This is a genomic window from Streptomyces sp. BoleA5 (assembly GCF_000373665.1).
Lineage (GTDB): Bacteria > Actinomycetota > Actinomycetes > Streptomycetales > Streptomycetaceae > Actinacidiphila.
The window spans coordinates 57,070-159,131 of sequence record NZ_KB892104.1; the positions used below are offsets into that span (position 1 = coordinate 57,070).

81 protein-coding genes and 7 pseudogenes (1 of these 88 running past the window's edge) are annotated in these 102,062 nt (G+C 68.8%); 34 read left to right on the plus strand and 54 right to left on the minus strand.

Annotated elements, in window-relative coordinates; translation table 11 throughout:
• From B085_RS0119380 to B085_RS0119400, 5 genes are all read right to left on the minus strand, one after another.
• A protein-coding gene (locus tag B085_RS0119380) for a DNA repair ATPase (protein ID WP_018560236.1) crosses the window boundary here: on the minus strand, positions 1-1,857 show its 5' end (the start). Its footprint begins 2,886 nt before the window's first position; 1,857 of the gene's 4,743 nt are visible here — the first part of the coding sequence; it begins with the start codon at positions 1,855-1,857; the stop codon falls past the left edge of the window.
• Between the two features lie 34 nt (positions 1,858-1,891).
• Positions 1,892-3,904 (minus strand): hypothetical protein, encoded by a 2,013-nt coding sequence (locus B085_RS0119385; RefSeq protein ID WP_018560237.1) that lies wholly within the window; start codon positions 3,902-3,904, stop codon positions 1,892-1,894.
• Positions 3,905-3,961: 57 nt separating this feature from the next.
• The gene (locus B085_RS0119390; protein ID WP_018560238.1) at positions 3,962-4,630 is read right to left on the minus strand and encodes a DUF1449 family protein; all 669 of its coding nucleotides are present in this window, start codon (positions 4,628-4,630) and stop codon (positions 3,962-3,964) included.
• Positions 4,631-4,815: 185 nt separating this feature from the next.
• Positions 4,816-6,189, minus strand: a complete 1,374-nt coding sequence (locus tag B085_RS42995; protein WP_078619978.1) for a cation:proton antiporter — start codon at positions 6,187-6,189, stop codon at positions 4,816-4,818.
• Positions 6,190-6,637: 448 nt separating this feature from the next.
• Positions 6,638-7,723: a helix-turn-helix domain-containing protein gene (locus tag B085_RS0119400; RefSeq protein WP_018560240.1), complete on the minus strand. Its 1,086-nt coding sequence runs from the start codon at positions 7,721-7,723 to the stop codon at positions 6,638-6,640.
• 124 nt (positions 7,724-7,847) lie between these two features.
• Here B085_RS0119400 and B085_RS0119405 point away from each other — a divergent pair, with 124 nt between their 5' ends.
• Positions 7,848-8,210: a hypothetical protein gene (locus B085_RS0119405; RefSeq protein ID WP_158689769.1), complete on the plus strand. Its 363-nt coding sequence runs from the start codon at positions 7,848-7,850 to the stop codon at positions 8,208-8,210.
• A gap of 246 nt (positions 8,211-8,456) precedes the next feature.
• Here the strand turns inward: B085_RS0119405 and B085_RS0119410 are convergent, their stop codons facing one another.
• Both B085_RS0119410 and B085_RS0119415 read right to left on the minus strand, forming a co-directional pair.
• Positions 8,457-10,298, minus strand: a complete 1,842-nt coding sequence (locus B085_RS0119410; protein ID WP_018560242.1) for an NAD-binding protein — start codon at positions 10,296-10,298, stop codon at positions 8,457-8,459.
• Positions 10,299-10,424: 126 nt separating this feature from the next.
• On the minus strand, positions 10,425-11,747 hold the full coding sequence (locus B085_RS0119415) for an amino acid permease (protein WP_018560243.1): 1,323 nt from the start codon (positions 11,745-11,747) through the stop codon (positions 10,425-10,427).
• 576 nt (positions 11,748-12,323) lie between these two features.
• Here B085_RS0119415 and B085_RS0119420 point away from each other — a divergent pair.
• Positions 12,324-12,911: a hypothetical protein gene (locus tag B085_RS0119420; protein WP_158689770.1), complete on the plus strand. Its 588-nt coding sequence runs from the start codon at positions 12,324-12,326 to the stop codon at positions 12,909-12,911.
• A gap of 225 nt (positions 12,912-13,136) precedes the next feature.
• A complete protein-coding gene (locus B085_RS43000; RefSeq protein WP_018560245.1) occupies positions 13,137-13,727 on the plus strand; it encodes an ATP-binding cassette domain-containing protein in 591 nt (196 codons plus the stop codon).
• A 545-nt stretch (positions 13,728-14,272) separates the two neighbouring features.
• On the opposite strand, the gene B085_RS0119430 is transcribed toward B085_RS43000, so the two are convergent.
• Complete coding sequence (locus B085_RS0119430) at positions 14,273-14,854, minus strand: DM13 domain-containing protein (protein ID WP_026251217.1); 582 nt, start codon at positions 14,852-14,854, stop codon at positions 14,273-14,275.
• 293 nt (positions 14,855-15,147) lie between these two features.
• Between B085_RS0119430 and B085_RS0119435 the strand changes: the two are divergent.
• The 4 genes and pseudogenes from B085_RS0119435 to B085_RS0119450 form a co-directional block, all read left to right on the plus strand.
• Positions 15,148-15,338, plus strand: a pseudogene (locus tag B085_RS0119435) (transposase); the annotation flags it as partial.
• Positions 15,339-15,418: 80 nt separating this feature from the next.
• Complete coding sequence (locus tag B085_RS0119440) at positions 15,419-15,586, plus strand: hypothetical protein (RefSeq protein WP_026251219.1); 168 nt, start codon at positions 15,419-15,421, stop codon at positions 15,584-15,586.
• Between the two features lie 740 nt (positions 15,587-16,326).
• Positions 16,327-16,896 carry a GNAT family N-acetyltransferase gene (locus B085_RS0119445; RefSeq protein WP_018560248.1) on the plus strand — a complete coding sequence of 190 codons (570 nt, stop codon included), beginning with the start codon at positions 16,327-16,329 and terminating at the stop codon, positions 16,894-16,896.
• A gap of 297 nt (positions 16,897-17,193) precedes the next feature.
• On the plus strand, positions 17,194-17,976 hold the full coding sequence (locus B085_RS0119450; protein WP_018560249.1) for a transposase family protein: 783 nt from the start codon (positions 17,194-17,196) through the stop codon (positions 17,974-17,976).
• A gap of 202 nt (positions 17,977-18,178) precedes the next feature.
• Here the strand turns inward: B085_RS0119450 and B085_RS43005 are convergent, their stop codons facing one another.
• Together B085_RS43005 and B085_RS0119460 are read right to left on the minus strand one after the other, a co-directional pair.
• Positions 18,179-18,580 (minus strand): SsgA family sporulation/cell division regulator, encoded by a 402-nt coding sequence (locus B085_RS43005; protein ID WP_158689771.1) that lies wholly within the window; start codon positions 18,578-18,580, stop codon positions 18,179-18,181.
• Positions 18,581-19,204: 624 nt separating this feature from the next.
• Positions 19,205-19,636, minus strand: coding sequence for a response regulator (locus B085_RS0119460; RefSeq protein ID WP_018560251.1), 432 nt, complete (start codon positions 19,634-19,636; stop codon positions 19,205-19,207).
• Positions 19,637-20,101: 465 nt separating this feature from the next.
• On the opposite strand from B085_RS0119460, the gene B085_RS0119475 reads away from it, so the two are divergent.
• Both B085_RS0119475 and B085_RS47130 read left to right on the plus strand, forming a co-directional pair.
• Positions 20,102-21,679 (plus strand): sensor histidine kinase, encoded by a 1,578-nt coding sequence (locus tag B085_RS0119475; RefSeq protein ID WP_234018607.1) that lies wholly within the window; start codon positions 20,102-20,104, stop codon positions 21,677-21,679.
• A pseudogene (locus tag B085_RS47130) lies at positions 21,673-22,696 on the plus strand (PP2C family protein-serine/threonine phosphatase). Before B085_RS0119475 ends, B085_RS47130 begins: the two are co-directional and overlap by 7 nt.
• A 2-nt stretch (positions 22,697-22,698) precedes the next feature.
• On the opposite strand, the gene B085_RS0119500 reads toward B085_RS47130, so the two are convergent.
• The 5 genes from B085_RS0119500 to B085_RS0119520 form a co-directional block, all read right to left on the minus strand.
• On the minus strand, positions 22,699-23,550 hold the full coding sequence (locus tag B085_RS0119500) for an NmrA/HSCARG family protein (RefSeq protein WP_018560259.1): 852 nt from the start codon (positions 23,548-23,550) through the stop codon (positions 22,699-22,701).
• Between the two features lie 128 nt (positions 23,551-23,678).
• A complete protein-coding gene (locus tag B085_RS0119505; RefSeq protein WP_018560260.1) occupies positions 23,679-24,032 on the minus strand; it encodes a carboxymuconolactone decarboxylase family protein in 354 nt (117 codons plus the stop codon).
• Between the two features lie 42 nt (positions 24,033-24,074).
• A complete protein-coding gene (locus B085_RS0119510) occupies positions 24,075-24,773 on the minus strand; it encodes an RraA family protein (protein ID WP_018560261.1) in 699 nt (232 codons plus the stop codon).
• Positions 24,774-25,357: 584 nt separating this feature from the next.
• On the minus strand, positions 25,358-25,858 hold the full coding sequence (locus tag B085_RS0119515; RefSeq protein ID WP_324603873.1) for a RidA family protein: 501 nt from the start codon (positions 25,856-25,858) through the stop codon (positions 25,358-25,360).
• A gap of 21 nt (positions 25,859-25,879) precedes the next feature.
• The gene (locus B085_RS0119520) at positions 25,880-26,830 is read right to left on the minus strand and encodes an NADP-dependent oxidoreductase (protein ID WP_051102111.1); all 951 of its coding nucleotides are present in this window, start codon (positions 26,828-26,830) and stop codon (positions 25,880-25,882) included.
• A gap of 269 nt (positions 26,831-27,099) precedes the next feature.
• Between B085_RS0119520 and B085_RS49375 the strand changes: the two genes are divergently transcribed.
• A complete protein-coding gene (locus B085_RS49375) occupies positions 27,100-27,285 on the plus strand; it encodes a hypothetical protein (RefSeq protein WP_158689772.1) in 186 nt (61 codons plus the stop codon).
• A gap of 124 nt (positions 27,286-27,409) precedes the next feature.
• Here B085_RS49375 and B085_RS45715 read toward each other — a convergent pair whose 3' ends face one another.
• The 4 genes from B085_RS45715 to B085_RS0119540 all read right to left on the minus strand — a co-directional run bounded on the left by B085_RS45715 (position 27,410) and on the right by B085_RS0119540 (position 35,458).
• A complete protein-coding gene (locus tag B085_RS45715) occupies positions 27,410-28,075 on the minus strand; it encodes a sigma factor-like helix-turn-helix DNA-binding protein (protein ID WP_018560264.1) in 666 nt (221 codons plus the stop codon).
• Positions 28,076-28,166: 91 nt separating this feature from the next.
• The gene (locus B085_RS0119530) at positions 28,167-31,007 is read right to left on the minus strand and encodes a helix-turn-helix transcriptional regulator (protein ID WP_018560265.1); all 2,841 of its coding nucleotides are present in this window, start codon (positions 31,005-31,007) and stop codon (positions 28,167-28,169) included.
• A gap of 208 nt (positions 31,008-31,215) precedes the next feature.
• On the minus strand, positions 31,216-32,196 hold the full coding sequence (locus B085_RS0119535; protein WP_018560266.1) for an RNA polymerase sigma factor: 981 nt from the start codon (positions 32,194-32,196) through the stop codon (positions 31,216-31,218).
• 790 nt (positions 32,197-32,986) lie between these two features.
• Positions 32,987-35,458, minus strand: coding sequence for a SpoIIE family protein phosphatase (locus tag B085_RS0119540; RefSeq protein WP_018560267.1), 2,472 nt, complete (start codon positions 35,456-35,458; stop codon positions 32,987-32,989).
• 408 nt (positions 35,459-35,866) lie between these two features.
• On the opposite strand from B085_RS0119540, the gene B085_RS0119545 reads away from it, so the two are divergent.
• Complete coding sequence (locus tag B085_RS0119545) at positions 35,867-36,763, plus strand: RNA polymerase sigma-70 factor (RefSeq protein ID WP_018560268.1); 897 nt, start codon at positions 35,867-35,869, stop codon at positions 36,761-36,763.
• 369 nt (positions 36,764-37,132) lie between these two features.
• Here the strand turns inward: B085_RS0119545 and B085_RS49380 are convergent, their stop codons facing one another.
• On the minus strand, positions 37,133-37,270 hold the full coding sequence (locus B085_RS49380) for a hypothetical protein (RefSeq protein WP_018560269.1): 138 nt from the start codon (positions 37,268-37,270) through the stop codon (positions 37,133-37,135).
• 197 nt (positions 37,271-37,467) lie between these two features.
• Here B085_RS49380 and B085_RS0119555 point away from each other — a divergent pair, with 197 nt between their 5' ends.
• The 6 genes from B085_RS0119555 to B085_RS0119580 all read left to right on the plus strand — a co-directional run bounded on the left by B085_RS0119555 (position 37,468) and on the right by B085_RS0119580 (position 45,947).
• Positions 37,468-38,400, plus strand: coding sequence for a hypothetical protein (locus tag B085_RS0119555; RefSeq protein WP_234018608.1), 933 nt, complete (start codon positions 37,468-37,470; stop codon positions 38,398-38,400).
• 115 nt (positions 38,401-38,515) lie between these two features.
• Positions 38,516-38,962, plus strand: a complete 447-nt coding sequence (locus B085_RS0119560) for a hypothetical protein (RefSeq protein ID WP_018560271.1) — start codon at positions 38,516-38,518, stop codon at positions 38,960-38,962.
• 213 nt (positions 38,963-39,175) lie between these two features.
• Entirely contained in the window at positions 39,176-43,072 is a 3,897-nt protein-coding gene (locus B085_RS0119565; protein WP_051102114.1) for a WD40 repeat domain-containing protein, read from the plus strand.
• A 150-nt stretch (positions 43,073-43,222) separates the two neighbouring features.
• Entirely contained in the window at positions 43,223-44,107 is an 885-nt protein-coding gene (locus tag B085_RS0119570; RefSeq protein WP_018560273.1) for a C40 family peptidase, read from the plus strand.
• 836 nt (positions 44,108-44,943) lie between these two features.
• Positions 44,944-45,285: a DUF6233 domain-containing protein gene (locus tag B085_RS0119575; protein WP_158689773.1), complete on the plus strand. Its 342-nt coding sequence runs from the start codon at positions 44,944-44,946 to the stop codon at positions 45,283-45,285.
• Between the two features lie 215 nt (positions 45,286-45,500).
• The gene (locus tag B085_RS0119580) at positions 45,501-45,947 is read left to right on the plus strand and encodes a hypothetical protein (RefSeq protein ID WP_026251223.1); all 447 of its coding nucleotides are present in this window, start codon (positions 45,501-45,503) and stop codon (positions 45,945-45,947) included.
• A 281-nt stretch (positions 45,948-46,228) separates the two neighbouring features.
• Here B085_RS0119580 and B085_RS47135 read toward each other — a convergent pair whose 3' ends face one another.
• Both B085_RS47135 and B085_RS0119590 read right to left on the minus strand, forming a co-directional pair.
• Positions 46,229-48,238: a SpoIIE family protein phosphatase gene (locus tag B085_RS47135; RefSeq protein ID WP_078619973.1), complete on the minus strand. Its 2,010-nt coding sequence runs from the start codon at positions 48,236-48,238 to the stop codon at positions 46,229-46,231.
• 198 nt (positions 48,239-48,436) lie between these two features.
• The gene (locus B085_RS0119590) at positions 48,437-49,906 is read right to left on the minus strand and encodes a dihydrolipoyl dehydrogenase family protein (RefSeq protein WP_018560277.1); all 1,470 of its coding nucleotides are present in this window, start codon (positions 49,904-49,906) and stop codon (positions 48,437-48,439) included.
• 412 nt (positions 49,907-50,318) lie between these two features.
• On the opposite strand from B085_RS0119590, the gene B085_RS49385 reads away from it, so the two are divergent.
• From B085_RS49385 to B085_RS0119615, 5 genes are all read left to right on the plus strand, one after another.
• Positions 50,319-50,486 carry a hypothetical protein gene (locus tag B085_RS49385; protein WP_158689775.1) on the plus strand — a complete coding sequence of 56 codons (168 nt, stop codon included), beginning with the start codon at positions 50,319-50,321 and terminating at the stop codon, positions 50,484-50,486.
• A gap of 173 nt (positions 50,487-50,659) precedes the next feature.
• The gene (gene msrB / locus B085_RS0119595) at positions 50,660-51,121 is read left to right on the plus strand and encodes a peptide-methionine (R)-S-oxide reductase MsrB (RefSeq protein WP_018560278.1); all 462 of its coding nucleotides are present in this window, start codon (positions 50,660-50,662) and stop codon (positions 51,119-51,121) included.
• Between the two features lie 280 nt (positions 51,122-51,401).
• Positions 51,402-51,731: a hypothetical protein gene (locus B085_RS0119605; RefSeq protein ID WP_018560280.1), complete on the plus strand. Its 330-nt coding sequence runs from the start codon at positions 51,402-51,404 to the stop codon at positions 51,729-51,731.
• A gap of 385 nt (positions 51,732-52,116) precedes the next feature.
• Positions 52,117-52,605: a carboxymuconolactone decarboxylase family protein gene (locus B085_RS0119610; RefSeq protein WP_018560281.1), complete on the plus strand. Its 489-nt coding sequence runs from the start codon at positions 52,117-52,119 to the stop codon at positions 52,603-52,605.
• Positions 52,606-52,869: 264 nt separating this feature from the next.
• On the plus strand, positions 52,870-53,175 hold the full coding sequence (locus B085_RS0119615) for a DUF427 domain-containing protein (protein ID WP_026251226.1): 306 nt from the start codon (positions 52,870-52,872) through the stop codon (positions 53,173-53,175).
• Between the two features lie 698 nt (positions 53,176-53,873).
• On the opposite strand, the gene B085_RS0119620 is transcribed toward B085_RS0119615, so the two are convergent.
• The 11 genes and pseudogenes from B085_RS0119620 to B085_RS0119665 form a co-directional block, all read right to left on the minus strand.
• Entirely contained in the window at positions 53,874-54,458 is a 585-nt protein-coding gene (locus tag B085_RS0119620) for an RNA polymerase sigma factor (protein WP_018560283.1), read from the minus strand.
• A gap of 712 nt (positions 54,459-55,170) precedes the next feature.
• On the minus strand, positions 55,171-55,557 hold the full coding sequence (locus B085_RS51950; protein WP_018560284.1) for an IS5/IS1182 family transposase: 387 nt from the start codon (positions 55,555-55,557) through the stop codon (positions 55,171-55,173).
• A gap of 35 nt (positions 55,558-55,592) precedes the next feature.
• On the minus strand, positions 55,593-56,057 hold the full coding sequence (locus tag B085_RS0119630; protein ID WP_018560285.1) for a DUF5709 domain-containing protein: 465 nt from the start codon (positions 56,055-56,057) through the stop codon (positions 55,593-55,595).
• A 104-nt stretch (positions 56,058-56,161) separates the two neighbouring features.
• Positions 56,162-56,497 carry a GntR family transcriptional regulator gene (locus B085_RS0119635; protein ID WP_018560286.1) on the minus strand — a complete coding sequence of 112 codons (336 nt, stop codon included), beginning with the start codon at positions 56,495-56,497 and terminating at the stop codon, positions 56,162-56,164.
• Positions 56,498-56,562: 65 nt separating this feature from the next.
• Positions 56,563-56,622 (minus strand): annotated as a pseudogene (locus B085_RS51955) (BBE domain-containing protein); the annotation flags it as partial.
• A gap of 6 nt (positions 56,623-56,628) precedes the next feature.
• On the minus strand, positions 56,629-57,378 hold the full coding sequence (locus B085_RS0119640) for a ferredoxin reductase (RefSeq protein WP_026251227.1): 750 nt from the start codon (positions 57,376-57,378) through the stop codon (positions 56,629-56,631).
• Positions 57,348-57,947: a molybdopterin-dependent oxidoreductase gene (locus B085_RS0119645; RefSeq protein WP_026251228.1), complete on the minus strand. Its 600-nt coding sequence runs from the start codon at positions 57,945-57,947 to the stop codon at positions 57,348-57,350. Before B085_RS0119645 ends, B085_RS0119640 begins: the two co-directional genes overlap by 31 nt.
• A 168-nt stretch (positions 57,948-58,115) precedes the next feature.
• Positions 58,116-58,889 (minus strand): SDR family NAD(P)-dependent oxidoreductase, encoded by a 774-nt coding sequence (locus tag B085_RS0119650; RefSeq protein WP_018560289.1) that lies wholly within the window; start codon positions 58,887-58,889, stop codon positions 58,116-58,118.
• Between the two features lie 359 nt (positions 58,890-59,248).
• The gene (locus tag B085_RS0119655; RefSeq protein WP_018560290.1) at positions 59,249-61,168 is read right to left on the minus strand and encodes an AfsR/SARP family transcriptional regulator; all 1,920 of its coding nucleotides are present in this window, start codon (positions 61,166-61,168) and stop codon (positions 59,249-59,251) included.
• Between the two features lie 783 nt (positions 61,169-61,951).
• Positions 61,952-63,214, minus strand: a complete 1,263-nt coding sequence (locus B085_RS0119660) for a hypothetical protein (RefSeq protein WP_018560291.1) — start codon at positions 63,212-63,214, stop codon at positions 61,952-61,954.
• Positions 63,207-64,748 (minus strand): alkaline phosphatase D family protein, encoded by a 1,542-nt coding sequence (locus tag B085_RS0119665; RefSeq protein ID WP_026251229.1) that lies wholly within the window; start codon positions 64,746-64,748, stop codon positions 63,207-63,209. Before B085_RS0119665 ends, B085_RS0119660 begins: the two co-directional genes overlap by 8 nt.
• A gap of 577 nt (positions 64,749-65,325) precedes the next feature.
• Here B085_RS0119665 and B085_RS0119670 point away from each other — a divergent pair.
• From B085_RS0119670 to B085_RS0119680, 3 genes are all read left to right on the plus strand, one after another.
• Positions 65,326-66,351: a polyprenyl synthetase family protein gene (locus B085_RS0119670; RefSeq protein WP_018560293.1), complete on the plus strand. Its 1,026-nt coding sequence runs from the start codon at positions 65,326-65,328 to the stop codon at positions 66,349-66,351.
• A gap of 65 nt (positions 66,352-66,416) precedes the next feature.
• On the plus strand, positions 66,417-67,592 hold the full coding sequence (locus B085_RS43015) for a terpene synthase family protein (RefSeq protein ID WP_158689776.1): 1,176 nt from the start codon (positions 66,417-66,419) through the stop codon (positions 67,590-67,592).
• 29 nt (positions 67,593-67,621) lie between these two features.
• Complete coding sequence (locus B085_RS0119680; RefSeq protein WP_018560295.1) at positions 67,622-68,989, plus strand: cytochrome P450; 1,368 nt, start codon at positions 67,622-67,624, stop codon at positions 68,987-68,989.
• Positions 68,990-69,098: 109 nt separating this feature from the next.
• On the opposite strand, the gene B085_RS0119685 is transcribed toward B085_RS0119680, so the two are convergent.
• The 4 genes and pseudogenes from B085_RS0119685 to B085_RS0119695 form a co-directional block, all read right to left on the minus strand.
• Complete coding sequence (locus B085_RS0119685) at positions 69,099-70,202, minus strand: Gfo/Idh/MocA family protein (protein ID WP_018560296.1); 1,104 nt, start codon at positions 70,200-70,202, stop codon at positions 69,099-69,101.
• 220 nt (positions 70,203-70,422) lie between these two features.
• A pseudogene (locus B085_RS51960) lies at positions 70,423-70,560 on the minus strand (cyanate hydratase); the annotation flags it as partial.
• Between the two features lie 145 nt (positions 70,561-70,705).
• On the minus strand, positions 70,706-71,905 hold the full coding sequence (locus B085_RS0119690; RefSeq protein WP_018560297.1) for a cysteine desulfurase-like protein: 1,200 nt from the start codon (positions 71,903-71,905) through the stop codon (positions 70,706-70,708).
• 264 nt (positions 71,906-72,169) lie between these two features.
• Positions 72,170-72,481, minus strand: coding sequence for an antibiotic biosynthesis monooxygenase family protein (locus tag B085_RS0119695; RefSeq protein ID WP_234018611.1), 312 nt, complete (start codon positions 72,479-72,481; stop codon positions 72,170-72,172).
• 1,318 nt (positions 72,482-73,799) lie between these two features.
• Here B085_RS0119695 and B085_RS0119705 point away from each other — a divergent pair.
• The 4 genes from B085_RS0119705 (at position 73,800) to B085_RS0119725 (ending at position 82,867) form a co-directional block, all read left to right on the plus strand.
• Complete coding sequence (locus B085_RS0119705; protein ID WP_234018612.1) at positions 73,800-77,483, plus strand: S8 family peptidase; 3,684 nt, start codon at positions 73,800-73,802, stop codon at positions 77,481-77,483.
• Between the two features lie 750 nt (positions 77,484-78,233).
• Positions 78,234-79,667: an aldehyde dehydrogenase family protein gene (locus B085_RS0119715; protein ID WP_018560302.1), complete on the plus strand. Its 1,434-nt coding sequence runs from the start codon at positions 78,234-78,236 to the stop codon at positions 79,665-79,667.
• A gap of 168 nt (positions 79,668-79,835) precedes the next feature.
• Positions 79,836-80,657: a helix-turn-helix transcriptional regulator gene (locus tag B085_RS0119720; protein ID WP_018560303.1), complete on the plus strand. Its 822-nt coding sequence runs from the start codon at positions 79,836-79,838 to the stop codon at positions 80,655-80,657.
• Positions 80,658-81,232: 575 nt separating this feature from the next.
• Positions 81,233-82,867, plus strand: coding sequence for an ABC-F family ATP-binding cassette domain-containing protein (locus tag B085_RS0119725; protein ID WP_018560304.1), 1,635 nt, complete (start codon positions 81,233-81,235; stop codon positions 82,865-82,867).
• A 498-nt stretch (positions 82,868-83,365) separates the two neighbouring features.
• On the opposite strand, the gene B085_RS0119735 is transcribed toward B085_RS0119725, so the two are convergent.
• From B085_RS0119735 to B085_RS45720, 11 genes are all read right to left on the minus strand, one after another.
• The gene (locus tag B085_RS0119735; RefSeq protein WP_018560305.1) at positions 83,366-84,253 is read right to left on the minus strand and encodes an SDR family oxidoreductase; all 888 of its coding nucleotides are present in this window, start codon (positions 84,251-84,253) and stop codon (positions 83,366-83,368) included.
• A 54-nt stretch (positions 84,254-84,307) separates the two neighbouring features.
• Positions 84,308-84,691 carry an MmcQ/YjbR family DNA-binding protein gene (locus tag B085_RS0119740; protein ID WP_018560306.1) on the minus strand — a complete coding sequence of 128 codons (384 nt, stop codon included), beginning with the start codon at positions 84,689-84,691 and terminating at the stop codon, positions 84,308-84,310.
• Positions 84,692-84,822: 131 nt separating this feature from the next.
• Complete coding sequence (locus B085_RS0119745; RefSeq protein WP_026251233.1) at positions 84,823-85,740, minus strand: NADP-dependent oxidoreductase; 918 nt, start codon at positions 85,738-85,740, stop codon at positions 84,823-84,825.
• Positions 85,741-85,794: 54 nt separating this feature from the next.
• Positions 85,795-86,424: a nitroreductase family protein gene (locus B085_RS0119750; protein WP_018560308.1), complete on the minus strand. Its 630-nt coding sequence runs from the start codon at positions 86,422-86,424 to the stop codon at positions 85,795-85,797.
• 4 nt (positions 86,425-86,428) lie between these two features.
• The gene (locus tag B085_RS0119755) at positions 86,429-87,295 is read right to left on the minus strand and encodes an isocitrate lyase/PEP mutase family protein (protein WP_234018613.1); all 867 of its coding nucleotides are present in this window, start codon (positions 87,293-87,295) and stop codon (positions 86,429-86,431) included.
• Positions 87,296-87,709: 414 nt separating this feature from the next.
• The gene (locus tag B085_RS0119760; RefSeq protein ID WP_018560310.1) at positions 87,710-88,165 is read right to left on the minus strand and encodes a GNAT family N-acetyltransferase; all 456 of its coding nucleotides are present in this window, start codon (positions 88,163-88,165) and stop codon (positions 87,710-87,712) included.
• 160 nt (positions 88,166-88,325) lie between these two features.
• A complete protein-coding gene (locus B085_RS0119765) occupies positions 88,326-89,546 on the minus strand; it encodes an MFS transporter (protein WP_234018614.1) in 1,221 nt (406 codons plus the stop codon).
• A 323-nt stretch (positions 89,547-89,869) separates the two neighbouring features.
• Positions 89,870-90,256, minus strand: a complete 387-nt coding sequence (locus B085_RS0119770) for a nuclear transport factor 2 family protein (RefSeq protein WP_018560312.1) — start codon at positions 90,254-90,256, stop codon at positions 89,870-89,872.
• 514 nt (positions 90,257-90,770) lie between these two features.
• Entirely contained in the window at positions 90,771-92,156 is a 1,386-nt protein-coding gene (gene lpdA, locus B085_RS0119775) for a dihydrolipoyl dehydrogenase (protein WP_018560313.1), read from the minus strand.
• A gap of 279 nt (positions 92,157-92,435) precedes the next feature.
• Positions 92,436-93,032: a TetR/AcrR family transcriptional regulator gene (locus tag B085_RS0119780; RefSeq protein ID WP_018560314.1), complete on the minus strand. Its 597-nt coding sequence runs from the start codon at positions 93,030-93,032 to the stop codon at positions 92,436-92,438.
• A gap of 275 nt (positions 93,033-93,307) precedes the next feature.
• A complete protein-coding gene (locus B085_RS45720; RefSeq protein ID WP_018560315.1) occupies positions 93,308-93,652 on the minus strand; it encodes a GNAT family N-acetyltransferase in 345 nt (114 codons plus the stop codon).
• Between the two features lie 810 nt (positions 93,653-94,462).
• On the opposite strand from B085_RS45720, the gene B085_RS0119800 reads away from it, so the two are divergent.
• Positions 94,463-95,092, plus strand: a complete 630-nt coding sequence (locus B085_RS0119800) for a TetR/AcrR family transcriptional regulator (RefSeq protein WP_018560317.1) — start codon at positions 94,463-94,465, stop codon at positions 95,090-95,092.
• A 56-nt stretch (positions 95,093-95,148) separates the two neighbouring features.
• Here the strand turns inward: B085_RS0119800 and B085_RS0119805 are convergent, their stop codons facing one another.
• Complete coding sequence (locus B085_RS0119805; protein WP_026251236.1) at positions 95,149-95,484, minus strand: GNAT family N-acetyltransferase; 336 nt, start codon at positions 95,482-95,484, stop codon at positions 95,149-95,151.
• 183 nt (positions 95,485-95,667) lie between these two features.
• Here B085_RS0119805 and B085_RS0119810 point away from each other — a divergent pair, with 183 nt between their 5' ends.
• Entirely contained in the window at positions 95,668-95,907 is a 240-nt protein-coding gene (locus B085_RS0119810) for a SpoIIE family protein phosphatase (protein ID WP_018560319.1), read from the plus strand.
• Between the two features lie 397 nt (positions 95,908-96,304).
• Here B085_RS0119810 and B085_RS0119815 read toward each other — a convergent pair whose 3' ends face one another.
• From B085_RS0119815 to B085_RS0119825, 3 genes and pseudogenes are all read right to left on the minus strand, one after another.
• A complete protein-coding gene (locus B085_RS0119815) occupies positions 96,305-97,327 on the minus strand; it encodes an LLM class flavin-dependent oxidoreductase (RefSeq protein ID WP_018560320.1) in 1,023 nt (340 codons plus the stop codon).
• A gap of 96 nt (positions 97,328-97,423) precedes the next feature.
• Positions 97,424-97,651: pseudogene (locus B085_RS50080) on the minus strand (NUDIX hydrolase); the annotation flags it as partial.
• A gap of 527 nt (positions 97,652-98,178) precedes the next feature.
• Complete coding sequence (locus B085_RS0119825; RefSeq protein WP_018560322.1) at positions 98,179-98,442, minus strand: hypothetical protein; 264 nt, start codon at positions 98,440-98,442, stop codon at positions 98,179-98,181.
• A 290-nt stretch (positions 98,443-98,732) separates the two neighbouring features.
• Between B085_RS0119825 and B085_RS0119830 the strand changes: the two genes are divergently transcribed.
• The 3 genes and pseudogenes from B085_RS0119830 to B085_RS50865 all read left to right on the plus strand — a co-directional run.
• Positions 98,733-99,269, plus strand: coding sequence for a hypothetical protein (locus tag B085_RS0119830; protein ID WP_018560323.1), 537 nt, complete (start codon positions 98,733-98,735; stop codon positions 99,267-99,269).
• Between the two features lie 246 nt (positions 99,270-99,515).
• A pseudogene (locus B085_RS50860) lies at positions 99,516-100,011 on the plus strand (IS701 family transposase); the annotation flags it as partial.
• Between the two features lie 5 nt (positions 100,012-100,016).
• Positions 100,017-100,288 (plus strand): annotated as a pseudogene (locus B085_RS50865) (helix-turn-helix domain-containing protein); the annotation flags it as partial.
• Positions 100,289-100,675: 387 nt separating this feature from the next.
• Here B085_RS50865 and B085_RS0119840 read toward each other — a convergent pair.
• Both B085_RS0119840 and ilvC read right to left on the minus strand, forming a co-directional pair.
• Positions 100,676-101,164 (minus strand): MEKHLA domain-containing protein, encoded by a 489-nt coding sequence (locus tag B085_RS0119840; protein WP_018560325.1) that lies wholly within the window; start codon positions 101,162-101,164, stop codon positions 100,676-100,678.
• Positions 101,157-102,062: ketol-acid reductoisomerase (ilvC, locus tag B085_RS0119845; protein WP_018560326.1), on the minus strand; the 906-nt coding region annotated here is incomplete at its 5' end. The genes B085_RS0119840 and ilvC, both read right to left, overlap by 8 nt.

Here is a 102,062-nt window from a genome sequence, read left to right on the forward strand (position 1 = left end):
TTCGGCCAGTGGCTCTGCCTCAGCAGTGGTGGCGATGACCGCGGCCTCGGCCGCGAGTGCCGCGACGTCCTCGTGGTGCTCGGCGAAGGCTCCTTCCCGGCCCAGGAAAGCGACCGCCCGGTGGGCCGCCGTTGCCAGGTCGTCGCTGAGGCCCCCGGAGACCTCGTCGACACGGTCGTGGTCGATGTACCGGAGCTCACGCAAGGACGTCAGGTGGCCTTGCGCGCGTCGGAGTTCGGTGAGGTGTCGCACCCAGGCGTCGGCGCTGTCCAGGGTCTCGCCACGCCCGCGGCGCACGAGCGCGGTGATGCGGGTGACCGCCTGGTCCAGGGTCTCGGTGGCCTGAGCGGTCAGGGACGTGATCGCCGCGAACTCTTCCAGCACCTGTTCGGCAGTGCCCCGGACCTCGGCCAGGGGCTCGTGCAGGGCTCCGAGTCCGTGCTCGGTGAGCCAGTGGTGGCGATCGGCCGTCCGCACGCACGCCGCGGCGATGGCCTCGTACACGGCGGCGTTCGGGGTCATCTCCTCCACCATGCGGGCGACCGAGAGGCAGTCGGCGATGCCGCGCACCAGGTCGGCGTTGCCGACGCGGTCCAGCGGTCCGGCACCGCTCGGCTGGGCGACGGCGTACGTGTCCGTGGTGTAGGGGGTGTCCCATACCTGCACCGGGTGGACGCGGGCCGGTTCGGTGGAGTCCGCGCGCAGCAGCACCAAGGTGCCGTCGTCCAGGAGCGCGTACCCGTGACAGGACAGCGGGCTGGCGACTTCTTTGCGGATGAGGTTGTACGGGAGGAGCACGGTGCGGCCCTCCGCGAGGGAGTGGAAGACGTAGAGCACGTCCTCGCCGTTCGGTGACCGGACGACCCGATCGAACTCCAGGCCCTCGGTGGGAATGTCGAAGGTCCGCACCACGCCGGTGGCCAGGCAGTAGCCGCCCGGGAAGATCACCCCTTGGTCGTCCGGCAGGGTGAGGCAGGCCTGCCCGAGACCGTCCAGTCGCACCACCTCGTGTGTTCGGGTGTTGACGATCAGATACCGGGAGGCGTTCTCGTTGTACGGGCGCACCCGCAGCAGGATCAGCGCGCCGGCGCGGGCATGGGCGATGTCGGCGTCGGCCAGGGCCTGCAGCGGCTCGTCGACCGGCTCGGAGTACACCTGCACGACGATGCCTGCGTTGTTTTGCGCCTTGACCGTGAGGGTGCCGCCGACGGTGGAGACGAAGACCTCGCCCTCGATCGACACGTGTGGGTGACGGCCCAGGACGTGGTCGTCGCGGAAGGTCCTTCGCCACGCGATGTCGTACGCGGGCGGCACGACGTGGTCGCGCTCGCCACGGGCGTCGAGGTACGAGACCGTGCCGTCGGCAGCCACCTGCCAGCGCAGGACCCGGATGTCGGTGAGGGCCGGACCGGTCCGGAAGACCGCGAGCAGTCGGGTGCCGAGGGCCCGTAGCCGGAGCAGGCGGGCGTCGCGGTAGTAGCGGTACAACTCCGCCAGGTCCTGCCGGACACACGGATCATCCAGCAGCCCGGGAACGGCGTCGGCGCCTACGGCCCCGAAGTCGCCCAGGTCGTGGAGCGAGAACACGTCCCCGACCGAGCCACCGCTTCCCGGTACGTCGTGGCCGAGCAGCAGTCGTCCGCCCACAGTCGCGATGTCGCGCGGGACACACGCGTCCACAGTGCGCAGGCGCCCGCTGCGGGCCAGCCGAAGCCCCCCGGATCCGAAGGTCTCCACCCGGCGGGCGTTCAGCGCCTGAGCCCTGTCGGACAGTTGACGCGCGGCGGCGGTGAGCCGGGTGCGCAGTACCTCGTACGTCCCGGCTTCCAGTCCGCCGTCCTGCTGCTCGGCTGCCATCGTGTACGTGCCCCTCCGTTTCCTCGGCCGGCCGTCAGGCGTGGGCCGTGCCGTTGAGGCCGGCGACCGGGGTCTGGTCGAGTCCGAGCTCTCGTGCCGTGTCGAGCAGTTGCCGGAGCTGCCCGCTCTCCTTGCCGCCCGCGCCGATCAGACGCATGAGCAGGGCGGAGACCGTCAGGTCGCGGACCCCGGCGGCATCGACGGAGCCGAGCACACGTGCCAGGTCGTCGGCGATGTCCGACTCGCCGTCCAGCCACGGCCGGGCGAGGGCCCGGGCGGTGTCGGAGTGCTCCACGAACGCGTCCACGCTCCTGCCGTACGAGACGGACTTCACCAGCCGGTCGAAGAACACACTGTCCCCACCGACGATGTCGATCTTCGCCTTCTCCAGACCGGCGCCGACCAGCGCCGCCTGCGCCTCGGCGATCTGCCGCTGGACGTCGAGTCCCGCCAGGCGGATGTCCTTCTCCGCGGCCAGCCGCAGCCGGTACTCCTCGTGCCCGCGCGAGGCCTCGTCCAGGGCGGCCATCGCGGCCGCCTTCTCGGTGAGGCCGGCGGCCTCGGCCTTCAGCTTCTCGCCGATCTCGGTGGCTGCGGCGTGTGCCTTCTCCACGGCGACGGCGGCCTCGGCCCGTCCGGTCTTCTCGATCGCCTCGGCGTCCTTCTCGCGCACCTGCACCGCTGCCAGGCCTTCTGCGGCGGCCTCCGCCTGCACACCCTCGGCGAGCCGGACCTTGGCCTGGGCGTCGAGTTCGGCCGCCTGCCTGCGGGCCTCGGCCAGCGTCAGCGTCTCGCGGGCCTTGTGGTGGGCCGCCGCCTCGGCCGCCTCCGCCGCCTTGATGTCCTTGACCAGCTTCTCCTGGGCCTCGGCCTCGGCGTGGATGACGACGGACTGGCGGGCACGCTCGGCCTCCTCGACCGTGCGCAGCCGCTTGATGCTCTCCTCCTGCTCGGCGACGGTGCGGTCGACGGCCACGCGCTCGCGGATGACCTCGGCGATCTCCCGCTTCTCGCCCTCGACCTCCTTGTCCTTCGCGATGCGGGTCAGCTCGGTCTCGCGTTCGCGGGCGATGACCTCCAGCAGCCGGTCCTTCTCGATCCGCTCGTTCTCCACGGCGATGACCCGCTCGCGGTTCTTCTGGGCGACGGCGACCTCGCGGGCCTGGTTCTCGCGCTGGATGCCCAGTTGCTCCTCGGTGCGCAGGAAGGCGCCCTGGGCGTTGAGCCGCTGCTCCTCCTGGACCTGGGCGGTGGTGGCCTCCTCCTTGGCGCGCAGGGTCTCGACCTCGCGCCGCTGCCGGATCTCGGCCTCGGCCTGGCGGCGTTCCAGCTCCAGGATGGTCTCGCGGGCGTCGACGTTCTGCCGCGTGATCTCCTTCTCCTCGGTGCGCTGGTACTCGTTGGTCCGCACGTGCTCGATCGCCGTCAGCTCGGTGATCTTCCGGATGCCCTGGGCGTCGAGGATGTTGGCGGCGTCCAGCTGGGTCATCGGGGTCTGCTCGAGGAAGTCGATGGCCGCGTCGTCGAGGTGGTAGCCGTTGAGGTCGGTGCCGATGACCGAGATGATCCGGTCCCTGAACTCCTCGCGCTTGGTGTAGAGGTCGACGAAGTCCAGTTGCTTGCCGACCGTCTTCAGCGCCTCGGAGAACTTCGCGGCGAAGAACTGCTGGATCGTCTCCTGGCTGCTGGCCCGTTCCGTGCCGATGGACTGGGCCACCTTGATGACGTCCTCGACGGTCTTGTTGACCCGTACGAAGAAGTTGATGTGGATGTCGGCGCGGATGTTGTCCCGGCAGATCAGGCCCTCCCGGCCGGTGCGGCGGATCTCGACGGTCTTCACCGAGATGTCCATGACCTCGGCCTTGTGCAGCACGGGCAGCACCACGGCACCGGTGAAGGTGACGTCGACCTTCTTGGCCTTGGAGATGATCAGGGCCTTGCTCTGCTCGACCTTGCGGAAGAGCCGGCTGACGATCAGGAGCATGCCCAGGGCGATGAGCAGGACGACGGCGACGAGCACGCCGATCCCGATGGTGATGGCGTCCATCAGCGATCCTCGGGTGGAGAGAGGTGGAAGAGCGGGAAGAGGGGTGGGACGGCGGGCTCAGACGGCCGGACGGCGACCCGGATCGAGCGCGGCGTCGTACGGCGCGACCAGGAAGCACTCCCGGACTGCGTCGTAGTCGAAGATCAGGGCGGTGCTGCCGCCCACCAGGCCCTCGTCGGACCCGGCCGTGCGCACCTGGAGGACAGCGGTCGATCCGTCGTCGGCGGTGACCTCGGCCTGCCCGAACTCGGCACTGACGCGGCCGGTGCGGACAACGCAGACCTTGCCGACGAAGTCGGCTCGGGACGGTGCGCGTTCTCGGGGCACCAGTCGGCGCAGCGGCAGGAGCAGCGCGCGCGTGCCGGTCCAGGAGCACACCAGCGCTCCGGCCAGGACGGCTGTGCCGGTCAGCGGCCCGCCGCCGGTCAGGACCCGGCCGGCCAGCGCGGCGAACCACACGATGCCGATCAGCAGCGACAGCGTGACGGTGACCGGGACCCCGCCCAGTCCGAGACCGGCGAGGAAGCCGGCGAAGCCCCCCGTGTGCTCGTGTCCGTCGTAGTGTGCGTCGACGCCCTCTCCCCCGTGTCCCCCGTGCCCCCCGCCGAGGGCGTCGACGTCAAAGCCACCGAGCAGGACACTCCCCCAGTACCCGATGACCACCACGAGCGCGAAGCTGAACAGGGCGGTGGGGTAACCGAGTGCGGCATCGACGAACTCGCGCATTCTCCTGCCCTCCCCCGCTTCGTGCAGTGGCTCCGTTGTCGGTGCCATGACGATGGTGGCAGGGCAGGTGGCTGGCGCACATTGCCGGTTCCCGGCAGTCTTGACGCCTCGTTGACGCCCTTCTGATGCTGCAGCCACACGCGCTGCAGAGGCTGGTCGGACCACGTGCGCAGCGGCCCGTCCTGTCAGCCGCAGCCAGGCCTGTGCCAGTTGCTCATGTCACGCCCGCGGTGATCACGACGAGCAGATGGGCACCTGCCTTGTCGTTCTTCACTACCGCCACCAGTGGGCCGCGCTCCCTCGCCATCGACCTCCAGTGCGGTGTTGTCAGGGGTCAGCGGCTTCCGGTCGTTGTCCTCGGCCACATCATCGTCCGGAATGCCCACGAGGTCCTCCACGTCGAACATCCTGGCTATCGGCACGTCGGTGCTGCTGTGGGCGATGATCGAGAAGGCGATGCACACCGCAATGAGCGTGTACGCCTCTTGGCCCTCAGGGATGCCGGACTGCAGGACCAGAAGTCCATAGACGACGGAGGCGAAGCCCTTCGGGCCGAACCAGGCAGCGGTCAGTTTCTCCCTCCTGCCGATGGTCCGGTTGCCGAGCAAGGACGCGAGCAGGGAGGCAGGCCGGATCAGCACAATCGCCAGCACCACAGCGATGTACCCGCCGAGCGACAGGTCCCCGAACAGACTGGGGGTCAGGAGCGTTCCGAAAACGAGCAGCGCGGCGAACTTGGCAAGCTCGGCCAGCGACTCGCCGAGCGGTTCGAACGCTTCCCTGCTCTCCGGGGAGACGGACGCGAACACCGCGCCCGCGGAGAACGCCGCCAGATAGGGGTTGGCGTGGGTGAGGTGGCACGCCGCGTAGAGGATGACGCCGGCTGCCAGTGGCAACAACGGCTGGAGTTTGGGCTCCGCGCCCAGGAAGCGGAAGCGAATCAGCCACGCGACGACCAGGGGCAGCGCGATTCCCAATGCCAGACCGCCGAACAACTCAAGGCCGATCCTGCCCAGGTCCGCCTCGGCCGACGCCGTGGTCGGCCCGGCGGACGCGATCAGCATGAGCACCACGGGCAGTGCCAGCCCGTCGTTCACGCCGCTCTCTACGTTGAGCAACTGGCGCAGCCGTGCCGGCACCTCCTTGCGACCCACGATCGCCGAGGCGAACACCGGGTCCGTGGGCGCAAGCACCGCTCCCACCAGGAACGAGGTCGTCCAGTCCAGTCCGGCAAGGAAGTGCGTCACCAGCGCCATGCCGGTCAGCGCCAGCGGCATCCCGATCCCCAGCGCACGGGCCGGGTTGCGCCACGCCCCGCGCAGCGCCGGGAATGAGACGTGCATCCCATCGGTGAACAGCACCGCGAACAGGGCCAGGTCCGCGGTCATTGCCACGATTCCGCTGTCCGGGGTGATGTGGATCAGCCCGAGGAAGCCGTCGCTGACGAGAGCCCCACCGAGCAGGAAGAGAAGGGAGGTCGAGAGCACCGAGCGCGCCGCAAGACCGGAGAGCAACACTGCCACCAGCAGCGCGGCCCCGAACACCAACACGAGCACCACGGCAAACCGCCCCCGATCGACGAAGGGAAAGATCCCTTGTTCGCCGACCAGACTTCCCGGCACTCCGCTGGGAACCCTACCCGATTCGTACGCTCCCCATACGAGGCCTTGACGCCGGCTTCAGTGCGGTGATGAGTGTCGCCAAGTCCGTTTCACGGCCTCGTCCGGGAAGCCGGCCGACCAAGCGAACGACACCGTCTTGGACCCCATCACCGTCGTGGAGCGGAACGGGCTGGTCGACTTCCCCCATGTCGAGCCCCGGACGACCGTGAGCCCTCATGGCCACTGCGGTCGTTGTGGTCCATGGACTGGCGCGTGAAACGTGGACCGACGGCCAGTACGCCGGTCGCCCGAAGGCACCGCGATGCTGTCAGGCCGCGTATCGCCGGGACATCACCGGATGCCTGCAGCCTTACGCGTTCCTATCGGCTCCTTCGCGGCTCTGTCGCTACAGCGGCTGCTCGGGCCAGCCCAGCAGCCGGGCGCCCATCGCGGCCGTCTGCAGTGTGTAGCGGTGCAAGGCGTCGGACGGGTCGTAGCCGGTCAGAGTCTTGATGCGGTCCAGGCGGTAGGTGAGGGTGCGCACGCCCAGCCCCAGGCGCCGGGCTGCTTCGGCATTGACGTATCCCGCATCGGCATGAACGGAGATGGTCTCCAGCAGTGGTCCTGCACCGCCCCGGGCCGCGGCCAGGGGACCCAGGACGCTCCGCACAAGGTCGGCCATCGCGGTTCGGTCACGCATCAGAACCGGGAAGACGAGCAGTTCCTCCGCGCGAAGCACAGGTGGGTGCAGCCGCAGCCGCTCGGCGACGTCCAGTGCGCCCAACGCCTCCTCGTAGGACCGAACGATGCCACCGGCTCCGGCATGAGTGCGTCCCACGGCCACCCGTCGCACCGCCTCGTACCCGGGGCCCGGACGAAGAGCGGTGTCGGCGAATGCGGCGCTCACAGCTCTGTCCGCGGTGGACGTGACGCACACCAGTCGGCCGTCCTTGGCGGTCAGGAGAACGTTTCGCTCGCCGAAGCGGGCGCTCAGCTCGCGTTCGATCCGCCGGATCACGGGATGGCCGTCCTTGTACGCGTCCGCACCGCGCCCCACCGCGACCATGTGCTCCTGTCCGAGCCGCAGGCCGAACCGCTCCGCGCGTTCGGCCAGGCGTCCCGGATCACTGCGCCCGTACAGCAGGTCGTCGATGAATTCCTGGCGCGCGGCTTCCTCCTGCCGCACCTGGAGCCGTTGAGCCCGCTCGTGACCCTCACCCAACGCGGCGATCGCCGCCTCTGCTGCCGACAGTACGGCCTCGCCCATCCACACCTCCACCCCGGGCAGTGATCGCCAGGCATCGCGCGTGGCCGCAAGATAACCGCCGACCAGTTCCCGCAAGCCGAGACCCGCATCCGCACCGCGTTCGCCCAGCTCTCGCAGTCCGTCCAGTTCCGTCCGTCGGAGACGTCGGCCGGTGGCCGACACCTCGGCCAGCATCTTCAGGTACGTGTCCAGGTACTCGGGCGGTACGCCCCCCACATTCGCCATATGAACCTCCATTGTTCTCATCGGTCGCCTTCAACGGCCAGACCTGTGTCAATGTCCTCGCGCTGCCGAGGTGGAGCAGAAATACCGAGCGGTTGCGGTTCGAGTCGTTGAGTACGCTCCCCGCATGAGCGAACGACCGTCACTGTGGCAGAGGTTGGCCCTTCCTGTGCTGGTTGCCTGGCCGGCTCTCTCGTTGACGGGCTGGGGCCTGGCGAAACTCCTTGACGCGCCGGAGTCGCTTCTCGACTCGGCCGTCAAGGTGGGTGTGATCATGTTGGGCGTCACCGCCTTCGAGGCCGGACGCCGACGTCGGGCGGTGCGACACCCTGCGCCGGACATCCGCTGCCTGCGCGGCGAAACCGGCCTCCCGTCGCCCCGCTATGCCTCACCTCTTACGCCGATTTCGTCCCTGGATGTTGGCAACCGGCCCGAAGGTGAGGAGTGGGCATCCGACGGCGAGCAGCGGCAGACCGGGGCCTGCCAGTAAGCAGAGCACGACCCCTGCCAGGGCGAGTAGGACGCCAAAGATGAGCAGGGAGGCTCCGGTCAGTCCGGACAGCCGTACGCCTTCCCCGGACGCTGGTGAAGGAGCGTTGCGTTCTGCGATCAGGTAGGCGACGAGGAGCCCGATCAGTAGAGCCCAGGCCGGTGCGGCCGATCCTGCTTCGGGCCATGCGAGCAGCGCTGCGAAGACTCCGGAGGGGTCACGCAAGCCCGCCCAAGGCCGCGGCGTTCAGAGGTCCGGAGCCGGTGCCTGGTGCCCGCGGTGTTGCAGCAGACGGGCGAGGCCGTGGCGAGTGGCCGCGAGGACGACGCGGTCATCAGGCCGGAGTACGTACCCGGGATGCAGGTCCCAGGCCAGTTCCGGCTCACGGGTATCGAGGTCGTGGTCGATGGCGGCGGCCAGGTCCGGCTGCCGGTCGGGCGGCGCGGCCAGATCGAGAGCGAGCACCCGCCATTCGCCGGGCTGGAAGGCGTCACGGATGGTGCGCCCCTCCAATTCGGTGTGATCACGCACTTCGACGGCGGCGAAGAGAAGCACTTGGCGCTCCACGGGTATGGCGCCGAGGATCTGGCGGCCCATCATGGCGCCGGCGAACGCCGGTGCCGCCAGGGTTGAGACGCTGCGGCTGCGGGTCGTGGCTTCGGGATAGGAGTCCCGTAGTGCCCGGTAGACGGTGGTGGCGAAGTCGTCGTCGAACAGCCGCATCACCACGCGCAGCGTGGGGGCGGCCTCGCGGGCGTACAGCGCGGCTTCGAGATTGGTGGTGTCGTCGCTGGTGAGGGCCATCAGGGCACGGCTGGCGCCGATGCGGGCGGTCTCCAGCACGCCTTCTTGGGTGGCGTCCCCGATGACGACCGGTACGCGCCGGGCGCGGGCCGTTGCCACGCCGCGCGCCTCAGGGTCCCGTTCGACGCACACCACGTCGATGTCCAGCGCACACAGCCGGTCGAGAACCCGGCTGCCCACCTTGCCCAAGCCGATCAGGACGACGTGCCCGGACAGGCCCCGCGGTGGCAGCCGCAGAGCCGAGGCGGTGCGGAAGCTCCCCAGCGTCTCCAGCACGATGGCGAAGAGCACCGGCAGCAGTGCCATGCCGGCCAGTCCGGACAGCAGCTGGAGGACCTGGCGCGCAGGCCGCTCGTCCACAGCCGGGTCGTTGATGTTGAGGACGTCCAGCAGCGACAAGTACGCCGCGTGAAGTGCGGAGCCCCCGATGACACGCCAGGTCAAGGCGGCGAAGAGCACATGCAGAGCGATCAGTCCGGCGGCGGCGTACATCAGGCGCGGGGAGAACAGCTCCCTCAGTGGCGGTCCGCCCTGCCTGCGCCGTCGGGCAGCGGGTTGCCCTTGGCTGCGGGTGATGGCCTCCAGCACGACGCGGCCGTGAGAGCCGGCCGCAGATTGGACCATCCGGTCGTCGGGCAGCAGCCGCGCGCCACCGGGACCCGGGCCGTCGGCCTCCCCACCCGGATCGGTGCGGGAGTCGGACAGCACAGCAAGGGTGCACAGCGCCGGTGGGTGGCGAAGGCCGTCGTTCTCGCTGTTCAAAGGCCGCTCGGCGGCGCGCAGGAGCAATCCGTCGGCTTGGACGACCTTGCTGCTCCCGACCACGGCCGCCGCCACCAGCGCCGGGGCGGCGGTGTCCGCGTCGGACAGGACCGTGGTCGACGCGTCGAGTTCGTAGGGCCGCAGCTGGGGAGAACGGCTCGCGGCTGCCCGTTCCAGCAGGTCCTCCAGATGGCGGCCCAGCTTGCGGTTGTACATGCGGATGACGAGACGGATGTCGGGATTCATCCGCCGGGCCCGTAAGGCGGCGTGGATGTTCGTCTGGTCGTCGCCGTACGCCAGCGCCAGCGCCACCGCGCCCTCCACACCCGCCTCACGCAGGGCCGTGTCGCTCGGCTCCATCGCCTCCTGGACGCGCACGCCGTGCCGCAGTGTGAGCTCGGCGATCTGCGGTCCGTGGTTGCGGCGCAACGACGGCAGGACCACGGTGACGCGCTCGTGGTAGACGGCGGCCAGCTCGTAGGCGAGCCGGTGTGCGAGCGCGTCGTCCCCACAGATGACCATGTGTCCCGACGACGGTGGACGCTGAGCTTGGCTGGGAAGGCTGTGCACGCCCGTAGCTTCCCTGATCCGCGGCAAGGTATCCCCCGTTTCCGTTCCCTGGCTGGACCCGGTTGTTTGCCCTACCCGTCAGACAGCCTCGGCCCGGGACTCCACGTCCTCCACACCGGATGGGCGGCCAGCACGGGCCCAGCGCATGTAGAGGGCCGCGGCGATGGCGAGGGTGGCGGCAAAGGAGAGCACCGGCCATCCGCGCAGCAGGTTGACCAGGAGGGTGAAGGCGACGGCTGCGGCCGCCAGGCCGTTGACCGCTGTCAGCGCCCCCTTGCGCTCGCCGTGTGCGAAGCGCGCCATGGCCAGCAGACCCACCAGGAAGCTGACGAAGACGGACACCGCGTAGAACAGCACCAGTTTCTGTTCCTGGCCGGCCGCGGCAACGATGATCAACGCGGCGGCGGCGAGGTAGACCACGACGGACCAGTACGGGGTGTGGTGCCGGTTGACCCGCCCAAGTACCGGCGGCAGGACACCGGGGCGTCCGGGGGTGCCCGCGAGCGCCTTGAGGAGTCCGGGACCGGCCTGGAAGGAAGAGCTGGCAGCTGCCAGGAGGAGCAGGGAGCTGGTCAGCTGGAAGGCGCCGTAGAGCCAGCCCGGTCCCGTGGCGGCGCGGGCGATGTCCGCGATCTGGGTGGAGTCAGCGCCGGGCAGCCCGACGTGAAGGCGGACGGCCAGGGCCGTGAGGGCAAGGGTCAGACCGCCGACGATGACCAGCAGCAATGCCAGGGTGCCACGGCCGAAGCGCCGGCGGTGCGTGTCGTCGAGCTGGCCGAGCTGGGCGATCGCGGTGGATGGAGCTTCGACCCCGGTGGCCAGAGCCATGGCCACCGGGAAGGCCAGCACCACGGCGAGCACCGCGGAGTGTCCGGGATTGGCCGTTGCTGCCGCGGTGCCCACGCTCTGCGTGCCGGTGAATCCCAGGACCACCACGGTCACCGAGACCACGAGGAACAGGACGGTCATAGTGGCGAAGACCAAGCGTCCGCCGTGCCCGAACCAGGTCAGTCCCGCGACCACCAACAGCAGGAGCAAGGCCAGCGGAATGCGCACCGGAGCCAGTACGGGAAGCAGCGCGATCACCGCGCTGGCGGCGGCCGCGATGGAGATGCCGATGGTCAGGACGAAGTCGACCACCAGTGCCCCGATCGGCAGGAACGTCCAACGAGGGCCGAAAGCCCGGCCGGCCGCCGCGGCGGCGCCTCCGCCCCTCGGGAAGCGCCGCACCAACTGCCAGTAGTTGGCCGTGATCACCACGACCAGGCCCACCACGAGTGACATGGCCGGCAGCAAGAGCGCCAGGTCCCCGTGCAGGGCGCGCAGTGCGGCTTCGATCGCGTAGGCGACGGAGGAGACCGGGTCCGCGATCACCGCGAAGGCGAACGCGAAGAAGAGCACGAACCGGCGCGTCCGGGGACCGGCAGGGTCTCCGTTGCGGGAGAGGGCGGGGACGGTTGTCCTTGAGGCGGCCATCGAGGGCCTTTCGTGACGGCGAAGATGACAACGACTGACTTCGCCGACCAGACTTCCCGGCACACCGGGCATCAACGCTACGTCAGAGTCGCAACAACGGATCGTTAAGAAAGCGTCAAGATGAGGGGAGCCCCGGACAGCTGCGCCTGAGTCCGGCAACGAACCAGTCGTCCCACTGCCGCCTTCGCTCATTCCCCACCACAAGACACCCCACGTGTACTACAGGGCATGAACATGACGTGGGTGGTGTGGCCCGGCCTGGCTTGGGTCGCCCCGCTACTGCTGAGATCGGTGGCCGCGGCGGTCACGGGACAACGTTGGTTGCGGAGGGTGACAGCCGGGCAACCCACCCGAGTGTGGTGCCGCATGGAGGGGAGCGCCCCGCCTTACCCGTGGCGATTCGTACGGGGACGCCTCTCCTGGGACGCCTCGCATGGTCTGGTGTTCCGGCCTTACGGTCGCGCCGCGGTCCCGCTCACCGGTGGGGGAACCGTCCTATCGGTGACCGGCCCCCGCCGCTCCCGGCGGTGGCCGCTGGGCCGCACCCGGATCGTGTACGCCCCCGCTCCCCGAGCATGGCCTGTGCGTTTCGACGTCACGACCGCCTACGCTCCAGCCCTGCTCACCATGCTCCGCACTGGGAACACCACTCCAGGGCCCGCACTACCTGCCGGAAGGCCGGCGTGGCGGTGGCTGTCGGCGGGGGCACTGGTCCCCCTGCTGCTGACGGCCGCGCTCCTCGCCTCGGTCGGCTACACCTACGGGCTGGGTCGGCCGGTCCAGGCCACGGTCGCCGCCAACGACTACGGCCGATGCCGGGTGACCTGGACGGACCCCTGGGACACCACTCCTCGTGACGCAAAGGTCGAATGCGGCAACGAGCATGCCGGCCCACTCGTCGTGACGGCCCTGCAATGGCCCCTGCGAGGGAGGGCTGTCGACCGCACCTTCACCCCCTGGCTATGGGGCTTTCCCATCGTCCTCCTCCTGGCGATGGGGCTGACAACGGCTGCGGCCACCCTGATACGCGAGGCGGGCAGCTGGCGGCTGCCTGCCACCCCTCGGCCCCCTGGCCAAGCGCGTGTGTAGGTGCAGGCAGTGATGGCGATCGCATACGGCCTTTGTCCGACCCGACGTCCTCGAGTACCGCCCAGACGTCCCGGCCGGCTGTCGCAGCACCGATAGCCTGACAACTCCTGGATGTCTGCTTCTTGTCGAGACTGATACGGCGCGAGTATGTTCACCAGTGGTGTGCCGGGAAGTCTGGTCGGCGATGAGGAGCCCTGTGCCCATCGTGCCGACTCGGGAGGCCCAATGGTCTCGCCAGCCATCCGTACCGAATCCTTGTCCAAACGCTACGGCCGCGTCCTGGCTCTGGACGAACTGGATCTGCATGTTCCTGCCGATCAGGTGTTTGGTTTCCTCGGCCCCAATGGTGCAGGCAAGTCGACCACCATCCGACTACTACTGGGGCTGGCTCGCCCCACGGCCGGCCGGGCGTCGATCTTCGGCACCGACGTGGGCCACGGCGCTGAGACGCACCGGCACCTGGCCTACGTGCCAGCCGACGTCGTGTTGTGGCCCCAGCTCACCGGCGCCGAGACGCTTGAGTTGCTGGCGCGAACGGGCCCCGGCACCGACCGTTCATACCGGGACGAGTTGACAAAGCGGTTCGACCTCGACCTGTCCAAGCCAGGACGGGCGTACTCATCGGGTAACCGGCAGAAGGTGGCGCTGGTGGCCGCGTTCGCCACCCGCGCCCCTCTGCTCGTACTGGACGAGCCGACCAGCGGCCTGGATCCGTTGATGGAACTCGAGTTTCGCCGCGCGGTCCGCGAAGCCCGGGGCAACGGCCAAAGCGTGTTCCTCAGCTCCCACCAGCTCGCCGAGGTCGAGGCAGTCTGAGCTGCACTGATCTTCGTAGAGTCCCTGAAGTCACTCGGCCCCAGGGACCGGGCTGCGACGAGCCTGGCGACCGCCGTCACGGACGTACCCGATGCCGACGCCATGATGATCAAGGCCCGGGCATACTCGTGGCGGCCCCGCCGGACGATCTGCTGCAGCCGCTGCCATCTTCGCCTCACCCTCAACAGCGACCATGTCGACAACGAGGATGACGCCTGCAACCCCGGCACCGCGAGCATCGCACCGGCGATCCTCAACACCCCAGCAACGTGCTGGCCATCGCACCAGCGTGTGGTCGACCCGAGTGCCTGGCCGTGCCAGGCCCGGGCATGTCCCAGGACTGGATGAGGGAGCGTCCCCTGGCCGGGCTCCGGCAGAGGGCGCGCGTGAGGTGCGGGGGTCAACGCCAGCTGGCATCCCGTGCCGGGCAGATCACCGTTCCCATGCGCACGCTCGGCCGAGAAGTGCCGCATGCGGTGTTCACAGCCTCGGTGAGACGGTCGGCCGACTCGTCGAAACGTCAGTCTGCGGCCGCTGATTCCATGTCAGGTGCGGCCCAGTTCGGCGGCGCCGAAGGAGACGTCGAACCGATCGCACCAGATGCTCACGCTGGTGTACCTCTCAAGATCTGCGTTGGCAGGCAGCGGGTAGTTGTGGCTGCCCTTGTTGCCCTTGAGCTTGCCGAGGCTGAGGTAGGCGCCGTCGTCGAAGACGTCCCAGCCGTCCTTGCCCGGCTTCACTGTCGCGTCTGTGATCCACACTTTCAGGTCGGGACCGTTGCTGGTGTCCAGGTCTTCCAGGCGCAGCACCCGGGAGCCATCAGGAAGCTGGACGATTTTCACGCTGCCCGTCGTCGCGTGCTCGTGGGTTATGAACTCGCCTGAAGCCAGCGTCATCGGCCCGGCCGGCTTTGCGGGTGCCTCGGACACAGCGGACTCATCGGGCTCCGTGGATCCTGCCGGTGTGCTCGTAGGCGGCGTGGCGGCGGGGAGTGCCTCGTTCACGATCTCGTCCGTCCATAGCTTCCACGGCTGGAACAGGTACAACACCACCGCCACAACCGCCAGACCGACCACCAGCGCCCCGATGACCAGCGGCTTGCGCACCAGGCCCACCAGGCGACTCATCCCTGCCTCCCACATGCTGCGCTTCCACGACTGATTCCACGGCATGCGGAGCCCTTCTGTCTCGGTCAGAGATGATACGAAGTCCTTACGATGCGGACCGATGAGGCGCCGAGTCCTTCAGACCGACCTCCGTCAGCGGGCCGCCGGAGCGCGCGCCCGCACCGCTCCTCATTCCCGTGCGGCTGTCGCTATGGCGATCGATCAGGCTTTGCGGGAGGGAATCGGTTGCTGCATCCTCGGCGAGTGTGACTGAGCGCTCCACTTGGCGGGGCCCGCCAAATGGAGCGCCATCAGCCGAGCGGTTCGCCGAGTTCGCCGGTGCCTGGGGCAAGAAGCTCCGGCGATCGTCCGGCTCTGGGAGAACGCCTGGGAGGAGTTCACCCCCTTTCTCCGCGTCGACACCGAGATCCGCCACTTCGTCTGCACCAGGAACGCGATCGAGTCCGTGAACGGCAGAATCCGCCGGGCGGTCAAGGCCGATGGGCGCCCTTGGGAGCCCTCGGCCCGTAGGTGACGCATAGCAACCGAGCTGCGGGGCAGACGCGACGTCAGGAGGTTACAGATCTGGTCCCTTTGCTGCTTGTCCTGCTGCTGGCCCTGATCCTGTTCGGCGCCGGCTTCGCCCTCAAGGCGCTGTGGTGGATCGCCATCATCGTGCTGGTGGTATGGCTCCTCGGCTTCGTGTTCCGCGGTGCCGAAGGAAGCGGCCGACGCCGCTGGTACCGATGGTGACCTGACTCATCCCCCTCCCCGCGTTAGGGCGGGGTTCGTGCCGCCGGAAGACCGCGAACCCCGCCCTTCGCACTGCCCCCAGCGCTCTCGGGTAGACGCACCAATAGGGCGGCTCGCCGGCAACTGCGTCAGGAACCAGCGCGGACCCCCCCGGCGAGCCGCTCCCACCACCTCAAGGCGCGCATCTGTGCAGGCAGCCCGAGGCGCCCAGACGCAGCCTTACCCCAGGAGGCAGAGGTCGTTGAGTACGACATTCCACTGGTACCGTCCTGCTGACCTTCGCCGGTCAGGGCAATGGCCTGCTGCCAGTTGCGGGGCATAGCCGACCGCCGCGTGCGCATCATCCACACCGCGGGCCTACTGCCCGTCGGCAAGGTGCCGCGGACCGACTACAACTCCAAGGCGCTTCAACGGCATCTGGAAAACCTCACCTGCCCCTGGTCGTGGCCCTCGGTCACGACTCACGCGGCGCGATCGGCACCGCGTGCGCGCGGCGCGAGCCGCCGGACGCGCCAAGAACATCAGACACACCGTCGGCTTGCTCCTGAACGCCTCCCGGGTACTCGCCGAAAGGTCACTGCGGGGCAGGCCACCGTGGTTACGACTTGGGGAGCGATAGAGGCGGGTCCTTGGCCTGACGTGCAGGCGGCAGTGCCATGCTGCTGCTCCTCCAGCCCCGGTGACAGACGCAGCCCGAAAACGCCTTGGACCGTCAGACCCGTATCGGCCATGATCCTCACGTGACCACCTACCTCGAGTCCGAGCGCCTGACCCTGCGCCCCTTCGCCGCCGCCGACGCGGACCTGCTGATCGAGCTGGACAGCGACCCGGCGGTGATGCGCTACCTGACCGGCGGCGCTCCGACCCCGCCGGAGGAGGTCCGCGACCTCGCCATCCCCGGCATCCTCGCCGGCTACGAGCGCTGGGATCACGACCTCGGCCTGTTCGCGGCGTACGAGAAGGACGGCGGCGCGTTCGTCGGCTGGTTCTGCCTGCGTCCGCTGCGCAGCGGCCCGCGTGAGGAGGCCGAACTCGGCTACCGCCTGCGCCAGGCGGCCTGGGGCCGGGGGTACGCCACCGAGGTCTCGCAGGCGCTGCTGGCGAAGGGCTTCGCCGAGCTCGGCATCCGCATGGTCTGGGCCGAGACCATGACCGTGAACCGCCCTTCGCGCAACGTCATGGAGAAGCTTGGGATGACGCTCGCGGAGAGCATCCCCACGCCGGACGACATGATGGCGGTCGAGGGTTCCGAGCACGGGGGTGTGCGGTATGAGATCACGAAGGAGCAGTGGGAGCGGCGACAGGCGTAGGCGGCGCGAGGCGCGGCGCCCGTGGATGTGAAGTCATCAGCCCGCACGGCCTTGTCTCATCCTGCCCTATCGGGCACATCCCGACAGCATCTTGCCGAACTCGTCGCTGAGCTCGCCCCGGCATGGGAGGCGTAGCAGGAGTCTGCGCTGCGGGAGCGGCGCGGCGGGAGCGGCGCGGCGGGAGCGGCGCGGCGGGAGCGGCGCGGCGGGAGCGGCGCGGCGGGAGCGGCGCGGCGGGAGCGGCGCGGCGGCGATCGCCGCCGCCGTGAGGCCGGTGCTGGCCCGAAGCATCGTCTGGTGTTCGTCGACCGGGTGCTGGCCACGCTGGCGCACCTGCGACACGATCTTCCGCACTCGGACCTGGCTGTGCTGTTGGGAGTGGACCGCTCCACGGTGTCCGTCGCGATCCGGCAGGTCCGGCCGCTGCTGGCGGCGCGCGGGTTCGCCGTGCCTGACCAGCCCGGCATCCGGCTGCGCACCATCGGGGACGTGTTCGCCTACGCCGAGGCCGAGGACGTCGAGCTGGGCATCGACGGCACCGACGTGCAGGTGAGACGCCCGAAGGCCGGGCGTCCGGGCCGCAAGGCGTGCGTGTCCGGCAAGTGCAGGCAGAACACCATCAAGACCACCACGTTCAGCGACGGCCAGGCCCGCACCCTGTTCTGTGGGGTCGCGCGGCCAGGGCGCATGCACGACCAGACCGCAGTGCGCACCGAGGGCATCGCCCAGCAGCTGCGCTGCCGCCCCGGCGTCAAGGTGCATGTCGACGAGGGCTGTCGAGGCCTGGCCAACCAGTTCCACCACAGGTCACCGAAGAGGGACGCGACCCTCGACGAACAGCACGCCTGGCGGCAGGAACGCCGAGCACAGTCCGCCGACCGGATCTGCGTGGAGCACGCCAACGCCGAGGACAAGCAGTGGCGGCCCCTGCAGCGCTACATCGGCCGCCGCGAAGATTTCGCCGAGACCCAAGCCGCCATAGCCGGTCTGGTCTCCGACCGGTCGGCGCGCCGGGCCGCCCGCCGCGAGACGAGCAAAGAACTCGTCCTCGCCGCCGACGCCCGCCCGACGTCCTGCTGATCAATCCCAGGCGGATTGCTCAGCCGAGCCTGCCAGACCCTTATCGCTCCCCAAACCGTAAGTCTGTGCTACCGCCTCGCTGACGACAGCGCGCAGCTGGTTGCATACCGCGGCTCGACGTGCCGGCTCACGCCGCGCCTTGACCGAGGCATTCGTCATTGAGGTGGGAAAGCGGCACGCAGATTCGGAATAGATCCACCGCTCACGCGGACAGCACGTCGCCGATCCAAGGTTCCCAGTCGATGCGGGCGCTTTCCGCTCCCACTGGCACGATCTGTGCTGTGGCGGCGGGGAAATCGGTGAGCTCTCGGGTCCGGATGTGCAGCAGCGCCGTACCCGTGTCGCCCGTCAGGGCTATGTAGGAGTACGCATGATCCCACGGCCCGATCAGCAGATCGCCGTGGCCGGTCGGCGCTTTCAGGCCGGCCATGAGCAGTTCCCTCGATGCGACCCACACCGCCTCGTGCAAGCCGCCAACACAACCGAAATTGATATGCACCGCAAACGGATCAGCAGCGCTGTAATGACACTCCACTTTAAGATGAATAGGTGTTTCGCCGCCTGCCGGGAGACGCATGGGGAGCCGAGCGGTGAGTTTATCCATGGACCTGCGCATCCCTACCCGAGCGTCGATTTCTTCCCTGTGGCTCGTCTGACCTGCGGCCAGGACGCCACTCGGATGGAGCGTGAAGGTCTCATGGAGGCTCGTGCTTTCGACTGACAGGCGATGGACGTCGCTGGCGTCACTGCTCCCGGCGGCGGAGAGCATCCGCGCACGCAGGCATGCATGAGGGCACGGGTTCCGCATGTGAGCATCCGGTGCCGCGGCGCAGGGTCGCCCAGTGGGCCTGTGGGTCAGCGTCCCGCCACGGCAGCCCGTCCAAGCCGTACCGGCTGACCGACACGGGCGTGGGACGGGGCCGCAGAGGTCGACGGCACGCGGGAATCGGCGCTGGACGCATCGTCCGGTCTTCCTCACACCCGATGCCGGCCACGGTCGGCCACATCGCAGCCGTCCGGTATCCGTGCCGACCGCGACCCGCGCGGTCAGCAGGCAGGCGCCTGCGCAGTACACAACACCCGGCCCCCTCTCCGCGCGGAGGGCGACAGCTCCCGCTCGGACACGCGTCACCCAGCAGAGGGAGACCGGTTCGTGGCCACGACTGAAGGCGAGCAGCCCTGCTGGACGAACTGGCAGTGCGGCTCCTCGTGCAGGCCGTAGGCGGTGCTACTGCCGGGGCAGGTGGGTGGCGGTGTCGAGGTAGAAGGCGTCGATGCTCTGGACGGCTCGCTCGAAGTCGTCCAGGTTGACCGGCTTGGTGACGTACGCATTGGCATGGCGCCGATAGGCGCCGGAGACATCGTCGGGTGCGGATGACGTGGTCAGGACGACGACCGGGATGGCGCGCAGGTCCTCGTCGTTCTTGATCACGGCCAGCAACTCGCGGCCGTTCATGCGCGGCATGTTCAGGTCGAGCACGATCAGGTCGGGCCGGGGGTGGAGCGGGTCACGCAGGTAGTCCAGGGCGGCGATGCCGTCTTCGACCTGGGTCAGATTGCGAGTGCCGCATGCGGTGAGGGCATCCTCGATGAGCATGGCGTCAGCGGCGTCGTCCTCGACCAGCAGCACGTCGTAGGGGCGGGCGGGGGCGATCATCATCGAGGTCTCCGGGGGTGGAGTGGGGGGAGTCCGGGGTGACCAGTCCTGGCCATCGGCGGCGGGCACCTTGCCTGGTCATGTTGGACGCTCTGCCGATCTGCGGATATCCGGCGCCGGCGTCGGCGGCTTCGTGAGCGGCGCTCTCCTCCAGCTGTTCGATGGCCTGCCGGAGATGGATCAGCATGTGCAGATGAGCCAGGGCCTCCGCCTGGGCGGGTGAGTGGTCGCCCGGGCCGGGCAGGGGTTCGAAAGCGCGACGAACGAGGTGACGGACGAGATCATCGACCGCGCCGGCCGCGAGCGCGGCTAGCTCGTCCTCACTCATCCGCAAGGAAAAGTGAATGCCAGGCATGAGCACACTGTATGGCCCGCATTCAGGTGACAACAAGCGTTGTCGTGGTCAGGTTACAGTGTCCCTGCCGCGCACCTCGGGGGCGGCTCGGCCGAAGAACCAGGGAGCTCGCCGTGACCAGCCAGCAAGGCCTGCCACCTCGACACAACGGTCTGTCGGCGTGGACGACCAGGCGATGGCTGCGCGTCGGTGTGAGCGTGGCCCTGGCGGTCCTGGCGGCCCTGGGTGCTGTCGGCTTGTGGACGACGACACGCACCTCCGACATTACTGACGAACTGGTCAATACCCGCTCTCCCTCGCTGACCTACGCGGTGCGGCTGGAGGCAGCGCTGGTCAATCAGGAAACCGGGATCCGCGGGTACGGCCTGACCGGTCAAAGGGACTTCCTGGACCCTTACCGGCAAGGTGTGACGGATCAGGAAACCGCCGTTGACCGGCTCCGAGAGCTGCTGGTGGACAACGCCCAGGGCCGTGAGGACCTGCAGCAGGTTCTGGATCGGACGCAAGTGTGGCAGCAGCGCATCGCTCTCCCGATCGCCGCATCCCCCTCCGGTGCCCCGGCAGTGCTGGCGGCAGAGCGGGCAGAAGAAGGCAGGAACGCCTTCGACCGGGTGCGGGCGGCGCTGGCCGCGCAACAGGAGCACGTGCGCACCGCGCGGTTGAACGCCGTGAAAAACCTTGACCGGGCCACGCAGCTGCGGAACTGGGTGTTCATCGCGATCGCCGGCGTGATCGTGCTGGTGGCGGCCTTGGTCTTCGAGGGGCTGCGCCGCGGCATCACCGATCCGCTCACCCGCCTGGGCTCCGACGCCCGACAGGTGGCCCGGGGCAACTTCGCTCATCCCGTCGCGACCACGGGACCGGCGGACCTGCGACAACTGGGAGCCGACATGGAAGCCATGCGGCGCCGGCTGGTCGACGAACTCGCCTTCAGCGAGCAGGCGCGGCACCAGCTCGATGAGCGGGCCGCCGACCTGAAGCGTTCGAACGCCGAGCTGGAACAGTTCGCTTACGTCGCCTCCCATGACCTGCAGGAGCCGCTTCGCAAGGTCTCCAGCTTCACTCAGCTGCTGCAGCGCCGCTATGCCGATCAGCTCGACGAGCGGGCGGACCAGTACATCGCCTTCGCCGTCGACGGCGCCAACCGGATGCAGACCCTCATCAATGATCTGCTCACCTTCTCCCGGGTCGGCCGAGTTCACAACGAGCACCGCCTGGTCGAGCTCGAACCGCTCGTGGAGGACACGCTAAGCACCCTCAGCATCTCCATCGAGGAGTCCGGGGCCACCATCAGCCATGACGCGCTTCCGGCGGTGGTCGGTGACACCACGCAGCTCGGCATGCTGTGGCAGAACCTGATATCCAATGCCATAAAGTTCCGCCACCCCGACCGGCGGCCGCAGATCCACATCGGGGCCTTGCGTGAAGGTGACCTGTGGCGGTTCACGGTCACCGACAACGGGATCGGCATCGACCCCGAATTCGCCGACCGGGTCTTCATCATCTTCCAGCGCCTGCACACCAAGGACGCCTACCCGGGCAGTGGTATCGGCCTGGCCATGTGCAAGAAGATCGTCGAATTCCACGGCGGCACCATCGCTGTCGACACCCACCACAGCCCCGGTACCCGCATCTCCTTCACCCTTCTCGCGGACACCAGCCCGACCAGCGCCGAAGACCCCCGATCGTGACACCCGCACCAACCGAGCAGCATTACCGCATCCTGCTGGTGGAGGACGACAGCGGCGACGCGCTCCTCGTCCAGGAGCTGCTCACCGACACATCCCTGCCCCCCACACCCTCGTCTGGCACCAGACGCTCGCCGAGGCCCGCACCGAACTGGGTATGCGGCAGGTGGATTGCGTCCGGCTGGACCTCCACCTGCCCGACGCAGCCGGTTTGCTACGCCGTCCACCGGAAGCACGCCGAACGCGCCAGCGCCGACCTTCGCGCCGACCGCATGCGCGCGGAGGAAAACGCCCGCCTCGAGCGAGGACTACTCCCCCAGCCCATGCTCGGCACCTCCCCCGTAACCGTTGTCAGCCGTTACCACCCAGGAAGAGACAACCCCCTCCTCGGAGGCGACTTCCTCGATGCCGTCGAGACCAACGACGGCCAACTCCACGCGATCGTCGGCGACGTCAGCGGCCACGACCCCGACGCAGCCGCTCTCGGAGTCTGCCTGCGCATCGCATGGCGCGCCCTGACTCTCGGCGGCCACCGAGGCAACGAGCTGCTACGCCAACTCGAACACCTCCTCGTCGCCGAACGCGCCCACCCCGACCTGTTCGCCACCTGCACCCTGCTCACCCTCGATTCCCACGCACACAAGGCAACCCTCCACCTGGCGGGGCACCACGAACCCCTGCTCACCACGAGCACCGGCACCCAGGAAGTCTCGGCCTCACACGGTATCGCCCTGGGCATCGCCGACGGTCTGAACCACTGGCCCGCCACCGACCTCACTCTGCCTCCGACCGGTGCGCTCACCCTCTACACCGACGGCCTGGTGGAAGGCCTTCGACTGGGATCCAGCGAACGCCTCGGCATCGACGGACTCCTCACCCCTGATCGCCGCCGTCACCACCCACAACGCGCACCGGCACACCGACGACGTCGCAGTCCTCCACCTCGACTGGAGCACACCAGCAACGCTCGGTGACGACCGCCTCAGCGACACACAGCCGCATGAGGCCATCACGGCCTAGAGTCAGCGGCCAGGACCGAAGGCGCTTCGCGTCCAGTCGGCAAAGCTGGTCCAGGCGATCTCCGGATGGCCCGCGTGCAGGGCAGGGATGTCGACGCCGTAACCGGGCCCGTTCAGGAAGCTCCACATCGCGTGCATGTCGGGGTTCCCGATAGCCTCCAGCGGTACGCGCTCGTGCCGGACCTCGCGTCCCAGGGCGGCGCCGAGCGCGTCCGCCATCTGCGCGGGAGTGGGTGCGTCGCTGGCCAGCTCGATACGCCGCCCCAGGTATGGCGCGGGGTCAAGCAGGACCTCCGCCGCGAACGCACCGTGGTCAGCGCGGGCCAGCTGCTGCAACGGCCTGTCCGACGGTAGCGGCAGGTCGAGCGCCCCGCCGCGGATGCGCTCCGCTCCTCCCAGGGCGTTGTCGTAGAAGTACGTCGGCCCCAGGATCGTGTAAGGCACGTCTCCGGATACCAGCTCTGCTTCGATGCGGGCCTTGCTGTCGAAGTGCGGCACCCCGCTCTCCTTGCCGGCCCCGGCCACCGAGCTGAACACCAGATGCGGCACGCTCCTCTCCCTGGCCGCAGCAAGGATGGCCCGTCCCTGGGCCACCTCGGCGTCCACGCCGGCCTCGAAGGGCGTGGTGAAGGCAAAGACGCCTGCCACCCCGTCCATGGCCGCGGCGAGAGATGCACTGTCACTCAGGGAACCTGCGACAACGGCCACGCCCCGATCGGCCAGTCGGCGAGCCGCTTCCCGCTGCGGGTCCCGGACCATCGCCCGTACCCCGGCCCCGCGGGTCAGCAGCGCCTCGGTCACGGCCCCGCCCTGTCCGCCGGTCGCGGCAAGCACCAGAATCGGCTCATCAGCCATCGCGGGAACTCCTTCTCTTTCTGACTGCACGATAATGGACTTCAGTGGAAGTAAAAATGTATCCGGCGATGACAGATTCGCCGGTGCGGCAACACGGAGCATCCGCAGAACATTCTTCCGGCCGGCAACTACGCGCCGGGAATGTCGCCGCCCTCAGCACGGTCGAAGAATTTCATCGCCATGAAGCCGTGGGCATAACTGCCGCCCGCACGCACCGCAGCGGCGATCATGATCGTCTCGGCCAGTTCCTGCTGGGTCGCACCCGCGGAGTGCGCAGCGCCGGTATGCGCCTCGATGCAGTAAGGACACTGCGTGGTCAGTGCCACCGCCACGGCCATGAGTTCCGTGTACTTGCGCGGGATGACCTTGTCGGCTCCCCGCATGACCTGCGAATCCCAGGCCGCGAACGCGTTGAAGGCCTTCGGGGCGCCGGCACGGATGTGCTTGGCGTAGTCGTGATCGGTGTGCTCGTGGTAGGACATGATCCGCTCGGGTGTATGGGGTGGGTGTCGGTGTGCGGCCGGTCAGCCGGCCTGCTGCGGAGCGACGTCCGCGCGGTGGATCCCGTCTGTGGCCGCGAGGTCTTCCCCGGCCACACGGTGTGCTTCTTCTAGAACCTCGAGTACCTGCTCGTGCGGGACGACCGCGGCGCCGGAGGAGTCGGCAAACACATAGTCGCCGGGCCGGATCATCACCCCGCCCACGACGACGGGGCGGCCGGCCTCGAACGGGGTCACGACTTCCCCGCCCCACTTCACGCTCTCTCCGCGGCAGTAGACGGCGAACCCACAGGTCGAGAGCTCGGCGAAATCCCGCAGACGGCCGTCCGCCAGGACCCCGGCGAGGCCGTGGGAGGCGAGCAGGGAGAGTTTCGTCCCGCCGGCCAATGACACGTCAGGATGTCCGTTGCTCGCGAGGACGAGAACACGGCCGCTTGCGCTGTCCGGCGTCGCCTCCTCCAAGAGTCGGCGGAAGTTGTACCGCTCGGATGGGAGAATGTCATGGCAGGTGGGAAAGTACGAGACCGTCGCCGCCGGCCCGAAGAGCACCTGGTCCGGCGTGGGGCTCACCAAGTCCGACAGGTGGCACCGGTGACGGTGGAATTTCCCCATGGCGTCAACGATGTTGGCGGTCGTGAGCTTCGCCGACAGACCTTTCCGCTTGAATTCTTCGGTCACGTCGATCTGCCCAGCGGGCGAATTGTCGAGGATTGGGCGGTTCACGATGTTCTCCGGGTTCGCACACTGCTTCCTCCCCTATGACCCACCGCCCGGAGAATGTGTGACACCCCCCCCCACGACCTGAGGGCCGCCGCACTCGCCACGCTGCAGGAGCGGCGGGAAGCACTCTCAGGGGGCTGCCGACTTCTGATCAAGCCGCGCGGGTGCTTGCGGGGCGCTGGACGGGAGCGACAGTCATCTGTGGGTGTGTCAGTTGGGTTGTACTCGTGAGGGGCATCTACAACGATTTATGACGATCGAGATAGACGCCCCCACAACTGCGCCTCACGTGAGCGCCGATTAGTTGTGTGAGGACCATCTGCCGCCCTGATGGCCCGCGGTCGGTTCGCGAGACAACCAACGGATGCCGCACTGGTCACACGGGAACGAGCGAGCCAGACATCGACACCCGGTTGAAGTACTCGGCCGCCGCACGTTTCTCCCCACACCACCGTGGAACACCGGGGTACGGCCAGGGAAGCTCTACCGCTCCAGGTCAGCGCGGAGGCTCCCCGGGACAGGCAGTGCATGCCCATAGGGCATCTGCATGGCCGCGGGCCTTCGGGGCAGGAAGAGACAGGGCAACGCTAGCGCGTGACGTCGAGACGAACTACGGCACCGATCTCGACGAGTTGGTCGGGCAGCGCCAGGTCGGAGACGCCCATGATGGTGCTGGTGGGACGGTGGTCGCCGCAGTACGCGGAGTGCAGTCGGGCAGCCGTGTCGAAGTGCTCCCGCAAGCCCCTGACGAGGACGGTTGTCTCGACGATCTGGTCGCGGCGGGCACCGAAGTGCTCGAGCACGCGGTCGAGGTTGTCGAGGGTTGTACTCATCTGGAGTGCGAAGTCACCGGTTCCGATGAAGGCTCCCGTACTGTCGTGTGACAACTGCCCCGAGATATAGAGCGTCTCGCCGGCCTGTACGGCCTGGCTATATCCGTAAAGTGTCTCCCATGGCATGCCGAAGTTGAATTCCCGGGACACTACAGTCACGATCTCTCCTCTTAATCCGATGGGTTCCGCGCAAGTCGGGTCGACAACTATGACCAGCATCGCCTCGCTGTTGTGACAGGCCCGCGCAGGTGCCATCCCTCACGACGGAAGGCAGCGTCACCGGAGAACGATGACGGTCTTTCCAGTGGCGTGCCCGGTACGGGCCTTGGCCACGGTGGCCGGTACGTCGGCGAGCGAGATTTCCGCGTCGATACGAACGCGCAGGTCTCCCTTGGCTGCGAACTCTGCGAGCGCAGTCAACGTCTCGGTTGTGGGGTCGTTGGAGATGTTGACGCCGAGAATCAGACTGGCGGCCAGAGCATCGGGGTCGGTGGCGTAGTTGGTACTGATCAACGTCCCACCCGGGCGAAGCAGGCTGACCATGGGGCCGATGTCGCCTCCGGCGGGAGTGATGAGATCGAGGACAGCGTCGATGCCGCCGGGATAGGCGGCGGCCACTTGCTCATGCGTGGGAGCTCGGGTGAAATCAACCACGGTGTGGGCACCGAGATCGCGCAGGTACCCGGCGATGTCGGGAGTTCCGGTGGCCAGAACGCGGGCCCCGGCCCGAGCGGCGAACTGGATGGCCGACTGCCCCACCCCGCCGCTCGCCCCGTTGATCAGAAATACACCTGTCTGGAAGAGACGTGCGGCTGCGACAGCCTGGTAGGCGGTCACACTCGCAGTGGGAAGTGCTGCGGCGAGCGCGAAGGACAGGCCTTCCGGGATGCGCGAGACCTTGCCGTCCTGCTCGGCGAGGGTGAACTCGGCGTAGGAACCCAAGCCCTGAGGTAGGCGCATGAACTGTCCGTAGACGCGGTCGCCGGGTTGGAAGCGGGTCACACCCGGGCCCGTCTTCTCGACGACGCCCGCTCCGTCTGACCCCATGACCAGGGGAAAGGTATGCGGTGTGACGTCCCTGAGGGCGCCGTCGGCTACTTTCCAGTCGAAGGGGTTCATCCCGGCCGCCTCTATACGCACCAGGAACTCGCCGGGTCCGGGTTCGGGAGTGGGCAGGTCCACCAGATGTGGCCGGGCTGCGAAACCTGGGACGACAATGGCTTTCACATCGAGAACCTTTCAAAGGGGTAGCGTCATATCTGCATGCATGGCGCGATGCGAACGGCACGGAGCCTCGTCCGCAGCGCGCGTCGGGCAAGTCGTGTCACTTTGGAACGCGTTTGTGTGGGACAGCAGCCCTGTCCTACTGGGCAAAGCGTTCAGGCCGTGCCGGCCGCCGGGAGCTTGGGGCACGCCCTGATGCTCGAGGCGCCTTCCGGAAGGAATGGCGGCGTCACGTCCTGCAGCAATGTGACCTCGGGCGGGAGCGGGTCTGAGTGGGCGTCGTGCTGGGCGTTGCCTTGTCCGTCATGATTCATACCTCCGTGGTTCCGCCCGGAACGAACCTTCTGCGGCTGATCGCGCTTCCGACCCCTTTGCCGATGGCGTTTCGACGGCGCATTTACCGTGCGGGCTCATTCAAAGCGTTCGATACGATGACCACCGACCGTTCGCATGTGTGACGTGTGTGCAGCGCGCACCCGAAGAGCCGTAGCGGCGGCGTGTGATCGGACGAGTCAACGCTTGGTAGAAGTCGTCGAATCGGCCGATCTTGAAGCATGCAACGTTCCATTGGCGGAGACGTCGCTACTGCCCTACCTGATCGCTTACGGGAACCGCCGATGCTTTCTTTGCGGCGTCCCCGACTTTACTGATGGGTCGCCAGTTCTCCGTGTGCGCCAGGGGCGCCTCAGCCAGGAACTCCCTGGCCCGTGCGACCAGGCGGTACGTGTCGGCTTGAGACAGGCCAATGATCTCAGCGACCCGCTCATATGAGCAGTCGTACGCCTCGCGGAGCACATAGCCTGCCCGCTCCGTGGGAGTGAGCTGCTCCATCAGCGTCAGCTCCGCAACTCCTAGCGCCTTCCCATTCGCGGCGCCCGTGGGGAGGTCGTTTGTGGTGGCGACGGGCTCCGGCAGCCACAAGCCGACATAGTTCTCCCGGCGGACTCTCGCAGCGTGCAGTTCGAGAATCGCCAGCCTGGTCACCATCGTGATGAGGGATGCCTGCACGTCCTGCACCTCAGTGCGGCCGGAGTTCCCCCAGCGCAACCAAACGTCCCGGAGGACGTCCTCGGCTTCGCGAACACTGCTGAGCATGCGATAAGCGATTCCGAACATGAGCTTGCGGGCGTTGTCGAAGACGAATTCCGCTTCCCGGAGGTCATCCGGTGCTGGGTCCGGATTCTCCTGGTCCGATCGAGCGCCCGGGGGTTGGGGCGGCATCGTCGTCTCCAGGCTGGGCGCGAACATCGGGCACTCCTTTGAGTGGATGGCACCCATTGAGGGCGATGGCTCCATCCTCGGTCCGCGATACTCCTCCCCGAGCCCTGGAAGTCCGTGGTCACCTCCGTGGGGGTCCCGGTGTCTCGTGTGCCGGCTCCCTGCCGGATCGTGCGGTGGCCGTGTCGGGGGCCATCGGGAGAGCGTTTCGCAGCGCGCGCCGTGAGCTGATCCCGAGCTTCATGTACACCTTTCGCAGGTGCCACTCCACGGTGTGCGGGCTGATGAACAACTCCGCTCCGATCTTCGGGTTTGTCATGCCGTCGGCGGCAAGTGTCGCGATCTGCGACTCCTGGGGGGTCAGGGCGCTCGCCGGCTTGGCTTCCCGTACCTTGACGCGTTCGCCGCAGGCGAGCAGCTCACGGCGAGCTCGCGCAGCGAACGCGTTTGCCGGCATCCCGTCGAACATTTCGTGTGCCGTGCGAAGGTGTTCTCTGGCCGCCGAGCGGCGGTTGGCCCGGCGTAGCCACTCGCCGTACAGCAGGTGGGTGCGTGCCGTCTCCACGGCGACGGCCACGCGGTCGCGGCCGAGCTGCTCGATCGCGGTCCGGTACAGACCATCGGCCTCGTCGCCCTCGGTGAGAAGAGCCTGGCTGCGAGCGGTGACGCCACGGGCCCATCCGGTATCTGCGGCGCGGGTGAGTTCGACCAGCCGGGCGAGCGAGTCGCGGGCTTGGCCGAACTCGCCGCACCGGGTCGCAGCCTCGACATGTTCGACCAGCGACAGGCCGGTGAAGTTGAATCCGTCGTGTTCGATGCCGGAACGAGCCGCGACCAGGGCCTGGTCGTAGCGTCCCAGGCCGTTGAACAGTACGCCTTGGATGTAGCCCGCAGCGCCCAGTAGGGACACTTCGCCACGTTGTGTGGCCCTCGCCTTGGCTTCCTCGATGATGCCGGCGGCAGCGTCCTCGTCGCCTCGCCACGCGGCCAGGACCAGCGTCGCGTATTTGTGCGGAGCGTGGCCGGTCGCGGCGGCGATTGCGTCGGCTTCGTCGATCATGCGGCCTGCCCCGGCGAAGTCGCCGGTGTGAATACGCACTCCGCCGGCGTAGATCAGTGCGGGTGGCAGCACGCCGAGCGCTCCGATGTCGCGAGCCAGGCGCACCGCACGAGTCGCCAGTGCGTCCCATGCCGTCAGGTCCCAGGCGTAGTGGATGAAGGCCTCCAGAGCGACTGGGGCCAGGAGAAGCCAGCGCATCGTCGCTTCCCGGGTGCCGAGGTCCTCGTGCAGGAGAGGCTCCAGTGCACAGCGCAGTGCCGGCCCTCCGGTCGCGTAACCGCCTGCGAGCAGGGTGGCCACACCGTCCAGGAGCTGGTCGGCGGCCTTGGATCCCGAGGGGGGCGCCCCGGACCCGCGGGCCGCGATCGCCGCAGCGCGGGCACCTGCCGGGCCGTGGACCCTGCCTGCGAATATGGTCGCGCCGATTGCCTCCAGGTAGGTCTCCCTGGCGAGCGGCGACTCGGCGGCAGTGAACTGCGCGGCGGCATCGAGGAGCAGCGGTGCCGCTTCGTCGCTGCGGCTGCGGGCGAAGAGGATCCGGGCACGCAGGCGGGCCAGGCGGGCTCGGTCCAAGGGCGCGAGGGGGTTCAATTCGGCGAGCGTCGCCTGCTCCGTGGCTCGGTCGGGCGAGGCGGCCGAGAAATGGGCCTCGGCGGCCGCGAGAGCTCGGCGCCCCCGCAGCCAGGGGTCAGGCGTCACCTCGGCCGCACGCTCCAACAGAACCGCCTCGGCTGCCATGCCACCGCGCTGCCGCGCCCGGTCGGCGGCCTGCTCCAGCCCCGCGGCGACCTCCTCGTCCGGCCCGTCGACGGCCTGCGCCGCGTGCCAGGCGCGCCGGTCGGGATCCAGGACCGGATCCGTGGCCTCCGCCAGCGCCCGGTGCGCTGCTCGGCGTTCCTCGACGTCTGCTTGGTGGTAGACCGCGGAACGGACCAGCGGGTGCCGGAACCGAAGGGACTCACCGAACTCGATCAGGCCAGCCGCCTTGGCCGGTGCGGCATCGGGAGTGATCTTCATGGCGGCGGCCGCTCGGACCAGCAGGCGCGCGTCACCTACGGGTTCCGCCGCGGCGATCAGCAGCAGCGTCCGGGTCGACGGCGGCAGCGAACCGAGCCGGCCGACGAAGTCCCGCTCCACGCGACTCGACACCGGCCCCTGGGCACCCGGGGAACTCGAGCCGAAGCCGTACGCCAGTTCGGCGGCGCTGCGGCCGCGGGAGAACTCCAGCAGTGCGAGCGGGTTGCCATCCGTCTCGGCCACGAACCGGTCCCGGACCCGCTTCTCCAGCCGCCCGCCGACGGCGGCCTCCAGGAGCTCTCCGGCCGCGGCGGCGTCGAGACCCCCGAGCCGCATCTCCGGCAGACCGCCCAGTGCGGCCTGCCCCTCGGGGTCGCGTACCGCGAACGCCATTGAGACCGCCTCGGCGAGCAGCCGCCGGGCCACGAACTCCAGTGTCTGCAACGACACCTGGTCCAGCCACTGGGCGTCGTCGACCACGACGAGCACCGGCCGGGTCTCCGAAGCCCGGGTGAGCAGCGTCAGCACGGCGAGACCGACCAGGAAGCGGTCGGGAGGATCTCCGGCCGCCATCCCGAACGCCACGCGGAGGGCATCACGCTGGGGTCCCGGCAACGCGTCGACCTCGGCCAGGAACGGCGCACACAGCTGGTGCAGGCTCGCGTAAGGCAGCTCCATGTCGGCCTCGATGCCCCGCGCCCGGGTCACGGTCACCTCTGACGCCCGGGCGGCCGCGTACTCCAGGAGCACCGACTTCCCGATGCCCGCCTCGCCACGGATCACCCGGACCCGGGACTCACCTTTGCGCAGGCCGACCAGCAGGTCGTCGAGCTCCTTGCACTCGCGATGCCGGCCAACCAGGTCGGGAAGCGGGCTGGCGGTCATGCGGGGGTTGTCGCAGAACGCGGAGACGATACGACGCCGTCCCCCTCGATGTGGTGCGAGCCCGCCGCCAAGGGGGCGTTCGTCGGGACAGACATGTTGTTCTCCGAAGTCCTGCGGGTGGCGATTGCAATGACAAGACGCAGGAGAGTGGCCGAAGTTCGATTCAAGACGTATGGCTCACGTCACAGTTGCCGCTGGGGCGGGGTCGTCAGCCTTCGGTGCCACATCCCAGGGCCGACGCCGGGTCCGCGACCTGCCGCGCCCTAGGGTGGAACAGACGTAGTCGGTGCACGCGTCCGTCGGCGTCCAGGCTCATCAACCACGCCACCGCGGGCGGGCAGTGGTCGCGGTCGTCCGCCGGATTGAGGATGTCTGTCTCCCAGACGGTCAGCGACCTGCCGGCCACGGTGTGCACCAGACGCTGGCGTACACCGGCTGCGATGTCCCGGTTCATACTGCGCACGAGGTGGCGCCGGTCACCTACGGCGTCTTTGCCGCGCATCAGCATGACGTCCGGGGACCAGCGCTCGGTGAGCAGGTCGCCGAAGTCGCCTCGTTCGGCGGCGGCAAGCGTTTCGTTTGCCTCGATCTCGCTGGCGCGGACGCGCTGGGACGCTTCCCCGTGCGCGGCGTCCGTCGTAGCGGCGAGCGCTTCAGCCAGCTTGGTCCGGCCCTGGCTGATGCGACTGCGAACCGTCCCCACCGGAATGCCGCAGGCCTCGGCGATCTGCTCGTAGGAGGTGACGCGGAGGCTGAAATGGCGCAGTACCAGGGGCAGGCGTAGCGCAGGAGAGAGGTTTTCGATCGCCTCCCAGACCCAGTTCCGCAGCGTGTTCTGCTCAAGCCACTTCTCAGGGGATGCCTTGGCGGAGACCACTGGCACATTGGCCTGCGGAACCACGTGAGCTGCGTTTCGCAACAGTGAACGACAAGCGTTGCGCACGATCATACGCAACCACGCCCCCACGGCCGTCGGGTCGCGGACTTCGCCCACGCGTCGGAGCGCGGTCACGGTGGCTTCCTGCATCACGTCGTCGACGTCGGGGCCCGGCCCGAGAAGACTCAGCGCCACGGCGATCATCCCCGCTCGGTGTCGTTCCAGAAGCAGACTCAGGGCAGTGATCTCCCCGTCCTGGGCGGCATATGTGAGCTTGGCGTCCTCGATGCGCGCGGCATCCGGTTCGTCCATCACCGTGCTCCTTCGCGTTCACACTGTTCTGGTTCGCTCATCGCCTCGATCGCTGTCAGGGGCTCGCCGCGGCCGAGCCGCTGGCTACGGTTCATGCGAGTAGCCCTTGGTGGGACAAAACACACTGTCAATGGTGTGCAGTCCGGTTCAGGATCGAGCGACGAGGGGCTGGATGCCCGGACGGCAGGTCCTGGCGGGAGGCCCGGCGGCGGGGGGTCCCGCGGGGATCTCTGTGGCTCACTCCAGCGCCTACCTCGGCCAGTGGGCGCCCCGCCGACTGGCCGGACGCACCGTACCTGCGTTGGAGCTCATTTCGCTATCGCCTCACTGGTCTCTGACCTCTCATTCACCTGCGCGCCGACGCGTGGGTTTCACGGTGGCTCGGGGTGCACTGCACAGCGAAGCACCGGCCCCAGGAAGGTGTCAAACGGGTCGACAGTGGACAGTGTGACGGTGAACAGGTCACCACCTGATGAATTGCGCATGCCGATACCACGATTTCGCCCCTAACCCGCTCTGAGCCGGCAGGACGGGTACAGCCGCCTGCGCCTGCGGTGATGCATGCCACCGACAGTCTCGAATGGCCCACAGATGAACGAAGGTCGACAGCGCCCCGGATAGCTGGTCGCGGTGGCGACGACGTAGACACCAAACGAATCGCCCGCACTGCCGGCGACGACTCCGCGGTGGGGCACCCCCGGCAGTACCGGCCCAGACCAACACTGCCGGGCGTACAACCCGGAGCGACCTCTCACCAGGCCGGATAGCAAGTGCAGGTGAAGCACTGGCGCTAGGTCGCAGCAAGCGATGACCGAGAGTTGGAGGTGGCGGGTATCGCTTGTTCGACCCATACGACCTTGCCTTCCGGCACCAGTCGAGATCCCCACCTGCGCGACATCTGAGCGACGAGGAGGAGGCCGCGCCCATTCTCGTCCGTGGAGCGTGCTCGACGTGGGCGCGGGGCACAGGCGTCGGAGTCGGACAGCTCGCAAGTCAGAACACCGTGTCGTTTCAGGCACAAACGGATCGGACCGGTGCTGTGCCGTACGGCGTTGGTGACCAATTCGCTGACGATCAGCTTCGTGGAGTCACTGAGACTGTCCAGGCCCCATGTGGTCAACTGACCGGCCGCCAGGTCGCGGGCGCTTCTGACGGCGGTCTCGTCGTTGGGCAAGGTCCAGGAGGCGATCTGGGCCGCGTTCAAGGATCGGGTCCTGATGAGAAGCAGGGTGGTGTCGTCGCACGATGCCTGCCCGGAGACGGTGTCCGTGGCGCGCGTGCAGAGTTCCTCCAGGGGCCGGCCTGGTTCCGCGAGTATGGCACCCAAGCGACGCATGCCGCACTCGATGTCGCCGTCGCGGGTCTCGATCAGGCCGTCGGTGTAGAGGGCGAGGAGGCTCCCTTCGGACAGTTCCATTTCCACGGTTTCGAAGGGGTCCCCGAGACCGACGCCCAGGGGCGCGCCAGGGGGGAGGTCGGGGAAGGTGACCCCGCCTTCGCGGTCGACGATCGCGGGCGGGGGATGTCCGGCCCGGGCCATGGCGCATACGCGGGTGGCAGGGTCGTAGACGGCATACAGGCAAGTGGCGCCTACGGCGCCAGGCATCGAATTCAGGTCGTCGCCGTCTGCCTCGGCCATTCGCTGGACGGTGTTGTCGAGATGGGCCAGCAGTTCGTCGGGAGGCAACTCCATGTCGGCGAGCGTGCGCACGGCGGTTCGAAGCGTGCCCATGGTCGCGGCGGCGTGCAGGCCGTGCCCGACCACGTCGCCGACGACCAATGCCACCCGTGCACCTGACAGCGGGATCACGTCGAACCAATCGCCACCGACCCCGTGGTCCATGTCGGCAGGCAGGTAGCGCGATGCTGCCTCGACAGCCGTGCCGCCGGTCAACCTGCGCGGCAGAAGGTTGCCTTGCAAGGTAAGGGCGGCGGTTTGCTCGCGCGCGTACCGACGGGCGTTGTCCAGAGCGACGGCGGCACGATTGACGAACTCTTGCGCCAACAGCAGGTCGGTTTCCTCGAATGGCGTCCGGTTTTCGGTGCGGACGAACATGACCACTCCCAGCAGCGCGCTTTGTATATGGACGGGCACGACCATCAGCGAGTGCATGCCGGTCTCGCGGAACCGCCGAGCCAGCGCCGGGCGCCCCTCGACCCAAGGTCGCTCTAGGTGCTGCTCCAGGTGGGGTTTGCCAGTGCGCAGGACTGCGGCCAACGGTGACGCGGACGACATGGGTACCGACTCACCGCGCCGCAACGGGAAATCCGGCACACCCCGATGAATCGAGGCCTGCCCGGCACGACGCAGCACGGGAACACCACGGTCCGCGCCGATGTGGACAGCCGGCTCCTGGCCGAACGGGACGGACTGCTCCAGGTCAACAGCGACGTAGTCGGCGAGCAGTGGCACGGCGAGGTCGGCCAGGCCCTGGCTGGTCTGCATCACATCGAGGCTTTCACTCAACCGTGTACTGGCCTTGGCGATGGTGGCAAGGTCCTCACGTATCCGCCGGCTCTCGGTCACGTCGGCGCTGATCACGCATACACCGACGGTTTGGCCGTCGGCACCCAGGAGGCAGTGATAGGCACCAGCGAACGAGTGCTCCCTCCCTGGGGCAGCGGGCAGCCACGCCCGGTACTCGTGCACTTTGGTGTCGCCGCCTTGGAGGACCTGCCGCATGAGCGCCTCGATGGCTTCGGCCGTGGCGCCAGGTGCCGATTCGGTGAGCCGACGCCCCAGGCGCCGGCGAACGGGGACGCCGTCGTGCTGTTCCATCACGTCGTTGGCGAACATGCACCGCAGGTGAGAGTCCCGGATGACGACCCCGATCTGCGCGCGGGCGAGGAGCGGGCCGCGCGCCAACGTGCTCAGCACATCCCCGGACAAGGCCCCTGAATCAGTCAATGAGGCCAACCAGCGTGTGGTCCCGCCCTGACCTGGCAGTGCCGTGATCCGCAGACTGACGTCCACCAGGTTGCCGTCGTGGCGGCGCACTGCTGACGCCCCCGGCCAGCCGTTCTCAGCAAGGAGGCGCTCCACGAACGCATCGGTGGTGGTCGCTGCTCCGAAGGACGGCACCACCAGGGCGGCCGAGCAGCCGACGATGTCCCCGGCACCGTAACCAACGAGCCGTTCGGCGGCCTGCGTCCACCCGACAACCGTGCCCGACTCGTCCAGCAGTGCGAAGGCGGTGTCCGATATGCCGAGCCCATCGAATTCATTACCGAAAGTTATGCACCGGAGGCTGTCCGTCGTCATCGGAGTGCTGTCCTTGCGTCGCCGGGTGGGGAAGGGCCCGTTTTCGACCCTTTTGGTTGAATGTCAAACCGGCTCCCCGTTTCGTGACAAGCTCCCGAAAACGTTACGAACGGCCACTACTCGATTACGTTCAGCATCGCGGCAGACCGGCCGGGACATGGCCTGCGTGCTGCATGGCGTTGCCCTGGCGGCATATCCACCGGCGGGAGCGACGCACGACACAGGGGTTATCGCCGGCCGAAGGCGACGACTCAGCGATACCGCACCACTCACAGAGATGCTTGCGGCTCCACAGAGCGGCTCCTCTATGCATGGAGCCCGCAGCTCGCGAGCGGAGAGAGCGCCTGACTCGGCGCGCGCCCCTCTGTGCCCGCTAATAGCATGGTGATCACGAGTTGGAGGACACTCATGCGCACGCGCGAGAAGTCAGACTCCCTTGAGCAGGCAACGAGGGATTTCATGGCAGCGCGTCCCCAGCTTTTCGGCATCGCCTATCGCGTCCTCGGCAGTGCCGCGGAGGCCGAGGACATCGTCCAGGAGGCGTGGCTGCGATGGCAGGCCATCGAATATGCCGACGTCAAGGAGCCGACGGCGTTCCTGACGACGATCACCACCCGTCTGTCGATCAACTGCGCCAAGTCCGCCAGAATGCGACGCGAGTCCTACATCGGGCCCTGGCTTCCGGAGCCGGTCGACACCAGCGCGGATCCGCAACTGGGGGCGGAGCGGGCAGAGGTCCTCGACATGGCGGTTCTCTTCCTCCTGGAGAAGCTGAACCCCGTGGAACGGGCTGCCTACGTGTTGAGGGAAGCCTTCGCCTACCCGTACAAGAGGATCGCAGACATCCTGGAGACGAACGAACCCCATACGCGTCAATTGGTGAGCCGCGCCCGGAAGCACCTGGCAGCGGAACGCAGAGAGCCGGTCAGCCCAGCCGCTCACCATCGTCTGATGAAGGCGTTCGTCGCGGCGGCGCGATCCGGTGATCTGGCGTCACTGGAGAAGCTTCTCGCTGCCGACGTGGTCAGCTATGCCGATGGCGCAGGGATGCGCGGGGCGTCCAAGATCCCGATCGTGGGGCGACCGCATGTCTCAAAGACCCTTGTCGCATACTCGCCGCGGTTCTGGCCGGAGAGGGAAATCCGCTGGGTGGAGGCCAACGGAAGGCCGGCGGCACTGGTGACATGTCACGGTGCCGCGGTGGCTCTCGTGACGGCCGATGTGTCGGAGCGCGGTATCGAACGCATCATGTGGGTGGTCAGCCCGGCCAAGCTGGCCGGCTATGTGGCGACTCTGGCCGGTTGAGCCGGTCAGGAGCTTCACCCCGGCCGGCTCCCACTCGTGCTCTCAAGCCCTGTGGAGCGTCGTCGGGCTGCACGCGAAGGGTGCACTTGCACGTTCCCGGCGTCATGCCGAGGGCCGCTGCGGCCGGGGCGCCGTGCGACCGCTACCCGCCCCTTCGCTTGCGCAGCGCGGAGGGGAGGCCCCGCCGACCATGGTGGCACCGTCACCAGTCGCGGCCTCGTGCCCGCAGAACACAGGATCGCACTTGAGGTGTGGCACGTCGCCCGAAACGCGAGCCACGCTCGTGTCCGCCCCTTTGGCGGCTGGTGTTCAGTGGGCTTGATCCGCTTTGACGGACTGGGCTTGATCCCCTTTGACGGACATCGGAGATCAGGAGTTGGACGGCGCGGCGAGACGACGCATGGCGTCGGCGCCACCGTGCACGTCTTCGGCCCAGGGCAGGGTGCGCGACGTCGACGCCGGGTCGAAGTCGTCGCCTCCCCCGCCCCGTTCCCCCACCTCGCCCACGGTTTCCCCGTCCGGCAGCCGGTGGGCAACGGGAAACCCGTCGACCCCGCCGGGCGGCGCCAGGAGTCTGTGTCTCGTCGGCGCACGGCACGACCGTGGCCGGCGGCAACCGAGGGGGCGCCCTCTCCGGTGCCGCACGGGGGACCGGGCGGCACCGGGGATCCGGGGCCATGACGTGGCAGGGGGAATCGGGCTCCATGAGACGTGCGCTCATGTCGCTGTGCGCGGTGGCCGCGCTCGCCACCGCCGTGGTGACCGGTGACGGCGCCGGCGATGCCGGCGACGCCCGCGGACAGACCCGTCAGCACATCGGCGTGCGCACACCGGCGCTGACCTGGCGGCAGGAGGTCCGCGTCAACGACGCCATCCAGCGGCTGACCAGCCGGTGCATGGGACGCCAGGGCTTCGCCTACCAGGAGGAGCGCGATCTGACGCTCCAGGAGAGCCGGCCCGTGCGCTTCGTCCAGGACGACCTGACGTGGGCGCGCACCTACGGCTACGGCAGCCGCATCGAGACGAAGGGCGCGCGGCTGCGCGAGCGCAACGTCAACGGAACCTACCGCCAGGACCTGTCCGCCACGCGCCGCGCCCTGTTCGACGAGGCCCTGGACGGCGGCGACGGCGCCCGCATGCTCACCGCCCCGATGCCGAACGGCGGGGAGATCCGCAAGCGTATCGGCGGCTGCACCGAGGAGGCCGAGCGCACGCTCTACGGCGATCCCGCCGAGTGGTTCCGCACCAGCAAGATCGCGCTGAGCGCCAACTCCCTCTACTCCGGGCGGCTGTTGAAGGACCCGAAGCTCACCGCGGCCGTCCGGGCGTGGTCGGCGTGCATGCGCGAGGCGGGCGAACCCTACCCGGACCCCCAGGCCGCCCAGGAGGGCGTGCGGGCCGCGGCCGTGCGGCTGGGCGCGGCACGCGCCGACGAGGCCTTCGCCGCCGAGCGCAGGACCGCCGTCGCGGACGCCGACTGCGCGCGCCGCACCTCCCTGCGGGCCGTCGCCACGGCCCGGGAGAAGCACTACCTGGACCGCCTGCCCGACCGCTACGTCAAGGACATCGACACCTACCGCCGTCTCGGCCGGCAGGCCTACGACCGGGCGGTGCGCATGGTTCCGGAGCGTGACTGACCATCTCGCGCACGGAAGCGCCCCGTCCACCGGCGAGGGCACCCCACGGGCACCCGACGCCCCGCCCCGCCGGCGCACCACCACCGGGCACCATCGAGAAACGAGGGGAACCATCATGCGCAAGTTCACCGTCTCCGCAGCGCTCATCGGGCTCACCGCCCTGGGCGTGACCGTCCCGGCCGCCACGTCGCAGGCCGCTGAGAGCGGCGCCGCCGGCGCCGTGTGCGACAGCAAGTGGGGGGCGCGCAACGGCAACATGTACGCCTGGGACGGCTACGACTGCAACGGCAGCCCGATCATCGTCGCCGCCGGTGACAGCTCCAACTGGGGCGGCGCGAACGACCGGGCGTCCTCGGTGATGAACCGGGGCTACACGGGCAACCTGTCCATCGTGAAGTTCTTCTACCTGGCGGACCACCTCGGCGGTCACACCTGCCTGTACCCGGGCGAGCTGTACGCCGACAACCTGTCCGACAACAACTTCACCGACGGCCACGTCGTGGACAACAACATCCGGTCGCACCAGTGGGTCAACGGCGGCTGTGGAGCCACCCTGACCTGATTCCGCCCCACCGGCGAGTCGCGCGCGGGGCCACCGCCCTCACCTGGGGGCACGCCCTGCCCGGGCACCGTAGGGACGCACGTCCGAAGCCGTCGACCCGGCTTCGGACGTGCGTCTTTGCGCCACAGCGAACAAACGCCGGGATGCCCCAGCCGTCCCCCCAGTAGCCTTGACGTGCGCCGTTGCACGGCCGTACTGCCCCGGGGGGACATCGTGGTCGACCCACGCCACGCGACCGAAGCAGACCACCTCGCCGCGGGGAACCCGGATGCGCCGACCACGCACTCGTTCCCCGCGCAACTTCGACGACTCCGGCGCGAACGCGGCCTTTCGCTCGCCGACCTGGCCCGCAGGACCCACTACAGCAAGGGCTACCTGAGCAAGATCGAGACCGGCGCGAAGCGGGCGACCGTCGACGTCGCCCGGCTCTGCGACCAAGTGCTGCGCGCGGAAGGGGCGTTGCTCGACCTCGTCGAGCGCGCGCCCCGACGTGCTGCGGGCTCGCGCAAGGAGGCGGACGGGACCGGAGCGCAGTCCGAGGGGGCATGTCCCTACCGGGGGCTGTCGGCGTTCGGACCGCAGGACTCGGCGTGGTTCTTCGGCCGGGAACGGGCCACCGCCGTTCTGGTCGAGCGGATCTTCGAACGGCTCGGCAGCGGACCGCTGATGCTCGTCGCGCCGTCCGGCGCGGGGAAGTCGTCCCTGCTGCAGGCCGGTCTCGTCCCGGCGCTGCGGCGCGGTGACTTCCCGATGCCGGGGGCCGACCGGTGGCCCCTGGTGACCCTCACCCCGATCGCGCGGCCGCTCGAGGAACTGCTGGAGCGGACCGGGAAGGCCCTGGGTGAGGACCTGGGTATCACCGCCGAGCAGCTCCGGCGCGAGCCCGCCGCGCTGCTGGAGGCCATCATGGCCCGCTCGGGCGGGTCAGCGGCAGCGCCCGGGGGGCAGCGCCCGCCGCCGTCGCGTCCGGTGGTGATCGTCGACCAGTTCGAGGAACTCTTCACCGCCTGCGCCGACGAGGACGAACGTCGCGCCTTCGTCCGTGTGCTGGCCGCCCTGGCCGGCCCACCGCCGACGGCGGACCCGCACGCCCCCGGCATCGTGGTCCTCGGGGTCCGCGCCGACTTCGTCGGCAACTGCCTCGACCTGCCGGACCTCGCACCGGTGTTCACCGATGGACTGTTCGTCCTGCCCCCGATGTCCGAGGCGGAGCTGCGCGCCTCGATCACCCGCCCCGCGGAACTCGCCGGGCTCACCCTGCAACCGGGTCTGCTCCCCCTGCTGCTGCGCGACGCAGGGCTGCGCGGCGAGCCCGGCACCGCCCGCGGCGACGGCAGCGGCGACGAGACCCCCTCCGGCGCGCTGCCCCTGCTCTCACACGCCCTGCTGGCCACCTGGCAGCAGCGCGAGGGCGCCGAGCTGACCGTCGCCGGGTACGAGCGGGCCGGAGGGATCCAGGGCGCGATCGCGCGGACGGCGGAGACGGTGTTCGCCCGGCTCTACCCGGCGGAGCAGCGCACCATCCGCCGCATCCTGTCCCGCCTGGTGTTCGTCACCGACGGCAGCGGCGTCACCCGCCGACGTGTGAACAGGGTCGCGCTGATGGGGCAGTTCACGGATGCGGAGGGGGCCGCCGCCGCGCTCGGCGCGTTCGTGCGAGCCCGGCTGATCACCCTCGACCGCGACACCGTCGAGATCACGCACGAAGCGCTGCTGCACGCCTGGCCGCGCCTGCGCGACTGGATCCACGCCGACCGCGCCGGACTGCTGCTGCACCAGCAACTGGCCCACGCCGCCGCCGCATGGGAGAGCGAGGGCCGCGACCCCTCCGCGCTGTACCGCGGCACCCGGCTGGACGTCGTGCGCACCTGGGCCGACGAGTCGGACGGATGGAGCCGCCTGAATCCGGGCGAGGAGGAGTTCCTGCGGGCGAGCCAAGTCGCCGAGGACGGCCACCGCGGGCAGCTCGGACGCCAGGCCCGGCTGCGGCAGTACCTGCTGGCCACCCTCGCCGTCCTGCTCGCGCTCGCGGTCACCGCCGGAGGGCTCGCCTACCAGCAGCGCGAGAGCGCCCGCAGCCAGGAACGCGTCGCGCACTCCCAGGCCCTCGCCGTCCGCTCGGCCTCTCTCGCCGGCGGCCGCCCGGAGGCGTCGATGCTGCTGGCGGAGCAGGCCTTCCGCACCCACGACACCCCCGAGGCGCGCGGCGCCCTGCTGAGCACCCAGTCCCAGCCGTTCGCCGCCCGGCTCGACGATCACCGCGGGCCCGTCAACACGGTGGCCTTCGCCCCGGGCGACAAGCTGCTGGCGACGGGGAGTTCGGACGGCACGGTGATCCTGCGCAGCATGCCCGGGCACCGCACGGTCGCCGTGCTGCCGATGCGCGGGCCGGTGCGGTCGATCGCCTTCAGCCCTGACGGCCGCACCCTCGCGGCGACGTCGACGAGCGGTCCCGTCCAGCTGTGGGACGTCGCCCGCCGCCGCGTGACGGCGACCCTCCCGGCAGCCACCCGGGCCGCCCGCGCGGTGGCGTTCGCCCCGGACGGGCGCGAGGTGGCCGTCGCCACCGCGGGCGGCACGATCGAGGTGCGCGAGAGCAAGGGCGCGTACCGCGTCACCGCGGCGCTGCCCGGTCACCGCGGGGCCGCCTACGGGCTCGCCTACTCCCCCGACGGCCGCACCCTCGCCTCCGCCGGCGCCGACCGCACCGTACGCCTGTGGGACCTCCTGCGCGCCCGCTCCCTCGACGTGCTGCGGGGCCACACCGACGGGGTGCTGGGCGTGGCGTTCTCGCCGGACGGCCGAGCGGTGGTGTCCGGCGGCATCGACCGGACGGTGCGGCTGTGGGACGTGGGCACGGGCCGCCTCACCGCGACGCTGTCCGGCAGCAGCGACGACATCAACGCCGTCGCCTGGACGCCCGACGGTGCCACGGTCGTCGGCGCGGTCGGCGACGGGACGACGCGGCTGTGGGACGTGCACAGCGGACGGCAGACGGGCGTCCTCGCGGGCCACACCGACTACGCGCTCGGTGTCGCCGTCACATCCGACGGGGCCCTGCTCGCCACGGCCGGCTTCGACCGGTCCGTGGTGCTGTGGAACCTCGCGGGCCCGGCGCTCACGGCTCGCCCGTTCACCGAGGTGTGGCAGGCCCAGTACAGCCCCGACGGCAGCCTGCTGGCCACCGCCGACACCGACCACACCGTGCGGCTGTGGGACGCGGGCCGGCGCCGGCTGGTGGCGACCCTGCGCGGCCACACCGAGACGGTCTTCTCGGTGGCCTTCGCCCCCGACGGACGCACCCTGGCCTCCGCCGGCTCCGACGGCACCGTCCGCCTGTGGGACGTGGCCGGGCACCGGCTGCTGGACACCCTGCCGGGCCACACCGGGCAGGTGTTCGCCGTCGCCTTCGCGCCCGACGGCCGCACCCTGGCCTCCGCCGGCAGCGACCGCACGGTCCGGCTCTGGGACACCTCGGACGGCCGCCCGCTGGCCGTGTTGACCGGCCACGACGACTTTGCCAACGATGTCACCTTCAGCCCCGACGGACGGCTCCTCGCCAGCGCCGGCGACGACCTGACCGTCCGGCTGTGGAACGTCGCCACCCACCGCCGGCTCGCCACCCTCACCGGCCACACCGGCGCGGTGCGCAGCGTCACCTTCGCGCCGGGCGGCCGCATCCTCGCCAGCAGCGGCAACGACGGCTCCGTCCGGCTGTGGGACGTGCGCCGCCAACGCACCGAGGCGACCCTGACCGGCCACGTCGGCTCGGTGCGCGGAGTGGCCTTCTCCCCCGACGGCCGCACCCTCGCCAGCAGCGGCACCGATCGCACCGTGCGCCTGTGGGACGTCGGCGGGCGCCGGGGGTGGGCGACGCTGACGGGGCACACCAACTCGGTGTGGAGCGTCGTCTTCGCCCCCGACGGCCGCACCCTCGCCAGCAGCAGCACCGACGGCACCGTCCGGCTGTGGGACCTCGACCCGCAGGCCCGGCTGGCAGCGATCTGCCGGCTGCGCGCGGGCCTGGACGCCCGCGACCTCGCCGCCCTGCTGCCCGGTGTCCCCGCGTCCGAGCTGCCGCGGGCGGCCGCCTGCGGCCGCCGGGGGTGACGGCCGCACTCCCAGTGGGCGCGGGTTTCCCGAGGGTTTCCCGTTGCCCACCGCAGCAGGGCGACGCCCGCACCTCGACGGGCCGGGGGCGCGGCCCCCAGGCTGCTGTCCGACCAGTTCCGCACACCACCAGAAAACGGGGGTCCTGGCATGGCCTGCCGGACAAGAGTCGTCCACACACTGATCGCCCTGCTCGCCCTTCTCCTTGCCGCGCCGACCGCCACCGCCGCCGCGGGCCCGCCGCACGCTCCGCAACGGGACGCCGCCGCGTGCGGCGCTCTCGCCACGGGGGCCTCCGCGGCCGCCGAAGCCGCCATCGCCGCCGCCTGCGCCGAGGTGGCGGCCGGCACCTGGTACACCTGGGGCGGCGGCCACGGCGCCCAACCCGGCGCCACCTACGGCCAGATCGACCCGACCGACCCCGACAGCGCGCACGACCCCGAGCGGCTCGGCTTCGACTGCTCCGGCCTCGTCCGCCACGCCTACGCCCGTGCCGCCGGCTCGGACATCCTCAACGGCACGGCCAGCACGCAGTACTACACCCACCGGGCGGCGAACCGGTTCACCGCCGCGCAGGGCCTGGCGCCGCTGCTCCCCGGCGACCTGCTCGCCTGGGGCCGCTCCGACGACCTGCACCACATCGCCATCTACCTCGGCGCGGGCAAGATGGTGGAGGCCAAGGAGTCCGGCACCCGCCTCATGGTCAGCGACGTCCGCCTGGGCGGCGACTACTACGGCGCCGTCCGCGTCAACACCGGTAAGGTGACCGGCCACATCCACCGCACCTGGGGCAGCGGCGTGTGGACCAAGCAGGCGCCCTCACTCGGCGCCGGCCGCGTCTACGCCTTCCCCGGCCCGACCACCATCCGCGTGCAGTGCCAGAAGCACGCCGAACTCGTCGAGGCCGAGGGCTACTCCAACGACGTCTGGGCCTACCTGCCCGACTACCAGGCCTGGATGACCAACATCTACATCCAGGGACCCGCCTGGCTCGACGGGGTCCCCGACTGCGACACCGTGCCGCCCAAGCCCTGACGCACCGGGGCGCCGGTCGCCGCCACCCGCGGCCACCGGCGCCCGCACCCTCGTGCGCCCGTTACCGCTCACAGCAACCGCGGCGCCTCAAGCTCGTGCGTCGTCAGCGCGCCGCTCTCGTCGCACAGTGGAAACCACGCCGCCTCTCCCCCACCACGGTCCGGCTCACCGCCCGGCACGCAGCTACCCGGAACCGACGCCCGAGACAGCCATGCCGGCTGACGGGCGACGGCGGCCGACGCGGCTCCGGCAGGTGCCGCTCGCTGAGCAGCCGGCGGCGGCCACGGCGCCGTCCAGGCCGCCGAGCGAAACATGGGCCGATGCCGAAGAAGCCCGCCCATGACCTGACGCACGGCTACGATCACGACCGCCTGGACGTAGATCCAACCTCCCCGCCCGACGACCCGCCGACGGGCTCCGATGGCTCGCCCTGAGCGACACAGGGCCCCACGCTGCCCCCGGGCCCTCAGGCATGTCCGTCAGTCCGACGCGCGCCGGGATTGCGGTCTCACGTCGACCGCCCTCCACCCATCTCACGTCACGCGGGGCCGCCCACCACTCCCATGCCCGCCTCGTGCCAGCTCGCCCGTATGACGTCCGTCGGTCTGTCCCCAGCCGCCTGGGCCACCGGTCAGCCCGGAACCCGGCGTCGGCCTCGCCCGCGCCGACCACTGGGGGATCCATGTCGGCGAATGGGATCCGGCCCTCCACACGGTCCGATCTGCGTGCCCGAGCCGTGGCGGTGCCGACCCTATTCAGCGCTGCCGCGCGAGAAGCCGCGGGGCGCTCTCTCGCCCCGCTGGCCCGGGGCTCGGCATCACCGTAAAGTCGATCATGTGGGTGATCTGCCTCCGGATCTGGATCGGCTACAGGTGATCCGCCTCTACCTGCAGCTGCAGCTCGACGCTGTCGACGCCAAGATCCGCGAGAGTGAGGAGCAGAAGGCCAAGGGTGGCGCCCTTGGGTCACCGAAGCCACCGAAGCCGGAACCCTTCGGTGACAGCGATATCGGCTTCCGCATCCAACACGTGCTCAGAGGCGGAACCCTGGGCGCTGTGGTGCACCGCGACGACTGCCCGGACGCAGCCGGCGGCCGGATCAGCCGGCACGAGGTGGAAATCGCCCTACGTATGCCTGAGGTGACGATGTGCCCTCGATGTCACCCCGGCTCTGACTGACGGCCCTGTGGAGTCGTAGTGATCACTGCGGCAGGTCCTGCGATTCCTGTGGCCCCTGTCCGCGTTCTTGTCCGGCCTGACGGCCGGGCCGCCCGACGTCATCCTTTGCACACGACTCCAGCGACCCGATCACCCTCTGCGACCGACCCGCCGGGGACGCGCCCCAGCGGGTGACAGAGGGTACGCCGGACCCTCGGTGTGGCATATCGACAAGGGTGAGCAAAGAACCTCAGCAGCCGCCGGACGCCGCCCACCGGCGCCCGGCGGGGGTGAGCGATGAGACGGTCGAGGCTCTGGGATCCCTTTCCAAGGCCCTGGAGACCACCGAGCGCGCCCGCGGTCACCTGTACGCCTTCCACCAACTGACGGGAACGGCCGACCTCGAACTCGACCGCACCGTCCGACTGCTGCGGGAAGCCGGTCACGCGTCACATGCCGACGCCGTCGAACGGGAGATCCTGGGACGCAACGTCATTCCGGGGCACTGGACCTTCGAGATCATCGAGGCGTACAACCGCACGTACTACCGGCCCTTCGCAGACCTGGAACGCGAGCTGATCGACGAGCTCGCCGAGGGCCGGGACCATCTCTACGAAGCCGAACTCAAAGAGGCCCGCCACACCCCTGTGCAGCCCGATCAGACCTCCAGCGAACGCCCCTGAACGCGCGCTTGGTCATCTGCTTGCAAGATGCCACCCTCACCGGCCGCAGCAGGCCGCTCGCGCGGGCCAAGTCGACGCGTTGCCCTCAATCGGCCGGACGGAAGATCCGCCGACAGTGCGGCAATTGCCATGAGCTCGGTGGCCGGCCTGCAGCGGAGCGTAGGCATAGGCCCGAAAACCGTCCCTCCCCTCTGGCGTACCTCGGCAACAGCGGGGTCCTTGCCGTGAGAGAGTCGGGGCTCTTCTCTTTGCGCTACAAGGGAGCGGAGCCGCAGATGCCGTCACGCGCGCCGGATGATCAGCACAGCCGCGTCGTCGATGTGGTCTACCGCAACCATGGTGTCGAGGATTCGATCAGCGGTCTCCTCGGTGTTCAACCCATCGTGGGCGGCTTGCGCCGCAACCGTCGCGACTCGCTCCAGCCCAGCTTCCAAGGGCAAACTCGGGCCTTCGACCAAGCCGTCGGTAACCATGATCAGCGCGGCGTTCTTGTCCAGGCTGAAAGTTCCCCCGCGGTAGTCTGCGTCGGCTAGGACTCCGAGCACCGGACCGCCCGGCAATTCACGGATCCTGTGCCGGCCGTCGTCCCATACGTACAGCAACGGCACATGGCCTGCGCTGGAGCCTGTGACCCGTCCGTCGCATGGGTCGATATACAACATGGTGCAGCTGGCGAATCGCGCCGCGTCCATCGTGACGAGCAGGTCGTTCGTGCGCGTCAGCACGGTTGCCGGGTCGGGTTCGCAGGCGGCGATGGCACGCATGGAGGCACGCACCTGTCCCATGGCCGCGGCGGCGTTCACGTCGTGCCCCTGGGCGTCGCCGATCTCGAAGGCGATCGCGCCGTCGGACACGACGAAGGCGTCGTACCAGTCTCCGCCTATATCCAGCCCGTCCCGGCTCGGTCGGTAACGGGCGGTGGCCTCCAGGCCCGGGAGGTGCTTCGGCAGCGTGGGAAGCATGGACTCTTGGAGTGCCATGGCCAACTCGACTCGTACCTCTCGAGACCTGACGCGCTTCAGTGCCTGGCCCGCAAGGTCGGCCAGAGTGCTCATGAGGGCTCGCTCATCCGGGGACGAGTGGTGCTCGCCGTCGTAGGTCACCGCCCAACCCCCGAGCGGCTGACCGGCGACCGGGCTGAGGGAGGCGATCGAGACGGCGCAGCCGGATTCGAGCTGGTCGAAGTACGGCACCATGGCCCCGCGCGGCCAGCGGCGTATGTACTCCTCCTGGTTGCGCATGAACTGTGGCTTGCCCGTTCGTATCGCATAGGGCAGTGGGCTCGGATCGTCCAGCGACACGCCGTGCACGGCGGCCACCAGCCTCGGGATCCCGGCATCGGAGGAGACGCAGAGGCGGCCTTCGGCAACGAGCGCCAGTGCGGCGCCGGTGCCGCCAAAGGTCGCCGCAAGGCGTGTCAGGAGGACCTGCTGTACCTCTTGCTCTGTGGCCGCAGTGATCAAGGCGGAGGAAAAGGCCGCTATCTCGGCGGCTCGCTGCCGCGCAGCACTCAGCGCGACCAACGCCTTGCGTCGGCGCGCTTCCCGCTTGGTATCGTCGCGGATCACCCCGAAGACCCGCAGAGGGCCGCCATACCCCAACTGGACTCGACGGGCCTGGCAAGCCAGAAGGTGCCAGCCGTCACCCTCGGTGAAGAACCTCAACGTGATCCAGGGGGACCGGGTGGCGGTCGAACGCACGAGCCGCCGTAGAGCCCCCCGGTCATCAGGGTGGACTCGCCGAACCACGCTGGACCACGGTACTGAGGCCTCCGGGAACAACATTGCCAAGGCGGGTGCGCCACCCAGCCACTCCAGTTGGTGCTCCTGGGGTGAATACATGCACACACCGAGGTTGGCGGCCTTGGCCGCCAACCGGAACGGAATCACAAGACCGCCCAGGTCGTTCCCCGCGTTCAACGAGTGCACCCACAGCAGTTGCTCGCCGTCGCCCTCAGGATCCCTCGTCAGTCGCGCCTCCACCAGGCAGACCAGCCGTCCAGCACCCGGTCCCGGAAACTCCAGCACCCGCATCACGACCGTCATCGTCGTGGCAGCGTGGGCCACGAGGCTTTCGACCGCAGTCCGCTGGCTCTCGGGCAACAGATCGGCCAAGTTGCGACCCACGCACTGGTCCGCCGGCCTGTCCAGCACCTTTGTCATGGCCGCGTTGAGGCTGTGGACGGCACCGCCCAAGGTCAAGAGAGCCGAGGGGGTAGCCCTTCGGAGAAGATGGTCCGAGGCGTCCATCAGTGACTCCCTGACGCATAGTGAAACCGCTTCTTCAACCATATTCGCGCATATTGCTCCATGATCTCAGCAAAGCGATTCCTCGACCGCGAACGTCGAGCGGTGACGGGAGCGCGGCGCCACCGTGCCGCTCTCGGCGGGGGACCGCGGCCGACAACTCGCAGCGACGGCACCCGAGGCTGTCGAGTTGTGTCCCCGCCGCTGGGCCCGTCACGCACAGTGAACGCAGCCAGTCATCGTTCAAGCCGACACCTTCTTCTGATCGCGCTGGTAGGCGGCGAGGAGAAAGAGCCAGATCTCGCTGATGGTGGGAAAGGGGGCTATCGCGTGCCTGAGTCGTTTGAGCGGGATCTCGCCGGCGACCGCGATGGTCGCCGAGTGCAGTAGCTCGCTGACGCCGGGGCCGACGAAGGTGGCTCCGAGGAGGACTTCCCGGTCGAGGTCGACGACAAGCCTGGCGTGGCCCTGGTATCCGTCGGCGTAAAGCTTGGCGCCCTGGGCGACGTTGAAGTCGAGGTCGACAGTCTTGATGCGGTACCCGAAGCGCTCCGCCCGCTCGGTGCTCAGGCCCACCGTGGCCGCTTCGGGGTCGCTGAAGAACATCTGGGGTACGGCGTGCTCGTCGGCGGTGGTGGCGTGGTCCCCCCAGGGCGTGTCGTCCAGCGGACGACCCGCGGCACGGGCACCGATCGCGTCGCCGGCGGTCCGGGCCTGGTATTTGCCCTGATGAGTGAGCAAGGCACGATGGTTGACGTCTCCCAGGGCGTAGAGCCAGTCGCCGTCGACTCCCTGCACCAGACAGGTGGTGTCCACATCGAGCCAGGACCCGGGGGTGAGGCCGACCGTGTCCAGGCCGATGTCGTCGGTAACGGGTGTGCGGCCGGTGGCACACAACACCTCGTCGGCCTCCAGCTCGCCGCCGTCATCGAGGGTGAGGGTGACCGGACCCTCCGGGTCCGGACGGCGCAGGGCGGTCACCTGGACGCCGATCCGCACATCCGCGCCCGCCTCTCTCAATCCCTGAGCGACCAGTTCACCGGCGAAGGGTTCCATGCGGGGAATCAACCGGCGCCGGACCAGCAGCGTGACCTGGGAGCCGAGGCCCTGCCAGAGAGTCGCCATCTCGATGCCGACTCCGCCGCCGCCGATGACGGCGAGGCGAGTGGGCACGCTGCTGGATTCGGTGGCCTGCCGGTTCGTCCAGGGACGGGCCTCGGCGAGGCCCGGGATGTCGGGCAACGCCGGCCGGCTGCCGGTGGCGATGGCCACCGCATGCCGGGCTGTAAGGATCTGCCGGGCACCGTCGTCGCGGGTGACGCTGATTCGTCGGGGCCCGTCGAGACGGCCGTGGCCACGGTGGAGGTCGGCTCCGATGGACTTGAGGAACAGAGTCTGTCTGGTGTCGTCCCAGTCGTGGACAGAGCGGTTGCGACGGGCGAAGACGCCGTCGGCGTCGACCTGACCGGTCACGGCCTGCCGGGCACCGTCCACGCGCCGGGCGTCGGCGATCGCGATGACCGGCCGCAGCAGCGCCTTACTGGGCACGCACGCCCAGTACGCGCAGTCACCACCGACGAGTTCCCGTTCCACCACCGCTACGGAGAGACCGGCGGCACGGGCGCGGTCGGCGACGTTCGCACCGGTCGGGCCTGCGCCCAGCACGACCACGTCATAACGGGCACGCGCCTGGGTTTCGTGCGATTCGCCCATGTTCTGCCTCGCATTCCTGGGTTGTCCGACGACGGTCGAGGCGGCGGTGATACAGCCCGTCGAACCCGGTCGGTCAGGCCTGGTCGGGTGTCGATCGGGCGTGTGCGTGCGGGGTGAGGAGCGGCCATTCGGTGTCGGTACCAGAGAGGACACCGACGGTAGTTCTGACAGTGTTCAATGCCGGATTGCCTGCGAACTCGCCGGTCTCGGCATCGGTGACGCCGACGCCCATGGTCCGGGCCGCCTCACCTGCGTCTCGCCGACATGCCGCGGAGGATACGGGCCGAGGCAAGCAATGCGGCTGTACGGCGGACTCTGCGTGGCGGGCAGTTCCGCTGCACCCAGCGTGGTGACGCCCGCCCCTGCGTAGGCGTGGACGGACAGGCAGTACGTGCAATTGTTGTCCTCTGCGGTGGCGATCGCCAGCGTGGCGCTGCACGAGGTGCCGACGACGGTGATCATTCGCGATAGGTCAGCCAACAAGTCGTCGGGACCCAGCGTCACCGTGCACGTCACGTCCGACCAGGCCGTCGCCGGCCGAGCGATGGAGGCAGGTCGGGCAACCCTTTCTCGTCTCTGAGGGAAGGCAGCCGGGCTCGAGTCCGCCGGCCGATTCTGGGGTCTGCCCGTGCACCACAACCCGGCCGGGCCCTCGCTCGCGATCCCTGCACCGCTGCGAGACGGTAAGAGTCCGGGCGATGCATGACGCGAATAGGAGAGAAAGAACACTCCAGCACCGTCTGGGAGGTAGGCATGCCGGAGTACAGCAAGAACGCACAGCGCATCTCACAGCTCACCGACCTGCAATACCGTGTGACCCAGCAAGACGAGACGGAGCCCTCGTTCTCCAACGCCTACTGGGACAATGGGGCACCCGGTATCTACGTGGACGTCGTGTCCGGGGAGCCCCTCTTCGCCTCGGTCGACAAGTACGACAGCAAGACTGGATGGCCCAGCTTCACGAGGCCTCTGGAGGCAGGCCACGTCGTCGAGAGGCCCGACACCGCCCACGGCATGCTCCGTGTCGAAGTGCGGTCGACTCAAGGCGACAGCCACCTCGGGCACCTGTTCCCGGACGGGCCTCGCGACCGTGGAGGACTGCGGTACTGCATCAACTCCGCTTCTCTACGCTTCATCCCCCTGGAGGATCTGAGGCAGGAGGGCTACGGCCAGTACCTGAGCCTCTTCGCAACGACGGGAGAGGACGCCGCCTAGAACCGATGGCCGACAACCAGGGCGGGGCCCCGGAGCCTCAACGGCACGGCGTGCCCGTCCTGGGGGCTCGGGACCCTTAGGGCCCCAGAGGAGACCGTTACGGCAGTACGGAAAGCGCTCATGTGCTGCAGCTCAAGAGGTCGGATCACCTCCAAGGAGCGAAGCCGGCCAAGCCGATCCCTCCCCTCCGATGAGGTCATCTTCCGCCGCACTGAGCCAGAAAACGCCCGCCGGACCGCACGAGCAACGGCACCGTCGGGCCTGAGAGAAGGACCTCACAGTGACCAGCACTATCGACAGCCTGCACCCGGAAGACGGCACGATCGTGCCGCCCGACCAGATTCCCACCGCTGTCACCGCAGGCCGCCTGGCCTACGGTGATGGCACGAGCCAGACCTTTCGATCCGACGGAAGCACCTCCTACTTCGAGGCGGGACGTCAGACGCAGGGCACCTGGTCCGACGACGAGAATGGCCGCTTCTGTTCGTTCTGGCCGCCCTCCTATCAAGCATCCTATGATCTGCGATGGGTGGTGGAAGGCGGAGCAGTTGTCGGCCTCCGATTCGCCGACCTGAAGAGCGGTGCCGGCTTCGACGGCCGTTTCCAGTAGCGTATTCGCGAGCCGGGCAAGCCCGAAAAAACAGGTGACCGACCAGCCTTTTCGCGACCATCTGCGGGACTGTGATCGGCATCAGAAGAGTGGTGGAAGGCATTCTTGGCGCCCCGACGATGACAGCACGCCGTCCCCAGCAACGGCCACGGACTACTCGGTCGACACCTACGGGACCGTCATCGTTGAACTCCACCGTCGGCAGCGGGCGGTGGAGGCCAAGAAGTTCCTGTTCACGACAGACAATGCGGCACCCCGCCGAGCTCGCGGGCTTCAGATATGCGACACATACGCCGCTCCAACACCCCCGCGATCAGGGCACTGCTGAGCAGAAATCCCCGCTAAGCATAGTTGAGGTTTCGCGCCAAATAGAATCGGACATACGATGAGCGATACAATATACACCAACCAACGGTTCGATCCCGACCTGACGTCGTTTCACTCCCTTGCCGGGGAGATGGCGAAATCCTTCGGATACAAGGCCGAGCTCACCATAGACGGTCAACTCGCGCAATTGATCAGGTTGCGTGTCGCACAGCTTACGCCCTGTTCCTACTGCCTGATCCTGCATACGAGAACGGCATTCGAAAAGGGAATCAACCCGGACAAGGTCGCGCATCTCGCAAGCTGGCGTCAGAGCGGGATGTTCCACGCTTCCGAACGGGCCGCGCTGGCGTACTGTGAAGGGCTGACAGACTACGATCTGAACACGTTTCCGGCCCTGCACGAAGAGCTGACCAACCACTTCAACGAAACCGAGATCGCGGAACTCGCCGCCGTCATCATCAACATGAATGTTTGGACGCGACTGAAGCTCGCCCAAGGCGCCACACCTCACGCCGTAACCGAGGACGCGGATCCGGAATCCAGCTGAACGCAAGTGTCATTTCAACATTTCGTGACGGACAGTCGGTTGTGCTGCCGGGGGCTGTGGCAAGCTTTGAAGCGGAGTCCGACCGACGCTAACCTCTGGCCGAATGTGAACTGGTTGTGACTTCACAACGTGACGTCCGACCGAAGCTCGGTGTCTCACCCGGCTTGAAGAGCCATCACGCACGGGATGAGTGCCTCGAGCCTGACTCGGGCGGACATGAGGGCAAATCTGGCCAAGCAAAGGGATCGATGAGGGGAAAGAATGATGAAGGCAGTAGTTGGGGAGACCGTCGTGGCCGAGGCCGCGAGCGAGACGGTAATCAGCATCGAGGGAAATACCTACTTTCCGCCGGATTCAGTTGCGGCCGGCGCGCTCCGCGAGAGCTCAACCCCATACACCTGCCCGTGGAAGGGGCGGGCGCAATATCACGACGTTTTGGTCGGTGCGATGACGCTTAGGGACGCCGCTTGGTCTTATCCGGACATCAAGGAGTCGGCGGCGACCCGTGTCGGTCACGACTTCAGCGGTTACGTCGCCTTCGATGTACGCCAGGTGCGGATCGAGATCTGACAGCACACCGATAGCGCTGGACGATGGTGGGTGCCGTCGTGCGGGTCTCTCTGAGCCCGTATGGCGCGGCGCGGGCCGATCAAGGAGAGGAGTCCGTATGGACGCGTGGTGGCGTGACCGGCTTCATGTGCCCAGGCGGACGGCCACTCCATCTCCGTCGGGACGAAGCCCGACGCATGGATCCGAACGATGACGTCGTTGATCGCTGCGAGCGGTTCAGGCCGCTCCGTCAGCTTCATTCCGGCCGTTCCCGCGGCCTGGTCGGTGACCACAATGGCTTTCATGGAAATAGCTCTTCCGGATAGGTGTGCGGAATTCCACCTACCGGGTGGGTTTTCGAGCGAAGGTAAACAAAGTTACTACGTGTCGAAGTGCGAGACCGGGGGCGCGGCGGCAGAGAGCCGGAAGCAACGTTTCACTATGATATGCGTGGACGACCGCGTCAGCTGCTGAAGGGTTTCCTGGGCATGGTCTTGCGGGGGTGGAAGTGCTTACTCAGCCTATCGAAATTCATGTCGATCTGCCTTCTTCCTCCGGCTGGGCAAGACGATGGCGCTGGGTCCTTCGGGGAAGGTGACTTCCCGGCGACGCAGTCTGTCTATTCCACCGGGGTGGACGACTCAGATCCCGGGTTGCGCGCGACGCCCGTCACTCAGCTTCCTGGCCCGCGCTGCTGGAGCGACGTCGCTGGTGCGCATTCAGCCCGCAACGCCGAGGTGTCCGCCAGCCATCAGCCGAGCCCGCAGTTTCCTACGGGCGTCGAACATCGTCTTGTAGAGCGTGTTGCGGTTCGTCTTCAGCTCACTGGCCAGCGTTTCCAGCGGAACCCCGTTGATGACGGCGGTGAAGACCCGCCGCTGGCGGGCGGTCAGTGCTGTCGCGACCGCGTCGCGCGTGGCTTCGACCAGCTCTCTCGCCTGCCAGTGACCTGCCGGGTCGATACCGGAGCGGTCGGGCACTTGCGCCAATTCGTCAAAGTCGAGTCGGGTGTGTGAAACACGCCAGAAGTGGCGGTCCAGGGCATTGGAAACTTCGAGCACGACGAATCGAAATGCCCATGTAGTGAACCTGGCGTCGCCTCGAAATCTCTGAATTTTTTCCGTGATTTTCATCAGCGCGTCGGCTGCCGCCTGGTAGGCGAGATCGTTCAGCTCGGGCCCGCCAATTCGGTATCGGGGCCCTCGGCGGAACATTTCATTGATGGCGATCCGCACCAGCATATCGTGAAGCCGCGCGCAGGCCTGTTCGTACTGCGGGCCGCGACGGCCCTCGATCGCGTTCACCCACGCGGCGGATTCCGGGTCGAGTTGCCCTCGGCTCGTGGCGAGTCCTGCTGCCGGTGCACTACCGCTGGTTCCGGCTTGTGCGTCCGGAGTAGCGCGGCACGACTTTTCAATGCCTGCACGGTGCATGGTTCTCAGTCCCCAGGTCCTCTTGTGCGGACAAGCCAATCACGTGACCATCTACGGGCCGTCTACGCGAAATCTCTGTTTTCTCTCTCGTCATGCCTGCATCTTCACGACGGGGTTGCGGCGTACGTCGACGAGCGACTCGTGCGCAGCGTGGGACGCGTTCTTCCCGTACTGCCGAGACCGGCTACAGCCGTGGAGGCCTTCGACCGTTAGCGGGCGGTCCGCTGTATGCAGGGGCGTGTGCGGCGGCAGTCGCCATCCGAGTTGCCGCCGCTCCCTCCGGATGCATGACATCGCGGCGCCCACGTTGTCCCCTCGGTTCCGCGATCTCGCGGTCAAAGAGACCCTCGGGGATGGTGTGGGCGATGCCTACTCGCTCACGCAGCCACGTGTGGATGGTCCGGGATCTATAGCCCTTGTCGCTGCATGCGAGAGCAGAATCGGAGCCGATCTGATCCGATCCGGGGCACGCGGATGGTCTGCATGACGGCGGTGAGCTGGGTGCAGTCGCTGGTGTTGCCGCTCGTGATCGTGCAGCCGAGCGGGCGGCCCAGGCCATGGCAAGGGAGGTGGAATTCGCTGTTCAGGCTGCCCCCGTACCGTTCGAGTCTCGGGCTCCGGCGGCCTGCTGGTGAGCTGGCGCGATGGTGGAGTCGCCCGACGCCATCCAGTCGACGGCACCGGCAACGTCCGCCGTCGCCTGGAGAGCCCTCAGCATCCGATCGACGGTGCCGTCGGCCGCCCAGCGGCGGAACCGCGTGTGCAAGGTGGCCCAGGACCCGCATCGCCCGGGCGCTTCCCGCCAGCCGGGCCCGGTACGGAACTTCCATACGATCCCGTTAAAGACCATCCCGTCGTCCAGCCGCTTCCGCCGCGACTCGGCAGCGGGCAGCGGCGGCCGCACGAACTCCGGCTCGGCATCGGACAGTTTATGGCGACACATGACCCAGCCCTGAGCGCTACTGGGCATGATCGTTCGACGACGCGCTCCAGCTGCACCGACAGTCACTCCAGAGCCCCTCGGGTGTCGGGCACCACGTGGACGGCCGCCTCCTCGGCGGAGGCGGCACCGTCGTCGATGCCCACATCCCGCGCCCAGTAGTCGTCGCCGTCGTATCCCGCATCGAGAACGCCCGTGTCCCAGCCGACGAGACGTCCCGCGCGCTCGTCGCCGACCTGGTCGTCGATGAGCTCTCCGTCCGTGCCGATCGTGTCGCCCAGCCCGTCACCCTCGTCCGACGCGCTGACTTCCGGCACCTCGCGCCTGAGTCGATGCGCGAGGTCCTCGTGAGAGGCGCCCTCCCGCGCGGTGACGCCCCAGTCGTTGACGGCGAGGGGCCTGTCGGCGGGTGAATAGCCCCGGTCCAGGACGTCCTCGCCCAGCTCGTCCTCGTCGTACTCCTCCTGCGAACGCAAGGGGTTCGATGCGGCCAGGTCCTCGTAGGACGGGAGATTGTCCGGTGATGTCATTGCGGCCTCCATGCCGTCGGAGCCCCGTGACGGCTCAGTGCCGGCGCCTCGGTGACGGCGCGGCGGCAGAAGGCCATTCAAGCGGCCCGGTATCGACGCGGCGTCTATCCGGCATGGTCACCCGTGCGGCAGTCGGTGTCGGGGCTGCTTGGACTCAGGTTGTGGCAGGGGCGCTGGATCGATCGGCGGCCGGGCGCGAGGATCGGCCGCGTGATCATCCTGGCTGCCGCGAGTGCGCCCGAGCCTCTGCGGCTGGTAAGCCATCCCTCGGCGACCAGGTCGACACAGGCGTCGGTCACGGTGTTGCGGGTACGGCCGAGGTCGGTGGCGAGCTGGCGGGAGGAGGGCACCGTGTCCCCCGGCGAGGTGACCGGCGCGACAGCCTTCCGCAGGGCTTCGCCCAGTGCGCGGCGCGAATGCGGTGCCACAGCGCCGCCCATGCGGTGTGTCCGCCGTACCCCAGGGGGCGGACAGATGAGTCCGGCCGCGGGGCGCAGTCCCTCCGTCAGCCGGGCAGGATTGGGTGGTTCACCCGGAACATGTTGGTCGGGTCGTATGTCTTCTTGCCGTCTCAGCCTCCACCGAAGCGCTCGGTGCGTACGCGCTCAGGTGCATGCCCCAGGAGCACCAGGTAGGCGGCCGTCTTCTCGACGAACGCGGTGGGCCCGCAGACATAGCAGGTCGGCTCGAACTCGGGGGGCCAGCCGCCGCGGACCAAGTCCTCTGGGGTGATGCGCCCCGGCGGGCGTGGTGAGTCCTTCGGGGCCTCTCTGCTGTAGAGGTACGTCGTATCCAGCCCCGGCGCCCCCTGGTGGAGCTCCGAGCGGTACAGCAGGTCCGACGGGGTCCGCGCCGCATACAGCAGCCGGAAAGGGATCCGGCTGCCGGCCGCCTCCCGCGCGCGGATCATGCACATGAGAGGCACGATTCCTGATCCGCCCGCCACCAGCAGAACCGGCTCCGTCTGCTGCTGCCTCCAGATGAACCAGCCGCCGACAGGCCCGCGCAACTCCAGCCGGTCCCCGGGCACGAGCTCGTCCACGAGGTAGGGCGACACTTCCCCGCCGGGTGTGCGCTGGACCGTCAGCTCGAGGATCCGGCCGTCGGGGGCCGAGGCGATCGAGTAGCTGCGCTGGGTGCTGTAGCCGTCCTCCGCGGTCAGCCTGACGTCCACATGCTGGCCGGCCAGGTGCCCGGGCCAGCCCGGCAGATCCAGTGTCAGGCTGACCGCCGTCGCCGACTCCACGCGCCGGCCCGTCACCTCGGCGGTCCGCCACCGGAGCCGGTCGCCTAGTCTCCCTGGTACCGCTGCTCTCGCCATGGGTCTCCGTAGTTGTGGTACCCGGCGCTCTCCCAGAAGCCGGGCACGTCGCTTCTCCGCAGCTGGATCTCGCGGACCCACTTGGCGGACTTCCACAGGTACAGGTGCGGGACCAGCAGCCGGGCGGGGCCACCGTGTTCGGGGGACAGGTCCCCGCCTCCGTAGCCGTAGACGATCCACGCCTTGCCGTCGACCAGATCGGCGCAGGGAATGTTCGTGGTGTAGCCGCCGTACGAGGTGACGAGAACGTGCTCCGCGGTCGTCTCCACGTCCGCGAGCAGAACGTCCAGCGACACGCCTCGCCATTCGGTGCCGAATCTCGACCACTTCGTCACGCAGTGCAGATCGACGGTCGGGGACTCTGCCGGCAGTGCCATCAGGCCTGCCCAGTCCCACACGTGCTGCGCCCCGGCCTCCGTGGTCACGGACAGCTTCCAATCGTCCTGCCGGATGCGGGGAGTGGGCCCGGCGGACAGCACCGGGAAGCCAGTCGTCTCGTACTGCCCGGGTGGCAGCTTCGTGCCGGCCGACGGCCTTCTGCCGTGAAAGCCGCGCGATATCAACGCCATGCTCGTCGCCGTCCTTGTTCGTCCAGCGGGGCCCTTGCGGGCCCCTTGGGTACGTCGCTTCTCAGGTGGCCTGCCACACGGGCTCGTTGGTGCGCGGGCAGCCTTCGTCGACGCATGTTGGCCGCTCCGCCCGGGGTGACCGCCCCGGGCGGGGCGTGAGAGATACGTCTAGTAGCGGCCTGCCATGACTCCGCCGTCGACGTTGAGGATGGCGCCTGTGGTCCAGCTCGAGGCCGACGAAAGCAGGAAGACGATCGCGGAGGCCACGTCCTGCGGGGTGCCGACCCGGGCGAGCGGGTGCAGGCCGCTCAGCTGCTCCATCGCATCGTCCAACTGGTCCGCGGGAAAGACCTTCTCGAACAGGGGCGTCCTGGTGACGGCGGGAGCCACGGCGTTCACACGGATGCCCTCGCTGGCGAGCTCGATGGCCAGGTTGTGTGTAAGGGCGTGCAGCCCGGCCTTGGCCATCGAATAGGCCGATGACGGTGTCACGGCGATGGCCTGGTGCGCCCACATGCTCCCCACGTTCACGATGGCGCCGCCCTGGCCGCCGGCGACCATGCCCCGAACGATGGTCTGAGTCAGGAAGAACGTCGCCCTGTTGAGGTCGTGGTAGGAGTCGTAGTCCGCCACCTCGTAGTCGAGGAACAGCTTGGGCAGGAAGAAACCCGCCGAGTTGACGAGGAGGGTGGCGTCGGGGTGGTCCTCCGCCAACTGCTTCTGTGCCTCTACGACCTGGTCCCGGTCCGCCAGGTCGGCCTCGATCGACCATGCGCTGCCGGAGCGCGACAGGCCTGCGACGGCGTCGTCGAGCTTCCGGCCCGGGCGGCCGACGATCACCGCGCTGCCACCCGCCGCGATCACGTCCTCGGCGGCCTTGAGGCCCATGCCGCTGGCGCCGCCGATCACGACGAGCTTCTTACCTTCGAAGTCCGTGGCCATACGAATCACTCTCCACTGAACGGCGAACACAACTTGCCTGTGTGCTTGCCTGTGTGCACTCGAGCCTGCCACCGCAGGATCTACAGCGGCTCTACGAGGCATCTACGGCCCCGATCGCAGCGGCCCCGCGGTCCGGCAACGGGAGCTGCGCAGACTCGTCCTGCTTGCCACCTCTGGTCTTCCGCCAACTACCGCGCGGAAACTGCGTAGATCCGCTGTACGGTCTGATGCAACCAATGCAGCGCCCCCTCCGAGCCCAGGACGCCGCCGCACACACGCGCGCACGCCGCCTGCCGGGCAGCGCATGACGGCGCCGCCCGATAGGGCACGCGCCCGCTTCGGGAACCGCCCGGTCTCGGCTACCGGCCGTGCCGTCGTCTCAGCAGGGTGCCCCCTGTGACAACAGCATCGATGCCGGCCCCCGCTCGCGCCGCGAACGGGCCGGCCGCCCGGTCGAATAACCCTCGCCCCGCCTTCTCCACCGCGTACGCGGCCACAAGCCGGTTCCAGCTGTACCGACCCGGGCCGACCTCCGAGACGAGGTGCGCTCGGGTCAGGCGCGACAAGACCTGGCGGACCCGGCCCTCGGGCCGTCCAGCCAGGTTCGCGATCTGCGATGCCGCGAACACAGGGTCCGGACAGGCGCTCAGGTCGCGGAAAAGCGCGGCTGTCTCCGTGTCGAGCAGGCGGTACGAGCGGGTGATGGACTCGCGGACGTCGAGCGCCCGGTCCTCCTCGCTCGCGAAGGCGTCCAGGATGCTGCGCTCCGGCGCCTCGTACTCGTCGGCCAGGCCCGCCAGACGCAGCTGCGGCCGATACGCCGCGCGGGCGGCGACGTTGGCCAGCGCCAGAGGCAGCTGCCCGGCCAGCCGGATGATGCGGTCGACGGCCTCTGGTTCAGCCGCCGTCCTCGCCGCGCCGAGCCGGCGTTCGAGGAGGGTGCGTGCGTCGCTCAGGCTCAGGGGCCCGAGTGTCAGGGGAAGCGCCTGGTACGCGGCGACGAGCGCGTGCAGCTGCATGCGGCTGGTGACAAGGGCCATGGAGCCGGCGCTTCCGGGGAGGAGATGCTTCAGCTGGTCCGTGCTCCATACGTTGTCGAGGACCACGAGCACTCGCCGGTCGGCCAGCAAGCCGCGGAACATGAGCCCTCGTGCCTGCGCTGTCTCGGGCATGTCCTCGAGCCGGACCCCCAAGGACCGCAGGAAGCCCTCCAGCACGTGCGCGGGGTCCCGCGGCTCGGCCTCCGGTCCGGCTCCCTGCAGGTCCGCGAAGAGCTGGCCGTCGGGGAAGCGGTCGGCCAGGCGATGGGCGGCGGTGACGGCGAAAGCTGTCTTTCCCACTCCGGCCAGTCCGCCGACCGTGCAGATGGCCACGGAGGAAGACGCCTCCGCAGCGGTGAACAAGCGTTCGACCTGTTCCTGCTCGCTCTCGCGACCGACGAGGCTCGGCAGGGCGGCTGGGAGCTGAGCCGGCACGTGAAGCCGAGGCGTCCGTGGCGCGCCCTTCGAGTGCTCGGCGCTCGGTGGCAGCTGAAATCGGCCCGAGAGGATGCGCTCGTGGACCTGCTGCAGATCCTGCGACGGGCTGACGCCGAGGCTCTGACGCAGCAGGTGACTGGTCGCGTGGTAGATCGTCAAGGCCTCGGACTGCCGCCCGGCACCGTAGAGCGCGGTCATCAGCAGGCCGCATATGCGCTCCCGAAGTGGATGCTCCACATGCAGGGCGGACAGTTCTGTGACGGCCTCGATGTAGTGCCCTCTGTCCACGTCGCAGGCGAGCCGCTCCTCCGCACAGGCGAGGCGCAGCTCTCCGAGGACGCCGCGCCGCTGCTCCGCGAACGGCCCGGGGACCCCCGCGAGGGGCACTCCTTTCCACATCTCGAGGCTCTCCGTCAGCAGGCTCGCCGCGGACGCCAGGTCGCCGGTGCCTCGGGCCTCCCTGGCCCTCGCCGTCTTCTCCTTGAACCTGTTCAGGTCCAGGGCGTCCGGTCGGATGCGCAGCAGGTAGCCCCCGTCGACCAGGCTCACGGAGCTGTCGCTGTGCTCCCCCAGTGCCTGCCTGATCCGGTAGACGTACGTGCGCACGGAGCCCACCGCCGACGGTGGGGCGTCTTCGCCCCACACGTCCTCCACCAGCCTCGAGAGGCTTACGGGCCTGCCCGCCCGGAACAGCAGCGAAGCGAGCACGGCGCACTGCCTCGGCTGGCCGGCCCCGGCCTCGACCCCCTCTTTGTACAGCCGGACCGGGCCGAGCACTGAGAACTCGACGCCTGCGTGCATAGTGCCTACCGCCCTGGAGATCCTTGTGCGACTTCGCTGCTCGGCTGTCCGCCTGGGACCGCCCACCAAAGATACCGCAGATCGGGCCGATTTTTGGGACCAAACAGTCCCCTCTTGGGGTGAGAGGACGCACCTCCCTCACAGGTGGGAACCCCTTCGATGAAGGGTGGCAACCTCGGACATGTGGACGAAAGCGTCTTCTCGTCCCGCACACTCCGCCTCGCTGCCTCCGCCCGTCCGGAGGGCGGTGATGTCCGGTGGGGCGGAGACCACGGCGAAACCGCCTGCGGGGACGGCAACGGGACATCTCGGCGCCGCCTCGCGCCGGAACGGCTCAACGTCCCCGGCACCGACCTCGGGCGGAGTGACGCCGTCGGCGGGCGCGGCACAGGCCTTGCGCCGACCACTCCGGCGAGCACCGCCCCACGGCGTGAATCCCCAGGTCGTCCCCGACCACAGGGCCGGGTCCCGCGGCTCTCCCCCGCCCGTCCAGAAGTCAGGCCGCACGGGGCCGACCACCACGTGCTCTCACCCTGTCGATCGACGGACCTGATCACGTCATCGCTCCTGCGGAAGCCGTCGATGACCGCGTCCTCATCTGGACGGGAACCGAGTGCATGGGCGGGAGGGCCTCGGCTGACACCTGAAGGCCGCGACGCGGCACGAGCGATTTCGGGCCGCCCCACGGCGGTGATCCGACAGCGGTGCCGGAGGACCGCGTGCTCGCGCGGTTCCGGTACCTACTGCCGGATCTCTCCTCACCCGGGGCAGCCCGAGAGGACGTCACCAGTCCGAGTTGGCCGCCCCCGGACTCAGCAGGACCTGGTCGAAGGTGTTGCCGTCGTTGTCATCGGTGTATGCCATGGACAGTGCGCCGAACGGGGACGAAGCCAGCGAGAGCTGCTCCTGGCGACCGGTCGTGACCTGGCTGACGGACTGGGCCGGCAACCGGCCCGCGAAGGTGCCGTCGGGGTTGAGGCCCCGGGCCCAGACCGCCGGATCGGTGCCGGCGACGCTCCAGCCGACCACGGCGTCGCGCTGGTCGTCGATGCCGACGGTGGGGTTGCCCGCTCCGGCTCCGCCGGAGACCTCGACCTCGGCCGAGCCGGCGGTGCCGGTCGCGGTGAACGATCGGGCCCACACGCCACGGGTCCCGGTGTGATCGGACTCCCACGCCACGGCGAAGTCGCCGTTGAAGTCGGCGGCCACGGCCGGGCGCTGCTGCTGCCTGTCGCCGAGGCTGTTGGCACTGCGGCGGCTGAGTGCGACCGCCCCGTTCGCCTTGGCCAGCTTCACCAGACCGATCTGGTAGACGCCGTCGTTGTCGGTGTCCTCGTCCCAGACGACGACGGCGTCGCCCGAGGCGGAGGTCGCGACGTCGGGGTTGTGGTGCGCGCCGCCGGCCGCGTTGACGGTCGCCTCGTAGGCCTTGGTCGTGGTCCCGGTGAATCCGGCCGCCTTCACCGTGGCCGCCGCCGTGCCCTGGATGTCCTCCCACACCACGGAGAACGCGACCGTCGTGGTGCTGTTGGGCGCGCCGTCCGGATCGACGGCGACGCGCGGATGGATCTGCTGGCCGTCGGCGCTCGCGTTGGCCTGGCCGGAGCCGAGGAGCGCCCCGGCCGGGGAGAGCACACGGTAGGTGACGTTGTAGAACCCGTTGCCGTCCGGGTCCTCCGCCCACACGACGACGGCGTTGCCCCGGTCGTCGATTCCCACGTCGGGCTGGAGATGCCGCCAGGCCACGCCCGAGGTCCCGCCGGCCGAGAGCTTCTTCTCGTAGGCGGAGACGCCGTTGCGGTACATCCGCACCCACACGTCGCTGTGCGCGTTGTCGCCCGGATTGGTCGAGTCGCGGTCGTCCTCCCACACCACCGCGGTGTCGCCGAGGCGGTTGGCCGCGATCGAGGGGGTGTCCTGGTCACCGGCGGAGTCGCTGTTCGCGGTCGCCCAGGACGAGGGACCGGCCGCCGAGGCCGGGGCGACCGTGGCGAGGACGGCGACCAGGCCGGCTACGGCCGCGCCGAGTACGGAGAGCTTACGCATCGGCCAACCCCGGCTTTCCGTCGTGGATGACGAAGGTCCGGGCGGTGGTCGCCGGCGCGCCGTGTTCGGTCACCGTCGCCACCGACCGGAAGTCGGCTGTGAGCTGCGAGGGCGTGATGTGCGTGCGGACGTAGCCGCGGCGTTCGGAGTAGAAGCGCAGATGCGGGTTGAGCGATCCGTTGGGGATCGTCGTGGTGGCGCTCCCGTTGCCGGTGCTGGTGATGGAGGTGCAGACGAGCTCGGAGCCGATCGTCGCCGACGACGGATCGGCGTAGTCGGCCTTGAGGTCGTTGCCCCATGACGCGTGCACGTCACCGGTGAGGACCACCGGGTTGCGTACGCCGCGGTCGATGATGCCCTGCTGGATCCGCGCCCGGCTGCCCCGGTACCCGTCCCAGGCATCCATGTTCATCGCACCCGCCGAGTTCACGTTGCGGGCGAAGAAGACCTGCTGGCCTATGAGGTCCCAGGTGCCCAGACGCCGGCCCAGTCCGTCGAGCAGCCATGCCTCCTGAGCCGCGCCGGTGATGGAACGGGACGGCAGATCGGCGTCGGCGCAGACCTTCGTCCCGTCGCCGCAGGCCTGGTCGTCGCGGAACTGGCGGGTGTCGAGCATGTGGAACGTGGCGAGGGTGCCCCAGCGGACCCGGCGGTAGAGCTGGATGCTGTTGCCGGAGGGGGTCGCGGCGGCCCGCAGGGGCATGTTCTCGAAGTAGGCCTGGTACGCGGCGGTGCGTCGCGCGGTCCACTGGGCCGCCGTCAACGCGGGGCTGCTGTCGGCGCGGACCATGTTGGCGTAGTTGTTCTCCACCTCGTGGTCGTCCGGCACGACCAGCCACGGCGCGATCGCGTGCGCGGCCTGCAGGTCGGGGTCGCTGCGGTAGAGCGCGTAGCGGCGGCGGTAGTCGGCCAGCGACACGATCTCGCTGCCGAGGTGCTGGCGCACGGCGCCGGAGGTGGCGCCGCCCTCGTAGATGTAGTCGCCCAGGTGCAGGATCAGGTCGGGGCGGTCGTCGGCCATGCGTCGGTAGGCGGTGTAGTAGCCCTGCTCGTAGTGGGCGCACGAGGCGAAGGCCATCGTGAAGTCGCGCCCGACCGTGCTCGGAGCCGGCGCGGTGCGGGTCCGGCCCACCGGGGAGATGAATCCCTGGGCCCGGAACCGGTAGTAGTACTCCGAGTCCGGGGCGAGTCCGCCGGCCAGCACGTGCACCGCGTGGGCCTGTGCGTAGCGCGCGGTGGAGGTACCGGAGCTGACGAGGTTGGTGAAGTTCTGGTTGGTCGACACCTGCCAGTCGACGGTGACGTCGGCGTTGGGCATGCCGCCCTGACCGTCCGCGTTGGTCGGTGCGGGCGCCAGACGCGTCCAGAGAACCACGCTGTTGTCGTCCGGTTCGCCGGAGGCGACACCGAGCGTGAAGGGGAAGGGAGTGGTGGCGGCGGCCGACGGCTGGGCCATCGCCCCGATTTGGAGCGCTGCGACGCTCGCGGTGGTGAGCCCGCCTAGGATGAAGATACGGCGACTGAGGTTGCTCATGGCCGCAGATGCTCGCGGTCACAGGTGAACTTCCCGCCCTGCGACGGGGGCGGTCAAATGACATGACCACTCCGCGAGTTGGTGGGCTTTTATACGGCTATCGCGGGTGCCGAGGCTGGACCTCAGCCGCTGATCAGCCGTTACGGTCCAGCCGCACTGTTCACATCCCCGGCGTCCGTTAACCGCCCGTCCAATGACGGCCCTGACACGCAACCCGACCTTCATCTGGTGACATGCCTCGACCGACGAGGCGGGTCGCTCGCAGCGGCCGGAGAGAGCGCCGTCGTACCGGCAGGCCGGTGTGGGCCTGGCCGCCGAACTCGTCGGCGACGTAGGATCCGTGGGCCGTAGGCAAGCCACGTCCGAGGTCGGCGCGATCACGACCGCGCTCGCCGACCGGCGATTGCCACCTGCCGCGCCCCCGATGCTCCCGTGCGCCGCTCCGGATCCGTTGGACTGGTCGCAGACCGGGCAGCATGGTGGGGGCGGCTGGTTTCGGGGTCTGCGAGGTGCGAGTGTGGGGGGAACCGCTGGCCCGTCCAGAGCGTCGGCGCTGGATCTTCAAGCTGTACGGTCGATGGTCGATGCGGTCCTGGACGACTTCTTCGGCTCCCGCCTTCGCGGTGCCGGGAGAGAAGCCCAAGGGACCTTCGACCTCGCCGAGGTCGTGAGCGACTTCGTCACCCGCGGCGGGAAGCGGCTTCGTCCCATGCTGTGCCTGGTGGGCTGGCACGCCGGCGGGAAGACGACGGTCTCCGACGCCGTGCTGCGGACGGCGGCATCGCTGGAGCTGTTCCACGCCTTCGCACTGATACACGACGACATCATGGACCGCAGCGAGCTGCGCCGCGGGGCACCGACCGTGCACCGGGCCATGGCGGCACGCTACCCCGATCACCCGGCTCGCGACGATGTGGGGACAGGGGCGGCCATACTGGCGGGCAACCTGGCGCTGGTGTGGTCCGATGAGCTGTTGCACTCGGCCGGCTTGTCTGCGGCCGAGCTGGCCGCGGTGATGCCGGTGATCGACGTGATGCGCACGGAGATCGTCTACGGCCAGTACCTCGATCTGACCACTAGCGTGGACGCGCGCGGCGGGGTGGAGTCGGCGCTACGGGTAGCGCGCTACAAGACGGCGAAGTACACCTTCGAGCGGCCCCTGCACCTGGGTGCCGCCCTGGCCGGAGCCGGAGAGGGACTGCGCGCGGCCTTGAGCGCCTTCGCGCTCCCGGCCGGGGAGTCCTTCCAGCTGCGCGACGACCTGCTGGGCGTGTTCGGTGCATCCGAACAGACCGGGAAGCCGGTGCTGGACGATCTTCGTCAGGCCAAGCCGACGGTCCTGATGGCCCTGGCGTATCAGCGGGCGGACACCCGGCAGCGGCGTGTCCTGGACACCCTGACAGGCCGGCCGGACCTCGACGAGCACGGGGCGGAGCAGGTTCGACGTGTCCTGAGGGAGACCGGAGCCGTGGACACGGTCGAAGACATGATCCGGCTGCGACATCAGCAGGCACTCCAAGCCCTGGCCGGCGCGGCCTTCCCGGCACCCGCTGCCGACGCGGCCCGGAGGTTGGTGCACAGCGTCGTGGAGCGCGCGGCATGACGCGGCATCAACTCGACGACACGTCCCGGGCCGCGCATGAACGCGCGTCAGCGGAGGAGAGCACCGTGGCTGAGTACACCGCCCCCTCCACCCCGGACTCCCGCGATTCCGTCGGAGGCGGCCCGGACATCGTGATGCGACTGCCGGCGATGTACTTCCCCATGTCCTGGCGCCGCCATCCGGAGGTCGGGCTGCTCGAGGAGCGGGGCCTGGCCTTCATGGAGCGGCACGGCCTGTGCCGCGGTCCCGGACGCCGCGAACGGGTCGCGGGCACCAAGTCCGCCCTGTTCTTCGCGGGCAACTGCCCCGACGCCGGCACGGAGCGGCTCCAGATGGCCGTGGACTGGACGTACACGATGTTCGTGTTCGACGACTTCGCCTGCGACGAGGAATCCCCTGAGGACGCCTTCTCCTTCCTGGACCTGGCCGTACGCGTCATCCGCACACTGGAGAGCCCGACCGCGGGCCTGCTGCCGCCGCGGAATCCATTTGCCGGGCCCGTCAGGGAGCTGGCCGATCGGCTGCACCACCTGGCCTCTCCGACCCAGCGTCGCCGCCTGGTGGACGCGCACCTTTCCTGGTACCTGGGCGTGGCGTGGGAACGCGCGGCCCGCCGGCAGCGTCTGATGCCCAGCCTCAACGACTACCTCTACACCCGCCTCCTGTACGTCGCCGGATTCCCGACCCTCGCCTGGTTCCAGGTCAGCGAGGTGGACGACATCTCCGATCAGGAGATCAACGCCCCCGCCGTGCACGCGCTCACCGAGATGGCCAGCACGGTCGCCGCCCTCGACGACGACCTGTTCTCCTACGGCAAGGAACTGTGGTACGCCGCCCGGCATCCGGCCGAGACGGGGCCCGTCCTGAATCTGGTCGGCCTCTACCAGGCCCGGCCCGGATGCACCCAGCAGGACGCCCAGAGGCAGGCTGTCGCCCTGCGCGACCGTATCCTGGCCCGCTTCATCGAGGTTCGTGACATGGTCCAGCCGACCGCCTCCGAGCCGCTGCGCCGCTATCTGTCCAACCTGACCTGCCTCATCCGCGGCAATTACGAATGGGGCGTACGGGCAGGCCGCTACACCGATCCCGACGGCCGCCACCCCGGCGCCGTACGTGTGGCAACGAGCCCCGTCACGACCACTCCCAGCGCGACCGGCGCGCCTTCGGACATCCCTTGCATCGGCTGGTGGTGGCAGGCGCTGCCCACCGGTGCCTCGGCCGCCCACGAGCGTGCCGACTGACCACCCCTACACGCGGCTTCGGAGCACACATGAAGGACCTGCGTTCGATCCCCTCTGCCCCCGACGCGCTTCCTCTGGTCGGTCACCTGGTGCAGTTGCTGCGGAATCCGTTGACGTTCCTGACCTCCCTGCCCGCCCACGGGGACCTGGTCCGAATCCGGCTGGGGCCCCTTACCGTCGTCGTGCTCTGCGACGCGGAACTGACCCGTCAAGTCCTCATCAACGACCGCGTCTTCGACAAGGGCGGTCCCGTCTACGATCGTGCGCGGGAAGTAGCGGGCAACGGGCTCCCCACCTGTCCGCACAGCGCGCATCGTCGGCAGCGACGCATGATCCAGCCGGCCTTCCACCCCACCCGTCTCCACAGCTACGCGGACACCATGACGGGCTGCATCGATGAGCGCACCGCCGCCTGGCAGGCCGGACAGGTCCTGCAGATACCGAACGAGATGATGGCGATCGCCTCCAAGGCCGCGGCTGCCGCCTTCTTCTGCCGCAGTCTGCCCTCAGCCGAGCTCGGCCGGATCCTCGACGATGTCACCACCCTCATCAACGGCATGGGCCGCCGTATGCTGATGATCCCCCCGTTGGACCGGCTCCCCACCCCACGCAACCGTTCCTACCTGCGTGCCCGTGCCCGCCTGCGCGACACCCTCGACCAGATCATCGCCCAGCGTCTCGCGGAGGGCACCGACCAGGGCGACCTGCTCTCGGCTCTGATCGCGGCCCGCGACCCCGAAGAGGACGGCCGTGGCATGAGCACCGCGGAAATCAGCGACCAGACCATCGCGTTCTTCCTGGCCGGGACGGAGACCACAGCGGGCACCGTGGGCTGGGCCCTGGATCTGCTGGCCCGGCATCCCGAGATCGAGCAGCGGGTCCACTCCGAGGTCGACACGGTCCTGGGCGGTGCCGCCGCCACCCACACGGACCTGCCCGACCTGACACTGACCGCACGAGTCATCACTGAAACCCTGCGACTGCGCCCACCGGGCTGGTTCATCACTCGTCTGGTCTCGGCCGACACCGAACTGGGCGGGCACTCACTGCCGGCCGGCGCCACCGTCGCCTACAGCGCCTACCTCATCCACCACAGGCCCGACCTCTACGACAACCCCGAAGGCTTCGATCCCGACCGCTGGGATCCCAGGCGCCCTCAGCCGCCCCGCCATGCCCTCATTCCTTTCGCGGCAGGCGCCCGCAAATGCATCGGCGACACCTTCGCCACGACCGAGGCGACCCTCGCCCTTGCGACCATCGCCGCCCGCTGGCGTCTGGCACACCTGCCCGGCCACAGAACCCGCCCCGCCCTCGCCATGACCTTGAGGCCACGCGATCTGCGGATGCGGGCACAGTACCGTACCGTGACGCGAACCCCCCGTGCGTCGGCCGGGTGAGCCCGCCACGACCGTGTCCCGTGTGGTCGGGTGGACGAGCCGTTCGCAGCAGCGGACGGCGGCGGCGAGGTCGCGGGCGGGCCCGAAGGGGGCCGGGCGGCCGGCGGGATCAGCGGGCCGCCCACGCCTCCACCGAGGTCGTCACCGGGGCCCCGGTGAGCGCCGACTCCTCGACGGCCAACGCCAGCAGATGGTCCTGGCAGCCCTCGGCCAGCGGATACGGTTCCGGGCCGGTGTCCCGGACCCATGCGCCCGTACGGCACAGCAGGTCCACCACGGCCAGGTCGTCCTCGGACAGGCTCGCGCCCAGATAGTCGTTGCGCCACACCACCCGTCCGTCGAACGAGATGTGGTGCACCTCCGCACCTTCGAGGTTGAGGTCGGTGCCCGTGCGGCGACGCACCAGCGGCGACTCCACCGGCGTGCGCGGATCGGCCATCCGCACCACCGTGTCGTCCACGATCTCGCCGAGCGAGCCGCGCACCACGATCCGGCGGGCGCGCAGCGGATTCCACCACTGGTTGTCGGTGAAGTCGTACAGGGCGGTACGGGCCCCGCCGAAGTCCAGGAGAGCCAGAGTGGTGACGGCGTCCTTGGGCGTGAGGTCGGCCGACCAGCCGCCTGGGGACAGCGGGTCGGCGAGCGGGGCGGTGAAGGCCCGGGCCGACACCGTCACGGGCCCGCAACCGACATCCAGCGTGTGCCGGATCAGTGACATCGCGTGGTACATGTGCGTCGAGGACACCTGGACCGACGTCACCTCGCCGATCACCCCCTCTCGGACGAGGGCGATACGAGCGGCGTGGCCGGGCATCAGTGTGTACTGCTCCGCGACCTGGACGAGTGCGCCACCCCCGGCGCGCGTCGCCCCTCCCACGGCGTCCCACAGATTCCGAAGACCGCTCACGTCGGGCGCCGGCGGTGTCTCCGCGAGGACCGGCACCTCGTGCTCGACGAGTTCCCGTACGACCTGCGGCGTCACTTCCCACGGCACCGATGGGATCACGAACTCCGGTTCTCTACCGTACAGTTCAGCGACCGTCCGGTAGGCGGGCACCCCCCACTCCGCCTCCACCCGGGCGGCTCGTTCGGCCGAGCGCGTCACCACGCCGGCCACCGCCAGCCGTTCGGGCAGCGCCCTCGCCAGCCGGGCGAAGAACTCGGCCCGCCAGCCACTGCCCACGATGCCGAACCGTATGGGTGCTGCGCTCACGTGTCCGCTCCTTCTCGCGTCCGGGGCGCGAGTCTAACCCGGCGACCTGTACCGGGCGCCGGCCTGACGGCGCGACCCCCGGGGCGTACAGGACCCCGGACATGACGGCACGTGACGGGCCTCCCCCGGGAGGCGCGCGCCTGGTCCCGCACCGTTCAGCGAGGGCCGGGCCGCCCTCCGAAAATGGGCCGGACCACGCGAAAAGCGGGAACTCGCCGTCGAAGACGGCCACCGACCGTTCGCCTGCCCGATCGGGAACGCGCCGGACGTCCGAACGGAAGTCGACGGCGCTCATGGTGCCGTCGCCGAACCGCACGGGAATGAGTTCCTTGATCATCGGGCCGCAGACGCGGAGTGCTTCGTGAAACCGCTACATGGCCGGGTCAACGGGGGCGGCGTGCGTAGTCGGGCGCGCCACGGTCGCAGCGCGAAGCCGGTGCCTCATCGAGGTCCAGCGCGGCCTGGTCCCCCGCCCCTGCGAGCGCCGCGGCGTACTCCGCGGGTCACCCGGCCACCTCCGCGACACCGTCGATCAGCCGCTGCACGTCCTCGTCGTCGACGTACGGGGCGAGCCCGGCACGCACCGCGCCGGTGTCGCCGAGCCCCAGCAGCCGCGATGCCTCCAGCGCGTAGAAGTTGCCCGCGGGAGCGTTCACACCGCGCCGCGCCAGCCGCTCGTAGACCTCCCGCCCGGGCACTCCCTCCACGGAGAAGAACACCGTCGGCGTACGGCGTGCCGGCGCACCGTACAGCCGCACCCTGCCGATGCCCGACAGCCCCTCCAGCAGCCGCCTCAGCAGCTTCTGCTCGTATGCCTCGACCGCTCGCATCGACTCCAGCACCCGGCTGCGCCGGTCGCCCGCGGAGGACGCAAGTGAGGCGATGTAGTCCACGGCCGCGGTGGTGCCCGCGAGCATCTCGTACGGCAGAGTGCCCAGCTCGAAGCGTTCCGGCACGGCATCGCTGGAAGGCAGCAGCTTGTGCGGTCGCAATTCCTCCCACAGTCCCGGATCGGCCACCACGGCACCATGGTGGGGGCCGAAGAACTTGTAGGGCGAACACGAGAAGAAGTCGGCGCCCAGGGTGGCCAGGTCGACCGGCGCGTGCGGCGTCAGGTGTACCCCGTCCACGTACAGCAGGGCTCCGACCTCGTGGACGGCCGCGGCGATCGCCGCCACGTCGGGGCGTGTGCCCAGCAGGTTCGACGCCCCGGTGACCGCCACCAGCCGGGTCCGGCCGGACAGCTGTTCCCGCAGGGCGTCGACGCTCAACTCGCCGCTCCCGGGATCGAACGCGGCCCACCGCACCGCCGCACCGGCGGATTCCGCGGCCTGGATCCACGGCCGGATGTTGGCATCGTGGTCCAGACGGGTGACGACCACCTCGTCACCGGCTGTCCACTGCCGCGCCAGGGCACGGGAGACGTCGTACGCCGCCTGCGTCGCCGACCGGGTGAAGACGACGCCGCGCGGCTCGCAGCCGAGAAGGTCCGCCATGGCCTGCCGCGCCTCCTGCACGACCTGCTCGGCACGGCGCTCGGCTGCCGTCACCGAGCCCCGGTTGGAGATGCCCGAGCACATCACCGCGGCCATCGCCTCGGCGACCTGGCGGGGCACCTGTGAGCCGCCCGGCCCGTCGAAGTGGGCCACCCTTTCCCTCAGCGCGGGGAAGTCGTCACGGATTCGCAGGACATCGAGATGCATGCGCCTATCCTGCCGGAACGCGGATTCCGCGCGGGGCCGGGTCGCACAGGACGGATCCGACCCCGCGGCAAGCGGTTGCACCTGTGCCCTGCGCGTACGTTCCTGGGACTGCGAAGTCAGCAGTAGCCGGGGTCACACCCGGTGCAGGCCTCACCGCGCCAGTCGGGGGATTCATCCCTGGTGCGGTCTTCGGACTCACGACACCGTACGCGCGGCGTGAGCATGACCCATGGATATTGACCGGATGGTGCTGTCGGCGTGTTGTCAGGAAGCGTTGAGCTCGGAAACAACGCGGTAACTGGCGGGTTCCGAGGTGATGTGAAGGCGCGGATCGTCGAAGAGGCGCTGCAGCGCGGCGTGCCACTCGGGGTTCCCAGTCGCTTTGTCGAGAGCGGTGCCCGAGGTCCACTCGGCGATGTGGAGGAACCGAGTCTCGGGCGCATCGGCCAGCGGACGGTGCAGGCGGGAGCGGACGAAGCCGGGCTGGGTGGACATGATCCTGGCGTTCTCCTGATACGCCTCCGTGAAGTGGTCGGCTTCGTCCGCCGGCACGATGTAGCTCTTGACGACGGTCACCGGGCCGTCGACACCGGTCTTCGATTCAAGGGATTGACTCATGCCCACTCAGACCGGCGACGCTTCGACTGCGTGACACACGTCCGTCATTTTTGTCGCGCCATTACCTTGCCGACGGCAAGCCAACCCCCACCCGAACCAGGCGCTTAGGCGAGTAAGACCGTGTCCTACATGGCTATGCCGCATCGGGCAACGTTCGCCCTGCTGTGATGTCTGAGCTGGTGTTGTGCGCCGATGGGCAATGCCTCGGTCACACGTCAGTCGGATATGTCTTCGGTGTCGAAGTCACCGGCGGAGGTAAGGCTCTCGACGAAGGATCGGAAGTCCGGGGCGAGGGCGAGCTCTTCATTACGGTCGATGTCGAACCGCGTCACCCATGGTTCCCCGTTTCGGCCGGATGCCGGTAGTCGAGCGCAATCCAGTAGTGCCCGCGGCCGGAGAGGAGCACGGCAGGCGCGGGAAGACCTCATTCCTCGATCAGGTACGGACTGTCCAGCAGAGAGACTCGACAGCTTCATAGTCGGCACCCGCCCGACCCTCGACATCCCAACGTCACCCTGACCAGCCGAAGTCAGTGGCGCCGGTGGGCGCGCCGCAGGAAAGCGGTCTGCCGCCCGGAGGCCGCCGGCGGGTCGAGCCGGGCGGTGCGGGGGAAGCCGGCGCCCGATGCACACGGCGCCCACCGAAGGCAGCGGACGCACGCCGTCCCCACGGGTGCGAGCCACCGCACGGTGGTCGGCTCCCGCGCGCGGCGCAGCCCGGTGCTCATGGATGATCGCCTGCCTCGGCGGAGCGAGATCGTCACGTCGTGGGGCCATTGCGCGTGTTTCCAGACGGCGATGCAACAGGGACTGCGTGGAGGCGGTGATACCGCGATGTTTCGCCTGTGTAAAAAGGCCGTGGAAAGCAGGACGGCCGCCGGTCGGGTGACGTACCGAAACGTTCACCATCCCCAGAAAGGGGTCACAACAGCCTCTCTTTCGCAGCCCGTCGCGGGGCGGACAATCGCGGCCGTCCTCCGCCACACGGCCGTCGCCGGCCCCTTGACGAGGGGGCGCGAAAGCCTCGCAGGCTATCGACTTGCAGCCATAAGTTCAATGACTTTACAAATCCTCGCCAGCGATGGTCAGATGCGCTCCGAACACTGATCATGGAGGGTTTGTTGCGAGTTCCATCTCCCCGAAGATCTGCGGTGTCCCTTGCCGCGACTGTCGTTGCCGGCCTCATAGTCTCTCCGACCGCGTCCGGCGCCACGTCTTCCCTACCGTCGTATGCCGCCGCAGCCGGACAGGGCAGCGCGCACCGGGTGCCGGTCTCGGTGACGCTGATCACCGGTGACAAGGTGAAGGCGGCTCAGGAGCCCGGTGGTGCGGTGTCGGTGGACGACGTCCAGCGTGCGGCGGGTGCCAAGGGTTCGGTGCGTGTCGCCGTCGAGAACGGCGACACCTACGTGTACCCCGATGAGGCGATGCCCTACATCGCCACTGGTCGGCTGGACAAGCAGCTCTTCAATGTTACGCAATTGGTTGCCCAGGGCTACGACGACGCCCACGTCAACACGCTGCCGCTGATCGTCACTCAGTCCGAAGGCGCGGTCGCTCGCAAGAGCGCTGCCGCGAAGGACGCACTGCCGTCCGGTGCGAGTCTGCCCGGGGCGAAGGCCACCCTCCAGTTGCCGTCCATCAACGGAGCGGCCGTCAAGGCCCAGCGGTCGAAGGCCGCCAGCTTCTGGTCGGCGCTCACCGACACCAGCGGCCAGAACGTCGCGCGGTCGGCGGCACGGATCGCTGGAAGCGCGGACGATACGGGTGCCCCCGCGTTCGCCGCCGGCGTGGACGAAGTGTGGCTCGACGCCAAGGCGAAGGCGACCATGGCGGAGTCGAACGCCCAGATCGGCACTCCTGAGGCGAGGAAGGCCGGTGGCACGGGCGCCGGCGTCCGGGTCGCCGTTCTGGACTCAGGGGTGGACTTCACCCATCCTGACCTGGTCAATCGCGTAGTGGCGTCCCACAGCTTCGTCGAGGGCCAGGAGGTCCTCGACCGCAACGGCCACGGCACCCACACCGCCTCCACCGTCGCCGGGACCGGCGCCGCCTCCGGTGGGAAGGAACGGGGAGTCGCCCCCGACGCGGACCTGATCGTGGGGAAGGTCCTCGGAGACGACAACTCCGGTCCCAACTCGGGGATCATCGCGGGCATGGAGTGGGCGGCGCGGACCGAGCATGCCAAGGTGATCAACATGAGCCTGGGCATAGGGACATACCACACCCAGGACGATCCCATGAGCCAGGCCGTGAACAAGCTGACCGCCGAGACGGGCGCGCTGTTCGTCATCGCCGCGGGCAACGAGGGCACCGACCCCTACAGCGTGAGTGCGCCGGGCACCGCGGACGCCGCGCTCACCGTCGGCTCGGTGGACTCCTCCGACGTCCTCGCCTACAACTCAGGGGCCGGCCCCCGGCTGAGGGACGACGGCCTCAAGCCCGACCTGACCGCGCCGGGCGTCGAGGTGCTGGCGGCACGTTCGCAGTACATGACGGGCGGCGAAGGCTACTACCGCACCGAAAGCGGCACCTCGATGGCGGCGCCGCACGTCGCCGGGGCGGCGGTGCTGCTGGCCCAGAAGCACCCGGAGTGGTCGGGGCAGCAGATCAAGGACGCGCTGATGAGTACCAGCGCGCCGACCCCCGCCTACACTCCGTACCAGGCGGGCACCGGTCGTCTGGACGTCGGCGCCGCCTACGTGCACGACCAGGTCGTCGCGACCGGGTCCGTGGACGTGGGGCTGGTGCGCTGGACCAAGGACCACAAGCACGATCCGGTCAAGCGGAAGATCACCTACACCAACACCACGGACAGCGCCGTAACCTTGCGGCTCACGGTGGACCGCGGTGCCTCGCCCGCGGGGGCGTTCACCCTGGGCGCCGACCGTGTCACGGTCCCGGCCCGCGGCACCTCGGCGGTCGAGGTCGTCGCCGACCCGAAGGGTCTCGCGGCGGGTCTGTACTCCGGCCAGGTCACCGCGCGTTCCGCGGCCGGCGTCGTGCACACGGCCGTGGGCATGTCCGTCGAGGCCGAGAAGTACGACCTGACGGTCCGCCTGAAGGACAAGGCCGGCAAGCCCGTGAGCGGTGAGGTCGAGATCACCGGCGCCGACGGGACCACCACCATTATGTGGGCCCCGGACGGCAAGCTCACCAGTCGCTGGGCCCCCGGTTCCTACACCGTCGTCTCCACGATGGATGTGGAGGGCCGCAACGGCCCGCACTCCCTGGGCTACGCCGTACTGACCGCGCCCGAGGTGGACCTCAAGGGCGACATGGACGTGGAACTGGACGCGTCGCACATCCGCCAGGTCAAGGTGGACACCCCCAAGCCCACGGTCGTGACCACCAGCAGGATCGACCTCTACCGCTCCTTCACCTCGTCGCAGCCCACTCCCAGCGACCATCAGGCGCTGCATCAGATCGTCCTGCCCTCGCCCGAGTACGACAGCCTGTGGGCGCTTCCCACCAAGGGCAAGGTGAAGAAGGGCAGCTTCGTCTTCACCACCCGCATCCGCGCCAAGCAGACCCCCCTGAAGATCACCTACGGTGGACGCAGCCTGGACGAGACCGTGCTCGTGCAGCCTGGCTCCGCACCGTTCCAGGACGGCGACTCGCACGTCGAGACCGTCTTCGCCGGCACCGGCCGGGCCGCCGACTACGCCGGCCTGTCCGCCCGTGGCAAGGCCGTGGTCGTCCGCGCCGACGCCTGGGTGACCCCGGCGGACCAGGCGGCGGCCGCCCGCGCCGCGGGAGCGGCGATGCTCCTGGTGGTCAACAACGCCGACGGCCGTCTGATCGACTGGTACGGCAACCCGGACGGCCACTCGACGGGGCTCATACCGGTCGCCTCGCTCACCGTCGACGAGGGCGCGGACCTGATCAAGAAGATCACGTCCCCGGGGAAGACCGAGCTGAAGGTCGAGGCCCATCCCTCGCCCCAGTACCTGTACGACCTGGCCGACTACCACCACGGCGGCATCCCCGAGGACCCCTCCGCGGCGACCGACCCCGGCAGCCTCGCCCGCATCGACAACGTCTTCACCTCGCCCACCGGCAAGCAGATCAAGGAGAGCCGCGAGGACAGTCCGTCATACGTGTACTGGCCGGCCGGATACCCCTACGCCGGCGCAACGACTCGCCTCCCGTCGTTCCCGAGGGAGCCGGTCGCACCGGGTCCCCGCACCGACTGGGTCTCCGCCGGCGACGGCGTGAAGTGGCAGCAGTACGCCGACGTCGCCGACGGCATGTCGACCTTCAGCGACATCGTGAGCTACCGGCCGGGCAGCGTACAGAGCGAGCACTGGTCCAGCCCCCTCATCCGACCGCGCTTGCTCAGCTTCGAGGTCCCGCACCGTGTCGGCGACGCCATGGGCGGAACCATCACGGCATTCGGCGACGGAGGATCGGCCCACAGTGGCCAATCCAGCCTGATGTCGTATGACTTCGCCCTCTACCAGGGAGACAGAAAGGTGTACCAGTCCAGGCCGGTCTCCGAGATCTCGGTGGGCGACCTGGCCCCGCAGAAGCTCCCCTACCGGCTGGTGGTCGACGGGCGGGGGAACACCGACGTCACTCCCTACTCCTCCACCACGCACACCGAATGGAGTTTCGAGTCCGGCACCGCCGACAACCAGGCCATCCCGCTGGTCCAGCTCGACTACGAGACGGCGGTGGACCTCGACGGGCGGGCGAAACGCACATCGGACTTCGCCGTCAAGCCGGTCGTCCTCGGCAGTGACGACGCCAAGGACGCGGTCTCCTCGGTCAAGCTCGAGGTCTCCTACGACGACGGCGCCTCCTGGCAGCCGCAGGACCTGAAGGAGAGCAAGGGCACCTGGCAGGCGCAGCTCCACGCGCCGGCCCGCGCGGACTACGTGTCCGTCCGCGTCACGGCCAAGCAGCACAACGGGGGCGGTATCACCCAGACCGTCACTCGGGCCTTCGGCATGAAGTAGCACCCGCGAGCGGCCGGTGCCCAGACCCCGTGAGGGTGTGGGCACCGGCCGTCGCGCAATAAGCCAGCGGCGGAGGGCGGGGGACCTAACGTCCCGGAGTTGCACCACTCCCAGAGACGCCATCCCGGTCGGACCGGAACGAGGTCGCAGCACGGCATGTCGTACTTTGGCGATCACGGGCCGCTCGCGAGGACGTGGCAGCGGCCGTTGGTCCGGGTGGCGCCGGGCATGTTGCGGTCTGGGCCGCCGCGGTGCGGGTCGTGGTGCCTGCCGTCCGGTGCAACGAGGGCCCGCTTCCCCGGAAGGGAGGCGGGCCCGACGCGTCGAAGCCCCCGCGCGGGGGGTTCTCCTGTCCGGCGGGTGCCGAGGAGATCATGGCGCCGGCAACCACGGAGACCCTGTGGGAGCTTCCCCAGGAGTTCCTGACGGTGATCACTGCTCAGTCCCAGGCTCCTCATGTCGCGCAGGGGCCCCACCCGTGACGGGAACCGGCGCGGAGGTGTCCGAGATCATGGCCGCCTGCGTCGCCTTCACGGACACCGACGTCGACCCGCGCACGACCGGCGACTCCTGCCCCGCCGTGACAGCGGAGACCGCCTCGCGGTGGCGTCGTCGTGGAGCGACGCAGCCACCTGACCCGACAGGCCGGGAGCGCCACGGTGACGGACTCCTCGGGGGCCTGTCGAGTGACCTGGATCATGGGTATGGCCGGACATGGTTGCCGCGCGGCGGCCGCTGTTTCCTGGCGGCATGAACGAATATTCCGATACTCCCTTCCCGGCCCCGACGCACTGGATCGGGGGCGGCGCCGTCCCCGGCTCCGGGCCGCTGCTCGACGTCGTGAACCCCGCCGACGACTCCGTGGTCGCCTCCCTGGCCCAGGGCACACCTGAGGACGTCGACCAGGCGGTGGACGCGGCGCTGGCCGCCTTCCCCGCCTGGTCGGCGACCTCGCCCGAGGACCGCATCGCCGTGCTGCGGCGGGTAGCCGACGGAATGGCCAAGAACGCCGAGGAGCTCGCGGCGGCGATCACCATGGAGATGGGCGCCCCGATCTCCTTCTCCCGCCAGGCACAGGCCGGATTCCCAGTGGCGGCGACCCAGGCCGCGATCGTCGCGGCCGAGCGGTTCGAGTGGACCGAGACGGTGGAGAACTCGCTGGTCGTCCGGGAGCCGATCGGTGTCGTGGGCGCCATCACACCCTGGAACTTCCCCCTCCAGCAGGTCGTGACGAAGGTCGTCCCGGCCCTGCTGGCAGGCAACACGGTGGTCCTCAAGCCGTCGGAGCTCTCCCCTCTCAGCGCCCGGATGTTCGCGGAGATCGCATCCGAGGCCGGCCTCCCGGACGGCGTGCTGAACGTCGTGCAGGGCACCGGCCCGGTGGTCGGTGAGGCCATCTCCCGCCACCCGAAGATCGACATGGTGTCGTTCACCGGCTCCACAGCCGCCGGCAGGCGCGTCTCGGCGGCGGCCTCCGGGACCGTCAAGCGCGTCGCACTCGAGCTGGGCGGCAAGGCGGCCCACATCGTCCTGGCCGACGCCGACCTCGACTTCGCCGTCAACCGCGGCCTGGGCTACGCGTGGGCGAACGGCGGCCAGGCCTGCGGCGCCTACTCGCGGATGCTGGTGCCCGAGCACCTCCAGCAGGCCGTCGTCGAGAAACTGCGTGCCGCGGCCACCGGCTTCGCCGTCGGCGACCCGGCCGACGAAGCCACCCGCATCGGCCCCCTCGCCTCCGAGACCCAGCGGCAGCGCGTGGACGGCTACATCCGGCGCGGCATCGCCGACGGCGCCACGCTCGTCGTCGGCGGCCCCGGCCGCCCGGACGGATTCGAGGGCGGCGCGTATGTGAGGCCTACGATCTTCTGCGACGTCGACCCCGGCTCGGCCATCGCCCAGGAGGAGATCTTCGGCCCCGTCCTCGCGGTGATCCCGTACACCGACGACGACCACGCCGTCGAGATCGCCAATGGCACGATCTACGGCCTCAACGCCGCCGTCACGGGTGACGAGGAGCACGCCATGGCCATCGCCCTGCGTCTGCGGGTCGGCCAGGTCGACGTCAACGGCGGGCCGCACAACTTCCAGGCACCCTTCGGCGGCTACAAGCAGTCCGGCAACGGCCGGGAGATGGGCCGGGCCGGTCTCGAGGAGTTCCTGGAGACCAAGGCCATCACCCGCTGACCCCGGCCAGGGGGCCGCGGACTGCCTGGGAGGGCGTCCGCGGCCGGCTGGTCACCCGGGGCATCAGCCCGCGCGGAGTTACTCTGCACGTTGGGCGACGGCGCCCTGGGCGGCCGGTCCGGAGCGACCGGAGCCCCCGACGCACAGACATGAGAGGACGGAAGGCACGTGGCGGACCGAGCCGAGCTGGCGGCCTTCCTCCGGGCGCGCCGGGAGGCACTGCAGCCGGAGGACATCGGGCTCCCGCGTGGGCGGCGCAGACGTACCGGCGGGCTGCGCCGCGAGGAGGTGGCGGCCCTGTGCGACATGTCGGTCGACTACTACAGCCGCCTGGAGCAGCCGCGGGGCCCGCACCCCTCGGAGCAGATGCTCGCCGCGATCGCCCGCGGCCTGCACCTTTCCCTGGAGGAACGCGACCACCTGTTCCGGCTCGCCGGCCACGCCCTGCCCCGCCGGGTGCGCCGCGGCGACCACATCAACCCGGGCATGATGCGGATCCTGGACCGCCTGGAGGACACACCCGCCCAGGTCATGAACCACCTGGGCGAGACGCTGCGGCAGACCCGCCCGGCCGTGGCACTGCTCGGCGACGAGACGGCCCACACCGGCTGGGCCCGCAGCGCGCACTACCGCTGGTTCACCGACCCGGCCTCCCGCCTCGTCCCCGAAAGCGACGCTCCGGAGCAGAGCCGGCTGATGGCGGCGGACCTGTACGGCACGTACACCCGCGACGGAGCCGACTCCCGTACCGGCGAACTCGTGGCGGAACTCCTCGGGGCCAGCGACGAGTTCGCGGCGCTGTGGCGCGAGCACCCGGTGCTCGGGCCCTCTTGCGCGCCCAAGCGGTTCCACCATCCGCGGGTCGGCCTGCTGGAGCTGGACTGTCAGACGCTCGTCGACCCCGACCAGTCCCAGCGGCTCCTGGTGTACACCGCGGTACCGGGAACGGACAGCCACACCAGCCTGCGACTGCTCTCGGTGCTCGGCTAGCTGTTCCGACCGGGATGATTCACCAGATGGTCGAGGGAGCAGCCACCCCCACGGCAACCGGATCACCACGCACCCGCCACAAAACAGCGGGGCCTTTGGCCGGGCAGGACCAGGAGCGTCAGGGCGGCGCTCATTGGCCCGGTGTGGTGGAGTGGGCTTGCCTCACCGGGGATTCGTGCAGGGTGCGAGCGTCGGCGCGGCGGCCTTCCAGTGGGCACCACGGTGACGGAAACATCCGCGGTCTACCACTCGTGCACCAACCGTCGCTTCGGCAACATGCGTAGAGCCACGCGGCCGGCTGCGAGCAGCGGCAGGAGCCCCCTTCGCGATCACGGTGGTCGACGGGAGACAGAAGTCGGGAGCGGGTTGCTATGGTGGTGGGACGAAGAACGTACACAGAGGAGTCATAGACGTGGTGGGTGAAGACGACATCTCCGGGTGAGATCCGGACCTGACGGCCACCGGCCTGCGCTCAGAGGCGCCGCCGAGGTGGTCCGTTTCGTCGTACCCCTTTCTTCCACGTCTGCCCAGGGCAGAGGTCTACGCTCTGCCCTCAGTACCTCGAGGTCTCTCCCATGTCCGACGCTGCTGTCGTCTGCTCGAACGTCTCCTTCGTCTGGCCCGACGACACCCCCGTCTTCCACGACCTGTCCTTCTCCGTGACCCCCGGCCTTACGGGCCTGGTCGCACCCAACGGCTCCGGCAAGAGCACCCTGCTCAAGCTGATCTCCGGTGAGCTGAAGCCCGCCGCCGGCTCGGTGTCGGTGAACGGCACGCTCGGCTACCTCCCGCAGACCCTGCCCCTGACCGGCGACCTCACCGTCGCCGAGGTGCTCGGCGTCGCCGAAGTGATCCGCGCCCTGGATGCCGTGGAGTCCGGGGACGTCGACGAGAAGCACTTCGCCACCATCGGTGACGCCTGGGACATCGAGGAGCGCACCCGCGCCCAGCTCGACCGTCTGGGCCTGGCCGACCTCACTCTGGACCGCAGCCTGAGCACGCTCAGCGGCGGCCAGGTGGTCTCCCTCGGCCTCGCCGCCCAGTTGCTCAAGCGTCCCGACGTCCTGCTGCTCGACGAGCCGACCAACAACCTCGACCTCCAGGCCCGGCACAGGCTCTACGACGTGCTGTCGGACTTCAACGGCTGTCTGCTCCTCGTCAGCCACGACCGTGCGCTGCTTGACCGCATGGAACGCATCGCCGAACTCGGCAGCGACGAACTACGCATGTACGGAGGCAACTTCACCGAGTACGAGAACGACGTCCGCGCCGAGCAGGAGATCGCCGAGAAGAACGTCCGCAACGCCGAGCAGGAACTGAAACGGGAGAAGCGGGAGATGCAGCAGGCCCGCGAGCGCGCCGAGCGCCGGGCGAGCAACGCCGCCAAGAACCTGAGGAACGCCGGTCTGCCCAAGATCTTCGCCGGCAACATGAAGCGCGGCGCACAGGAGGCCGCGGGCAGGTCCGGCACGATGCACGCCTCCCGGGTCAGTGAGGCCAAGGCTCGCCTCGACGAGGCCGGACGGGCCCTGCGCGACGAACAGCGACTCAAGCTGGAACTGCCCGGCACCCAGGTGCCCGCCGGGCGCAACCTGTTTCTGGGCGAAGGCATGCAGGTCCGCCTCGGTGACGAGGACGTGTTCGCGGCGGGCGGCGTCGACCTCAGCGTCCGGGGTCCCGAGCGCATCGCGCTGACCGGACCCAACGGTGCCGGCAAGACCACTTTGATGCGGCTGGTCACCGGTGATCTCGCCCTGCAGCGCGGGGAGATCAAGCGCAATGACGGGAGGATCGCCTACCTGTCACAGCGTCTGGACCTGCTGGACCCGGACCGCACCGTGGCGGAGAACTTCGCCGCGTTCGCGCCCGAGCGCCCGGAGGCGGAGCGGATGAACCTACTCGCCCGATTCCTCTTCCGCGGCGCGCGTGCCCATCTACCGGTGGGTGTGCTTTCCGGCGGCGAGCGGCTGCGCGCCACCTTGGCCTGCGTGCTGTGCGCGGAGCCGGCACCGCATCTGCTCCTGCTCGACGAGCCCACCAACAACCTCGACCTGGTCAGTGCGGGGCAGCTGGAGAGCGCGCTCAACTCCTATCAGGGCGCCTTCATGGTGGTCAGTCACGACGAGCGGTTCCTGGCCGAGATCGGGATCAACCGCTGGCTGCGGCTGGCCGACGGCGCGCTCAGGGAGACGGCGCCACCAGCCGTGTGAACCGCCACCGTGTGAAGCGGCTCCCCGCCGGGGCCAGACAGGCCCCGGTGGCCCCGAGGGCCCTCGGGGCCACCGGGAAGGTGACGAGGCGGCCCGTAGGTCGGAGGGTATGTGCTTGCCCTGGGGCAGGCTCCCCGGGACCTGGGGGATCGGGATCGTCGATGAGCTGCTCCGGCATCTCCCGCGGTGCGGTCGCAGCGTGGATGACGAGCGCGGACCGCACGGCCGTGTCCCGATGGGCGGCCAGACGCCTACGGAACCGATCCGGAAGGTCGGCGTCGAGGTCGAAGCTGTGCACGAGCCAGTGGTCCCCGAGCGTGATGATCTCGGCGATCATGGACTCGGTGAGGTCCGGACGCCTCGCCACCTCTCCCCCACCTCGCCGCCATGCGAACAGCCGTCTGCCCCTGGGAGCCGGCGAGGCGGGATTCATCGCCAACCCGCCCATCGCGCTGTCAAGGTGGCCCGGAGTCAGAGCGTCGGCGTACCCAGAGGATTTCAGCCCAGGGCCGGGTAGTCGCCGGCAGCGAGGTCGTCGAGCAGGCTCGGGTGGGTGGGCTTCCAGGCGTACCGTTCCCGGGTCAGTGCACTCGACGAGGGCATGTCGAGGGCGAACACGCGTCCGATGACGCCGAAACGCTCGGTCGGCACCGACTCGACCGGCACCGCGAGAACGCCGCCGATGGCCTCGGCCAGCGACCTCATGGTGTCGCCCTCGTCGGCCACCGCGTGCAGGACCGTGCCCGGCTCAGCGTCCTCGAGTGCGATGCGGAACAGCGTGGCGGCGTCGAGCAGGTTGACCGCCGGCCATCGCTGCGTGCCGTCGCCGACGTATGCGGATACGCCGGTTTCCTGTGCGGCGGCGATGAGCACCGAGCAGAAGCCGTATGTGATCCCGCGCTGGTGCACGGAACGCGGCAGTCGAACGACAGAGGACCGGATGTCCTGGGCGGCCAGGGTCAGCACCTCGTGGGAGGTGCGGCCGCGTCCGCCGACCGGACCGTCGGTGGTGTCGGGGGCCTCCTCGGTGGAGGTGTGGCCCGGCTGCATCGGCGTGAGGCCGGCGTGCACGAACGGCTTGCCGCTGCCTGCGAGTGCGGCCGCGAGAGTCTTGACGGCGCGTGCTTCCTCGTCGATGCCCTGCTCGATGTTGCTCCAGTCGTTGCTGAAGGCCAGGTTGATGACACCGTCCGCCTGCGTGGCGCCGGCGTGGAGGCTGTCGAGGTCGGTGAGGTCGCCGCGGAGCGGCGTCCCGCCGGCGGCGGCTACGGCTGTACCCGCGGCATCGGAGCGGACGAGGCCGAGAACATCGTGACCTGCGGCGATGAGTTCGGGAACGACGACTGAGCCGATGCTGCCGCTGGCTCCGGTGACGAAAACGCGCATGGGAGGCTCCAGATGACTGCTGCGACGCCGCGTCGCAGGATGGCATGCCGAGGGTCAGGCATGGCGGTCGTAGGTGTGTGGATCAACGGGTTGCCTGGACTTGGGAAGCCCGCCGACCACAAGACGGTAGGAGTCGGTGACGAGTTCCTTCACCAGCTTGCCGTCGACGGTGTCTCCGCCTTCCACTGTGATCCAGTGCTTTTTGTTCATGTGGTAGCCGGCGGTGATGCCGGCGTGCTGCTCACGCAGAGCTGTGGCGTCGTCCGGATCGGCTTTCAGGATCAGGACGGGGCGTCCAGGCATGTCGGTCATGAGCATGAAGACCTTGCCGCCCACCTTGTGGAGCTCCCAGTCGGAGTCGAAACGTTGCTCCTGATCGGTGCCTGGCAGTTCCGCGGTGTGGTCGCGCGCGATCTTCTGCAGTTCCTGTCCGTCCACGGTGATCCGCTCCCTGGGTCGGTTCGAGTGCCCGGTGTGTGCCGGTCCGGGTCCTTGCGCCGGTCGGTGGCCGATGGCCGGGGCGTGGATCCGGACCACGACCCGGCGCTCGGACGGTGGCCGTCCGCTACCTACGGGAGGACGCGGATGACCGTCTTCCCGAGGCGTCGCGTGGTCGGGTTGAGGGCGCCGACGGCATCGTCGAGGCTCGCGACGTCACCGATGTTGGTCCGCAGCCGTCCGTCCCGCACCCGCTGCACGATCTCACCGAGTCCGGCGCGATCGGCTTCGACGACGAAGTCGACGGCCAGGCCGTCGTCCGGCCGTGCTTCGACCGGGCCGACGATGGACACCAGTGTTCCCCCGGCCCTGATCAGGGCGGCGGACTGCTTCTGCACGTCGCCACCGATGACATCGAAGACCAGGTCGACGCCGCCGACGTCCTTCAGCGTGTCGTTCTCGAGGTCGACGAACTCGTGCGCGCCGAAGTCGAGCGCCTTCTCACGGTCGGCGGCGCGTCCGGTGCCGACGACGTGAGCGCCGGCTTCGCGCGCGAGCTGGGTCACCATCGTCCCGACCGCGCCGGCCGCGCCGTGGGCGAGGACGGTCTGGCCGGACTGGAGGCGACCGTGCTGGAACAGGCCCTGCCAGGCGGTCAGCCCCGAGATCGGGAGGGACGCGCCTACCGTGAAGTCGACGTCGCCTGGCAGCGGTGCGAGGTTGCGCGCTTCGATCGCCACGTACTCCGCGAGGGTCCCGTCGCGGTGCCAGTCGGCAAGGCCGAACACCCGCTGCCCGACCGACAGTCCCGTGGTGCCGTAGCCGAGAGCGCTGACCACTCCCGCCAGCTCGTGGCCGGGGATCGACGGTGTCTTGTCACGGCCGGCGCGATCGGCCCAGGTGGACGGCCACTCCATCTCCGTCGGGACGAAGCCCGACGCATGGATCCGAACGATGACGTCGTTGATCGCTGCGAGCGGTTCGGGCCGCTCCGTCAGCGTCATTCCGGCCGTTCCCGCGGCCTGGTCGGTGACCACAATGGCTTTCATCGAAATAGCTCTTCCGGATAGGTGTGGTGGGTTCTGGTTTTCGGGTGGGTCCCTTTAGACGAAGGTGAACAACTGGTCCGCGTCGAAGCGCGATACCGGGGTGGTGTACACCCTCTCCGGGTCGGGGTAGCCGAGGGCCAGCAGCACCGTCGTGGTGTGTCCGCTCTCGCGGATCTTGAACGCCTTGTCGACACTGGTCGGGTCGAACCCCTCCAGCGGTGTGGCCTCGACGCCGAGCTCGGCGGCCGCCATCATCGTCAGGCCCACCGCCATGTAGGTCTGCTTCTCCATCCAGTGGTTCAGGTCCTTGTAGCCGTAGTTGCGAAGGTCGAGGAAGTTCCGGGTCATGGATTCCCACAGCGCCTGCTTTGACGGATCGGGGAACCGTCCGTCGGCCCTCTCCTTTGCGAACACCGCCTCGAGGTGGGCGTCGGGCAGATCTGCCCGGGTGGTGAGGATGATGGTGTGCGACGCGTTGAGGATCTTCTCGGCGTTGTCCCGGAACCGTTCGCCCAGGTTGTCCGCGAGCCTCTCCTTGCCTTCGGGAGTGGCGAGGACGTAGAAGTGGTTGGGCTGCACGTTCACCGATGACGGCACGGAACGCAGGAACCGCAGCAACTGCTGGAGGGTCTCCCCCGGAATGGTCTTGCCGGGATCGAAATACCTGGTGAGATGCTTGTTCATGAGTTTATCGAGATTCACGTGAGGCTGCCTTTTTCTTGCGATGAGCGGGCGAGGGGTGGTGATTCGCGGATTCCGGCTGGTTCGTTCCACGGGCAAGCAGTTCGCTGATGCGCTCGAAGCTGGTTCCCGTCGTCGCGGTGGCGAGGTCACCTGCGACGAGAGCCTTGATGGCCTGCTCGAGTGCCTCCATCGCGTGGGTGTAGAGCGCTGGACCCACGCTGATCCGCTTGACCCCGGCCTTTTGCAGCTCGGCGACGGTCAGCACGTCGTCCGCCGGCGAGATGAGGACGTTCACCGGTTTCGGCGCGACAGCGGTGACGATCGCGACGAGTGCGTCGAGGTCGGGTGGGTACGGCGCGTAGAGCACATCCGCGCCGGCCTCCGCGAAGGCCGTCAGACGCCGGATGGTGTCGTCGAGATCGGGCCGCCCCTGGATGAAGTTGTCCGTGCGGCCGGTGACGACGATGCGCCCCTTGGCGGCCTCGACGGCGCTGCGTATGCGGTGGACTGCCTCGTCGAAGCCGCGGATCGGTTGATCGGGATTGCCGGAGGTGTCTTCGATCCCGATACCGGCCAGGCCGGACTCCACGGCGGCTTCCACGGTAGCAGCGACGTCTTCGGGCGTGTCGCCGTAACCGTCCTCGAAGTCCCCGTTGACGGGCAGCCCGGTGAGACGGCCGAGCAGCCGAGCATGCTCGAGGTGCTCACCACAGCTGACTTCGTGACGCCCGTCGGACCGGCCGAGTGTGGTGGCGAGTGCCGCCGATGACGTCGCGATCGCCTCGAAGCCGGCGTCAGCGAGCATCAGCGCCGAAAGGCCGTCCCATGCGTTCGGCATGACGAGGCCGCCCTCGCGGGTGTGCAGCGCCATGAAGTTCTCATACAGTTCGGAGCCCGGCATGACGGACCTTTCCGGAATGATCGTTTTGTGCGGTGAAGGTTTACGGGCCGTACGCGCCCCGACGGGGTCCCGGCGATCAGCCGGGGCAGCGGCCGAGCACGTGGCGGGAATCTTGCAGCGCCTCGACCGACCGGCCCTGGCTTGACCCCCGCAGCCGGCCCGAACAGATCACTGAGAGCCGCTTGGCTGTCCGCAGGGAACCGCCTTCCTCCAACGTACCGCAGATCTGCCTCGCTTTGGGACCAAATAGTCCTGTCAGAAAATGCTTTGATGTCTGGCTCGCACATATATGCACCCCACTTACGATGGTCGAGGCTCAAAAGATAAGGGACTATAGAGTCCTCTCCCTGTCACACACCCCCGCCAGGTTGCGAAGTCCTCGGCTCACGGCTGTGGCGGCCCGCCATGGCGGCCCTCCGCGGGCTCCCGCCCGGGGAAGGCGCCGGCGCCGGGATGGACCGGATCAATGAGGTCGGCGTACTCGGGGTTGCGGTCGATGAACTCACCCACCACCGGGCAGATGAGGGTGATCTTCTTCCCGCGCCGGCGAATTTCGTCCAGCACGCGAGAGATGAGCTCCGTGGCCACTCGATTCTTGCGGTACGCGGGGTCGACCCAGGTTGTCAGCAGCACGATGCGGCCGCCCACGAACCGGTACGAGAGCTCGCCGATCCCTACATCACCGAGAGCGGCGATCCAGCGACCGTGCTCTGCGTCGTGGACGAGATCGAGCACCCAGCGGGACTCCGACTCGCCGAGGTCCGCCTCGTTCAACGCACCGATGAGCGCAGCGTTGTTCTCTTCGCGGGCGGACGCCTCGGCCCCGAAATTGAACGTCATCGTCACACTTTCTGTTGAAGACCCGATACGTGGGCCCGGAGAGACGGGTGTGGCCTCTGGTGACTCGTAGGTCTCCGCACCGAACTTGAGACCCACCCCGCGCACGGGCGTGTCCTCCTCATGGGCGGGTGGGGTCGGGCGCCGGCGACGTTCGCCGCGATCACTCGGCGTACTGCCGGTTGCCGGTCATGTCGGTGTGCGGGTCTCGGGCCGCGAGGACGCAGACGACCGTGGCGACGACCGCGAGTAGGGCGTACCCGAGGGCGATGTGCGACAGCGGGAAGACGGCCGAGAGTTGGCCGGAGACGAGGCTGGGGAAAGCGGCTCCGCTGTAGCAGAGGAGGTAGACGGCGCTGAAGATCGGCGCCCGGTCGGCGAGGGTGCTGGCGTACAGCAAGCCGCGGGTGGCGGAACTGATGGCTATGCCTTGACCGGTGCCGGCGATGACGGTTGCGGCGATGAACAGCGCCAGTGTGGATAGGGCGATCGATGTGATGATGCCGCTCCATCCGGCCAGGAAGACGACCATGCCGATTCGTTGGGCCGTCGCTGGTGTGAACCGGCCGCCCACGGGAGCGCCGAGAACGCCGGGGGCCATGTAGAGCGCGAACAGCAGCCCCAGGGTGAGCGGGCTGTGGGTGTGGAATTCATCTGCGACCAGTGCGGGCACGAAGGCCTGGTAGAAGGCCCCGGTCGCCCAGGTCGCCAGGAACACCGCGGCGGCGACAGGGAGCAGATACCTGACCCGGACCGGCATGCGGACCTGGGGTATGAGTGATCGCCAGGCGCCCGGCGTCGGCTTCGCGGTTTCCGGGCTGATGACGATGAGTGCGCCCGACAGTACGAGGAAACCGGCGCACGCCAGATAGATGAGGTGGCGTGGCCAGGGGGCGAACTGGACCAGCACGCCGGAGGCGATGGCGCCGAGGGTGAGGCCGAGCATGGGGGCCTGGCTGGAGGCGACGGAAGCCAACCATTCCGGTCTGGTGGGTGCGGCGTCCACGATGTAGGAGGTGAGGCTGCTGCCGGCCATCCCGGTGCCGACACCCATCAGCAGCCGGCCGGACAGCAGGGTCCCGATGTCGTGCACGTTGAGCAGGAGCAGGCAGCCCAGCAGGAGCAGGCCGAGGCTGGCGATCGCGGTGGGCCGTCGGCCCAGATGACCGGACAGCCGTCCCAGCACCAACAGTCCGGCGATGGTGCCGACGGCGTTGCTGACGACGGCCAGCGAGATGCCGGCGTTGGTGAACCCGTCCTCGGCCCGGTAGGTGTTGAACAAGGGGATCGGGGCGGCCGACGCGGCGAACGAGGCCACCAGCGCGACCACGGCGGACGAGAACGCCAGTTGGAGCGTCCTGCCCCGGCGAGTCAGGTTGATCACAGGCGCCAGGTCCTGCATCGAGCAGTGCCTTTCCATGAGTAGGTGAGTCAGGTCCCGATGCCGGTCGTGGACGCTCTGGACCGCGCCAGTTCGACGCAGTACGCGATGCCCGCCTCGCTTCCCCAACGGAGTCCTCGGGAGTCGTTCGTCTGGGTGCGGCCGTGCACGGCGCGGGCGCGGCCGACGGCACCGGCGGCTGCACGGACGCCGGTTCCGCTGGTCGTGTTCGTAACCTGAGCCGACCAGGGTGCGTCTGAGCCGAGACCGCCGGCCTCTCCGTCCCGGGGGTTGCCTCGCGAACAGCAGCCGCGCGCGTGACCGGGTCAGGTGCCCGGAGCGATCGCGCAGGCCGAGACACAGACCCAGCCACCCTCACGCTTCTGGTACGTGTCCGTGTACAGGGCTTCCTGGGCCGCTCCGTCGGCGAGCATGGTGTAAGTGGCGCGGGCGTGGATCAGGGCGACATCACTGAGGATGCGGATCTTTACGTCGTGCACAGCGAGATCCTTGAAGGGCCGCGGCTTGGCGATGTATTCGAGGAATTCGGCACGGTCGCGCGTGACACCCGGCGTCTGGACGACGAAGTCCTCGCCGAGCAGCTCGCTGAAGCGCTGGACATCGTTGAACTGGTCGGCGTGGACGTAGTCGTTGTTGAGCTGCTCGAGGATCCTCAGATCTTCGATGGACTGCTCGGTCTTGGTGTCGTTCATTTTCCTGTTCCTTCTCTGCGTGCGTGTTACGGCGTTCGCTGAAGGTGGGCTGTCTTCTCGGTGCCGTGTGGGCGGCTCCGGCGTACACGGTTGTGGCCTGTCGATCAGGTAGCGGTCGACGCGGCGCACGAGACCACCGCAAATGGGAATGCCTCGCGTTCGCTATGGAATGCGGCCGTCACGATCCGGACAAAGACACCGACAGCTTTCGCGCGCCGCGGGCCTCTTGGGAGCCCGGGCCCTCGGTGCGAGTCGGGCAGCTCCCGCTCGGAGCGAAGGCCCCTGGTCGCGACGAACCCGCATCAAGCTTCTCAAAGAGAAAACGGGACTGTCAAGTCCTTTTAATTCTGAGATACCCGAGCGACATCCCGACAAATGCGCAGCTCAGACGTGTCATGTCCAGGAATGCACTCGCGAAGTATGGACTATGCAGCTCTTCGTAGAAGGAGCGCCTGTGCGGCGCCGGAACGCGCGGCTGCCGGGCATCGTGGTCGCCGAACGGTGCTTCGCAGGGTCAGACGTGCGAGTGCAGCGGTTTGCCCGTCAGCGCCAGAGTCGCCTCACCGAGCGCCTCACCCTGTGTCGGGTAGGCGTGGACGAGGCGGGCGACGTCCTGAGGAAACGCTTCCCAGTTGTAGATGAGCTGCGCTTCCCCGATCTGCTCACTGATCCGGTCGCCGATCATGTGAACACCCACGACGGCCCCGCCCTTCCTCCGTACGACCTTGACGTGCCCCTCCGTTCTCAACGTCCGGCTACGAGCGTTGGACGCGAGGTCGTAAACGACGAAGTCGACGTTCTCGGCCCCGTACACCTGCTTGGCCTTGGCCTCGGTCAGGCCGACCGAGGCGATCTCAGGGCGGGAGAACGTGACGCGCGGGACGCCGTCGTAGTCGATCGGCACAGGCGCCTTCTCGGCCACTCGCTCGGCGACGAGGATGCCCTCGGCGAAGCCGACGTGCGCGAGCTGCGGTGTGGGGACCAGGTCTCCGATGGCGGAGATGGTGGGGACGCTGGTGCGCATGTACTCGTCAACCAGCACGTGCCCCTTGTCCATGAGGACGCCCGCCTCCTCGAAACCCAGGCCTTGGGAGACCGGACCTCGTCCGACGGCCACAAGCAGGAGGTCCGCCTCCAGCGCCCTGCCGTCTGCCAGACGGACGCGGATGCCGTCCCGCGTGTATTCGCTGCTGTCGAACGGGACCCCGAGGTGGAGGGTGACACCCCGTTCGAGGAACTCCGCCTCCAACCGCCTGGAGACGGTCTCGTCCTCCGTCGGGACAAGGCGCGGCAGGGCTTCGAGAACGGTGACCCGGGCTCCGAACGACGACCACGCAGAGGCGAACTCGACGCCGATCACTCCGCCGCCGAGCACGATCACGGACCCGGGAACGTGGTCGAGGGTGAGAGCGTGGTCCGACGAGATCACTCTCCGTCCGTCGATCTCCAGTCCGGGCAGGGTTCTCGGAACGGACCCGGTGGCGAGCACGACGTGGCGGCCCGTGAGCCGGCGGCCTCCGACATCGACGGAGGTCGCCGATGACAGGCGGCCCTCTCCTTCGACGTAGGTGATGCCACGCGCGTCGACAAGGCCGGTGAGCCCGTTGCAGAGGCCTGAGACAACGCTGTTCTTGTAAGCGTGCAGGGCGTCCATGTCGATGCCCTGGAAGGACGAGCGCACCCCCACGTCGGCGCCCTGGCGTGCCTGATCGGCCAGTTCCGCCGCGTGCAGCATGGCTTTGGTCGGGATGCAGCCGTTGTGGAGGCATGTGCCCCCGAGCTTGTAGCGTTCGACCAGGGCGACGCTGAGCCCGAGCTGGGCCCCGCGCAGAGCGGCCGCGTACCCGGCGCTGCCGGCACCGAAGACGACCATGTCGTAGAGCTCTTCGTCGTCGTTCATGTCATGACTCCTTTGCGGTCTGTCAGGTAGAGGGATAAGGACCGGACGGCGCGTGCGGTGTCCGTACTGGTCGCGAGCTGCGGCACGTACGGGCCGCCGGCCCGTACGTCCAGGCCCGGCAGGTGCGGTTGCCGGGCATCGTGCGGCCCTGACCATGACGTCCGGGTGTGAAGCGGAGGGGCTGTCCCGCCTTGCCGGCGTGCCGGGATGGCAGGAGAGGTCCGGGATCGGCACGACGGAGGCAGGCAGACCTCGCATGCCGGCTCGTGCACCCGCGCGTCAGCCCACGGTGTACGTCTTCACGTGGGCCAGCGCCATGTCCATGGCGATGCGCATCGGTTCGACGTCGCGTGCCATCTGGGCTAGCAGGTAGCTTCCCTGCAGTGCGGCCATCACGGACACGGCGAGCTTCGCAGGATCGGCCCCCTCGTTGAGCGAGCCGTTCTCCTGCATCCGACGCAGGCCGGCCGCGATCAACTCCTGCCACTCACCGAACTTCTCGGCGAGCAGCTTCCGCGCCGCCGGATCCTGAGGTACGCGGGATCCGACGAGTGCACCCAGAGCGCACCCGTAGGCTCCGTCCTGGAGCGCGTTGAGGCGGATGATCGAATCGTTCCAGCGTTCCAGGGCCTCGAAGGAGTTCATCCGCTCCAAGTGCTGTTGGTCGCGGTGGAGAATCTGCTGGGCACGCAACTCGATCACACGGTGCACAAGCTCGTCTTTGTCCGCAAAATGGCCGTGGAACTGGGACGGGCTGGTCCCGCTCACCGCCCGCACGTCATCCAGGGTCACCGAGTTGACACCCTTGAGGTAGAAGAGGTCTGCGGCGGCCTGGACTATGCGAACGCATGCTGTAGCTCCGCTGGCGATCGCCATTCTCTGCCCCTTCTGAGAGATTTCGAACCTATGTGGGCGCGGCAACGTCGTGCAGGCACCCCCTGAGCCATCCCGGTGCGCTCGCCGTCAATGCCCTCGGCACCGGACTCCCTCTCCCGCCGGCCCTCGGTGGTCCACCTGCCGAGACCGGCTCGGCGGCGGCCTCTCCCGGCCCACCGTGCGCCGCCGTCACCACCTGATCGCCCGGGGAGCGCGAAACGCCCGGCCGGGCGCGAGTGGACCTGCCCGCGCCTCCGCCCGCCATCGCGGGCGCCTCAGTCATGGGCGGCGTCGTCGACGACCCGCGACGAGAGATCGAGCAACTCGCGGAACCGGGGGTGCTTGTCGATGAAGCGATCCACGACCGGGCAGCGGTTGGTGACTGCCGCGTGTTCCTTCCCCAGGTCGGACAGCGCCTCGCGGATCAACGCGGTCCCCAGGCCGCGGCCACGGTAACCCTCCTGGACGTACGTGTGCGTCAGGCTGTAGTGAGTGCCCTTGCGCTCGAAGGCGAGCAGCCCTGCGTAGGTGCCGTCTTCTTGAACCTCGTAGAACCTGTTGTCTTCGTCCTTCAAGACTCTGATCGAGCCGCTCGCGTCAGTCCACAGCACCTTGGGCATCGCCGTTCCTGTATCTATGCCGGCCCCACCTGGATGAGGGGCGTACCTGTCGATCACCGAGGGGACTGGATCGCCCTCTTCGCGGGTTGCTGAACCTCATGGACGAACGTGGATGACGGTTATTCCTCTGACCCGCTCGGTCGCAACGACCGCCTCCATCGGGCACCTCCCTGCAACCCGTCGTCGTCCGCGTGTCACGCACGGACGCCACGAGCCCTCACAAGAGAACTAAATAGTCCACAATCTGGTTCCAATCTGCACTCTAACAGCATACTCACGTCAGAGACTGGTCGCGATGGTCCCATCAGCAGACCCCCGGCTTCATCACTCAGGACCCGGTCGGCACTGCGGGCGCCCGCGCCATCCCCGGCGCGGGCGGCGACCCGCGAGCAGCTGATCACCGAGGCCTGTACGAGCATGGGAATCCCGCAGGGGCCGACTCGCGGCGGGTGGGTCAGGGCTCGATGAGCACCTTCAGCCTCTTGCGGCCTGCCATGTCCTGGTAGCCGGTCGGTACGCCGTCGAGGTCGGTGGTGGCGTCGAAGACCTTCACGTGCTCACGGGGAGGTGAAGCGTGCGGGCGGGGCTGCCGCCCGGGAGTCGGATTCGAAGGTTCCGACGGTTCGCATCCGGTGAGAGGAGGAGGTGGTCCATGTGACAGACACGTCAGGCGCACCTGCGAAGGCCTCACCTCGTACGCCCGACGCCCCGGCGGACGAGGAACAGGCGACCGATACCCCCAAGCTCGGGTCGGCACCGCTCTCCGACTCTCCCGCGGACCCGGTGATCGCGCGTAGTAATATCGGGCACATGTCCGTCGATGATGCTCCCAGGCAAGAGCGGCGCCTGACCTCGCGTGGGGCTGTCACCCGCGACCGCATTGTTCAGGCCGCTGCCGACCTTTTCTACGTGAGGGGCGTCAACGCGGTCTCACTCGACGACGTACGGGCATCAAGCGGTACGAGCAAATCCCAGCTTTATCGCCACTTCGCGGACAAGGACCAGCTTGTCCACAGTGTCATCGAACTGCGGACCGATCAGGTCCTGAACCGCGATCGCCAGATGCTGGAGCGGATGAATTCCATTCGCGCGCTCGAACGATGGAGTGACAAGCTCATCCATCTCAACTCTTTGCAGGACGGTGCCTACGGGTGCGCCTTGGGCTCCCTCGTCAGCGCACGGGCGGCGCAGGACCCGACGTCGAGGAACAAGCTTGCCGAGACGTTCGCCGAGTGGCAGGAACTCATCTCCGCAGGCTTGAAGCGCATGCGGGAGAACGGCTCGCTGCGCGAAGAGGCGGACCCGGAGCAGCTCGCCACCGCTGTCATGGCCGCCTTGCAGGGTGGCTATCTACTGGCCCAGACCACCCGGAACGTCGAGCCGATGCGCATCTCCATGCAGATGGCGTTGAACCACGTACGCTCCTACGTCGTGGACTGAGCCCAATCCTCGGCTCGGCGCCGGGGCAGGCGGGGGGGCGGCCGGGCGGCCGTCGGTCAGCTCGATGACGGCGAGACCCAGGTACCTGAATGTTCTGCGTCGATCAGGCTGATGTATTCAGGATTCTTGCGTATGAACCTGTCGACGACCGGACAATAATTTGAAATAGTACTTCCGCGGGCGCACAGAAAGTCCAAAATGCTCCTGATGAGGACGCTGGAGAGGCCGCGCCCTCGAAATGCGTCGTAGATGACCGTGTGCATCAGCACGCGCCGGTCGCCAATGACCCGATAACCCATGTGCCCGGCCGTCCGACCGGCTACGGATATCTCGTAGCGATGCTCCTTCTCGTTGTTCCCCACCACCACAGAGGATTCCTCGTCTGAGAACATGACGTCAAGCATCTCGGACCTCCAGTCCATCGCGAGAGCCCCTCGGCGGGAAAGTTGCCGAAAGTCGATCGGCGGCTTCCGGAAGGAGGCCCGACTCCGGACCGAAGCGGCGGGAGAACCCATCCGCCCTGGCTCGGGAGCAGCGCGTGCCAGCCTAGGGTAAGTGGACGAAACAGTCCAGTCTTGGTCCGCGAGGAGACCTTCACTTTGGAAGAGGGCACCGCGCTCGTCATGGTCACGGACGGCGTGGTCGAAGGGCCGGGCCTGACGCTGGAGGACGGACTGGAGCGAGCGGGGGCCCTGGCCGGCCGCGCCCTCCACGACCGACTCGATGTCGAGGCCATGGCGGACTTGATCCTCGACGCCGTCGTCGCCTTGGACCACCTCGACGATGTGGCCGTGCTGGTCATCCGGCGCACCTAGGGAGGCGCTCGTCTCGGAAGGGTCGCGGCGGTTGGTCGCACGTGCTCTGTCGGCACTCCGTCGTACGCCGGGCCGAGCCCTGTGCCACAACGGTCTTGCGGGACTCGGGCATCGCTCTGACCAGGCCAGCCGCCAATCGGGAGAAGGCCTTCCGGCTGCGAAAGCCACGTCTGCGGGAAGGGTTGCAGCATGGCCGCCACTTCCTGCGGCTTCTGCTCCGAGTGGCGGGATGAGTGCACGCGAGCCGCACCCACGCGCCATCGGAGATCATGCTCCGGTCCGGTCTTCCCGGCTTCCTGGTACGCGGCAGGGACCGGTGGCCGCAGCGGCGGCTTCGCGATCCACCGGCACCGACGGCCTCCCGCCTGGGCGGGAGGCCGTCGACGGTGATCGGCGTTCAGCGCCAGCCGAGTTCCGGTGCCACATGGGTGAGGATGCTCTCCAGCACGTGTGTGTTGTAGTCCACCCCGAGCTGGTTCGGGATGGTCAACAGGAGGGTGTCCGCGGCCTGGATCGCCTCGTCGTCCCGCAGCAGCTGCACCAGTTCCTCCGGCTCCGCGGCGTAAGAGCGCCCGAAGACGGCCCGGGTCGTGTCGTCGATCATGCCGACCTGGTCCCGCGAGTTGCGGTCGCGGCCGAAGTAGGCCCGGTCGAGGTCGTTGGTCAGGGCGAAGATGCTGCGGCTGACCGACACCCGGGGCTCCCGGGTGTGGCCCGCCTTCTTGTACGCCTCGCGGTACGCCTCGATCTGCTTGCGCTGCTGGACATGCAGCGGCTCGCCCGTCTCGTCGTCCTTGAGCGTCGAACTCTGCAGGTTCATCCCCAGCTCGGCGGCCCAGACCGCGGTCGCGTTGGATGCGGAGCCCCACCAGATCCGGTCGCGCAGCCCCTCGGAGTGCGGTTCGATCCGCAGGAGCCCGGGCGGGTTGGGGAACATGGGCCGCGGGTTGGGCTGGGCGAAACCCTCGCCGTCGAGGACCTTGAGCAGTGCCTCGGTGTGGCGGCGGGCCATGTCGGCGGCCGACTCGCCCGGCGCGGGTTCGTAGCCGAACAGGCGCCAGCCGTCGATCACCTGCTCCGGTGAACCGCGGCTGACGCCCAGTTGCAGCCGACCGCCCGAGATGAGGTCGGCGGCACCCGCGTCCTCGGCCATGTACAGCGGGTTCTCGTAGCGCATGTCGATCACGCCGGTGCCGATCTCGATCTTCGAGGTCCGCGCACCTATCGCCGCGAGCAGCGGGAACGGGCTGGCCGCCTGCCGGGCGAAGTGGTGTACCCGGAAGTACGCACCGTCCACGCCGATCTCCTCGGCGGCGACCGCGAGGTCGATCGACTGCCGCAGAACGTCCGCGGCCGACCGGGCCCGGGAGTGCTCGCTGGGCGACCAATGACCGAAGGAAAGGAATCCGATCTTCTTCACCCAATGCCCAGCGTTCGTAGGCAACGATTGATTCCCGCTCCTTCGCGCCGTCGCGCTCATTTCTCCAGGTCGGAGAACGGTACGAGCCGGGCCACGTTTGTAGCCGCTCTTGAGGTGGACCACCTCTCCGGCCTCGACATCGAGGCCGGTCTCCTCACGGACCTCGCGGGCGACGGTGTCGCGGAAGTCCTCGCCCGCTTTGGCGTAACCGGTGGGCAGGCCCCACTGGCGGCCTTCGGGCCACAGCCGGTGGCGCAGGAGCAGCACGCGGCCCTCGCCGCCGGCAAGCGCCCTGCGGGGCGGGACGCCAAGGCCGGTGCGCATGCGCAGCGCGTGCCCCGCGACGGCCGCCGCCTCACGCAATGCCCCTGCCCTGCCCCCGCCGTCGAGGACGTCCTCGAGAGTCGCCGCGATCTCCGCACCGTGCCGCCGATCAGGACGTCCTCTGGTCGGTCTCGTCAGAAGGCATCGTGTGGCGACGGTCCGCTGCGTTCCCGCCCGCGGCGCGTCCGGCCGTCGTGGTCGGTGATCCGACGAAGCCCGGTCGGCCTACATTCCGGTGGGAACGAGCGGCGAAGAGAGCCTGGCTTTATCGCCCATGCTCTCCATGGCGGACATCCCCTCGACGAAACAGATCGGGCCCAGGTCGCGCACGGCGATACGTCCCACCCAACGAATCGACCCCAAGACACGGCGATCTCCGCTCGGGTCTCCGTGCCGCACGACGAGGTTGAACCGCAGGCCGAATCCGTGACTGGGCCCGTGCACTTGCGGGCTACCGGGGTGGATACCGAAAGCGCCCCCACCCCGGCGCCTGTGCCGCACAGTTGTCTGCCGCGCGTGACGGGAGATCAGCGACCGCGGCGGTTCAGCATACGCAGGCCAACTGCGCTGGAGATGAGAAGAGCGCAGCCCACCAGGCCGAGGAACACGCCGAAGGCTGTACGCCCGGCGGAATCACGGGCCATCAGCACGATCACCATCTGCAGCACCAGCAAGGCCCCGGCCAAAAGGCCCCATACGGCCGCCCACCGGCCCCTGGGGACGAACCGCCACCGCGATTCCGCCGGGTCTCCCCGAAGCTCTCCGTCATTCATGCCGACCTCCTGGCTCACCGTGTGAAAGCGTACTTCGCACTCGTTGCCGGGCCTCACCAGTTCATGCGCCGATATCGCATGGTTCACCGGTCGGACACACCCCCGCGACACCGTCCCTGCACACGCCGCATTCCACGCGCACTTGGGGTTCCGGAAGGTGACGCCGCCGCATTCCAGGTACTCGACGCAAGCCGGCCTGCATAGAATTCGCGTGCCAACTTTGGCCTTATGCCGGTCATTCGTGGAATGCCGACAGGACTGCCGACCCCTAGTACTCCAGCTGTAGATCATGATCTTGCTGGTGGGGCGTGACCGAGCACGACATCTGTCACCAGCCCTACACTTCGGCCATGCCGATCCAGCCCCGGTCCGCAAGCTCTGCTGAGGAGCAACTGTCGATCATCGATGCCCTGATTGCTCTGCCGTTCCCCGAACAGGAAGGCCAGTCGAAGACGCAACACGGACGGGGCGGGCCCGGGTATCACATCGCCGTTCTCCGGGAGAGCCGGGACTTCTGGGACGCTCCTGATCCGGAGACGATCACTGCGGCCGAAGAGGAGATGGAGGCAGGCCTCACCGCACTGGTCACGGTGCTGGCTGGGCGTTGGGGCAGTCCGACCGTGGTCGATCTGTGGCCCTATCTCGGGCTCGACAACCCGGACTACCCCGACATCGAAGAGGCACCCGAGCCTCTGGACTCCCTGTGCAACCTTGCTGGGAGCATGCAGATGTGGCAGGTGCCGTCTACTGGGCGCTGGCTCGGGCTCACCATCGGCCAAGTCGATCGAGAGTTCCCCCTCGAAATACTCGCTGCCGTCGGCGAGGCATCCACGCTTCCGAAGTGAGCCGCGGTACGGCTTGCCCCATCTTGTCCGCGTCATCGCTTGTGACAGACAGCACGCAAACCCGCGGCAGGTGGCAGGTCACCCGTCCGTGTCGGTGACACATGTCGCGCTCGATCACAGCGAGGCCGGTGCAGACACGGGTGCAGACACCGTTGATCATCGCGAGTTGTGTGGACTAACGACGAGTCGGTGGCCGCAGGTCACAGCATAGATCCCGTCCGGTGGCGGGAGGCGTTCGAGGTGGCCATGGGCCGGATCGCTGGCCGGTTCGCCCGGCACGAACCCCGCCTGCGGGCTGGGCGGTTGGTGCAGGGCCTGCTGTCCGACCTGGCGCGCAAGAACTGCTGGACGATCGCGGAGTGGGCCGGGGAATCGGCCCCGCACGGCATGCAGCACCTTCTGTGCCGGGCCACTTGGGACGCGGATGCGGTCCGTGATGATGTGCGTGAATACGTCGTCGAGCACCTCTACGACGAGGCCGCAGTGCTGGTCGCCGACGAGACCGGTGACCTGAAGAAGGGCACCCACGCCGTCGGCGTTCAGCGCCAATACACCGGGCACAGCCGGGCGGATCGAGAACTCCCAGGTCGCCGTCTACCTTGTCTACACCGGCGAGCGGGGACACGCCGCGGTGGACCGGGAGCTGTACCTCCCGCGCTCCTGGACGTGCGACCCGTAACGCTGCCAGGCCGCCGGGCTCGGCGAGGACATCGCCTTCGCGACCAAGCCGGAACTGGCCAGAATGACCGGGTCGAGGACTACGCCCGCACCCTCGGCTACTCGGCCCGCACGCTGACCCGCGCCACACTCGCGGCCGACGGCGTGACCGCGAGGAGTTCATCGACCGCCGCATCCTGCTGGAGGCCAAGCGGTTGCTCGCCCACAGCGAGCAGAGCGCGGCTCGCATCGCCGCCCAGCTCGGATTCTCGAGTGCGACCAACTTCAGCAAGTTCTTCCATCGGGACACCGGCAAGAGCCCACTGGCCTTTCGCCGGGAGATCCGAGGCTCCCAGGACTGAGCCCGGCCAGGCGACGGGACCAATCCGGTGGAAGGCACCTCTCGACGGTCTGCCGCAGCTGGTGGCAGGTATCCGCGGCTGAATGCCGCCTGCCCGCCCCAGAGCTACGGCGCGACGGACCTGGTGCGGTGGGCGCAGGCCGGGCAGCGCGAGTACGGTCGCCGCGGCGTGTGGAGCACCAGTGGCGGCAACCGCGCCGCAGGAGGAGGCCGGCCGGGTCAGTGCGTGATCGGCAATCTCGGTGTTCGGTCGTGGTGCGGTGCGGCGAAGTCCGCGGGCGAGGCCCCACTGCCCACGGGCACCGCCGGCACGCGGGTGAGCGTGTCCGGTCCGGCGGGTCGGACCGCCCGCCCGTCACAGAGTGCGACACGCGGGCGGTCCGCCGGGTCAGGCGGTTGACCAGGAGCGGAAGACGGCCGCCTGGCCATGGAAGGTGTCGTCGTCGATGAGCTCCCACATCGTGACGTCCCGAATCCAGAAGCGGCGGCCTGACTTGGCGACGCGAACGCCCTGGTATCCGGTGACGTGGCGGTGGACGGCGACCTGCTGCAGCAGGGCGTCGCGGTCCTCCTGGGCGGCTGGTTCCGCCGACAGCCGTGAGGGCAGCCCGATGAATTCGCGCCGGCCGTACTCGAAGCACCGCTGGGCGGTCCGGTTGGCGTAGACGAACAGCGGGTCGTCCGATCCGTCGTGCGCCAGCAACCCGAAGGGCGCGTCCTCGTAGAGCCACCGCGCCGCCTCGGCGTCCGACCCCCACACCGGCGGGCACAGATCGGCGCCCACCAGACGGCGGTGGCTGCCCAGGAGGAGAGCGGCGAAGCGCGGATCCCGGCTCAGGTCGGACGGAGCCGGAACCCGCAGGGAAGGATCAGTCACCGTTCTCGACCCAGCTCATGAGCTTGCGCAGCTTCCTGCCGGTGGTCTCCAGCAGGTGGTTCTCGTCGGCCTTCTTGTACTCGTTGTAGCGCGGCAGGCCGGCGTTGTACTCGGCGATCCAGTTGTCGGCGAAGGAGCCGTCCTGGATCTCCGCGAGGACCTTCTTCATCTCGGCCTTGGTGGCGTCGGTGATGATGCGGGGGCCGGTGACGTAGTCGCCCCACTCGGCGGTCTCGGAGATCGACCAGCGCATCTTCTCCAGGCCGCCCTCGTACATCAGGTCCACGATGAGCTTCAGCTCGTGCAGGCACTCGAAGTACGCGATCTCCGGCTGGTAACCGGCCTCGGTCAGGGTCTCGAAACCGGCCTTGACCAGCGCCGCGGTACCACCGCAGAGCACCGCCTGCTCACCGAACAGGTCGGTCTCGGTCTCCTCGGTGAACGTCGTCTTGATGACGCCCGCACGGGTGCCGCCGATGGCCTTGGCGTAGGACAGCGCGAGCGCGAAGCCGCCCCCGGTCGCGTCCTGCTCGACCGCCGCGATGCACGGGACGCCGCGGCCCTCCTCGTACTGACGGCGCACCAGGTGACCCGGGCCCTTGGGGGCGACCATGCACACGTCGACACCGGCCGGGGGCTTGATGAAGCCGTAGCGGATGTTCAGGCCGTGTCCGAAGAACAGCGCGTCGCCGTCCTTCAGGTTGTCCCTGACGGACTCCTCGTACACCCGCGCCTGGATCGGGTCCGGGACCAGGATCATGATGACGTCGGCCTCGGCCGCGGCCTCGGCGGGGGTGACCACGCGAAGACCCTGCTCCTCGGCCTTCGCCTTGGACTTGGAGCCCTCGTGCAGGCCGACGCGCACATCGACCCCCGAGTCGCGCAGCGACAGCGCGTG

What these genes read in the sequence shown, in the direction of transcription:
- B085_RS0119385 (WP_018560237.1), bottom strand. Translation starts at nt 3,904, where the DNA reads ATGGACGCCATCACCATCGGGATCGGCGTGCTCGTCGCCGTCGTCCTG.
- B085_RS0119390 (WP_018560238.1), bottom strand. Translation starts at nt 4,630, where the DNA reads ATGCGCGAGTTCGTCGATGCCGCACTCGGTTACCCCACCGCCCTGTTC.
- B085_RS0119400 (WP_018560240.1), bottom strand. Translation starts at nt 7,723, where the DNA reads ATGGCGAATGTGGGGGGCGTACCGCCCGAGTACCTGGACACGTACCTG.
- B085_RS0119405 (WP_158689769.1), top strand. Translation starts at nt 7,848, where the DNA reads ATGAGCGAACGACCGTCACTGTGGCAGAGGTTGGCCCTTCCTGTGCTG.
- B085_RS0119410 (WP_018560242.1), bottom strand. Translation starts at nt 10,298, where the DNA reads ATGGTCATCTGTGGGGACGACGCGCTCGCACACCGGCTCGCCTACGAG.
- B085_RS43000 (WP_018560245.1), top strand. Translation starts at nt 13,137, where the DNA reads ATGGTCTCGCCAGCCATCCGTACCGAATCCTTGTCCAAACGCTACGGC.
- B085_RS0119430 (WP_026251217.1), bottom strand. Translation starts at nt 14,854, where the DNA reads ATGAGTCGCCTGGTGGGCCTGGTGCGCAAGCCGCTGGTCATCGGGGCG.
- B085_RS43005 (WP_158689771.1), bottom strand. Translation starts at nt 18,580, where the DNA reads ATGGATAAACTCACCGCTCGGCTCCCCATGCGTCTCCCGGCAGGCGGC.
- B085_RS0119460 (WP_018560251.1), bottom strand. Translation starts at nt 19,636, where the DNA reads ATGATGATCGCCCCCGCCCGCCCCTACGACGTGCTGCTGGTCGAGGAC.
- B085_RS0119500 (WP_018560259.1), bottom strand. Translation starts at nt 23,550, where the DNA reads ATGGCTGATGAGCCGATTCTGGTGCTTGCCGCGACCGGCGGACAGGGC.
- B085_RS0119505 (WP_018560260.1), bottom strand. Translation starts at nt 24,032, where the DNA reads ATGTCCTACCACGAGCACACCGATCACGACTACGCCAAGCACATCCGT.
- B085_RS0119515 (WP_324603873.1), bottom strand. Translation starts at nt 25,858, where the DNA reads ATGGCACCTGCGCGGGCCTGTCACAACAGCGAGGCGATGCTGGTCATA.
- B085_RS45715 (WP_018560264.1), bottom strand. Translation starts at nt 28,075, where the DNA reads ATGTTCGCGCCCAGCCTGGAGACGACGATGCCGCCCCAACCCCCGGGC.
- B085_RS0119530 (WP_018560265.1), bottom strand. Translation starts at nt 31,007, where the DNA reads ATGACCGCCAGCCCGCTTCCCGACCTGGTTGGCCGGCATCGCGAGTGC.
- B085_RS0119535 (WP_018560266.1), bottom strand. Translation starts at nt 32,196, where the DNA reads ATGGACGAACCGGATGCCGCGCGCATCGAGGACGCCAAGCTCACATAT.
- B085_RS0119540 (WP_018560267.1), bottom strand. Translation starts at nt 35,458, where the DNA reads ATGACGACGGACAGCCTCCGGTGCATAACTTTCGGTAATGAATTCGAT.
- B085_RS0119545 (WP_018560268.1), top strand. Translation starts at nt 35,867, where the DNA reads ATGCGCACGCGCGAGAAGTCAGACTCCCTTGAGCAGGCAACGAGGGAT.
- B085_RS0119555 (WP_234018608.1), top strand. Translation starts at nt 37,468, where the DNA reads ATGAGACGTGCGCTCATGTCGCTGTGCGCGGTGGCCGCGCTCGCCACC.
- B085_RS0119560 (WP_018560271.1), top strand. Translation starts at nt 38,516, where the DNA reads ATGCGCAAGTTCACCGTCTCCGCAGCGCTCATCGGGCTCACCGCCCTG.
- B085_RS0119570 (WP_018560273.1), top strand. Translation starts at nt 43,223, where the DNA reads ATGGCCTGCCGGACAAGAGTCGTCCACACACTGATCGCCCTGCTCGCC.
- B085_RS47135 (WP_078619973.1), bottom strand. Translation starts at nt 48,238, where the DNA reads ATGGTTGAAGAAGCGGTTTCACTATGCGTCAGGGAGTCACTGATGGAC.
- B085_RS0119590 (WP_018560277.1), bottom strand. Translation starts at nt 49,906, where the DNA reads ATGGGCGAATCGCACGAAACCCAGGCGCGTGCCCGTTATGACGTGGTC.
- msrB (WP_018560278.1), top strand. Translation starts at nt 50,660, where the DNA reads ATGCCGGAGTACAGCAAGAACGCACAGCGCATCTCACAGCTCACCGAC.
- B085_RS0119610 (WP_018560281.1), top strand. Translation starts at nt 52,117, where the DNA reads ATGAGCGATACAATATACACCAACCAACGGTTCGATCCCGACCTGACG.
- B085_RS0119615 (WP_026251226.1), top strand. Translation starts at nt 52,870, where the DNA reads ATGAAGGCAGTAGTTGGGGAGACCGTCGTGGCCGAGGCCGCGAGCGAG.
- B085_RS51950 (WP_018560284.1), bottom strand. Translation starts at nt 55,557, where the DNA reads ATGCCCAGTAGCGCTCAGGGCTGGGTCATGTGTCGCCATAAACTGTCC.
- B085_RS0119630 (WP_018560285.1), bottom strand. Translation starts at nt 56,057, where the DNA reads ATGACATCACCGGACAATCTCCCGTCCTACGAGGACCTGGCCGCATCG.
- B085_RS0119635 (WP_018560286.1), bottom strand. Translation starts at nt 56,497, where the DNA reads ATGGGCGGCGCTGTGGCACCGCATTCGCGCCGCGCACTGGGCGAAGCC.
- B085_RS0119640 (WP_026251227.1), bottom strand. Translation starts at nt 57,378, where the DNA reads ATGGCGAGAGCAGCGGTACCAGGGAGACTAGGCGACCGGCTCCGGTGG.
- B085_RS0119645 (WP_026251228.1), bottom strand. Translation starts at nt 57,947, where the DNA reads ATGGCGTTGATATCGCGCGGCTTTCACGGCAGAAGGCCGTCGGCCGGC.
- B085_RS0119650 (WP_018560289.1), bottom strand. Translation starts at nt 58,889, where the DNA reads ATGGCCACGGACTTCGAAGGTAAGAAGCTCGTCGTGATCGGCGGCGCC.
- B085_RS0119655 (WP_018560290.1), bottom strand. Translation starts at nt 61,168, where the DNA reads ATGCACGCAGGCGTCGAGTTCTCAGTGCTCGGCCCGGTCCGGCTGTAC.
- B085_RS0119660 (WP_018560291.1), bottom strand. Translation starts at nt 63,214, where the DNA reads ATGCGTAAGCTCTCCGTACTCGGCGCGGCCGTAGCCGGCCTGGTCGCC.
- B085_RS0119665 (WP_026251229.1), bottom strand. Translation starts at nt 64,748, where the DNA reads ATGAGCAACCTCAGTCGCCGTATCTTCATCCTAGGCGGGCTCACCACC.
- B085_RS0119670 (WP_018560293.1), top strand. Translation starts at nt 65,326, where the DNA reads ATGGTCGATGCGGTCCTGGACGACTTCTTCGGCTCCCGCCTTCGCGGT.
- B085_RS0119680 (WP_018560295.1), top strand. Translation starts at nt 67,622, where the DNA reads ATGAAGGACCTGCGTTCGATCCCCTCTGCCCCCGACGCGCTTCCTCTG.
- B085_RS0119690 (WP_018560297.1), bottom strand. Translation starts at nt 71,905, where the DNA reads ATGCATCTCGATGTCCTGCGAATCCGTGACGACTTCCCCGCGCTGAGG.
- B085_RS0119715 (WP_018560302.1), top strand. Translation starts at nt 78,234, where the DNA reads ATGAACGAATATTCCGATACTCCCTTCCCGGCCCCGACGCACTGGATC.
- B085_RS0119725 (WP_018560304.1), top strand. Translation starts at nt 81,233, where the DNA reads ATGTCCGACGCTGCTGTCGTCTGCTCGAACGTCTCCTTCGTCTGGCCC.
- B085_RS0119735 (WP_018560305.1), bottom strand. Translation starts at nt 84,253, where the DNA reads ATGCGCGTTTTCGTCACCGGAGCCAGCGGCAGCATCGGCTCAGTCGTC.
- B085_RS0119745 (WP_026251233.1), bottom strand. Translation starts at nt 85,740, where the DNA reads ATGAAAGCCATTGTGGTCACCGACCAGGCCGCGGGAACGGCCGGAATG.
- B085_RS0119750 (WP_018560308.1), bottom strand. Translation starts at nt 86,424, where the DNA reads ATGAACAAGCATCTCACCAGGTATTTCGATCCCGGCAAGACCATTCCG.
- B085_RS0119755 (WP_234018613.1), bottom strand. Translation starts at nt 87,295, where the DNA reads ATGGCGCTGCACACCCGCGAGGGCGGCCTCGTCATGCCGAACGCATGG.
- B085_RS0119760 (WP_018560310.1), bottom strand. Translation starts at nt 88,165, where the DNA reads ATGACGTTCAATTTCGGGGCCGAGGCGTCCGCCCGCGAAGAGAACAAC.
- B085_RS0119770 (WP_018560312.1), bottom strand. Translation starts at nt 90,256, where the DNA reads ATGAACGACACCAAGACCGAGCAGTCCATCGAAGATCTGAGGATCCTC.
- lpdA (WP_018560313.1), bottom strand. Translation starts at nt 92,156, where the DNA reads ATGAACGACGACGAAGAGCTCTACGACATGGTCGTCTTCGGTGCCGGC.
- B085_RS0119780 (WP_018560314.1), bottom strand. Translation starts at nt 93,032, where the DNA reads ATGGCGATCGCCAGCGGAGCTACAGCATGCGTTCGCATAGTCCAGGCC.
- B085_RS45720 (WP_018560315.1), bottom strand. Translation starts at nt 93,652, where the DNA reads ATGCCCAAGGTGCTGTGGACTGACGCGAGCGGCTCGATCAGAGTCTTG.
- B085_RS0119800 (WP_018560317.1), top strand. Translation starts at nt 94,463, where the DNA reads ATGTCCGTCGATGATGCTCCCAGGCAAGAGCGGCGCCTGACCTCGCGT.
- B085_RS0119805 (WP_026251236.1), bottom strand. Translation starts at nt 95,484, where the DNA reads ATGTTCTCAGACGAGGAATCCTCTGTGGTGGTGGGGAACAACGAGAAG.